The following is an 80,797-nucleotide window of genomic DNA, read 5'->3' as shown; positions in this document are numbered from 1 at the left end:
AAGCAGACAATCACCGCGACGCTGAAGGACTCGGCGCTGAATCCGTACACCGGCGGCATCGCGCGCCTGAGCGCGACCAGCTCCGACACCGGGGTCTACTTCGCCAACAACGGCACCTTCAGTTGCTCCGTCCCGCTCAACGCGGGCCAGTGCACCACCGGCGTGTACACCCTTGACGTGTACGCCTCCATCCAAGGCGCCAAGAACATCGTGGTTCACTACACCGCTGAAGACCAGGCGTTGAGCCACGACCTGCGGGACGCCACCGTTCCGCCCGTTCCGGAGAAGCGCTACGTCACGGCAAACTTCGTGACCCCGCCGGTCAGCGGAGGGGTCTTCGTGCTGGGCGACCCGGTCGAGTACCCGGGCGAGACCTCGCCGCAGGACAACTGGGACAACCCCGCCGACCAACCGGATGGCTCCCCGGTGGACCACAACCCCGGTGTCGCCTTCCATCCGGGAGTCCGGGTGTGGGACGCGGGGCGTCACAACCCCACCGAAAACACCCCGGTGCGTTTCACCTTGACAAACGCACCATCCGCGACCTGCACCGCCACGTTCACCGCGAATGGCCAGAAGACCATATCCAACCAATCTTCTGCCACAGGCAAGTACCGCACTGAAGTCAACGCCACGGTTCCCGGCTCCTGCGTGATCACTGCGGAGATCCAGCTGGAAAACGGCACCTGGCAAGCGGCCGAAGGCTCGCCCAAGACGCTGGTCTGGGCGAACGTGCCGTACACAGGCGCCGACTTCAACGTGTCGACCGCTGTGTTGGTCGCCAACGGCGTTGACGCGGGCACCATCACGGTCCACGTGTGGGACCAGAACAACTACCCGGTGATCAACGCTGCGAACGACATTGTCGGCGCCGGCGTGGACCCCAACAGCGGCATCAGCGTGGGCGCGTTCACCCACAACAGCGCCGTGCCCGGCGAGTACACGGCGCCCTTCACCGGCACGAAAGACAACCTCGACCCCGGCTGGGAAATCAAGGTCACGCTGGGAAGCTCGTTGTCCGCAACCCTTGTGACCGGCGGCAACAAGTACGCGAAGCTGAAGCCCGGACCGGCTGCCGAGGGCAACTCATGGCTGATCCAGCCGTCGTCTGCCACCACGCCCCTGGCCAACGGCACGGACACCTGGCCCGTTTCCGCCCACCTTCGCGATGGTTCGGGCAACAACGTGGCCAACGGCACCAAGGTCACTTTCCACATTCCGGCCGGGACCTCCGCCGGCGGGCAGAACGGCCCCGCGAACGTTGACGCTCTCACCAACGGCGGCCTGGCGACCATTCAGGTCACTTCGACCAACGCCACTTGGGACAACAGTCCGGCGTACTACGTTGTGACCGCCAACATCACTGACACGAGCGTGCCAAACGCGCCGCAGATCAAAGCGGTTAAGACCGTTGACACTCCGGCGGCCAACCCGACGCGCACCGACGGCGAAGTCCGTTTGGAGTACGAGAACGGCCCGGTGAGCGAGGCCACCTCGTGGCTGATCCAGCCCGACCCGAAGAAGGTCCTGGCCGACGGCCAAACGACGCTCACCGTGCGGGTCCACGCGCGGGACAAGGACGGCAACGACGTCAAGACGGGCGCCATCGCCTTCGCCGTCCCTGCCAACGTGACCGCGGTTGCGGGGGCCGCCCAAGTCGTGGGCGGCGCTGGCGGCACCAGCACAATCGACGTCGCGATCGTCAATGGCTACGCGACCGTTGCCTACAAGACCACAACGGCGGCGGACTACGTGATCACAGCCAAGACCGGCAATGCTTCGATCTTGGCCGTCAAGAACCAGGCTGAGACAGCGACTGACGGCCAGCAAGACGGCAGGGTCGAGTTGACCTTCGAGGCGAAGCCGCCGGTTGCCCAATACTCGTGGCTGATCCAGCCGGACAACGACACGAACAAGCAGGCCAACAAGTCCGACTTCTACACCGTTCAGGTGCACGCCCAGGACGAATTCGGGAACGATGCCGTTGACGGCGCCGAGGTCGTCTTCTCCATTCCCGCAGGTATTTGGGTTGACGGAGTGGAAGGTCCGCGCGACGTCACAAGGACAACCGTCAACGGTTACGCCTCGATCGCCGCGTCGTCCAGCAACGCCACGGACGACGGCGATCCGGCACACCATGTCATCAGGGCGAAGATCGGCGGAGCGGGAGTCAACGCCGTGCGCAATGCGGCCGAGGCCGCCACGCCGATCCGCACCAACGGCGAAGTCTGGCTGGAGTACCAGCCGGTTGGCTGGGCTCAGAGCGAGTCGTGGTTGGTCCAACCGTCCGGTTCTGTGATGGCTGACGGGGTTGAGACTCTGACCGTTAAGGCACACTTGCGCGGCGAGTTCCAAAACAACGTCATTGACGGCACCGCCGTGCAGTTCTACATCCCGGCGGGTACGAAGGTTGGCGCCACATCCGGGCCGGCTTACGTGACAGCAACCACGCAGGGCGGGTACGCCACCATTCAGGTCAGTTCCACGGTCATCACTTGGGACAAGACACCCCCCTACCATGTGGTGACCGCCCAGGTCGGCAGCACGGGCATCGTCGCGGTGCGCGACGCGGCCGAATCCGCGCCGCCGCTGCGTAGCGACGGCCAGGTCCGCCTGGAGTACACGTCCGTTCCGACTCCCTGCGCGGCTGAGAGCTGGCTGGTCGAGCCGACCGGCTCGGTCGAGGTTGGCGGGCCCATTCAAGATGTCAAGGCCCATGTGCGGGATTGCAACGGGAACAGCGTGGCGAACGGCACGGTTGTGACGTTCACCATCCCGACCGGGACTTCGGTCGGGGCGCAGCAGGGTCCTTCGACCACGGTCACGGCGACCACAACCAACGGTGTCGCCACGATCGCGGTCGCCGCGACGGACGCCACCTGGGACAACACACCGCCGTACCACGTGGTGACGGCGAAGGCCGGAAACGTTTCGATCACGGCGGTCAAGAATGTCGACACGGCGGCGGCCCAACCGGTGCGGACCAACGGCGAAGCCCACCTGGTCTTCGACAACAAGCCCGTGTCTTCCGCTTGGCTCGTTCAACCGAGTCCGAACAACAAGTTCGCGAACGGCTCGGATACGCTGACGGTCAAGGTGCACGCCAAGGACGACCTGGGCAATGACGTGAAGACCGGAAGCGTCATCTTCGCGGTCCCGGCGAACTTGACCGCTGTTGTGAACGGCTCTGACGTTCCCGGCGGCACGGCTGGAACCACCACGAGCGTGCCGGTTGTGGACGGATACGCCACCGTGCTCTACAAGACCACGAGAGCGGCGGACTATGTGATCACAGCGAAGATCACCAGCAGCGTCGACATCTTGGCGGTCAAGAACGCGGCCGAGACGGCGAACGACGGCCAGCAGGACGGCCGTGTGGAGTTGGTCTTTGATCCGATGCCGGTCTCCAACATGTGGTTGATTCAGCCGGACAACGATCCAAACGTGAACGCCAACAAGGTCGACTCGTATGAGGTTCGGGTTCGGGCGGAGGACGACCAGGGCAACGCCGTGGCTAACGGCACGCCGGTCGTCTTCCACATCCCGGCCGGCACGTGGGTGGACGGAGTCGAGGGCCCACGCGATGTGAACACGACCACAACCGGCGGCCTCGCCTCGATCACTGTGACCGCGAGCGACGCTACGGACGACAACACCCCGGCGCATCACGTCATCACCGCAAAGGTCGAGGGGCAGGCGGTGGCGAACGTCCGCAACGCGGCCGAAGCGTCAACGCCAATCCGCTTGAACGGCGAAGTGTGGCTGGAGTTCCAGCCCGAACCGGCGACGCAGGATGAGTCCTGGCTGGTCGAGCCGTCTGGCAACGCCGTGGCTAACGGCACGCAAACGTTGATCGTGAAGGCGCATTTGCGTGACGGGCAGAAGAACAACGTCGCTGACGGAACAGAGGTCGAGTTCTACATCCCGACCGGCACCAAGGTCGGCGCGACATCCGGGCCGGCGTGGGTCAGGGTCTCGACAGTCGGCGGGTACGCGACCATCGAGGTGACCTCGACGGTCGCCACCTGGGACAAGACCCCGCCGTACCATGTGGTCACCGCGAGAGTGGTGAACAGCTTCACAATCCAGACGGTCCGCGACCAGGCCGAGGCCGCCGCGCCGCTGCGGACCGATGGGCAAGTTCACCTGGAGTACAGGTCGGACCCCACCCCTTGCGCGGCGGAGAGCTGGCTGGTCGAGCCGGGCGGTTCGGTGAAGGTCGGGACGATCACGCAGGACGTGAAAGCCCACGTGCGGGACTGCAACGGCAACAACATGGAGAACGGCACCGTTGTGACCTTCTCCATCCCGGCCGGCACCTCGGCTGGCGCACAGGCAGGGCCTTCCACCACGGTCACGGCGACAACCACCAACGGCGTCGCCACGATCGCGGTCGCGGCGACTGACGCGACCAACAACAACACCCCGCCGTACCATGTGGTCACGGCCAAGGCCGGCAGTGTTTCGATCACCGCAGTCAAGACCGTTGACACGGCGGCGGCCCAACCGGTGCGCAACGACGGCGAAGCCCACCTGGTGTTCGACCCGGATGATGGGGTTGCCGGTTCGTCCTGGCTGATTGAGCCGGCCGGCTCGGTCGAGGCCAACGGCACGGAGATTCTGACCGTCAAAGCGAGGATCAAGGACGGCCTGGGCAACGACGTTGCGGATGGCCAACAGGTCATCTTCACCATCCCGGAACTGACCAAGGTCATCGTGGGCGGCCAAACCTACACCGGGCCAATGCCGGTTCCCGTGACAACGGTGAATGGCTATGCCAGCATCAACGTCACCTCCACCACGGCCAACGATTCCGATCCGGCCACCACGGTTGGCCCCTACTACGAGGTCACGGCCACTGTGGGCGGCGGCTCAATCAACGCGGTCCGCAACGAGCAAGACTCGCCTGTCAGAAATGACGGGAAAGCGCATGTGGTCTTCGGCTCCGGCCCGGTTGTGGCGGACACCTCGTGGCTGGTTCAGCCCAACGGCACCGCCACCGCCAACGGCACTTCGCCGCAGATAGTCAAAGTCGAGGCGAGAGACGCCAACGGCAACGCGGCCGGGACGGGCACCATTGTGTTCACCATCCCCGCCGATGTGTCGGTGGGGGCCACGTCTGGGCCGAACACCATCGAGGTCCCGGTCTCGGCTGGTTCGGCCCAGATCTCCGTGACTTCAAGCCTTGCTGCGGGCAGCCCGTACAAGGTGTCCGCGGCCGTTAAGAACGCCGGCGCGATCACCACGGTCAAGACCGACGCCAACCCGGCGGTTGTTCTGACCGACCGCGACCACGTAAAGCTGACGTTCGTCCCCGGCCCGGTTCACCCGGGCAACACGGTCGCATCCTTGTGGGTCGACCCGCAGAATCACCGGGCAGACGGCGCCTCGGCGGTGGATGCCTACATGATTGTGCAAGATGCCGACCATAACCCGATCGCGGGCGACACAAGCGGTTGCACCTTCGAGTTGGTCTATTCAGGTGATCAGGGCCCGCGGTTCGGCAATGGCTCGACTGGCGCCAAGATCACCACGGTCAACGGCCAAGGCGACCCGACTGGTGCGGACGGCAAGTGCAGCGTTCAGATCTTCAGCTACTACGAGGGCGGCTTCCCGGTCAAGGGCACCTTCGGGGGGGTGTCATCGCCAGGCCCGGACAGCGCGCGCCCGAAGGCAAACTTCTCGAACCAACCGGTGAGCGCTTCCGAGTCTTGGTTCACGGTGACCCGCGCAACCACGAACCGGTCGCCAGACAAGGCCATTGCCGACAACGTGGACTACTACCGGGTGCAAGTGAACACCCGTGACGCGGCTGGGCATGTGCTCACCAACGAACCGGTTGACATTTACGCCCAGCTCTTGCCAGGCGGCCCAGAAGTCCTTGTGGGCGCGGGGATCCGCTCGGGTACAACCGTTGAACCAGGCGTTGCTACCTACGACTTCCGGACCACGGTGGCAGGTGTCTACCGGATCACCGTGAAGGCTGCTGGCAACCTGATAGCCACAGAGCCCCACGGCACTGTGACCTCAGTCGATGTGGAATTCGTCGCTGATGGCGTCGACTGGACAAAGAGTTCGGTGGACTATTCCTCGGGAGACGCGCTGCCAGATGACATTGGCTTGCACTTCGCCGACGTTACGTTGCGGGATTCGCATAACAACCTGGTTCCGTCGACCAGCGTCTTCTTCACTCTTGAAACCTCGCTCGGACACTTTGTCGAAGACAACGGCACCAATCTTGGCCAGGGTCCGCTCGAACAGACGAGTTCGCTGCTCGGCAAGGCCAAGGCGTTGATCAAGAAGTCTGGCCCCAATGCCGAAGACGTCACGCTGAAGATCTGGCTTAACGGCACAACTGGCACCCCGGTGGCTAGCCACGTGTTCAGCTTCGTGCCAGGAGGCCCGTCGCCTGATCGCTCAACGCTGCAGATCACCCCAGATCCGACCGTGAACTCGCTGGTGGCCAACGGTCAAGCTGCCTACGATGCCGTGGTGACGGTGCGGGACGTCAACGACATTCACCTCTCCGGCAAGCCGGTCACCTTCGACTTCGACCAGGCTGGTGTGACGGTCTCGCCAGCCGGGCCCTACACCACCGATGCCAATGGGCAGGTCAAAGTCAAGTTCACTTCAACGCAGGCCAAGACCTACACCGTCAACGCGGGTGTAGGGGGTGGCAACGCCAGAGCGGAGGATCAACAGATCAGGTTCGTGGCCGGTCCGGCAACCGCCCTCAAGTCCTCGCTGGTCACTACGGGCAGCAGCGCATATGCCGACGGCTCTGACATTCACACTGCCACGGTGACGGTCAGGGACGCGTTCGACAATCTGGTGGCCGACCAGAATGTGTTCTTTGCTGTTGATCCGGGTGCCACTGACATCATTGGCCCAACTCTGGTGGGAGCCAACCCGGTGAAGTCAGACGCTAACGGCGAAGCCAAAGTGAACATCAATTCCAAAGAGCCCGGCTCTTTTGCCGTGAACGCCTACCTTGGCGGCTCGGTTGATCCGGCTCAACTAGTCTCCAATTCGCCACAATACGTTCAGTTCTCAGCGGGCGAACCTGACCCCAGCAGGTCGTCGCGGACGGTGAGCCCGAACACAGACGACTCGCCAAGCACATCGGTGGTCGTTGGTGGCTCTTACCGGATCAAGGTCGAGGTCGTCTCGGTCCTGGACATCCTGGTCGACAAGGCCAATGTGCGCCTGAGCACCCCCGTAGGCGGTCCGCTTGTCGTGACTCCTCAGACCAACGAGGACCCGCAGCTCACCGGCGACTCCCGGTCGGGTTACTACGGCACCTACTACTGGGACGTGACCTCGGACGTGTCCGGGAACTACTCGGCTGATGTCGAAGTCTGGGCCAAGGGCGCGGACGGGAACTACGGCTGGCAGAAGATTGGCAAGTCTGTCGCTCTGCGCTTCATCGGCGGGCCGCCAGTCCCGAACAACTCGTGGTTGGTGGAGCCGGCTGGCACCGCGACCGCGAACGGGACCGATGCGCTGCCGGTGGTCGCGAAGCTGTTCGACGCGTCGAACAACCCAGCGGCTTCGGGCCAAGTCACGTTCCATGTGCCAGCGGACGTGTTGGTCGCTGGCGACCCGACCCCGGGGCCGCGCAATGTGGTGGTTTCTGTCGTCAACGGCGAGGCCGCCATCTCGGTCGTGTCCAAGAAGGCGAATGACACTGCGAATCCGTTCTACGGGGTGAGCGCCGACATCAGCGCGCCCACCGCCTCGGTCGGAGCCCTTTCGACCGTGAAGAACCCGGCTGGCGCGGTGCTGGCCGGTCGCTCGGGCAACGCACGGGTGGTGTTCACGCCGGACGCCGCCGATCCGTCGAACTCAACGCTGTCAATCCCAACGACCGCGACGGGCGGAAGTCCGGTTGGCACGCGGATTGCGGACGGGACGCAGACGCACACGGCCCAGGTTGAGGTGAGGGACTCTCAGAACAACCTGGTGGGCGCGAACGCGGCGAGCGTGGTGTTCTCCTACAAGTACAGGGATCTGGACGGCCATGAGGTTTCAGGCGCGTGGCCAGCGGTTCCGACCAACGCTTCGGGCATCGCGGCGCGCGACTTCACCTCGCTGGTGGCGACTGATTGGGAAATCAGCGCGACCATCGCCAGCGTTGAGGTCGCCCAGTCGCCCAAGTCGGCCACCTTTGTGCACGGGCCCGTCAGTTGGCAAAAGACCTTGGACTCCTTCGAGGTCGACTCGGACACCAAGCCGGCCAACGGTTTGGCGCCCGCATACGCCAGGGTCAAGGTGCAAGACGCCCAGGGCAACCCGGTTCCGGGCGAATCTGTGGTGTTGCGCCTGTTGTACCCAGATTCGGAGAGTGGACCGAAGTTCAACAGCGCCACGTCTGGTCCAATGTTCACGTCTGCGCAGTCGCTGGCGAACGGCATGGCCTCGGCTAACATCTTCTCGGTGTGGGAGAAGATGGGTGTCGACGTGCGCGCCGAGTATGACAACCATCTGAGCGCCGTAAAGAAGGTCAACTTCAAGAGCGACCCGGCCTCGACCCTGACTTCAAGGTTCCGGGTCGATCCGTTGGGCACCAACACGAGCACCACCAAGGTGGTGGCGGACGGTCACGACGGCTACCAGGTCAAGGTGACGTTGCGAAACGATGCCAACGAATTGCTGAACGGCTCATCGGCCACCGTGGTGGTGACCCCGGTTGACACCCGCGCGGGCGCTTCGGCGACCAGCCAGGCGGTCACAACCGAGCTCAACGGCGTAGCCACGCTCGATTTCAAGACCGAATATGCGGGCACTTGGAAGGTGACGGTCCTGATTGGCGCCGGCGAGGTTCCACGGGAAGATAACCCGAACCTGACGCCGCCGGAGTGGACCATCGTGTTCGTCGCAGGCGACCCGTCCGCTGACAGCAGCCGTTTGGTTTCCCCGACTGCGGCGGCAACCGCCAACGGCGCGGACGAACAAGTCGTTCTGGCCGAGGTCAAGGACTCGAAGGACAACCCGGTGCCTGGGGCCTCCGTTGTGTTCACCTTCCCGACCGATGTCAAAGCGAAGGTCAACGGCTCGTTGGTGTCTGGCCCGGTCACGGTGGCCACATCGGATGGGACCGACGGCGGCGTGAAGGGCACCGCCCGGTTGGTTTTGGTGTCAACCAAGACCGGTGTGTTCGACGTGACCGCGAGGATCGGCGCCAACAGCATCACGAATGGCTCGCCCGCAAAGGTGGAGTTCAGGAACACTCCGCTGTCGCTGGCCGGTTCTGAGTTCGTTATCACCACGATGCCTTCCACAACCACTGTGGCTGGCGTCGATTCGCACACGGCGAGAGTCACCCTGAGGGACACTTCCGGAAACGTTTTCGTCGCGAGCCGCAACGTGTCGTTCTCCTACCGTTTGGAGAACACGGCGACTTGGACCGCCGGCGGGACGGTTTCGACCGACGCCGACGGCAAGGCCGAACTGTCGTTCACGCAGCCAGTGGCAGGCACATACCAAGTTCGTGCCGAGGTCGTCTCGGGCGCTGTCCAGGGGCAGGTGCCCGACGCTCAGACCACCAGGCCTGCGGTGTTCGTGCATGGTCCGGCAGATGCATCCCATTCCGCGTTCACCACGTCAACGGGTGTGGTGTTGTCGGATAACGCCAAGACGCACTCGGCGACTGCGACGGTGCGGGACGCCAACGACAACTTGGTGGAGGGCGCAGTCGTGACCTTCACCTTGCCGACGGGCGGCCCGGCGCACTTCGTGACCGTTGGCTGCTCGGCGTACGAGTGCCCGCAGACCACCAGCTTGGTGGGTTCGGCTCAGGCGCTGATCGCCTCGCCGTCGCCGGTAGAGGCCACCGTGACCGCTGCGGTCGCGTCGGTCAGCATCGGCAGCCCCCGTGTGGTGGTGTTCGACACGAATGGTCCTTCGGCTCCCGACTCGGATTGGAACATCACTCCGACCACGCCGGTGACGGCGAATGGCTTGGCTGAGTTCACCGCGGTGGTGACGGTGCGCGACTCGTCGCCGACCCATCTGCTGGTGAAGGACGCCGAGGTGTCGTTCTCATTCAGCCCCGTGGGCGCGGTCACCGCTCCGGGAGTGGTCACGATCGTTGAGGCCGCCCCGTATCTGACTGGCGCAGACGGCAAGGTCACGGTTCACTTCACTTCGACCAACGCCGGCAAGTACAAGGCCAACGCGTTGATCGGCACAGAGGCAATCCCTGTGGCCGACCAGTTGATCGAGTTTGTGGCGGGTCCCATCAGCTTTGATCCGTCCAAGACCTTCTTGACACCGCCAGCTGGCACATCGCGGGCCGACGGAGTCGAGGAGCAGGTTGTGACCGCGACCGTCCGTGACGCGAACAACAATCCCGTGACTGACGCGTTTGTGCGGTTCGCGGTGCCGGCTGGCACCAGCCTGGTCAGCGGGACGAACGCCGAAGTGGCGGTCGACTCAAACGGCGAGGCGCGGCTGCGCTTGGTCTCGCAGGTGGCCGGCCCCTATCAGGTGACCGCCGAGGCGAAGAAGGGATCCGCCGGCACGTATCAGGGGATCGTGGGCGGTTCGCCTGCGGCGGTGAACTTCGTGGCCGGTCCGGTCGATCTGAGCCATTCGGTGATCTCCAAGACGCCGGCTGGGCCCAGGGACGCGACCGGGTTGGCGACGGATTCCTACACCGTCACGGTGGAGTTGAAGGACTCCTTCGACAACCCGGTGAGGATTGCCAACACGCCGGTGGCAATCACGTTGACGCCCTACACCCCGGACGGACTGAGCGTGGTGCCGGGCATTGTCCCGCCTGTCCGCAGCGTTTCGACGGACGCGGACGGCGTGGCCTCCACGGTGTTCGCCACCACCACGGCTGGCGTTTGGAAGGCGACGGGCGGCCCGGCTTCGGGTGACGTGGTCATCGGCTCGCCGGTGTCGTTGGTGTTCGAGCCGACAGGCGCGAACGCCTCGACGTCCTTGTTCGAGGTCTCGAACAACACGGTCCTGGCGAACGGGACATCGCCGCACTCGGCTTGGGTGCTGGTGCGGGACGTCAACGGCAACGCGAAGGCGGGCGTGGACGTTCAGTTCACTATCTCCGACGTAGCCACGGACGTGGAGGGCCCCACTCTGGCGCCCACTACCGGGTCGGTCACGTCCTGCGACTTCTACGACTCGAACAAGCCAGCCTGGTGCGACCAGCACGGCAAGGCGCTGGTGTACATCACGTCGAAGGAGCCGGGCACATTCGACGCGTCCGCCACCATTGGCGGAACGCTGGTGAACGGTGCGCCCAAGCAGGTGTCGTTCGACTCCGGGCCGCCGGACGCGTCTAATTCCTCCTACACGGTGAGCCCGGACGCGTCCAACCCGGCCAACTGGCCGGAGGCCGTGAACAACCCGGCTGATAGGTACACGGTGACGGTGACTGTGAACTCCGCTTCGCAGATCCTGGTCCCGAACGCACCAGTTCGGTTGTACGGTTTGGATCCCGATCTGAAGATCGTTCAGTCCGGCGGTGCGGAAGGCTTCACGGGCGTCCCCGGTTCCGGTTCGTACGGCACCTACACCTGGGACCTGTACACGGCCGTGGCCGGCACCTACACCGGCGTGGTGCAGGTGGCGACTGGGACGAACCAGTGGACCGCCATCGCTCCGGTTCAATTCACCATTGGGTATAAGGCTGGCCCGCCAAAGGCGGACAAGTCGTGGCTGGTCGAACCGGCCGGCACGGCGACGGCCAACGGCTCCAGCCAATTGCCTGTGGTCGCCAAGGTGTTCGACGCGGAAGACAACCCCGCCAACTCGGGCGTGGTCACCTTCCACGTGCCGGCTGACGTGTCGGTTATCGGCGGTCCGAACCCAGGCGCGGGTCCGCGCGATGTGGCGGTTCCGGTCGCGAACGGCGAGGCTGGCATCTCGGTTGTGTCCAACAAGGCCAACACCGCGGCGCAGCCGTTCTACGGGGTGAGCGCGAACATCACCGCGCCCGCCGCGTCGGTCGGCGCCATTCAGACGGTGAAGGACTCGTCCGGAACTGTTCTGGCCAACCGCAACGGGCAAGCGCGGGTCGTGTTCCAATCCGGTCCGGTCTCCGGCCCGAACTCGGTGCTGACCATCCCGACCGCCGGAACTGAGAAGCACGTCGGCGGGACGGAGAAGCACACGGCCCAGGTCGTTGTGAAGGACGCGGACGACAACGCGAAGGCGGGCGAAGCGGTGCGGTTCGAATGGATCATCGGCACGGCCCAAGGGCCGGGCACCGGTTCCTACACCCCGGTCAACGCCGGCGTGTCGGACGCCAACGGCATTGCGACCTTCGATTTCGCGGCGCCGAACAACCAGGCCGTCTGGGTTTGGGTGAAGGCGTTCGTGGGCTCGCCCGCCGTGGCGGTCGGACCTGCGCAGGCCCCGACCATCGTGGGCGCGGAGTTCCTGCCCGGTCCGTTCGATCCGAGCACGCAGGCCTCCTTCGAGACCTACGGCCCAACGGTGTTGAACGACCTGGTGGCCCAGTCTTGGGCGCGTGTGGTGGTGCAGGATCAGTACGGGAACGGCATCGGCGGCCTGCCTGTGACGTTCACGCTGCCGGCCACCCAGGCGGGCGCGCTGGGGACCCCGGTCTTCGTGGACGGCAACACGCCGCCCACCTCGAAGACCATCACGGTCACAACCTGCGCGCGGAACCTGACAACAGTCCCGGATGAATGCAAGCTGGGCGCGGACTACGGTCAAGGCGTTTACACGCCGGGTCTGGCCTACGTCCGGGTGGTCTCCGACTACGAGGGCGACTTCACGGTCACGGGGAGCGTGGTCCAGGCTGGCTCGACCTATGACGCGGGCTCAGGCACCGTCAAGTTCGGGTCGCCCACGGGCACCGAGGGATCTTTCACCGTGGCGCAGACCGATCCGGCCGCGCCGGCGGTGTTCGCCAACGGCGTCTCCTCCTACACGGTCACGGCCACGGTGCTGGGGCAAACGGCGAGCGGCCTGAAGCCGGCAAGCGGCGCTTGCGTGGCTCCGAACCTGCCCGCCCATGTCACGGTCAAAGCTCCGCTGCCGAACAGCGCCGGTTGCGGCGCCGGTTCGTTCACCACTGATCTGAACGGCCAGGCGAAGTTCCAGATCGTCACAACCCAAGCGGGCGCGGCGCTGATCGGCGCCAAGCTCAACGGCGTGGCGCTCCCGACCGAGCCGAACGGCAACGTGTACCAGCGCGAGGTGGTCTTCACCGGTTGGCGTCCGTCAGCCCTGCACAGCGAGCTGATCAGCCCGGACGCGTCCGCCAGGGAAGACGACCCGGCAGGGCAGACCGTGTTGGCGGTCGTGCGGGACGACTACGGCAACCTGGCGGCTTGCTGGAACGGCAACGTTCAAGTGACCTGCGATGTCGAGTTCGAGGTGCCGGTTCAGACGTGGACGGGCGACAACATCACGCGTGTGGTTGGCCCCGCACGGGTGATCGCCCACACCAGCCTGATCGACTTCTCCGTTCCGAACCCGCTGATCGGCAGCATTGCCGCTCACGTCACCTACTTCGGCGCCGTGGGCACGCATGACATCACGGCGACGATCGACGGCCAGCCGATTATGATCGCCGATGGCGTCCTCGCACCGAGCGGGGCCGCCAAGGCCCACGTCACGTTCACCGACGGGACGCCGCCCGGAGAGCCGATCGTCAACCCGTCTAACGGCGGCCACGTTGACGGCACGGTCGCGGATGATGACCTGGATGACGCCGCCAAGAACGAGCTGACCGTGGTGGTCAAGGACGAGGACGGCAACGTCATCGCCACTTGCCCGGTCAAGCCCGATGGCACGTTCGACTGCCCGATCGTTCCGAAGGTTCCGGACGGCACCGAACTGCAGGTGGTCATTGAGGACAAGGCGCACAACCAGACCGATCCGCCGGTGGAGATCATCACCGACGGGATCGCGCCCGGCCAGCCGATTGTGGATCCGTCTGACGGCGGCCACATTGGCGGCTCGGTCGCGGACGAGGATCTGGAAGACGCCGAAGACGGCCTGTTGGTCGTGGTGGTCACTGACGAGGACGGCAACGTCGTCGCCACCTGCCCGGTCAACGGCGACGGCACGTTCGACTGCCCAATCGTTCCGAGAGTCCCAGATGGCACCGATCTGATCGTGGTCATCGAGGATCCGGCGGGCAACCAGACCCATCCGCCGGTGGAGATCATCACCGACGGCGTGGCGCCCGGCAAGCCGAGCGTCGACGAGTCGGACGGCAAGCACGTCACCGGCGAGGTCACGGAAGCCGACAAGGGCGACGCGGCGGATGGCGACTTGGCGGTTGTCATCACCGATGACAGCGGCAACGTCGTGGCCACCTGCCCGGTTCTTCCGAACGGCACGTTCGATTGCCCAATTGTCCCGGCGGTGCCAGACGGCGAGACAATCCACGTTGTCATCACCGATCCGGCCGGCAACGGCTCGCATCCAGTTGACAAGGTGGTCGATGCCGTCCCGCCGGGCGACCCGGTCATCAACGAGTCCAACGGCACGAACGTCACCGGTCATGTGGCTGACGAGGATCTGGGGGACGCGGCGCACGGCGACTTGGTTGTGGTCATCACGGATGAGGACGGCAACGTCGTCACCACATGCCCGGTCAGGCCGGACGGCACGTTCAACTGCCCAATCAACCCGAGGCTGCCAGACGGCGAAGAGGTTACGGTCGCGGTTGTCGACAAGGCCGGCAACGCCAACGATTCGAACATCGTTGTCGATGGCGTAGCGCCGGGCACGCCGGTCCTTGAGCCGTCACGTGGCGACGAGGTCACCGGTTTCGTTCCCGCAGACGACTTGCGCGATGCCGCTCAGGGCGACTTGGTCGTCGTGGTCACCGACCCCTCGACCGGCCAGGAGCTCTGCCGGTCGCAGGTCAGGCCTGACGGCACATGGTCCTGCAGCTTCGACCCCGCGCTGCCTGACGGCACCGTGGTTGAGGTCACGGTGGTGGACGCGGCGAACAACGTCTCCGAGGAGCGCCGTGTGACCATCGACTCGACCGCTCCGATCACGCCGGTTCCGGATCCGACGGCTGGGGAGACCCTCAGCGGCCTGGGCGAGGAACAGGGCAACCGGATCACCGTCACGGACGACCAGGGGAACGTGCTCTGCCAGGCGACTGTTGGCGCCAACCGCGTTTGGACCTGCCAACTGGAGCCGGCGGCCGAGGTCGGCGACATCTTGACCATCATCGAAGAGGACGCCGCGCACAATACTGTCAACCGTCCATGGCGTGTGGGTATTCCCGAAATCGCCGTTGCGAAGCCGACATTGTGCCGTGGTGACAGGCAGGCCGCCACCGGCCTGAACTTCCAACCGGGCGAGACGGTCACCGCCGTCACCTCCGGCGAGGTTCCGGTCGGGTCGATCAGGGCCAACTCTGACGGCATGGCGATCTTCCAGTGGGTCATTCCAGAGGGCACGCCGCGCAATGTGCACACGTTGACGCTGCGCGGTCCGCTCTCCGGCGTGCACACGGCTAACTTCACAGTGACCTGCGGCGGGCCGCCGGCGGATATCCAACCGCCGCCCGTGAAGCCGGTGGTGCTGCCGTTCACCGGTGCGGATGGGATTGTCGGCTTGCTCGGAGCTAGCTTCGGCTTGCTGCTGGCCGGTCTGTTCCTGATGCTGGCCGCCAAGCGGCGCCGGCGGGGCGAAGAGAGCTAGCCGCTAGGACGGAGGCCGTCCTTCCCGAAATGGGGACGGTCCCATCTTCCAAGAATGGAAAATGGGACCGTCCCCATTTCACGTTCCGCCCGGAAAACCGCGCCATTGCGGATACGATTGGAGCGTGGACCAGGTCGAACGGCGGGCTCCGGGCTCCGAACACCGCGGGCGAATCCTAATTGTCGAAGATGAGGCCGAGTTGGCGAACGTGGTGGCTCGCCACCTGGAGGAGGAGGGCTACCAGGTTTCGGTGGCCGGGTCGATCGCGCAAGCGCGGGCGATTCTCCGCGTGCATTCGCAGAACCTTGTGATTCTGGACGTGCTCTTGCCGGACGGCTCGGGTTTCGACCTGGCGCCGGAGATCCGCCGGATGACATCTGTGCCGATCATCTTCGCGACCGCGCTGGGGGAAGACGCCTCGGTTGTGCGCGGGCTGGAGGCGGGCGGGGATGACTACATCACCAAGCCTTTCAACCTGGGCGTGCTGAGCGCGAGGATCAAGTCCCTGCTCAGGCGTTCCGGGGTGGGCGCCCCGGCGCCCATCGAGTTGCCGCCGTTGCGGATCGACCTTTTGGCGGGACAAGCCACCATTGGCGGACGCGATCTGAGGCTCACCGCCACAGAACTCAAGCTGCTGGCCTTATTCGCGACGAATCCGGGGCGAGGGTTCTCCCAATCCGAATTGTTGGAGCTGGTGTGGAACGACACCTCGGGCCTGCCGACCAACACCGTGCGGGTCCACATCTCAAAGCTGCGGCGCAAGATGAACCAAGGCCCCAACCCGCCGTTCGAATTGGTGTTGACGGACGACCACCGCTATGCCTTTCAGCGCCTGACCTTCATGGTCTGACCGGCATCCAGATGGGCCGAGGCGGCGCTCACGGCGAGTCTCAACCCTCAGGGGGCCAGCGGCAACGTGAAGCTGGCGCGCGTCCCGCGCCCAAGTTCGCTCTCAAGCATGAACGCCCCGCCGTGGGCCTCCACAATGTGGCGCACAATGCGCAGGCCCAGGCCCAGCCCGCCGTGCATGGAGCCGGCCGCCACCGGAATCGGGAGGGAAACGGCGGCGCCCTGGTCGCCGCCGGCTGCGTCGTTGCCAATCGCGAGGTCCGCCGCCTCCAAACTGGCCGGGGGTGCGGTCGACGGGAGAACGGCGGCGTTGGCGACGTGAGCGGGGCTGGGAGGCGACGGGAAAGCGGGGCTGGGCTGGTCGGCATCGTCGGCTTGGAGGCGTTCTAGGGCGGCGTTGGGGGCCGGGGGCGAGGGGAGCCGCTTGTATGAGGCGGCGGCCGGTCCCTCGCCTTTGATGGCGGCCTCCACGGCCTCAGGGGACATGCCCTCGCCGGTGTCCTCGACGCTGACGCAGGCAAAGCGCTCGTCTTTGGTGACGGACAGCGTGATGGTGCCGCCCTGAGTGTGGCGGGTGGCGTTGGCGATCAGGTTGACCAGCACTCGGCCCAGCCGGGCGGCGTCGCCGATCACGCGGGGTTGGGCGCCCCCCCTCGCCAACAGCAGCTGGTTTCCGTTCTGAGCGCAGATCGGGGCGCATTCGGCCATAGTGGCCTGGATGACTTGGGCCAGTGAGAGCGGCCGGAGCGACAGCACCAGGCGGCCGTCATTGATGCGGCTGATGTCGAGCAGCTGGGAGACCATCGCGGACAGGGACTCGGCTTGGCTGACTATGATCTCCACGTCTCGCCGCGCCAGTTGCAATGCGGGCGGGGGCTCCGGTATCGCGGCCAGGATGTGCACAACCTCCTGGGCGTGGGTGGACATGATCGCCATGGGGGTCTTGAGCTCGTGCGCAGCCATAGCCAAGAAGGCGTCCTTGTTCTTCCCCGCGTCGACCAGCCGCTCGTTGGAGCCCTCCAATTGCAGAGCCGTGCGCAAGTAGAAGCGGTAGACCGAATGCACCGCCAACGCGATCGCCACGGCGACCGTCGCCAGGCAGATCGGGAGGGTGTCCGCGAGGCGGCTCTCCGGCAACCGGATGACGGACCACGGGTGCGTCATCGAAAACTGCATGCAACCCACGAACACTGAAATCTCAAGGCCCAGCGCCAGGTAAACACGCAGCCCCTGCAGCATGAGCGCGGTCACCGCCACCCCAATGAAGAAGTAGTAGGGGACCGGGCCGTCCACCCCGCCACTAACGAAGAACGCGATCGGGAAGATGATCAAGAAAATCAACACAATCATGGCGATAAACGCGCCCGTGAACCGCCCTGTGTTGCGTATGTGCACCACCGCCACCAGGATCACGACCGGTATAACCAGGTTGATCACCACGGCGGCTGGCCCCAGCGACAGCAGCCCGTTGGCCGTCGCCATGGTCACCGCGCCAACGCTGACCACCGCCGCCAGATTGCGCACCATTGTTGCCAGAGTGGGCTCCCAGGCCGGGTAGACGGTCAGCAGGTTCCGGAGCCCTTGGGCGGCTCGTCGCCGCAGCGGAATCGGTTCGGCTTGTGTTTGGACGGGTAAGGCCATGCCTCTAGCTTGGCGTCCGGCGGCCGGTCCGTCCAGAACACCCGCTCATCACGTCGGCCCGTGACATCTGCCGAAACGACCCTGTGCCATGATTTGCACGCATGCGCCCCCGTGAGACCCGCCCTGAGCGTGTATAGTGACTAAAGCCCCATTGATCGAGCCTGAAATGGACGAATACCATGCGAGCCACAAGACTTTTTCTAAGTGGAATTACCGTAATCGCTGTCGCCGGACTCGTTGGCGCAGCAGCCATCCAAAGCGCAGGGACTGCGCGAGCTGACGGGGGGATTCTGACCGCTGCGGGCGCTCCGTCTGCGGCCACCTCAACAATCGACGTGTTCCCGCGTGGCCCTATCCTCGAAGGCGAGAGCTACGCTCTGGTCGTCACCATCAGGGATCAGTCCGGCCAGCCTGTGGAAGAGGCGGAGGCCGTCCTCGAAATCGGCGGCGAAGACTGCGAAGGCCTGCTTGATGGAGAAGACACGACGTTCACCGCTGAGACCGACGAACTGGGTCAAGGGTGGGTGTGGGTCGAAGCGGAGCAGGTTGGCGTATGCGAGGTGTCAGCGTACATCGGCAATCACCAGTACCTGTCAAATTCGCCCCTGGAAATCGCCTGGGTGGAAGAAGGGGAACTGGTGGCTGATCCGTCAAAGACGACTGTGGTCATCACGCCGTCGAATCCCCCAGGCGACCCGGCCGGTAAGCCGTCGTGGGTTCCCATCAACGGCAGCTACCAGATCGAGGTGAGCGCTTTCGCAGACGACGGAGTCACCCCCGTGCCCGGCGCGCACGTGTTGTTCAATTTCCTTCACGACACCTGGGCCACCCCGTGCCTGGTCGCGGTCAGGCCCGAGGGCAGTGCGACTGCGACCCCGGACTATGAGGTCTTTTGGGGCCGAACGGGCGCCGACGGGAAACTGCGGTTCAGCGTTGAGGGCGATCCGAACTATCCGCCGTCCATGACCCCGACCAAGGTTTGCGTTTTCTGGGTCGACGTGGACGGCGAACCAGTCGAACGGTACGGCGAGGAGGAGGAATCCTATCTGTCGGAGAGCATCTTGGCGTTCCTGTCCGCGCCGGATGTCGAGGCGGAGCGGACCTTCTACAGCGTTTCCGCTGAGGAAGTCGCCGCTGGCGGAACGAACTCCGGCCTGGTGGAAGTGCGGTTCTCGTCTTCGACCGGAGCTCCGGCCCTACCCGACTTGTCCAAGCTGACGGTGTCCGGCCCGGCCGGTTCGGGGCTTGTCTTCGGCGAATTCGCCGAAGTGCCGGAAGAAGAGGAATACGACGAGGGGCGGCCAACCGGCATTTACCAGGCGTCTTTCACCGGCACCAAGGCCGGGAATTGGCCGGTCCAGGTGCTCTACGACAATCAGCCGATCGCCTTGGAGGAAGACGCTAACGCCATAGCGCGGATCACAGGCGGGTCGTCGGAGCCGTCGTTGGATTTGCGTGTGTCGGTGGCTCATCGGTGTATGGGGGGTAAGGCGTTTTTGACGGTGACGGCTTTCAACGACACGGTGGGCGTTCCGGCGAGGTTGACGATTTCGTCGGTTTACGGGGTGAGCGTGTTTGACTCGATCGCGCCGGGGAAGTCGGGTTCTCAGTCGTTCACGACTCGTGTGAAGGAGTACGGGCCGGGTTCGGTGACGGTTTCGGGTGTCGGCTTGGGTTCTAGCGCGTTGACGGGCGAGGTTTCAGCCTCTTATTCGGGGTCTGCGTGCGCGTGAGCGCGCGTGGGTTTGTTTTGGTCCGGGGTTCGTCGGGCCGGGCGTGTGGCGCCGCTGGCGTCCTAGCAGCATACGAAGGGATGTGTTTGGCGTGAGGAAGGTTTTCAGGTTGGCTGCCGCTGGTTTGGGCGGGTTGTTGTTGACGGGTGTGGGTTCGCTGGCGTTCGCGGACACCGAGCAGGACGCGGACGACGTGGCGGTGAAGGCGGAGATCTCGGCGTTGGCGGCGCCGGGGGTGTTGGCGATGAGCGTGGCCGGCACGGAGGTGGCTCTGACGGAGACGGGCTCGCATCCGACTGTGGTGCGGGAGTTCACGGGGAGTTTGCCGGTGGTGACTGTGACCGACAGCCGCGACCCGGCCGCGATCGACCCTGGCGCGTATTGGTATGTGCTGGGTGTGGCGAGCGACTTCGCCGAGACCACTCCCGGCTCCGGGATAGCCCCGATTCCGGCGGCTCAGTTCGGCTGGGAGCCGGTTATCACGGCCGGCGACTCGACGGAGGTGTCCCGCGGCGTGCTGGTGGCCACGTCGCTTGACACCCCGGCGGGGCCGGGTCTGACGGACGGGTCGGATCTTTTGGCGGACGTGGTCGGCTCCTCGGCGGCGCAGGCGCCCGGACAGTGGAAGGCCTCCGCCGGGTTGGTGCTCAAGACCGCCCCGACGGTGCCGGCCGGCTCCTACCAGTCGACACTGACGCTAACCCTGTTCGAATAGGCCGGGGGCAGGTCGGTGCTGACCGGCCCGGCCCGGACGCGCGTCCCCGCTCGGTGGGTCGGCCTGATCGCGCTCGGCGTGGCGTCGCCCTTGTGGGCTTGCCCGGCGCTTGCCGAAGAGGCAGATCCGTCTGCTGGCGAGGACGCGACTGTGAGTTGGTCGGTGGCCCCCTCTGGGGAGTCCGGCCCGGACGGGCGGCGTTGGTTTGAGTTGGATCTGGATCCGGGCGGGAGCGCGACTGAGCGGATAGCGGTGTCGAACTTGTCGGCCGATCGGGACGCCCAGTTCTTGCTGCAGGCGGCGGACGGCTATTTCACGCAGGCGGGTCGGTTCAACATGTTGGCCGACCCGTCGGCGTCGGTGGACGCCGGGACGTGGATTGACGCGCCGGCCACGGTGGAGGTTCCCGCGGGGGAGACGGTGGTCGTGCCGTTCACCATCCGGGTGCCGGCGGACGCCGAGCCCGGAGACCACGCTGCGGGGATCGCCGCGGCATTGGTGTCTTCTAACGCCGGTGCGGACGCGCAGCCGGGGGTTGGCGTGGTGTCGCGGTTCGGGATCAGGGTCATGACGCGAGTGACCGGTGAGCTGGTGCCGGGTCTCAAGGTCGACGCGGTGAACGGGTCGTACGACTTGTCGTGGAATCCGTTCCGGGCCGGCGAGTTGGCGTTGGCGTTTGATTTGACGAACACGGGCAACGCCCGGCTGTACGTGACCGGGCGCGTCGAGGCGGGCGGCGGTAGCGCGTATTGGCCGGCCCCGGACGCGCCGCGGGTCGAGTTGTTGCCGGGCGAGTCGCGCCGCGTCGAGGTGGCGGTGGACGGTGTGTGGCCTTGGTTTTCGGTCGGCGCGGCGGTTCAGGCGGTCCCGGAGGTGCTCTCTTTGGAGGGCGTGGAGCCGCCGGAGCTGGGACCGGTGGGCGCAAAGGCACGCTTTTGGGCGATGCCGTGGCCGCAGTTGGCGGTGTTGGCCGGGGCCGGGTTGATCGTCTGGTCGGCGCTGGCCGGCCGTGCGCGCTCGAGGCGGCGTCTGGCCGCGCTCTTGGAACGCGCCCGCGCCGACGAGCGGGCGAAGGCCGCCCAGGCACAGGCAGGGGCGGAGCCGGGCCCGGAGAACGCGTCAAAGGCGGAGCCGGACCCGGAAAGCGCGTCAAGGGCGGAGCCGGGCCCGGAAAGCGCGTCGAGGACGGGGAAACCCGTCGGGGAGACCGCTGCGGCGGGGAACGGCGGCGCGTCCGCCGCCTCCGGCGCCGAGAAGGCCGTTGAGCGCCCGCCCGTGCAGGGAGGGCCAAAGGCCGGCGGCCCCGGCCGGGTCGGCTGGGCACCGGCGCCCCGAGGAGACGACCGGCGGTGAGAGGGCCAAGGCGTCCGGCGCCGGCCTGTGCGGCCGCCTTGATTGGCCTCGGGTTAGTGTTTGCTGCTGCGGCGTGGGCCGACGCGGCGTTGGCGGAGGACGACCCGGGCGCGGTGGTGGTCGGTGTGGTGATCACCCCCGCCGCCAGCCCGCGCGACTTGTCTCCCACGCCCGCCTCGACCCCTCCGCCCTCCGAACACCCCACCGGCGGCCAGTCGCCGGTGGTGCCGGGCCCGTCGCGGACCGACGCGGGCCGCGACGCGGGCGGGGAACTACCCAACACGGGCTTCGACGCCGCCTTGTGGGCCAGCCTGGCGTTGACCGCTGTCGCCCTCGGCTCCGCCCTGAGCGCATTCGCAAGACGGCGCGCCGGAACGCCACACCACCCCCGCGGCCGTCTTCAGACCTGAACACCTCCACGCACGGCAACTCCCGGTCCCCTAAGTTCGGGTCCAACGTGGGGGCCGCGCTCAAGCCCAAACACCCGGAGGCCAGTTGCTGCCGGGGTCTTGGCCCAACAAACCGGAACCCCTCAGATTTCAGCCGCATTAGGGGTCTTTTATGTGATTAAAGAAATCCGCCACCAGGCCATTGGTCCCAGCCAACCGTCGAAAACCGCCAGCCTACGCGGCTAACGCGAGCATTCTCCCTGGTAAATCCTGTTGAGCCGGCTGGAGGCGCCGCAGCCCCCATGAAATGCCATGGCTTGTCTATTCCCGCCCGGTGCTCCTAGTATCAGGACCAGCAGCGCTGGCGCGGAGTTGACCAAACACGTTCCGGCCCAGTCTTCTCGAAGCAAGTCATCTTGTCCCGTCCCGCCGAATTGCATCGGGTTGGCTCGTGTCGGCGGTGGAAGATGCAGGCGAACTGGCGGAGGGTTCCAACTCCGCCGAACAGGACAAGAACGGACGGGAGGCGGGACAATGGCAAACGAGATTTGGCGGGCCAGGACCAGCCGGGACCGAGGCTTCTCATTGGTCGAACTGTTGATTGTGGTCATCATCATGGGAATCCTGGCGGCGATCGCCATACCGCTGTTCTTGTCACAGCGGGCGAAGGCGGAGGACGCCTCGACCCGCAATGACGTGGTGGTGGTGGGACGGGAACTGGCCACGTATTGGACGGAATACTCCAACCCCCCTACGGTCCTCTTGGTCAGCACGTGGACTGCGGGCGAACGCACTTGGCATCTGCTACCCAACGGAGTGTCGACCATCACCACCTCGAACTTCTACTCGACGTTGATTGCCCCGGTCAGCGACCATGTTGCGATCGATCTAAACGGCAACACGGACAACACCATGTGGAAGGTGAAGGGAACCAGTCGACAGGACTGGTGTTTCTGGGCGTACAACCCGCGTGGCAAGGAAGGCGGATTCTGGGTCACCGCCACGAGCAGCGTTCAGGGCACAGACGGAAGCGCTGCGAACAAGTGCGCATAGTGTGAGCCCGGTCACAAATCTGCGTAGATCTACTTAGCCCTTTGCGTCGTGTGGCACCAGAATTCCTCTCCGAATGAACGCTTCATGCAACATGAATTGTTAACGTCTGGTTACCCCACAGTCCTTTGATTGGCCGAAGGCGGCAGCTTTTCGTAGTTGTACTGCGCGAAACTAGGCCCAAAGTGAACGGCGCTATGGCTCAACGCTTCCGTCGCGGCGACCTTTGGCGGCCCCGCTGGCGCCCCTCGCCCAGTGGTGGGTGCCGAAACAACGCGGCCCGACCTGGCCAAACACCAATTGCCTGAGATCAATCGGTTAGGCCAGAGGCTGGATCCACCTGATCGGTTAGCAGCGTTTTAATGGGATAAACAAAAGCTACTCTAGGACGTTTGTCCCGGATTAGGCTGTTGGGGGGCCAGGGGAACGGCCCCACTTCGATGCGTCTTCGCAGGTCAACAGCCGTTTCGTTGGTTGTCTACGGAACTGGCGGGGCACGGATTGGCAAACTTGCTGAGTTGGCTCAGTGGTGCCTAACATCGAACCAGCACCGCAACCGGGGAAGTGGTCGAAAACGAAATGCACTGTCGGGCTGGGAAAGCCGGGTGGCAGTCGCAAGCTTCGGAGTCGGTCGCAATCCGCGTGGCGGGAGGACCCAGCTCCTCAAAGTCTCCCCAATGGCGGGCCCCGCCATCTGGGTCAGGCCGCAGAAACAAACAAACGGAAGGCAAGACAATGGCCAAGTGGATTTGGCAGAGCAAGAAGGAAAACGACGAAGGCTTCTCGCTGGTCGAGTTGCTGATCGTTGTCATCATCATGGGCATTCTGGCGGCGATCGCCATCCCGCTGTTCCTCTCGCAGAGGGCAAAGGCGGAGGACGCCAAGACTGAAGCCATCGTGGAGACGATGGGCAAGGAACTGGCCGCCTGGTGGACTGGCAACTACTCGGCACCCCACATCCAAATCGAGCCGGCATCAGCCGCTTATCCAGGAATCCACCTCGTTGCGAAGTCCGGCGACCCAGTGGACAAGGACACGCTGGTGACCCCGCTGCCTCCGGGCCTGGCGGATACCATCACAGGCGCGACCGGCTCGGAAGTGAACTGGAGGACTTCTGGTGCCGACAAGACGGATTGGTGCTTCGCCGCGTTCAACAAGAACGGCAAGGTCAAGAGCTATAAGGTGACGGCGACGAAGGGCCTGTTCGGCGAGCAAGAGGCCAGCACCGCTACTGCGATTACTGCCGCGACTTGCCCGTGAGATCACCCTTAGAGCCCGTTGGGGATGCTGCGGGGGAACCCCCGCTCACCACCCACTGTGGCTCCTAGCCGAGTGGTGGGCCGTCCGCGAGACAAACGCGGACGGCCCACTAGCGGTTGTTTCGGCCTTGCAAACGCCTGTACCATTGATCGTGTGTCCGGCCCACATCTATAGTTGATTGAGTTCGCCCGCACGTAGACTTAGAAAACGGTGCCAATCAGAAAGGGGCTGAAGGTGCCACAAGCCGCCCCCCGCCGACCGGTAAGGACGCCCGTCGGCTCTCCGCGCAAGGATGACGGTGCCACCTTGGTGGAAGTGATGGTGTCGGTCATTCTTATCGCGGTTTTCTCCATTGCCGTGATGACGGCCATTACCAGCGGCACCGCCGCCAGCGCCGACAACAGGGCCCGCATCACCGCCGCTGGGCTGGCCCAAAGAGAGCTGGACTATGCGGCGGAACGGATCACCGGCTCACCCAACGGTGCCAATCAGCTCCTGGATCCGGCCGTTAACCCGGCGGTGAACCCGAATTTGCCGGCGTCGATGGACACAGGCCACGCGGTGTACGCCTTTGGTGTGGACGGTCAGCGCTACAAAGTAGTGCGCACGGCGTCCACATATATCACCGAGGTGAATTCGCCTTGTGACCCGAGTGGTTCGGCCACGCAGACCGCCAAGGGCACGCTGGTGACCGTCACCGTTAGCTGGGAGGGTGCCAGCGCGGGCACGCGACCGCATGTCGCGTCGAAGGTCTTCCCGCCCCACAGGAACGCCCCGTCGGCGTTGAGCCCCGGGCAAAGCCAAATCAGCGTCTTCGTAAAGGGCGAAGACCACAGTGGCGCCGGTCCCATCCAGGGCGTACAGGTGGAGGTCACGGGACCGCAGGTGTTGACCGGACCGCAGATAACGAATGCCGCCGGCTGCGCGGTGTTCACGGTGGTGCCCGCGTCGCCGACCGGCTCGGACTACACGGTCACCCTGTTGGGATACCAAGGGGGAAGCTCGTTCGTCTACCCAAATGGCCAGGTTAACCCGAGTCAGCCGGCACCCGTGCAGCCCGGTGCCAACACGTCGGTCAAGTTTGAGGACTACAACGAGGCGGCGAGCCTGACAGTGGTTGTCCCCAACGCGCCAGAATCGGTCCAATTCGTGCAAGCCCGTCCACTGTTCGCGCTCGGTGGCACCGCGCGGCAAGCGAGCCTGGTGGGTGGCGTGGCCACCTTCACCGGCTTGGCGCCGGGCGACTATTCGATTGACATCGGCGGAGTATCCAAGGCGACCGTCACCCTGGTGCCCGGCCCCAACCCGAGCAAGGAGGTGAGCTTGTGAAGCGCTTGGCCTTGCGGCTGGCGGCCAGGCTTCGGCGGCCGGGTGACGACAGGGGCATGTCCTTGACCGAACTGCTCACGGTGCTCCTGATCGGAACAATGGTGCTGGGTCTGGTTGGCATGGTCATGATCTCAATGATGAAACACGACGCGAAGAACCTGATTCGCCAGTCGCGCGTGGACGGCATCAGGCAGACCAGCATCTGGCTGAGCGACGCGCTGAGCTACGCGGCGTTGCCCCGGTCGGCCGGGGCGGGTGACACGGTCTTCGCCGTAGCCGAGCCGCAGGAAATGAAGTTCACAGCGGCTCTGCCGGTCACTGGAGACACCGAGGGCAAGCGTGTCAGCTCCGTGCGGGTGGTGTTGGGCCAGACTTGTTGGGGCTCGCCCGGCGATGATCCAGGGGTGCTTCATCGCTGCGTTCAGTCTCCGAAGATCCTGGCTGACAACTCCTCGGTCTTGTGCACCAAGGGTGCCCCCGATTGCCCCAACAACTTGTTCGAAGACTTGGTGGTGGCGAGCGGGGTCAAGGACACGGACCCCATCTTTACCTACTTCGTGAAAGACGGCGGGGTGCTCAAGCCAGGCGCGCCCAGCGTCTCGGCTTCGGAAATCGGCAATATTGAGGCAGTCGAAATGATGATCACGGTGATCGGGCCGGACAGCGGGAAAGGCAGCGACAAGAGCATTCAGGCGACAGTTTTCAAACGATTCACGGTCGAAGAATGGAAGAAACTCTGATGAGAAGCTATTTGACCCGCCGCGCGCGGCACCGCCGCGGCAGGGACGCAGGCATCACCATGGTGGCCGTGCTGGCCTCCTTCACCATCCTGACCGTGATCGTGTTGGGCTCGTTGGCTTATCTGGCGGCCTCGACGAAGGCGTCGCGCTTCGAGCAGGACAACGATCTGGCGCTGGCTGCGGCACAGTCCGGAGTGAACGACTTGCTCGCCCGTTTGCGTGAGAACCCTGATTACCTGAACGAAGTGGCGGCGACGAAAACCCTGGATACCGGCTACTGCAGGAACCCGGCCGTGGGTGGAAAGAACACGGGAGCATCCGCCGAGCAGGACCACTTCGCGACTGATTGCGGCTGGACGGAGGAATACGCGAGATTCTACAAGTACGACGACTCCAGCGCACAGGCGTCGCAAGAATTCCACTACACTGTGCTTGACTATAGCGCCATTCCGATGAGCGCTGAGGTGCTGTCGACGGGGAGGTCCCAGGGCGTGGTGCGTTCGGTCAAGGCGCGTATCGAGCGTGCCAGTTCCAAACAGTACCTCTATCTGTCGGACTACGAACTCGTTGACCCGTCAGATTACACGGCCTATCCCACCCGTGGCGCCAACATGAATGTGTGCGGTGCCGGGTACCCGTCGGCCACCACTCTTGCCGAGCTGGGCTACAAGTACCAGGTTGACGCGGGCACCAGACCGGCCAGGCAGGATCGAACCGACGAGGGCTACCCGCGGGATTGCCTGGAGCCGAGTTTTAGAGAGTGGGACTACCTGGACGGCCCGGTTCACTCGAATGACACGATCAAGTCGAACGGGGCGCATTTCCTGAGCGACTTCACCACATCCGACACGCGTTGCGTAGCCGATGCGAGCGTGCCATCCACTTGGAATACTTGCGTCAATGGCAGCGCTGATTTTCACGTGCCTCCCAGTATCGCGGAGAGAGAGTTCTTGCCCGAACTTCCGCCCAAGTCTGATCCGGCTGTGCTCGACGAGATCGCCAACCGCGGTTGCGCTTACGACGGTCCCACTAGGATCATCTTCAAGAACGACGGCACAATGACGGTGTGGTCCAGGTACACGGACAACCCCGATGCGGCAACGACGGGTCGGTGTGGCACCGCCGCGGAGCTTGACGCGGGGGTCACGTTGCCAATCCCCGACGGCAGTTTGATTTACGTGCGTGATCTAGACGCGGCGGCCCACCCTGACCTGTCAAAGAAAATCGAACACGGCGCGATCGGCGGTCCAAGCGGACAGGAGCTGCCGCTGGGCAGCTACGTCGAGGCCTACGACGACTTGTGGGCACCTGCGGCGAACTCAACCTATGAGATCGAGTTGGCAATGAAGATGGAGGACATGTACGCGAACCAAGGCAATCTCTGGGTGGAAGGGGAAGTGAAGGGCACCATCACAATGTGGGCGGATTCGTCAGTCGTCATCACGGGGGACCTCACCACTGTCAATGACGCCGAGGACTTGATCGGTGTGATGGCATCCGAATCGGTGCAAATCTACAATCCCGTGCTGGAGAAGTACGCCGCCTCCCCATACCCTGGCGATCCCAACAAGTTCATTTGGCAGGTGCCTTCGGCACCAGAGCGCGCCTCGGGCTGGCCGACAGGCGATTTGCGGATCGAAGCCGCCATCATCGCCGGGACTGGCAGCTTCCGTCTGCAGAACTGGAAATACGGCGGATATCTCGGCACGCTCACCGTGGTTGGATCGATTGCGCAAAACTTCCGCGGGGTGATGGCGGAAGAGACTGCGGGGGCCTCGACCACCCCGCTCAACGGCTACGCCAAGCAGTACAAGTACAACGAGAAGCTGAATGAGAAACGACCGCTTCTGTTTGAGCCCTTGCAGAGCGGCACATGGGTGATCGCCTACCAGGAGAAGGCGATTCCCAGCGCGTTCGTTGAGAAGGCCCCGTAAGTGACCCTTGAAACGCTCGACGCAATCGCCAAAGGGGTCGCGGGTGGTCTGCTGGGACTGGTCATCGGCTCCTTCTTGACGGTCGTCATCACTCGTGTGCCAGAGGGGGCCAGCCTGTGGCCGCGTTCGGCCTGCCCAAAATGCGGTCAACAGGTGACGGCCAGAGACAACATTCCGCTGTTGTCCTGGCTGATCCTGCGGGGACGCTGCCGTTCGTGCGGCGAGCCGATCTCGAAGCTATACCCATTGGTGGAGGCCTCGACGGCGGCGCTGTTTGCGTTGGTGGCGTTGCTTGTTCAGCCATTCGCCGCCGTTCCGGCCTACCTGTATGCCGCCGCGATCGCGGTTGCGCTGACAGCGATCGACGCTAGAACTGGGCGGCTCCCTGATGCCATAGTGAAGCCGTCTTATCCGGTGCTGGCGGTTCTGCTCGCCTTCGGCAGTTGGCTGTCAGGCGATTGGCCGGCCTTGCTCCGGGCTGGGATCGGCGGCCTCGGTCTAATGGCGGTTTACGGTGTTGTGCACTTCGTAAAGCCCCAAGGCATGGGATGGGGCGATGTCAAGCTGGCGGGACTGATCGGCCTGGTTTTGGCCTACCAAGGCTGGGGCCCGCTGGCGGTTGGGGCGTTCGGCGCGTTCTTGCTTGGCGCGGTGTGGGGAATTGGCGTGATGATCAAGACTCACGGAGGGCGGCGCACCGCTATTCCGTTCGGCCCTTGGATGTGCGCTGGAGCGGCATTGGGCTGCGCGGTCGGTGGACCCGTGTGGGACCTGTATCGTCAATTGATGCAGGTTTGAAGATTTAGACAGGTCGGATTACTAGAAAGGCGATGCGATGGCGAGAACCCAAGTCGTTGGGCTGGACATTGGCGACACCCAGTTGCGGGCCGTCGAGTTAGCTTTCGATACCGGCAATCCGCTCGGCTCTGCGGCGATCCAACGCTACGCCGAGGTCGATTTGGTGCCCGATGCCGTCCGGGACGGTGAGGTTGTTCGGGTCGCTGACGTGTCCGCCGCCCTCAAGAACCTTTGGAACGCGCAGCGTTTCGCGAGCAAAGATGTGGTCATCGGGCTGGGCGGGCAAAGAGTTGTGGTGCGCGATGCGACGCTGCCCTCGGCTCCGCTTGCATCACTCCGTCTTGCCCTGCCGTTCACGGTTCAAGACCTGATCATGGTGCCGGTCGATGAATGCCAACTCGACTTTTATCCACTCGTAGAGGCGGAGGGCCAGGTCAGCGGCCTGCTGGTGGCGGCCCCTAACGAGACGATCGAGCACAACGTGGACGCCGTCTTGGCGGCGGGGCTGCGGCCCGTTCGGGTCGATCTGGCGGCCTTCGCTTTGGTGCGTGCTTTGGCGCGGGGACAGTTCCAACACTCCATTGTCGGCCTGGTGGACGTCGGCGCGGATATGACAACAGTGGTTGTGGCCCAAAATGGCGAGCCCGCGATAATGCGGATTTTGCCGACAGGTGGCAGACTGATTACTGACCAGATCGCGCGGACCATAGCGATCCCAGAACCGCACGCGGAACGATTGAAGATTGAAGTGGCTTTGATGAACCCAGGCGAAGGCAACGAGCAGGCCCACGGGGCCTTTGCCGTGATCGCCGAGAAGTGCCAGGCGTTGGTGGAACAGGTTGCCAGGACGTTCTCCTTCTACAGCCAGTCTTCTGGACACGCGGTCGAGCACGTGGTCATCTCGGGTCGGGGAGGCATGTTGAACGGACTGGGCCAGTACATTTCAACGGCGCTCAGGCTGCCGGCTTCCTTCTCGGCTCTGGACTCGAACTTCACGGTCGAACGTTCTGCCAAGGCGATGACGCCTGAACAGCGGATGTCGCTACCCGTGGCGGTGGGCCTGGCGATGGGAGGGGCGGCATGAGCAAGAACCCACCCACCGCGCCCGGCGTCGGCTTGGGCAGCGCCATGGCGACACGGCCACGGGTCCCGGCGGTCAATCTTCTGCCGGCCTATGTGGCCAACCGCCAAGCCGGGCGGGCCCTTCAGGTCAAGGCGCTAGTCGCTCTGGCGCTGGTCGTCTTGGTCTTGGTCGCTGGATATGTTGGCGTCAGCATCTGGAAAGGCGCCGCTGACTCGCGGCTCGCCAAAGCCGAATCGGAGGCCCAGCGCTTGGCCGAGGAGAAGGAGCAGTACGCGGAGGTCATCAAGATCAACGAAGAGTTGAAAGCGACCGGGGACGCCCTTATGGTGGCTGTGTCATACGAGATCCGTTGGCCCGAATTGATTTACGCCATGTTCGACAACGTGCCGGATGGCTCCGTCGTTTCCAGCATTACGCTCCAGGGCATGTCGGCTGGCAAGACAATGAGCAGTTCAGGAAATGTCTTGGCGCCCGCCGCCATCGGCTCGGCCACCATCATGTTGGATGTGCCGGACATGCCTGGCGTGTCAGCCTGGGTGCGCGGTTTCAACTCTATTCCCGGCCTGGAATTCGGCACCTACAGCGCCGCCACCAAGCGAGAGACTCCGAGAGGCGAGGTCTGGACGGCGACGTGCTCGGCCCAAATCAACCTGGTGGGTTTGGTCGGCAACGAACTGTTCCCGAAGGATTTCCAAGAGTGGCTACTGACCGCCCAAGCTCAGGGAGCCGGGACCACAACGGAGGAAGGGAAGACGGACTGATGAGAGGCAACCAGCGATCTACGGCAATACTGGCGCTAGTCGCGCTGCTGGCCCTGGCATTGGCCGTGGGCACGTACTTCCTGCTCTACGCTCCCGCGTTGGAAGCGCGGAGCGAGGCCATCACCAAGGCCGAAGACGCCGAGTCTGAAAACGAGCAGGCACAGGCCGAACTCAACAAGCTGGCCGAAGACGCTAAACACCTTGACGAGAAGAAGGCAGAGCTTGAGGCGAAAAGGAGCCAGTTCCCAACCGATCTTGAGCTCGCCGAGTTCACTGACGACCTGTGGAACCTCGCACAGGAATCGGGGGCCACGGTCAAGTCTGTGGCGAGCGACATGCCGGTTGCGGTAACCGTGGCCGCTCCGTTGCCCAAGGGACCAGACAGCCAAGAAGCGCCGGTAGTGCCCCAACCCCCGGCAAACCTCTACCAATACAAGTTCACAATTGAGATTGAGGGTGTGCTGGAACAGACGCAGAAGTTCCTCGCGATGCTGCAGGCAGACGAGGGCCGTCTATTTTCGGTCACAGATGTGCAGATGACAGGCGATTCGGAGACGGCGGACGCCAACGGGCTGACCAACGTCGCCGAGTATACGATCATTGGGTACACCTACGCCCTTGTACCGGCAGACAAAATACCCGACTCTTCGACTGAGGGAGGGAGCAATGGCTAACAACAAGGTCCGCACCGGCCGAGCCCTGCGGGCGCAAAGAATCTGGACCGTGATTGCCACCACGACGGCGGTGGGTGCCTTGGTGGTGACGACTATCGGCGGCGCCGAAACCGGTGCCCAAGCCGCACGGGCACCGGAGGCGTTGACGCCGGTTATCCAGCCGGCCGTGCTGCCGAAGACAACTGCTGTCACCGGTGAGTCGCGGAAGGACCGCCGCACGCTGCAGGCGGGCGTCACCATCCTGGACGGCGAGTTGTACCTGTGGGGTTGGGGCGTGTGCGGAGCGCTGGGCGTCAAAGGCTCGCGCGACGACGCGTCCTGCCTGTCCACAGATTGGGGCGAGCCGGACAACCGAGCTCCCACGACGGTCGAGGGTTTGCCCTCCAAGGCCATCAAGGAAGTGACCGGAGGCATCTACAACTTCAACGCCGTCGACACGGCCGGCTACGTTTGGGGCTGGGGTTCATACGCGAATCGCGACGGCACCGGTGGTTCGAACGCCGTCAGGAACTCGGACACGGGTAACGCGAAGTACGGCAAGGCCACCGGCGCCTCCTGGCCTCCGCAGAGACTGCGGATCGGCGCGGCTTGGGATGACAGCTGCTGGGGCAAGGACGCGAAGGGCAAGGCCGTCATCAAGGAGAACTGCGGCAAGCCGTTGCTGGGTCAGAATGATCCTGTGGAGCTCCTGTCGAGTACGGAAATGAGCGGCGCTGCTGTCACCAAGAGTGGCCTGATTTACTCCTGGGGCGGCTACAACTACGGAGGCGTCGGCACGGGAGACCTCACCGACCTGACCGACGGCAAGAACAGGTGGGGAGCGGTGCAGGTGCGGTTCCCGGCGGACTTCGATGTGACGGTAGAGGGCAACCAGCCGGACCAACTTGAAGGCGGCTACCAGACGTATTGGGTGATGCTGAAAAACGGTCAGGTTTGGTACTTCGGCGGCAACGCGAGCGGAACCCTGGGATCACCATGGGAGCGCGCGGAAGGCGACCACCCAGCCGAGTATTCGGGCAGGCCCGGCGTCAACTACAACGACTACCCCGAGGGCGAAGGCCAGATCGCGGTGAAATCGGTGGCGTTGGAGCCATGGTTCCGGGAGAACAGCCCCAGCGAATACATCGTCCAAGTCCACTCGGGAATCGGTTTTGGGGCGGCGCTCTTGTCCACCGGCCGGATGCTGACATGGGGCCGGAACGACGGAAAAATCGAAGACGGCACAGTCAATGACTGGGGAGCCGTCGGGCGGCGCTGCGCCGAGACGACCACAGCTGCCAGAGATCACTGCTACCGCTCGCCAGGGTTTGTCCAATGGGATGGCACCCCGCCCAACATTGTGCAGTTCTCCTGTTCGTTCACCGCCGTGACCGCTTTGGCTGACGACGGCACGCTGTACGGCTGGGGCGCTCCGGTGCGAAGCTATGAAGGCTATCCAAGCAAGATCGAGGGTTCCACAGGCAGAGGCTCAGAGGTGTTTGAGATCGTCTCCTCCTACAAGAGTCCCGATCCGGGCGCCATCATCGTTGTGGCCCGGAACGTCAAGGATTTCCAGACCGGTCAAGGCTTCGTGATTTGGTGGGACACCTACGGCAAGCAATGGGGCCGCGGCTGGCACGAGCACGGATCGCTGGGACATCACGGCGGGAACTGGGGACGTCCAGGCTTCTTCAATGAGACCCGCACACGCTGGGTCTGGTTCAGCGAGCCGCAGTACGAGGACTGCCAGTACAGTGACCAGAAGTCCCCTGGCTACACGAAATGGACCAGTGACGACCAGGTCATGTTTAAGGACACCGGCACGTTGCCCAAGAACAAGTACAACGGCGTCGACTACTACTGCATGGACCTGAACCAGAAGAGTGCCTCGGGCAAATGGCTGAAGCGCTTCAGCCTTGAGGAGTGCTTGGAAGGTCTATGCGAAGGGCCTTAGGACGGGAACGACCTGATCCGACTACAGATTCGTCCACAACGCCTGTGAACGACGTATGGAAGGGAAAATGAGCACCTGATGCGAACATCCAATCCTCTGGCTGCGGTTGGGCTGGAACAGCTCACCGACTTTGCCAGCTTCCCAAATTTGGAGCAGATCGGCGTACTTCTAGCTGTCCTTGTTTTGATCGGGGTCATTGTGCTGGTGGCGATCCGGTCGGGCGTGAAGTCGCTGCGATCGGCGGTGGCGGAGTTGGCCGCGCAGCTCCAGCAGGTGCGGGCGGCGGCTCCGCCGCCCGCACCCGCTCCGCAGGCGGTGCCAGGTTTGCCGCCAGGAGTGCCCGCCGGCTACGGGCCGCCGCCGCAGGCGCTTCCCGACCAGGCCCCATTCGCGGCCGTTCCGGCCGAACTGCCGCCCGCCCAACCCGTTCCGGCGTATCCGCCGCAGGCTCAGGTACCGCAGTCGCAGGTGCAGCCGCCGCCTGAGCAGCCGGTAGCGCCGGAGCCGGTGGTCGTTCCGGCGGAGGCGGAGGCCGTGGTGGTCTCCGCTCCCGAGTTGCCCGTGCCGACGGCTCCGCCGCCACGGGCACCCGCTCCCACCAGTGGCGAGGCCCTGCCGAAGGCGCTCAACACCGCCGCCCGGCGTGAGATTTCGCTGGTCGGGAGGGCGCTGAAGATCCTGGACGAACTGGAGCAGTCGGAGACCGACCCGGACAAGTTGTTCTCGCTATTCGCCCTGGACAACCTGATGGCCCGGATGCGGCGTGGCTCCGAGGCGCAGATGATTCTGGCAGGACGGGACCCGGAGCGGTCGGTGCGAGAGGCCCTGTCCGTGTCGGACGTCATCCGCACGGCGTCCTCGCAGATCGAGCATTACGAGCGGATCCGGATCTCCCTCGAATGGGATCCCATGATCCGGGCGTATGCGGTGGTGCCAGCCGCACACTTGATCGCGGAGTTGTTGGAGAATGCGACGTCCTTCAGCCCGGAGGGCACGGCAGTGGAGGTCGGGAGCTCCAACCATTCAGGCGACGTGCTGTTGACAATTTCGGATTCAGGCGTCGGCATGAGCCCGCAGGAACTGGCCGCCGCCAACAAGATGATGCAGGCCGGCGGCAACCCGGACGACTTGACGCACGGCCGCCTGGGCGTGGCCGTGGTCGCGCGACTGGCGTCGCGGCTGGGCGCGGCCGTTAGCTTCGCCCCCGGTCAGGGAGAGGACGGCACCGGCACCACTGCCATTGTGCGCATTCCCGGTCAACTTGTGGACGATCGCCCAGCACCGGTGGAGTCGTCCGAAGTGCCGCCTGCGCAGCCGACCTTGCCGCCGCAGCCAAAGCTGGAGCCTTCGGCCGCCACGGAGCCTTCGGCGCCGGAGGAATCCTTCCAGCCTGTGCGAATGGACGCTCCGACAGGCGCGGGCTTGCCGCGTCGTGGCGCGCGCGCCCAGGGTGCGGGAGGGCGGCCCGAACGAACCGCGACAGCTCCCCCAGCGGCCACGCCGGCCGCCTCCGCGTCGTCGGGTCCGTCCGGGTCCGCAGCGAAACCGACGGGCCCTGCGGGGGCCGGGCCAAGCGCCTCGGCGGCGGAGACGGGCGCTGGCCGGGCGGACTCGATCGTGCCTTTGGGCGCCCGATTCTCCCCGTTGGGAGCCTCGGCCAACCCCTCGGCGTCGTTGCCGCGCCACTCGGCGACCACTGCGACGACGGCATCGGAGGCCCCTCATACGACCGCCACCGGACCAACCCAACCGCCGGGTGGTGCCGAGCCGCCAGCGCCGTTCCCTTTCGGAGGCGCCCCGGCGGGAGCAGCCCGGCCGGCGGGGCGTGAGGCCAACACCACGGCGGGAGCGCCCACAGCTCCTGGAACCCCGGCCGCGCCACCCGTAAGGCGGCGACCGGTCGCGGGCAAGGCTCCGGCGGGCGAATCGTTCCCGCCCGTCCCGGCTTCTCCAGGCGTCAGCCCCCCGCACACCACGGCTCCACCGGGACGAATGCGACCGGTCGCGCCTGCGGGGGCCGTCGCGCCGCCGGCATACGCGCCAGGCGGCCCGGCTGCCACGCCGTCGGGGTTGCCCAAACGGTCCCCGGCGGGGGCCGCAGGCACCGCACCGGTGGCGGCTCGGCCCGTGTCGGCTCCGGCCGGGCCTCGGCCTGGGGCCGCTCCAGGCGTGCCGGCCCCAGTCGGCGTCCAAACCGGGTTCCAACCTGGAGTGATGGCGCCTGCGGCGCAGCCCGGCGTGCCGGGCAGCTTGCGGCCCGGCGCCCCCACGTCCCCCGTGGTGCCCGCGCCGACCGGCGCGTCGCCCGGATTCCGCCCCGGCGGCACCATGGTGCCGGGTGGCGGCCCCGCTGGGATTCCCGACGCGAGCGGGTCGATTGTCGGGTCGGCCATCGCCCTGAAGGCGTCCATCCAAGAGGAGGCCCTGGCCGAGCTCGCGGGGATCAACGCCTACAAGCCCGAACGCACCGAATCTAAGCCGGCCTCCAGCCTGGCGCGTCGGCAGACCGGCCAAACGGTCCTGCCGGCCCCGGCCTCGGCTCCTCTGGCGCCCCCGAAGGCCCGCGACGCGGAGAAGATCCGCAACGCCCTCTCATCCTTCCAAATTGGCACCCGCCGCGGGCGGAGCGACGCCCGCGCCCCGGCGGGCAAGGGGTGAGGTCCGCCATGATCCATCATCACGAATCAAAGACTGAACTTATTCCCATGTCCATCCAAGGAGAACTCAGATGACGACCAACTACCAGACCGGGGAGAATAGGCAGGATCTGACCTGGCTCCTTGACTCGTTTGTGCGCTCGACCCCGGGAGCCCGGCTCGGCGTTGTGGTCAGCGCCGACGGCTTGCTGATGACCATGTCCGGCGGCGCCGACAGGACCGTCGGCGACATTATGGCGGCGATCTGCTCCGGCATGTCGTCGTTGGCCCGCGGCGCGGGACGCGAACTTGGCATAGGTCGGGACCGCCAATCGGTCATCGAATACGAGGAAGGCTTCGTCATGCTGATGTCGATCTCCTATGGATCGGTGTTGGCGGTGCTGTGCGAACCGGATTCCGACGTGGGCCTGGTTGGCTACGAGATGGCGACTCTGGTGGGCCGCGCCGAGTCCTTCTTGACGCCGCAGCTAATCGCCGAAATGCGGGACGCCCTGCCGACAACCGGCACCGTGCGGGGTGGCCGATGATGCCATCTCCCGCGCAGCGGCGCCCCGTCCCCAGACGGACGGACGCCGACTCGAGCGGCTTGGCTGAGCGAACGTTCGAATCGCTCGCTTCCCCAGCCAAGACCGACATCCCACCGGCCGGCGCCCCCGTGGCCCGGACGGCCCCCGTCCACCCGCGATCCGCGCCGGCGGCCAGCCACCCGGCCGAGGCGCGTGCCCCGCGCCCGTCGGTCCCCGCCTCGCCGCGCAAGCGGCCCCGGCGCCGGATCGAAGACGAGGCGAAGGTGTCGCTGTCCGTCGAAGACGTCGCCTCGGTCAGGCCCTTCGTGGTGACCGGCGGGCGGACCAAGGGCAGCACCAGCACCCGCCTTGAGTCAATTCTCGAAGTCGCCAACGAACAGTGGCTGGCGGACACGGGCAAAACCCTGTCGCCCGAGGAAGCCGCCATCGTGCGGCAGATCGCCACCACGTACTTGACCGTGGCCGAAGTTTCCGCGCACCTGAAACTGCCGGTGGGTGTTGTCAAGGTGCTTGTTTCCGATCTAGCTGAGGCTGGCGTCCTGGTGGTGCATGACACCATGGCGGGCGGCGGCGGCGGCGTGGGTTCGGGCGGGCCCGTCTCACGCGAACAAACCCTGGAGCTACTGGAGAGTGTTCTAAATGCAATATCCAAACTATGAGCCGAGCCAAGGCGCTACCGTGACGCGGCCCAAGCCTCCGACAGTCGTCAAAATCGTGGTGGCCGGCGGCTTCGCCGTTGGCAAGACCACGTTCATTGGCGCGGTTTCGGATATTGAGCCGTTGAACACCGAAGCCGACATGACGGAACACTCCCTGGGAGTGGATGACGCGGGACGGCGGGCGGCCCAGAAGGAAACCACCACGGTGGCCATGGACTTTGGCCGCATCGCGCTGGGCGATTCCCTTTGGCTGTATCTGTTCGGCACGCCGGGCCAGGAGCGCTTCCTCTTCATGTGGGATGACTTGGTCCGCGGCGCCATCGGCGCGGTCGTGCTGGTGGACACCGACCGGTTGGACCAGGGCTTCACGGCCGTGGACTACTTCGAATCCCGCGGGATCCCATTCGTCGTGGTGGTCAACTGCTTCGACGGGATTGCCCGTCACACGCTCGAGGATGTGCGCGACGCGTTGGCCGTGGGCCCCGATATCCCGGTCATGTATTCGGATGCGCGTTCCCGCGAAGCCGCGAAGCAGGCGCTGGTCGCAGTGGTGCGCGTGGCAATGGATAGGTTGCGCAATGCTTGATCGCAAAGCCCGGATCGGGCAAGAACGGCGTGTTGGAGTTGACGAGTTGTTCTTCTCCTGCACCGACCGAAAGGGCGTCATCACGGCGGCCAACTCGGTGTTCGCCCGGCTCTCGGCCTTCCCGCGAAACGAACTGATGGGAGCACCGCACAACTTAATCCGCAACCCGTTGATGCCGGGTGGCGCCTTCAAGCTGATGTGGGACACGTTGCTGGGCGGCAAACCGTTCGCCGCATACGTCAAGAACCTGGCCAAGGACGGTTTCGACTACCAGGTGTTTGCGACGGTCACGCCTATGGGCAGCGGGTTCTTGTCTGTTCGGTCCTCCCCCCGCTTCGAGCCGCTTTGGAACGCGGCGCTCTCGCTGTACGGCCAGGCTCTGCCGATCGAGGAGGAGGCCAAGCGGAACGGCGCCAACCGGTCGCAGACGGCCACGGCGGGTCTGGTCGCTTTGGCGGGAATGCTGGCGGACGCGGGCTTCCCGTCCTATGACGAGTTCATGTACACCGCTTTGCCGGCCGAAACCCAGACGCGGGTGTCGTTGTCCGCCCGGCGGACCTACCGTCCCGAGGCGCACGGCGACATCGCCGACATTCTCAACAACGCGGTCGCGATGGACGAGTTGATCGGCGAACTGCTTGGCCGCTTGGATTCGCTGCAACGCCTGGCTGAGGCGCTGCAGGGCGGATCGCAACAGCTTGGCGGGACGGTGGCGACTTTGGCGCAAGTCACCCAAGTCGCTTTGGACGCCTCCCAGCGGGTGGCAGGGCACGCGCCGATCCTGGTCTCGACCGCCAACGCCATGACCCAGGTCGGGGCTGGCGCCGAGCATGTGGTGACCCCGCTTCCGGAGCGGCTCTCACAGGTGCGGCTGGGCGTGATGGAGTTGCGCTTCCGGATCGCCCTGGCCCAGTTGCACAACGACATGGTCATCAACTTCGCCCTGGAGAACCTGGACGGTTTCGCGCCGCCCGAAGGTTTCCTGTACGTGCCGCTGCTGTGCTACGCGTTGGCCGATGACGTGGAGGCGGTTTCGTCGGGCCTGGAAGGCGCCCAGCAGGTCTTGACCGACGTGGGCCGCCACGTCGAATCCGCCGGCGCCAGCCTGGGCCAGTTCCAAAAGTTCCTGTCCGCTTGGCGCATCCAAGTGCCCAAGTACGGCGTGTCGGCCCAGCTTGGGCCGTTGGTCGGGCCGATTGACGAGCGCCTCCACAAGTCCCACGAGGAGCTCAGTTCGTTGCGCTCCCTCGCCAAGGCCTGCGTGGATGAGGCCCGGCCGTTTGACCGGGCCCCCCTGGAGGAGATCCTGGGCCGCATCAACGCGACCGCCCGGCACTTGATCAGCGACAACTACGACCACACTCAGGCCGTCTTCAATTCGATGGGCCTGGTCATGCCAAGGGGTGTCAGATGAGCGCACTAGAGCAAACCCTGCTGTCCCGGGGCTTGGTCTCCAAGGACCAGCTTGACCAGGCAGTTCGTCAACAGAGCTTGGAGGGTGTGACCCTGGGGCAGGCGCTGGTCTCATCCGGCGTGCTGACGGAAGAGGACCTCATCCCGGTGCTCGCCGAGGCGGCGGGGCTGCGCTTTATCGACATTGACGTTTATCCGGTTGACGCCCGTGTGGCCGTCTCGGTCCCCGCGGCGATTTGCCGCCGCCACTTGCTCTTGCCAGTGGCCCGCGAGGGCGACACGGTGCTGCTGGCCATGGCTGAGCCGGGCAATATTGTCGCGCTTGACGACGTGCGGTCTTATCTTGGCTCCGCTGTCGCACCGGTGGTCGCGCAGCGCAGCGCCCTGGAGCGGGCCATCAAGCGGTGGGTCCGTTCAGATTCGGAGATCGACTCGATCGGGCAGACCATCGACTCGGTCGCGCGCGAGGAGCAAAGAGACCTCGTCTCGGTGACCGAAGTCGTCGCGGAGGATTCCCCTGTCGTCCGGTGGGTGCATCTGCTGATTTCCCAAGCGATTCACGACGGCTGCTCGGACATCCACCTGGAACCGGAGGAGCACGACCTGAGAGTTCGCTACCGGATCGACGGCGTTCTTCATGAAATGCAGAACGCCCCCAAGTCGATCCAATCGCAAGTCATTTCCCGCATCAAGATCATGTCGAACATCGACATCGCCGAGCGGCGCAAGCCCCAAGACGGCCGTATTTCGATCGAGGTCGACGGCGGCAACGTGGACCTTCGCGTCGCAACGTTGCCGACTGTCTGGGGCGAGAAAGTCGTCATGCGTATTCTGAACACTTCGGCCGTTGAAGTCGATTTGCGCAAGCTGTCGTTTTCAGATGATTCGTTCAACAAGTTCAAGGCCTCGTATACCAAGCCCTACGGCATGATTCTCGCCACCGGCCCGACGGGTTCCGGCAAGTCAACCACCCTGTACGCCGCCATTCGAGAGATCTCCCGTCCGGAGGTCAACATCATCACGATTGAGGACCCAGTCGAATACAGGATGTCCGGCATCAACCAGATCCAAGTCAACCCGAAGGCCGGTCTGACTTTTGCCTCGGCGTTGCGCTCGATCTTGCGGGCCGATCCGGATGTGGTGCTCGTGGGGGAAATCCGTGACGGTGAGACCGCGAAGATCGCCGTCGAGGCCGCACTGACCGGCCACTTGGTGCTGTCCACTCTCCACACCAATGACGCCCCTTCGGCGGTCACACGGTTGACTGAGATGGGCATTGAGCCGTTCTTGGTGGCTTCGGCTCTGGACTGCGTGGTGGCCCAGCGCCTGGCTCGTCGGCTGTGCGAACGGTGCCGTCAGCCCTTCGCCGTGACGGAGGCGGAACGGAAGGTGCTCACGGAGGACTGGGTTTTCAAGGAGCCGCCGCCAACCCAGCTTTACCGGCCAGCTGGTTGCTCGGCGTGCGCCAACACGGGCTACAAGGGCCGCATGGCGGTCCACGAGATCATGAACATGTCCAAAGAATTGGAACACATGACCGCGCTGCGCAAGTCCACCCGAGAACTCAACGAATTGGCGGCCCAACAAGGCATGATTTCGCTGCGACAAGACGGTTGGGCCAAAGTGGCCAAAGGCATGACTTCTGTGGAGGAACTACTGAGGGTGGTGGCATGAGCGATGACTGAAGCGTATCCCGCCGTAACGGGACTGGACCTGGTTCAAGCGCTTGAAGAGGCAGCCGCCTTGGGTGCCTCCGACTTGCACCTGACGGCGCTGTTGCCGCCCGTCATCCGCCAGTCTGGCAACCTCACACCGCTGCCGGGCTACACGGCCCCGGGTGAGGACGCACTTTACGAGCAGTTGATGGGGATGATCAACCGGAACCAGCAAGAGCGGTTCGAACACGATCTTGAGCTGGACTACTCCTACCAGGTGCCCTCAGGGCGCATGTTCCGTTGCAACCTGTTCTGGGACCGCGGTTCCATCTCGGCCGCTTTCCGGGTCATCCCGGACAAAATCCTTCCCCTGGAAGAACTGCGCATCCCTGGTGTGGTCAAGACCTTCTCCGGCCTGCCGCGCGGCTTGGTACTGGTTTGCGGGCCGACCGGCTCTGGCAAGTCCACCACCCTGGCAGCCATCATCGACCTGGCCAACCGCACCCGTTCGGGTCACATTTTGACGATCGAGGACCCGATCGAGTTCCAACACACCTCCAACCGCTGCCTGGTGGCGCAGCGCGAAGTGGGGGTGGACACGCTCTCCTTCTCCGAGGCCTTGAAGCACGCTCTGAGGCAAGACCCCGACATCATCCTGGTGGGCGAGATGCGGGACAAGGAGACCATGGAGATCGCGCTGCGTGCTGCTGAGACCGGCCACCTGGTGTTCGCCACGCTGCACACCCAGGGTGTGGCCCAATCGATCAACCGGATGGTCGACCAGTTCGACTCGTTCCAGCAGGATCAGATTCGCGCCCAGTTGGCCATCACCATCCAAGGTGTGCTGTCGCAGACGCTGTGCCGCCGCGCCGACGGCCGCGGGCGGGTGGTGGCCACCGAACTCTTGCGCGCGACTCCGGCGATCCGGGCCATGATCCGCGAGAACAAACTGCACCAGATCTACTCTGCCCTGCACTCGGGCAAAGACGAGGGCATGCACACCCTCGACCAGTCGCTGGCGGACCTGGTCCGCCAAGGCGACATCACCTTCGAGGAGGGACTGGAAACGGCCCGCTCGCCCGAAGAGTTCGCCCGCCTCCTCGGCCGCACCACTCGCGTTCCGCAGGGTGCTGCCGGACTGAATAGTCCATTTGGAAGGATGTGACCTCCCATGGCCGGAGTCAAGACCTTTGAGTACACCGTCATAGCCGACGGCTCGACCCGTTCCGGCAAGATCGACGGACCCGACCAGCAGACGGTTGCGCGCCACCTGCGGGAGAACGGCCTGACGCCGATCGCCATCGATGAGGTTTCCAAGAGCGGCCTCAACATGGAGATCAAACTGGGCGGCGACCGGGCGAAGCCCAAAGACGTGGCCGTCGCCATGCGGCAGCTGGCCACCATGGTCAACGCTGGCCTGTCGCTGTTCAACTCCCTAAACGCCATCATTGAGCAGGCGGGGTCTCCGGCGTTGACCGCGGTGCTGCGCGAAGTCGCCGGCGACGTGGAGACCGGCTCGTCGCTCGGCGAGGCCATGGCCAAGCACCCGCGGGTGTTCTCGCCTGTGACAATTGCCATGATCAAGGCCGGCGAGGCCGGCGGCTTCCTCGACACCGTGTTGCTGTCGGTGGCGGAGCAGATGGAGTCCGAATTGCGGCTGCGCAGGGCGGTCACTTCGGCAATGGTCTATCCGGCAGTGGTGCTGGTCTTCGCCGCGATCATCGTGGTGATCATGTTGTTGTTCATCGTGCCCGTCTTCCAGGGGATTTTTGAGGGCGTGGGCAAGGAGTTGCCGCTGCCGACCCTGATCCTGGTCAAGCTCTCGGAGTTCTTGAAGATCGCGGGCATCCCGCTGCTGGCTGGAATCATCTTCTTTGTCTGGTGGTGGAACCGACACAAGAACGACCTGTCGGTTCGGATGAAGCTCGACCCGATCAAACTGAAGACTCCGATCGTTGGCGGCTTGCTGCTGAAAGTTGCCCTTGCCCGGCTGTCGCGGTCCATCGCCACCATGAGCGCTGTCGGCGTGCCGATCGTCCAGACGTTGGAAATCGTCGGGGAGACCGCCGGCAACGTCGTGGTGACCGAAGCGGTGGAGCGGGTCAAGGTTCAGGTCATGAACGGGATCGGGCTCGGGAAGGCGATCGCCACCGAACCGGTCTTCGGGGCCATGATCGCCCACATGGTCGCGGTTGGCGAGGAGGCTGGCGCTCTGGACCAGATGCTCGACAAGGTGGCCGAGTTCTACGACGAAGAGGTCACGGCCGCCACGGCCTCGATCACCTCAATCATTGAGCCGGTCCTGATCGCGGTTGTGGGTGCGATCGTCGGCAGCATCTTGATCGCGCTGTATTTGCCGATCTTCCAGCTCACAACGGGTGCCGCGCTGTAGCTGGTCCAAGCATGGCCAAGGTGACCGGGCGGCATCGGGCAACCGGTCAGCCACGCCCGCGGAAGTGATCGCTGTCGGCACAATGCTCAAGGCTTGCTGCGGGAAACGGCGCTGGACAAGCCTTGGGTTGCGGTGTAAGCTAGCTCCTTGCGCCGTTCTGTGCCTCATGCCCATTTAACGTTTGAGACCCAGCGCTGCGCCGCGTGCTTTTTTGACTCCGGGAGGGACCTTGGCTGCCTCGCGCATCCCACGTTCAACAGTAGACGCTAACGCACCCCTAGGTGGATCGGGAAGGATTTCATTCGCCAAGATCCACGAACCATTAGAAGTACCAGATCTCTTGGGTCTCCAGCGGGACTCCTTCGACTGGCTGATCGGCAACGAGCACTGGCGTGCCCGGCTGGCGGCGGCTCAAGCCGAAGGCGTCGGCGGAGTGCCCGAGGTGGCTGGTTTGGAAGAGATCTTCACGGAGATCAGCCCCATCGAGGACTTCAACGAGACCATGGCGCTGAACTTCAAGGAGAGCCGCTTCGAGCCGCCCAAGTGGACGGCCGAGCAATGCAAGGAGAAGGACTTCACCTACGCCGCGCCGTTGTTCGTGACGGCGGAGTTCCAGAACTACAACACCGGCGAGATCAAGTCGCAGACGGTCTTCATGGGCGATTTCCCGCTCATGACGGACCGCGGCACCTTCATCATCAACGGCACGGAGCGGGTGGTTGTCTCGCAACTGGTCCGCTCGCCTGGGGTGTACTTCGAGAGGGGCCAGGACAAGTCCTCCGACAAGGACATCTACTCCGCCAAGATCATCCCCTCGCGGGGCGCTTGGCTGGAGTTTGAGATCGACAAGCGGGACACCGTGGGCGTTCGGATCGACCGCAAGCGCAAGCAGTCGGTGACGGTCTTCCTGAAGGCCCTCGGCGTGACCGAAGAGGAGATCAGGGCTCAGTTCCGCGACTTCCCCACGGTCTTGGAGACGCTTGAGCGCGATCATGTGGAAACGCAAGAGGACGCGCTGGTCGACATCTACCGCAAGATCCGCCCGGGCGAGCCGCCCACGGCGGAGGCGGGCCGCAACCTGCTGGACACGTTCTACCTCAACTCCAAGCGTTACGACTTGGCGAAGGTCGGGCGTTACAAGGTCAACCGCAAGCTGGGGTTGCCGACCGACACCCGGTCTTCGACCTTGCGGGTGGAAGACATCATCGCCACGATCAAGTATCTGGCGGCGTTGCACGCCGGGGCCAAGGAATTGGACACCGGCGCGACCACGATCCGGATTGAGACGGACGACATTGACCACTTCGGCAACCGCCGCATCCGCGCGGTGGGGGAGTTGATCCAGAACCAGGTCCGGACGGGCCTGTCCAGGATGGAACGGGTGGTGCGCGAGCGCATGACCACCCAGGATGTGGAGGCGATCACACCGCAGACGCTGATCAACATCCGGCCGGTCGTCGCTTCGATCAAGGAGTTCTTCGGCACGTCGCAGCTGTCGCAGTTCATGGATCAGAACAACCCGCTGGCCGGGCTGACCCACAAGCGGCGGCTGTCCGCGCTTGGCCCCGGCGGCCTCAGCCGCGACCGGGCGGGCATGGAGGTCCGGGACGTTCACCCGTCCCACTACGGCCGCATGTGCCCAATCGAGACGCCTGAAGGCCCGAACATCGGTCTGATCGGCTCGTTGGCCACCTATGGGCGGATCAACCCGTACGGTTTCATTGAGACGCCGTATCGGGTTGTGACGGATGGGCGCGTCACCGACGAGGTCCGCTATTTGACGGCCGATGACGAGGACCGTTACGTGATCGCGCAGGCCAACGCGCCTCTGGGCCCGGACGGATCGTTCGCCGAGGACCGGGTTCTGGCGCGAACCAGGGGCGGCGAGGTCGAGTTCATCCACCCGGACGAGATCGCCTACATGGACGTCTCGCCCAGGCAGATGGTGTCCGTGGCCACCGCCATGATCCCGTTCTTGGAACACGATGACGCGAACCGCGCGTTGATGGGCGCCAACATGCAGCGCCAGGCGGTGCCGCTGTTGCGGTCGGAGGCGCCGCTGGTGGGCACCGGCATGGAGCTGCGGGCCGCGATCGACGCGGGGGACGTGATCATCGCCGAAAAGGATGGCGTGGTCCAGGAGGTCTCTGCGGACTCGGTTGTGGTGTCCAACAACGACGGCACCGACCGGGTCTACCGGGTGGCCAAGTTCCAGCGGTCCAACCAGGGCACCAGCTACAACCAGCGCGTCGTGGTGGAGGAAGGCGATCAGATCAAGGCCGGCCAGGTGCTGGCGGACGGCCCCGCCACCGACTTGGGCGAGTTGGCGTTGGGACGCAACCTCAAGGTGGCCTTCATGAGCTGGGAGGGCCACAACTACGAGGACGCGATCATCCTGTCGAAGCGCCTGGTCCAAGATGACGTGCTCTCCTCGATCCACATCGAGGAGCATGAGGTGGACGCACGGGACACCAAGCTGGGGCCGGAGGAGATCACCCGCGACATCCCCAACGCCTCCGAGGAGTCGTTGGCGGACTTGGACGAACGCGGGATCATCCGGATCGGCGCGGAAGTCCAGGCCGGCGACGTGCTGGTGGGCAAGGTGACGCCGAAGGGCGAAACCGAGTTGACCCCGGAGGAGCGCCTGCTGCGGGCGATCTTCGGCGAGAAGGCCCGCGAGGTGCGGGACACGTCGCTGAAGGTGCCGCACGGCGAATCCGGCACGGTGATCGGCGTCAGGGAGTTTTCAAGGGACGATGGCGACGAGTTGGCCCCCGGGGTCAACCAGGTTGTCCGGGTCCACATTGCCCAACGCCGCAAGATCACCGACGGCGACAAGCTGGCGGGCCGCCACGGCAACAAGGGCGTCATCTCGAAGATCCTCCCGGTGGAGGACATGCCGTTCCTCGCGGACGGCACCCCGGTTGACGTCATCTTGAACCCTCTGGGCGTGCCCGGCCGCATGAATGTGGGCCAGGTCCTGGAACTGCACATGGGTTGGATCGCGTCGCAGGGTTGGAAGATCGACGACGCGAGCGCCGAATGGGCCAAGCGGTTCACCGAGAAGATGATGGAGGGCCACCCCGGCCAGCCGATCGCCACGCCGGTGTTCGATGGCGTGCAGGAGGATGAGTTGACGGGGTTGCTTGGCTGCACCACGCCCAACCGCGACGGCCAGCGTCTGGTGGACCAGAATGGCAAGGCGACTTTGTTCGACGGCCGCTCCGGCGAGCCGTTCCCAGAGCCGGTGGCGGTCGGCGAGATGTACATCTTGAAGCTGCACCACTTGGTGGACGACAAGATCCACGCCCGGTCGACCGGCCCTTACTCAATGATCACCCAGCAGCCGTTGGGCGGCAAAGCCCAGTTCGGCGGGCAGCGGTTCGGCGAGATGGAGGTGTGGGCGTTGGAGGCGTACGGCGCCGCCTACGCCTTGCAGGAGTTGCTGACCATCAAGTCTGACGACGTGGTGGGTCGCGTCAAGGTCTACGAGGCGATCGTCAAGGGCGAGAATGTCCACGAACCGGGCATTCCGGAGTCCTTCCGGGTGTTGATGCAAGAGATGAAGTCGCTCTGCCTGAACGTGGACGTCATGTCCGCGGACGGCACCACCATCGAGATGCGGGACTCGGATGACGAGGTCTACCGGGCGGCGGAGGAGCTGGGCATTGACCTGGCCCGCCGGCCGGACGCCTCCTCGATCGACGAGATCTGACCAGAACTTTTTCAGCCAGTACAGCTAGTACATAAGGAAGCAGGGACTGACTTGCTCGACGTGAACATCTTCGATGCAATCAAGATTGGCTTGGCCACGGCCGACGACATCCGCAGTTGGTCGCATGGCGAGGTCAAGAAGCCTGAGACGATCAACTACCGCACCCTCAAGCCGGAGAAGGAAGGCCTCTTCTGCGAGAAGATTTTCGGGCCGACCCGGGACTGGGAGTGCTCTTGCGGCAAGTACAAGCGCGTCCGTTTCAAAGGGATCATTTGCGAGCGCTGCGGCGTGGAGGTGACCCGGTCGAAGGTGCGCCGCGAGAGGATGGGCCACATCGAGTTGGCGGCCCCGGTGACCCACATCTGGTACTTCAAGGGCGTGCCCTCGCGCCTTGGCTACCTCCTCGACTTGGCGCCGAAGGACCTGGAAAAGGTCATCTACTTCGCCGCCTACATGATCACGGATGTGGACGATGAAGGCCGGCGCGCCGACCTGGATTCGCTGCGCAACGAGATCGAACTGGACAAGAAGAGGATCGCCACCGACCGTGACGTGGAGATCGAGGCGCGGGCGCAGCGGCTCGAAGCCGACCTGGCCGCCTTGGAGGCGGCGGGCGCCAAGAATGACGCCAAGCGCCGTCTGCGGGACTCCGCCGAACGGGAGATGGCCGCCATCCGCCGCCGGGCCGAAAAGGACCTGGAGCGGATCGAGCGGGTCTGGGACCGGTTCCAAGGCCTCAAGGTGGCGGATCTGGAAGGCGACGAGTTGCTGTATCGCTCCATGCAGGACCGGTTCGGCTCGTATTTCAAGGGCTCCATGGGCGCGGAGGCGATTCAGCGCCGGCTGCAGACCTTTGACTTGGAGGCCGAGTCGGAGTCGCTGCGGGAGGTCATCAAGAACGGCAAGGGGCAGCGCAAGACGCGCGCCCTGAAGCGGCTGCGGGTGGTCAACGCCTTCCTGCAGACCGACAACCAGCCTGACGCGATGGTTCTGGACTGCATTCCGGTCATCCCGCCGGACCTGCGGCCCATGGTGCAGTTGGACGGCGGCCGTTTCGCCACCTCCGACCTGAACGACTTGTACCGCCGCGTCATCAACCGGAACAACCGCCTGAAGCGGCTGTTGGACCTGGGCGCGCCGGAGATCATTGTCAACAACGAGAAGCGGATGCTTCAAGAGGCCGTCGACTCGCTGTTCGACAACGGCCGCCGCGGCCGCCCGGTGACGGGCCCCGGCAACCGGGCGTTGAAGTCCATCAGCGACATGCTGAAGGGCAAGCAGGGCCGTTTCCGCCAGAACCTGCTGGGCAAGCGGGTCGACTACTCCGGCCGTTCGGTCATCGTGGTCGGCCCGACTCTGAAGCTGCATCAGTGCGGGTTGCCCAAGACCATGGCGTTGGAGCTGTTCAAGCCGTTCGTCATGAAGCGGCTGGTGGAGCTCAACCACTCGCAGAACATCAAGAACGCCAAGCGCATGGTGGAACGCCAGGACGCGGTGGTCTGGGACGTGTTGGAAGAGGTCATCACCGAACACCCGGTGCTGCTGAACCGCGCCCCGACCCTGCACCGCCTGGGCATCCAGGCTTTCGAGCCGCAGTTGATGGAGGGCAAGGCCATCCACCTGCACCCGCTGGTCTGCGGCGCGTTCAACGCGGACTTCGACGGCGACCAGATGGCCGTGCACCTGCCGCTCTCGGCGGAGGCGCAGGCGGAGGCCCGGATCTTGATGCTGTCCTCGAACAACATCCTGAAGCCTTCGGACGGGCGTCCGGTGACCATTCCGACCCAGGACATGATCATCGGCATCAACCACCTGACGACGGAGCTGCCCGGCGCCAATGGGGAGGGCCGTCGGTTCTCCTCGCCGGCCGAGGCGATCATGGCGTACGATGCCGGCGAGTTGGCTTTGGGCGCGAAGGTCACCATCCGGATGGACGACTTGGTGCTCCCGGAGGGGATCGCCGTGCCGGACGGCTACCTTGAGGGCCAGCCGGTTGACGTGGAGACAACCCTGGGGCGGACGTTGTTCAACGACGCCCTGCCGATCGACTACCCGTACGTGAACGAGATGGTGGACAAGAAACACCTGTCCGCGATCGTCAACGACTTGGCCGAGAAGTACCCCAAAGTCGAGGTGGCGGCATCCTTGGACGCGCTGAAGGAGGCCGGCTTCCGCTGGGCCACCCGGTCTGGCATCACCATCTCCTTCTCCGACGTGGTGGCGCCCTCCTCGAAGCCGGAGATCCTCAACCGCTACGAGCTGAAAGCCGAGGCGGTGCAGGACCAGTACGACGAGGGCCTAATCACGGACGAGGAACGCCGCCACGAGTTGATCGAGATCTGGACCAAGGCGACTGACGAGGTCGACAAGGCGATGCGGGAGAACTTCCCGGAGCGCAACACGGTCTACCGCATGGTCTCCTCGGGCGCGCGCGGCAACTGGATGCAGGTGCGGCAGATCGCCGGCATGCGCGGCTTGGTGGCGGACCCGAAGGGCGAGATCATCCCCCGGCCGATCAAGTCGAACTACCGCGAGGGTTTGTCGGTGGTCGAATACTTCATCGCCACCCACGGCGCCCGCAAGGGCTTGGCGGACACGGCGCTTAGGACGGCCGACTCGGGCTACCTGACCAGGCGGCTGGTGGACGTTTCCCAGGACGTGATTGTGCGCGAGGAGGACTGCGGCACCGAACGCGGCCTGAACCTGCCGATCGCCGAGGAGGCGCCGGACGGCTCGCTGCGCCGCCATGTCAAGGTGGAGACCTCGGTCTTCGCCCGGACGTTGGCCACCAACGTGGAAGACGCGGACGGCAATGTGCTCGGCCTGGCCGGGACGGACGCCGGGGACGTGTTGATCGACCGGCTGATCGAGGCTGGCGTGCGGGAGGTGAAGGTCCGCTCGGTCCTGACTTGCGAGTCGCGGGTCGGCACCTGCGCCATGTGCTACGGGCGGTCCCTCGCGACCGGCAAGCTGGTGGACATCGGCGAGGCGGTCGGGATCATCGCGGCGCAGTCGATTGGCGAGCCGGGCACCCAGTTGACCATGCGGACGTTCCACACCGGCGGTGTGGCGGCGGCCGATGACATCACCCAGGGTCTGCCCCGCGACCTGGAGTTGTTCGAGGCGCGCACGCCGAAGGGCGAGGCGCCCATCGCCGAACTGTCGGGCCGGGTCAAGATCGACGATTCGGACCGGTTGCGCCGGATCGTCATCATTCCGGACGACGGCTCCGAGGAGCGGGAATACCTGGTCTCGAAGCGGCAGCGGTTGAAAGTCGAGGACGGCGGCCAGGTTGAGGTCGGCGCTCCGCTGACCGTTGGCGCCGTCGACCCGAAGAAGGTGCTGCGCGTCCAGGGCGCCCGGCGGGCGCAGGAGCACCTGGTCCAAGAGGTCCAGAGCGTTTACCGCTCGCAGGGCGTGGACATCCACGACAAGCACATAGAGGTGATCGTGCGCCAGATGCTGCGGCGCGTCACCGTGTTGGAGCCGAACGACACCACGCTGCTGCCGGGCGAACTGGTCACCCGTGACCGGTTCGAGGACGAGAACCGCCGCATCCTGGCCGAAGGCGGGCGCGGCGCCCAAGGGCGCCCCGAGCTGATGGGGATCACCAAGGCCTCGCTGGCGACGGACTCGTGGCTGTCTGCCGCCTCCTTCCAGGAGACCACCCGCGTGCTGACCGAGGCGGCCATCTCCGGCAAGGTCGACCCGCTGTTGGGCCTGAAGGAGAACGTCATCATCGGCAAGCTGATCCCGGCCGGAACGGGCCTGCCCCGGTACCGCCGGGTGGTGGTCGAGCCGACCGAGGAGGCCAAGGCCGAACTCTATCCGGCCTACGGCTACGAGGAGATCGACTACCCGCCGCTCGGCGCCGAATCGGTCATCATCGACGACTTGGACGCCTTCGGCTTCGACGCCTACCAGGAGTAACCCGACAGAAAACGGGGACGGCGCCTATTTCCCGCCACGGGAAAATAGGCGCCGTCTCCGTTTTCTGTGGCACCGTCCCCGGCTTTGGCGGGTAGAATTACTGACGTCGGGGGACCGTGTCGGTGGCCGCAGCGGCTGTGCGCATCGTGTCGAAAGGCGCGCGCCCAGCCCCTGCGAAGACAGCTCGCACCCTGACCAGGGCTTCGCCTGAGCAAAGCGAATGCGATTTCAAAGGGGGCGACATGGACCGGCGGGAGCGACCCAACGGACGTTTCAGGGTGGTCGGGATTGACGACCTGTTCTTCTCAACGACGGACCGCAAGGGCGTCATCACAGGCGCCAACAGCGTCTTCCAGCGCCTGTCGGCTTTCGACCAAGGCGAATTGATGGGAGCGCCCCACAACCTGATCCGCCACCCGGGCATGCCGGGCGGCGCCTTCCGGCTGATGTGGGACACAATCCTGGCGCGTCGGCCGTTCGCGGCCTATGTGCGCAACTTGGCGAAAGACGGGTACACGTACTGGGTGTTTGCCACCATCACGCCCCTGGGCGACGGCTTCCTGTCCGTGCGCGCCACCCCATGCGCGGACAAACTGTGGCAGACGGCATCGGACCTGTATGAGGCCTCCGCGGCGCTGGAGGACGCGGCCCGGCGGGCGGGCCAAAGCCGGGCTGAAAGCGCGGCGGTGGGCCTCGGCCACCTTTCAAGGCTCCTGGCCAAAGCCGGCTTCGCCTCCTACGACGACTTCATGTTCGCGGCGCTGCCGGCCGAGTCGACGGCCCGGGTGGCGGCGTCGCATGAGCGCCTGGCCAGGCCGGACGCCACGGGCGAGGTGGCGGACATCTTGCGGGCGGCCTTGTTCCTGCGCGACCGCCTGGGAGAGATCCTGGGGCGCCTTGACTCGCTCCAGAGCCTGGCCGAGGCGCTCGGCTCCGTGGCCGGGGAGCTCTCCGGCACGCTGGCGGACTTGGCCGGGGTGACGACGGTGGCTTCGAACGCCTCCGCGCAAGTCGAAGCCCATGCGCCAATTCTGGCCTCGACCGCGCGCGCCATGGACTGCCTGGGCGGCGGTGTGGACCGCGCGATCAGGCCGCTGACCGCCCGGCTCGGCGAAGTGCGGGGCAAAGTGATGGAACTGCGGTTCCTGATCGCCTTGGCCCATCTGCATGACGACATGGTGATCAACTTCGCCATCGAGGTGCTGGACGGCTTGGCCCCGCCGGACGGCCTCAGCTACGTGCCGCTGCTCTGCCAGGCCCTGTCGGACGGCGTGGACGCCCTGGCCGGCCGCCTGGGAATGGCCGCGTCGGCGCTGCGGCAGGTTGCGGGGGAGGTGGACGCCTGCTCGGTCGAGTTCGGGCAGTTCCAAAAGCTGCTGGCGGCGTGGCGCATCCAAGTGCCCCGTTACGGCATGTCGCGCACGCTTGGCCCGTTTGTCGGGCCGATCGACCTCAGGCTGTCGCGTGGTCACGAGGAGTTGGCGTCCTTCCGGGCGCTGGCCGCCCAGTGCGCGGCCGAGGCCCGTCCCTTCGACCGGTCGGCCGTTCAATCGCCGATCGACCAGATCTCCCAGGCCGCCCGGCACCTGCTGGCCATCCCGACGGATCCGACCGGCCCGGCCCTGTATGGATCGCGCCGATCCGGCCCGCTCGCCGAGGCGTTTGCGCGCCGCTGACCAAAGCCGAGGGTTTGCCCGGCGGGCGGGCCGGCGACAAGTCATTTTGACGCTGGCACGCCCCGCGATGTACCCTAATCCTCCGTGTGTCCGCCTCGCGGGCTCATAGTGTCATGCTGACGCGCCCTCCAACCACTTCCGAGTAAAACCTAGATGGAGTCCTAGTGCCCACTATCCAGCAGTTGGTCCGTAAAGGCCGGACCGCCAAGGCGGGGAAGACCAAGACCCCGGCCCTGAAGGGGTCCCCCCAAAGGCGTGGCGTTTGCACGCGCGTGTACACCACGACCCCGAAGAAGCCGAACTCGGCGCTGCGCAAGGTGGCGCGCGTGCGGCTGTCGAACGGCGTCGAGGTGACCGCTTACATTCCGGGAGTGGGCCACAACCTGCAGGAGCACTCGATCGTGTTGGTCCGCGGCGGCCGCGTCCGGGATCTGCCCGGCGTGCGGTACAAGATTGTGCGCGGGGCGTTGGACACCCAGGGGGTGCGCGGACGCCAGCAGGCGCGCTCGCGCTACGGGGCGAAGAAGGAGAAGAGCTAATGCCGCGCAAGGGACCGGCGCCCAGGCGCCCGTTGGTCCAAGACCCCGTCTACGACAGCCCGCTGGTGACCCAACTGGTCAACAAGGTGTTGCTGGACGGCAAGAAGACCATCGCGCAGTCCATTGTCTACGGCGCGCTGAGCGGCGCCGCCGAGAAGACCGACGCGGACGCGGTCACGCTGCTGAAGCGGGCATTGGACAACATCCGTCCGTCGTTGGAAGTCAAGTCGCGCCGGGTTGGCGGCGCGACCTACCAGGTGCCGGTCGAGGTCAAGCCCGCCCGCGCCACCACGTTGGCGCTGCGCTGGCTGGTCGGCTACTCGCGGGCGCGGCGGGAGAAGACCATGACGCTCAGGCTGATGAACGAGATCCTCGACGCCTCCAATGGTTTGGGCGCGGCCGTCAAGCGTCGCGAGGACACCCACAAGATGGCCGAGGCCAACCGGGCGTTCGCGCACTACCGCTGGTAGCGGCGGCGCCTGGGGCGCCAAACGTTGCCCGATGCCGTGTGGCTGCTCCCGGCGTCGGCTCGCGTCAGGGGGGTTCGGGCAGGGGAGCCCCCAAAGACCGGCTGCGGGGCTGGGAGTTGGCCAGACGGCATCGGCGGCTTGCGCTTGCCGGGAAGAGGGAGTAGACGAAGTGAATAGCAAGAGAGATAAGGAAAACCCGTGGCACTCGACGTGCTGACCGACCTCAAGCAGGTCCGCAACATCGGCATCATGGCACACATCGATGCTGGCAAGACCACCGTGACTGAGCGGATCTTGTTCTACACCGGCATCAACTACAAGATCGGCGAAACCCACGACGGCGCGTCCACCATGGACTGGATGGAGCAGGAGCAGGAACGCGGCATCACGATCACCTCGGCCGCGACCACGTGTTTCTGGAAGGACCACCAGATCAACATCATCGACACGCCCGGGCACGTCGACTTCACCGTGGAGGTGGAGCGCTCGCTGCGCGTCCTGGACGGGGCCGTGGCGGTGTTCGACGGCAAGGAGGGCGTGGAGCCCCAGTCGGAGACCGTCTGGCGGCAGGCCGACAAATACAACGTGCCGCGCATCTGCTTCGTCAACAAGATGGACAAGATCGGCGCGGACTTCTTCTACACCGTGAACACCATTGTGGACCGGTTGGGCGCCAAGCCGCTCGTCATGCAACTGCCGATTGGCGCCGAGTCGACGTTCCGGGGCGTTGTCGACCTGCTCGAACTGCGGGCGCTGACCTGGGAGGGCGAAGTCCAAAAGGGCGAGGACTACAAAGTCGAGGCGATTCCCGCCGACCTGGTGGACCAGGCCAACGAGTACCGGGCGAAGCTGGTCGAGGTTGTGGCGGAAGCTTCCGACGAACTGTTGGAGAAGTACTTGGAGACCGGCGAGCTCTCGGTCGCGGAATTGCGTCAGGGCATTCGCAAGATGACCGTGGCGGGCGACATTTTCCCGGTCTTCTGCGGCTCGGCGTTCAAGAACAAGGGCGTCCAGCCCATGCTGGACGCGGTCATTGAGTTCTTGCCCTCTCCGCTGGAAGTGCCGCCCATGATCGGCTTCGACCCGAAGGACCAGGCGGTCCAGATGGTGCGCGAGCCGTCGGCCAAGGAGCCGTTCGCCGCGTTGGCGTTCAAGGTGGTGGCCCATCCGTTCTACGGCAAGCTCACCTATGTCCGGGTCTATTCCGGGCACGTGGTCACCGGCGCCCAGGTGCTGAACTCCACGAAGGGCCGCCGGGAACGTGTCGGCAAGTTGTTCCAGATGCACTCCAACAAGGAAAACCCGGTGCCGGACATCACCGCCGGACACATCTACGCGGTGATCGGCCTGAAGGACACCACGACCGGCGACACCCTGTGCGACCAGACCCACCCGATCATCCTGGAGTCCATGACCTTCCCGGAGCCGGTGATCCAGGTCGCGATCGAGCCGAATTCGAAGAGCGACCAGGAGAAGCTGTCCACCGCGATCCAGAAGCTGGCCGAAGAGGACCCGACTTTCCGGGTGTCTTTGAACCCGGACACCGGCCAGACGATCATCGCGGGCATGGGCGAACTGCACCTCGACGTGCTGGTGGACCGGATGCGGCGCGAATTCAAGGTCGAAGCCAACATTGGCAAGCCGGAGGTCGCCTACCGCGAGACCATTCGGCGCAGGGTCGACAAGGTCGACTACACCCACAAGAAGCAGACCGGCGGCTCCGGGCAGTACGCCAAGGTTCAGGTGGCCTTCGAGCCGCTGCCGTTGGACGGCGAGGCGACCTTCGAGTTTGAGAACAAGGTTGTGGGCGGCCGCGTGCCGCGGGAGTACATCCCCTCGGTGGAGGCGGGCATCCTCGACGCGATGAGTTCCGGCCCGTTGGCCGGCTATCCCGTGGTGGGCGTCAAAGCGACACTGCTCGACGGCCAGTATCATGAAGTGGACTCATCGGAGATGGCCTTCAAGATTGCCGGCTCAATGGTGTTCCGCGAGGGCGCCAGGAAAGCCGACCCGGCCCTGCTGGAACCGATCATGGACGTCGAAGTGCGGACCCCAGAGAAATACATGGGCGAAGTCATTGGCGACCTGAACTCCCGGCGCGGCCAGATCCAATTGATGGAGGACGCCTCCGGCGTTAAGGTGGTGCGTGCCCACGTGCCGCTGTCCACAATGTTCGGCTATGTCGGCGACTTGCGCTCCAAGACCCAGGGGCGCGCGGTCTACACGATGCAGTTCGATAGCTATGCTGAAGTTCCCCGAAGCGTTGCTGAGGAGATCATCAAGAAGACCCGGGGCGAGTGAAGTCCTAAGGGGTTATGAGAGTAGTACACAATAGATAGGAAACGACCCGTAGAAGACCCACACGTCGCCCTCTCGGATCGGCCGGGCCACAAGCCCGGCCCAGAGAGGCCCCGTCAGGTACAACTACCCAAGTCCTTAGGAGGGACCTAGTGGCTAAGGCTAAGTTCGAGCGGACTAAGCCGCACGTGAACATTGGCACCATCGGACACGTCGACCACGGCAAGACCACCTTGACCGCGGCGATCACCCGGGTGCTTCACGACGAATTCCCGGATCTGAATCCGTTCACCCCGTTCGATGAGATCGACAAGGCGCCGGAAGAGAAGCAGCGCGGCATCACGATCAACATCGCGCACGTCGAATACGAGACCGCGAAGCGTCACTATGCTCACGTTGACGCGCCGGGTCACGCCGACTACATCAAGAACATGATCACCGGCGCCGCCCAGATGGATGGCGCCATCCTGGTTGTGGGCGCGGACGACGGCCCCATGGCCCAGACGCGCGAGCACGTGCTGCTGGCCCGCCAGGTTGGCGTGCCGTCGCTGCTGGTGGCCCTGAACAAGTCCGACATGGTCGAGGATGAGGAAATCCTCGAGCTGGTCGAACTGGAGGTCCGCGAACTGCTCAGCTCGCAGGGCTTCGACGGCGACGACGCGCCTGTGGTGCGCGTCTCGGCGCTGAAGGCCCTGGAAGGCGACCCTGAGTGGTCCGCCAAGGTCAAGGAGCTGATGGACGCGGTCGACGACTACATCCCGGACCCGATCCGCGACATGGACAAGCCGTTCTTGATGCCGATCGAGGACGTCTTCACCATTACCGGCCGCGGCACCGTGGTGACCGGCAAGGTCGACCGCGGCAAGCTGCCGATCAACTCCGAGGTGGAGATCTTGGGCTTGCGTCCCACGCAGAAGACCATCGTCACCGGCATCGAGATGTTCCACAAGTCGATGGACGAGGCCTGGGCGGGCGAGAACTGCGGCCTGCTGCTCCGCGGCATCAAGCGTGAAGAGGTCGAGCGCGGCCAGGTTGTGGCCAAGCCCGGCACCATCACGCCGCACACCCAGTTCGAGGCCCAGGTTTACGTCCTCAACAAGGACGAGGGCGGGCGCCACAACCCGTTCTACTCGAACTACCGGCCCCAGTTCTACTTCCGCACCACGGACGTCACCGGCGTCATCACGCTGCCGGAGGGCACCGAGATGGTCATGCCCGGCGACAACACCGAGATGACGGTCGAACTGATCCAGCCCATCGCCATGGAAGAGGGCCTGGGCTTCGCCATCCGCGAGGGCGGCCGCACGGTCGGCTCCGGCCGGGTGACCAAGATCATCAAGTAGTCAGGCTCCGAACGCGCGGCGACGCGCGCTCCGGCCGAAAAGGGCCGGGCAGGTGAAAACCCGCCCGGCCCTTCTTCTTGTGTCCCCTCCATCAAATCGGGGACGGTGATTTCTTCGAAAGATGGGGACACACATCGCGCGGCGACGCCCGGCGACCCGGTTCCCCTCGGGCGGCTTGGAACACGTGCCCGTGAACCGCCGCAACTGGCGGTTCTCAACTGGCGAGATGTGATCTACACCATAGGTCGCCGTGCTCCGAAGGCGCGGAAACTGGTGCCATGGCTGGGGCTTCGGGTGATCGGATGGCGTCTGATTATCCGTGGGGCTGCGTGTACCGGACGGGCGGCGCCCCCGGGCGCCGCCGGGACTGCCAGGGCAGACGCGCCGGTGGCGGTGGCCGGGCCGGCCGTGCCGGACAGGGCGATCAATCGTCTCATCAGAGCTTCGGGCCTGCCCAGGCCGGAGCGGGTGCCGTGGGCTCGAGCGGTTCCACGGGGGCAACGGGTTCGTGGCGGCGCCACCGGCCCCCGCACCCGCCCAACCGCTACCCGCATCCATCAGCGGGGCCGTATCCGGGACGTCCGGGCCGGCGGCGCGTTCACAGGGCCGAGCGGTCGGCGGCGGTGTTGGTCTCGGTTGGGGCGCTGGCCGGAGTGGGCCTTGGGTTCTTGACGACTTGGGCCTACGCGCTGATCGGTGCCTGGGGAACGGTGTCGGTGGCCTATTTGGCCGGCGTCTGGGGAAGCATCATGCGGCTTGACGGACGTCAAACCGCCGCGCACGCCACCGAAGACGACCCGGGCCGCCGGACCATGGACTTGATGCTGGTGGTCGCGGCGCTGGTGTCGCTCGCGGACGTGGTCTACGTGCTGGCGGGCTCGCGTGCCTCGGCCGGCGCGCAAGTGGCGCACGCCATTGGCGGCCTTGTGTCGGTGGCGCTGAGCTGGGCGGTCATCCACACCCTCTACACCCTGCGTTATGCCCGCCTGTATCACCGCCATGGGTGCGGGATTGACTTCAACTCCAACCAACTGCCGTCCTACCTCGACTTCGCCTATGTGGCCTTCACCGTGGGCATGGCCTACCAAGTCTCCGACACGGGCATCACGAGCCAGCCCATCCGCCGCGACATTCTGCGCCACGCGCTGCTGTCCTATCTGTTCGGCACGGTCATCCTCGCCGCCGCGGTCAACCTGGTCATGGGCCTGGCCTGAACGCCGCGCGGACAGGCCGGGCCGGGTCCAGTCGATTCCCAGGCACGGGTACTACCGTCGTTCCTGACGGAACACAACCTTCGGTCCATCGGGGGCCGGGAGAGCCAGCTAGGATTGAGACATATCCTGTCAGGCTCAGAGAGGAGCGAATAGTGGAAGAGACACAGCCCTCAGAATTCCAGTTCGAGATCGAACAGGTCTTCTTGTTTGAGGACAAGGGGACGGCGATCTCGGGATTGGTCGAGTTAGGAAGAATCGGCGCCGGCCAGGCGATTGACATACATGGCCTGCACGCCAGGCGGCACGGGAAGATCGAAGCCATCGTCATCAACGGCGAACGCGTGGAAGAAGTCGAGGAAGGCTTCGTCTGCACGCTGCTGGTGACGGAGCTGACGCCGGGCCACATTGGGCCGGGCATGCTGGCGACGCACCAAGGCGGCGAGAGGCACAAGGAACTGCGCGAGCGGGTGCCCAGAGAGTATTCGCCGCTGGCGGCCTAGCCGCGCCGGGCTGGCGCCAAGACCTGAGGCGGGTCAACCGAAACGGTTGGCCCGCCTTTTGGCGCAAGGACCGGTTGGCTGGCGCCCCCGTCAAGAGCCAGGGCAACAAAAGCCAAGGCAACAAAAGCCAGGGCAAGGCGATTCGCGGGCCGGCCGAACGGCATCGGGCAGAGCGGCGGCGGCCCCACACCGGCGATGCGGGCGGCGGCGGGACGAACCGCCGAGCCGATTTCACAACCGGGCTGGAATCTGGCAAGATAGTCCGGTTGCCTGGCACCGGCCAGGCGGCCGTCGGCCTGCGCGAACCCGCCCTGCGGGGGCGCTGGGGCCGAGACCAAACCCTCGATCCAGGCGAATGCGCGGCGGAGCCATGGGCCCAACGCGCGACACGCCCGAGCGCGGGGGGCGGTCAAACCATAATCGGGAACGAAACGTAGGAGATGGGTCACGCCATGGCTGGACAGAAGATCCGGATACGGCTGAAGTCGTATGACCACCAGGTCATCGACTCGTCGGCGCGGAAAATTGTGGAGACCGTGACGCGCGCGGGCGCAACCGTGGTTGGCCCGGTGCCGCTGCCGACCGAGAAGAACGTCTACTGCGTGATCCGGTCCCCCCACAAGTACAAAGACAGCCGCGAGCACTTCGAAATGAGGACGCACAAGCGGCTGATTGACATCATTGACCCCACCCCCAAGGCGGTTGACAGCCTGATGCGGCTGGACCTGCCGGCGGATGTGAACATCGAGATCAAGCTGTAGCGACGGGCGAGGACTGACGACAAGATGACTACCGTTTCCCAGAAAGTACGCCCCACGGCGGCGCTGCTGGGCACCAAGCTCGGCATGACCCAGGCGTGGGACGCCGAAGGCCGAGTGGTGCCCCTGACCGTGATCGAGGTGGGCACGAACGTGGTGACGCAGGTGCGCACCGAGGAAGTGGACGGCTACAGCGCCGTCCAACTGGGCTATGGCGAGGCCAAGGCCAGGCGCGTCACCCAGCCCATGCAGGGCCATTTCGACAAGGCGAAGGTTGACCCGCGCCGCTACCTGGCGGAGGTCAGGCTGGCTGATTCCGACTCTTACAAGCCGGGCCAGGAATTGACCGCCGAGGTGTTCGAGGCGGGGCAGCGCGTAGACGTGGCCGGCACCACGAAGGGCAAAGGCACCGCCGGCGTCATGAAGCGGCACGGGTTCGCGGGCGTGGGCGCCTCGCACGGCTCCCACCGGAACCACCGCAAGCCCGGCTCGATCGGCGCTTGCGCCACGCCAGCCCGTGTTCTGAAAGGCATGCGCATGGCCGGCCGAATGGGCAACGCCCGTCAAACCACGTTGGGCCTGCTGGTCCACGCGGTCGACACGGACAAAGGCCTGATCCTGGTCAAAGGCGCCGTGCCCGGCCCCAGGGGCGGCGTTGTGCTGGTGCGCTCGGCCGTGAAGGGAGCCTGAGTCAGATGCCGACCGTCAAAGTGTTGAACCCCGCCGGCGAGAAGGCCGGCAAAGCAGATTTGCCCGATGCCGTCTTCGACGTTCAGACGAACGTCCCGTTGATCCACCAGGTCGTGGTGGCCCAGTGGGCGGCGGCCCGCCAAGGCACCCACGCCACCAAGACCCGTGGCATGGTCTCCGGCGGCGGCCGCAAGCCGTACCGGCAGAAGGGAACCGGCCGGGCCCGTCAGGGTTCGACCAGGGCTCCGCAGTTCGTTGGCGGCGGCGTGGTCCATGGACCGCAGCCCCGCGACTATTCGCAGCGGACCCCGAAGAAGATGAAGGCGGCGGCGCTGCTCGGGGCGTTGTCGGACCGCGCCCGCCATGACCGCGTGCACGTGGTGACGGGTTTTGTGGACGGCGATGAGCCGTCCACCAAGGCGGCGGCGGCGGTCCTCGCCAAGCTGACCGACCGCAGGCGGGTGCTGGTGGTGATCACCAGCGAAGACACGCTCTCACGGCTGTCGGTGCGCAACCTGCCGGACGTGCACTGGCTGACCGCCGGCCAGCTCAACACCTATGACGTCATGGTGTCTGACGATGTGGTTTTCACAGCCGACGCCTTGGCGGAGTTCTTGGCCGGCCCGAAGTCCGGCCTGGAGCCGGCGGACCAGCCAGACGAGCCAGCGAAGGAGGAAGCGGAATGAGCAAGATCGCCCTGCAGAAGAACCCCAGGGACATCATCATCAAGCCGGTCGTCTCGGAGAAGAGCTACGGTCTGATCGACGAGGGCAAGTACACGTTCATCGTGGCGCCCACGGCCAACAAGACCGAGATCAAGATCGCGATCGAGAAGATCTTCGACGTGAAGGTCGCCTCGGTCAACACTCTGAACCGCCAGGGCAAGACCCGCCGGACCCGTTACGGGGAAGGCCGGCGCAAGTCGACCAAGCGGGCGGTTGTGACCTTGCGCGAGGGCACCATCGACATCTTCGGCGCGCCGATCTCCTGAAAGCGAAGGTAGACCGACATGGCTATTAGGAAATACAAACCGACCACACCGGGCCGACGCGGCGCGTCGGTCTCCGACTTCGCTGAGATCACCCGTTCGCGGCCGGAGAAGTCGCTGGTCAGGCCGCTGACTAAGACGGGCGGGCGGGATTCGTCCGGCCACATCAGCTCGCGCCACCGGGGCGGCGGACACAAGCGGGCGTATCGCCTGATCGACTTCCGCCGCCACGACAAGGACGGCGTGCCGGCCAAAGTGGCGCACATCGAATACGATCCGAACCGGACGGCCAGAATCGCGCTGCTGCATTACGCCGACGGCGCCAAGCGCTACATTCTGGCCCCGAACCGTCTGCGCCAAGGCGACCGGGTCGAAGCCGGGCCGGACGCGGACATCAAACCGGGCAACAACCTGCCGATGCGCTACATCCCGCTGGGCACCGTCATCCACGCGGTGGAGTTGCGGCCGGGCGGCGGAGCGAAGCTGGCCCGCAGCGCGGGCGCCTCGATCCAGTTGGTCGCCAAGGAGGGCAAGTTCGCCCAGTTGCGGCTGCCGTCCGGCGAGATCCGGAACGTCGACCTGCGGTGCCGGGCGACTGTGGGAGAGGTCGGCAACGCCGAACAATCCAACATCAACTGGGGCAAGGCCGGCCGGATGCGCTGGAAGGGCCGTCGGCCCCACGTGCGCGGCGTGGCCATGAACCCGATTGACCACCCGCACGGCGGCGGCGAGGGCAAGACGTCAGGCGGCCGCCACCCGGTCAGCCCCTGGGGCAAGCCGGAGGGCCGCACCCGCAAGCCCGGCAAACCGTCCGACAAGCTGATTGTGCGGCGGCGCCGCACCGGCAAGAAGCGTTGATCTGAAGCGTCGATAGGGAGATAAGAAACAGATGCCTCGCAGCCTCAAGAAGGGTCCCTTCGTTGACGATCACCTTCAAAAGAAGGTCGACGAACACAACGCCAAGGGCCTGAAGACCGTGATCAAGACTTGGTCGCGCCGCTCAATGATCACGCCCGATTTCTTGGGCCACACCTTCGCCGTCCACGACGGCCGCAAGCATGTGCCGGTCTTCGTGACCGAATCGATGGTGGGCCACAAGCTGGGCGAGTTCGCGCCCACGCGCACTTTCCGCGGCCACGAGAAAGACGACAAGAAGGGACGGCGCCGCTGATGAGCCCCGACTCCGACAAGTCCGGCCGCAAGCGGTCCGAGGGCGACGTGGTGGAACTCACCCAATCCTCAAGGCTGGACCGCAAGCGGGCGCGCAAGGCCGCCCACAAACAGGTGGTCGACCTGACCGCAGGCAAAGCCAGCGCCCGCTACGTCAGGGTGACGCCCATGAAGGCGCGCCGGGTTGTGGACCTGGTGCGCGGGATGGACGCCAATGACGCCATCACCACGCTCAAGTTCGCGCCGCAGGCGGCCAGCCTGCCGGTGCGCAAGGTGCTTCAGTCGGCCATCTACTCGTTGACCGACAAACGCGACCAGGCCGGTTTGGACACCAACCGGGAGAGGCTCTACGTGGCCGAGGCGTACGTTGACGAGGGCCCCACCATGAAGCGTTTCCGGCCCAGGGCCAAAGGTCGCGCGGACCGCGTGCTGAAGCGGACCAGCCACATCACCATGGTGATCCGGCAGGCCGATGAGACCGGATTCAAGCCGCGCTACCTGCCCGGCCATAAGCCGTCCAGCCAACCAAACAAGCAGAGGGCATTGAAGAAGGGGAGGACCCGCTAGTGGGACAGAAGGTCAACCCGCTGGGTTTCCGCCTGGGGATCACCACCGACCACCGCTCGCGGTGGTTCGCCGATTCGACGAAGGCCGGTCAGCGCTACCGCGACTATGTGCGTGAAGACATCCAGATCCGGCGGCTGATGGCCACCGGGCTGGAGCGCGCCGGCGTGGCCAAAGTGGAGATCGAGCGCAGCCGCGACCGCGTCCGGATCGACATCCACACCGCCCGGCCCGGCATTGTGATTGGCCGGCGGGGTGCCGAGGCGGACCGGATCCGGGGCGAGTTGGAGAAGCTGACGGGCAAGCAGGTTCAGCTGAACATTCTCGAGGTCAAGAACCCCGAGCTGAACGCGCAACTGGTGGCACAGGGCATTGCCGAACAGCTGGCCAGCCGCGTGTCGTTCCGCCGGGCCATGCGCAAGGGCTTGCAGTCCGCGCAGCGCGCTGGCGCCAAAGGCGTGAGGGTGCAGTGCTCGGGCCGTTTGGGCGGCGCGGAAATGTCCCGGTCGGAGTTCTACCGGGAAGGCCGCGTGCCGCTGCACACTCTGCGCGCCAACATTGACTACGGCTTCTTCGAGGCCCGCACCACCTTTGGGCGGATCGGCGTGAAGGTGTGGATCTACAAGGGCGACATGACCGAACGCGAATTCGCCCGCCAGCAGGCGGCGGCGCCCAGGCCGGCTCGCGGCCGGGGTGAGCGCGGTGACCGGGGCGACAGAGGCGACCGGGGCGACCGTCCCCGTGGCCGTCGCTCCGATGGCGCCCCCCGTCAGTCAGCCGATCAGGCGCCAGTGGGCGCCGCGAGTGGAACGGAGGCCTGAGTCATGCTCATCCCTCGTCGCATCAAGCACCGCAAGCAGCACCACCCGAAGCGGTCGGGCCGCGCCAAGGGCGGCACCACCATCGCGTTTGGCGACTTCGGGATCCAGGCGCTGGAAGCGGCGTACCTGACGAACCGTCAGATCGAGGCCGCTCGTATCGCCATGACCCGCCACGTCAAGCGCGGCGGCAAGGTCTGGATCAACGTTTTCCCGGACCGGCCGCTGACCAAGAAACCAGCCGAGACCCGGATGGGTTCCGGCAAGGGCTCACCCGAATGGTGGGTGGCCAACATCAAGCCCGGCCGGGTGGTTTTCGAACTGGCGGGCGTGCCGGAGGCGTTGGCCCGGGAGGCTATGAGCCGGGCCATGCACAAACTCCCCATGAAGTGTCGTTTTATCCGCCGAGAGGGTGGTGAATGATCATGGCAGTCGGCTCTAAAGACCTGATGCCGGACAAGCTGGACCTGCTCGACAACGAACGCCTCGTGGCGGAACTGGGCCGGGCCAAGGAGGAACTGTTCAACTTGCGTTTCGCGTCCGCCACCGGCCAACTCGAATCCCATGGCCGCCTCAAGGCCGTCAAGAGGGACCTCGCCCGCATCTACACCGTTCTGCGCGAACGCGAGCTGGGCATCCGCACCGCGCCGACCTCGAATGTGGAGGCTGAGAAGAAGTGACTAGTGAGACCGAAGCTCCGGCCAGGACCTCGCACCGCAAGACGCGGCGCGGGGTGGTGGTCAGCGACAAGATGACCAAGACGGTCGTGGTCCGCCTTGAGGACCGGGTCAAGCACCCGCTTTACGGCAAGGTCATGACCCGCGTCTCCAAGGTCAAAGCCCATGACGAGGCCGAGACGGCCGGCGTGGGGGACTTGGTGTTGATCATGGAGACCCGCCCGCTCAGCGCCACAAAGCGCTGGCGCGTGGTGGAGATTCTCGAGAAGGCCAAGTAGCCAGGAGGGTTTGGAACCATGATTCAACAAGAAACGCGCCTGAAAGTGGCGGACAACACCGGAGCCAAGGAAATCCTCTGCATTCGGGTGTTGGGCGGCTCCGGCCGGCGTTACGCGTCGATCGGGGACACCATCGTGGCGACGGTCAAGGATGCCATCCCGGGCGGCAACGTCCGCAAAGGCGATGTCGTCAAGGCGGTCGTGGTGCGGGTGACGAAGGAACGCCGCCGCCCGGACGGCAGCTACATTCGTTTTGACGAGAACGCCGCGGTCATCCTGAAGCCGGATGGCGAACCGCGCGGCACCCGCATCTTCGGCCCGGTGGGCCGGGAACTGCGGGAGAAGCGGTTTATGAAGATCATTTCGCTGGCCCCGGAGGTGTTGTGACCATGGCCAAAATCAAGAAGCACGACTTGGTCCAGGTGATCTCTGGACGGGACGCCGGCAAACAGGGCCGCGTCTTGGAGGTCTTGAAGGACTCCGACCGCCTGATCGTCGAGGGGGTCAACCGGGTGATCAAGCACACCAAGGTGGGCCAGTCGGCGCGTGGCGCCAAGACCGGCGGCCGGGAGACCATTGAGGCACCGATCCACGTCTCCAACGTGATGGTGGTGGACCCGGAGACCCGCGAGCCCACCCGCGTTGGGCACCGCATTGAGACAGTCGAGCGCGACGGCCGCCTACGCCAGGTTCGCGTCCGTTACGCCAAGAAGTCGGGTAAGGAGCTTTAGCCGATGGCCAGCAAGACGAAAGAGGCCGCCAAGGTGTCCGATGCCGCCGAGTCGGTTCGCACGCCGCCTCGCCTGAAGGTTCGCTACCGCGAGCAGATCGTTCCCGCCTTGCGGGAGCAGTTCGGCCTGGCGAACATCAACCAGGTGCCCAAACTGACCAAGATCGTGGTCAACATGGGCGTGGGGGAGGCCGCGCGGGACTCGAAGCTGATTGACGGGGCGGTTGCCGATCTGGCGCTGATCACCGGTCAGAAGCCGACCGTGACCAAGGCGCGGAAGTCGATCGCGCAGTTCAAACTGCGCGAGGGCATGCCGATCGGGGCTCACGTCACATTGCGGGGCGACCGCATGTGGGAGTTCTGCGACCGTTTGTTGACGATCGCGCTGCCCCGCATCCGCGACTTCCGCGGGCTCAGCGATCGGCAGTTCGACGGCCAGGGCAACTACACCTTCGGATTGACAGAGCAATCGGTCTTCCATGAGATCGACCAAGACCACATTGACCGGGTTCGGGGCATGGACATCACACTGGTGACCACCGCGACCACTGACGACCAGGGCCGGGCGCTGCTGAAGCAGCTCGGCTTCCCATTCAAGGAGAACTGATTTGGCTAAGAAGGCTCTCATCGTCAAAGCCGCCCGCACCCCGAAGTTCAAGGTGCGGGGGTACACGCGCTGCAACCGCTGCGGCCGGCCGCGCAGCGTCTACCGCAAGTTTGGGCTGTGCCGGGTGTGTCTGCGCGAGTTGACGCACCGCGGCGAACTGCCCGGAGTAACGAAGTCCAGCTGGTAATCAACTACGCCACAGGTCCTGGCGGCCCCCGCGCAGCGGGCGCCGCGCGGGAAACCGGGGCGAGGAAGGTGGGGACACCCACATGACAATGACCGATCCGATTGCGGACATGCTGACCCGCATCCGCAACGCCAACGCGGCGCACCACGAAAGCGTGGAGATGCCGTACTCGAAGATGAAGGCTGGGATTGCCCAGATCCTCCAGCAGGAGGGGTACATTGCGGCCTGGTCCAAGGAGGAGGCGCCGGTGGGCGCGACTCTGCGGGTCGAGTTGAAGTACGGCGCCAACCGCCAGCGGGCGCTGGCCGGGGTGCGCCGGATCTCCAAGCCCGGCCTGCGCGTCTACGCCAAGTCGACCAACTTGCCGCGAGTGCTGGGCGGACTGGGAATCGCGATTCTGTCGACGTCATCGGGCCTGTTGACTGACCGGCAAGCGGCCAAGAAAGGCGTGGGCGGGGAAGTCCTCGCCTACGTCTGGTAGGAGGAAGGCAAAATGACATCGCGTATTGGCAAGCTGCCGGTTCCGGTTCCGGCCGGGGTGGACGTGACGATCGACGGCCGCAGAGTGACGGTCAAGGGTCCCAAGGGCACCCTCAGCCGCGAGTTGCCGGAGCCGGTCTCCGTGACGCGGGACGAGGCCGGGGCCGTGGTGGTGACCGTGCCGGACGAGGAGCGCCGCTCCCGTTCAATGCACGGGCTTTCGCGCACCTTGGTGGCCAACATGGTGACAGGGGTGACCGACGGCTACACCAAGGTGTTGGAGATCGTGGGCACCGGCTACCGTGTGGTGGCCAGGGATGCCGACCTGGAGTTTTCGCTCGGTTTCTCGCACCCAGTGTTCGTGAAGGCCCCCGAGGGGATCACGTTCACCGTCGACATCCCGACCCGCTTCTCGGTCTCGGGGATCGACAAGGAGCAAGTCGGCGAGGTCGCCGCGAATATCCGCAAACTGCGCAAACCCGAGCCGTACAAGGGCAAAGGCGTGCGTTACCAAGGCGAAGTTGTCCGCCGCAAGGTTGGAAAGGCTGGTAAGTGAGCATGGCGACGGTATCTCGTTCCGTCCAGCGGGCCAAGCGGCACCGCCGGGTGCGCAAGCTGGTCAAGGGCACCCCCGGGCGTCCCCGCTTGGTTGTCACCCGCTCAGCCCGCCACATGTTGGCGCAGGTCATTGACGATTCGGTGGGACACACCCTGGTTTCGGCCTCGACCATGGAAGCCGACCTGAGGGAGTCGAAAGCGGACAAGACCGCAAAGGCCAAGCGCGTCGGCGAGCTGATCGCCGAGCGGGCCAAGGAAGCCGGGATCGAGGCGGTGGTGTTCGACCGCGCCGGTCACAAGTACCACGGCCGGGTGGCCGCCGTCGCGGACGGCGCCCGCGAGGGCGGTTTGAAGCTGTGAGCACCGGCGGCGTGGCAACCCCGCGTTCGGACCGGCTGGCCGGTCCCACCCAGGGCACCGAAAAGAAAGCGCAGATGAAGCAGAACGACGGAAGGCAGAGCATCTGATGGCTGGCGAGCAGCGAGTGGGCGGGGAGTCGAATGACCGCCGCGACGGCCAGGACCGCCAGGGCGGCGGTCGGCGCGATTCCGGTCGGCGCGACCAGCGGCGGGGCGGGCGCGGCGAAGACGACCGCAACCAGTTCCTGGAGCGGGTTGTCTCGATCAACCGGGTCGCCAAGGTCGTCAAGGGCGGCCGCCGGTTCTCCTTCACCGCCCTAGTGGTGGTGGGAGACGGCGACGGAACGGTCGGCGTGGGCTACGGCAAAGCCAAGGAAGTTCCGGCCGCGATCGCCAAGGGCGTGGAGGAGGCCAAGAAGTCGTTCTTCAAGGTGCCGCGCATCCAAAAGACCATCCCGCATCCCATCCAGGGTCAGGCGGCAGCCGGGTCGGTCTACTTGCGTCCCGCCGCGCCGGGCACCGGCGTGATCGCGGGCGGCCCGGTCCGGGCGGTGCTCGAGTGCGCGGGCGTGCATGACGTGCTGTCGAAGTCGCTCGGGTCATCCAACGCGATCAACATTGCCCACGCGACCGTGGCGGCGTTGAAAGCGCTCGAAGAGCCTCAATCGGTGGCGGTCCGGCGCGGCCTGCCGCTGGAAGATGTGGCGCCGGCCCCGCTTCTGCGGGCGCAGGCCGCTGGCGTTGCGAGCGCGAAGGAGAAATCATGACGACTTTGAGGATCACACAGATCAAGTCCGGCATTGGGGGACGGCAAAACCAGCGTGAGACGCTGCGCACCCTGGGTCTGAGGAAGATTGGCCAAACCGTCGAGCGGACTGAGACCCCCTCAGTGCGCGGAATGGTTCGGACCGTGGCGCACCTGGTGAAAGTTGAGGAGATTGACTGACCATGGCTGAAGACAAGGACCTGGCGAAGGCGGCCGAGGAAGCCGAAGCCGCCAAGCCGGCGAAAGCCCCGAAGGCCGCCAAGCCGGCCAAGGCTGAAAAGGCCGACAAGCCGGAGAAGGCCGAGGAAGCCAAAGCCGCCAAGGCTGAAAAGGCTGGAGAGGCTGGGGAACCAGTCGGCGGCGAAAAGCCCGCCAAAGCGGACAAGGCCAAGGCCGCCAAGCCGGCCAAAGCAGAAAAGGCAGAGGCGACCGAGGCCGACGCGACGGCATCGGCGGCTGCGAAGACTGAAAAGGCTGAAAAGACCGAAAAGGCAGCCGAATCGGTCGAGGATGAGGCCGAGGAAGTTGCGGCGACCCCCAGAGGGCCCAAGAGCCACGTGCTCAAAGTGCACCATCTGCGTCCGGCGCCGGGCTCCAAGAAGGCCAAGACCCGGGTGGGGCGCGGTGAGGGATCCAAGGGCAAGACCGCTGGGCGCGGCACCAAAGGAACCAAGGCGCGCAAGAACGTCCCGGCGCGGCTCGAAGGCGGGCAGATGCCGCTGCACATGCGGCTGCCCAAGCTGCGCGGTTTCAAGAACCCGTTCCGCACCGAATACCAGGTGGTCAATCTGGGCCGCCTCGCCGAACTGTACCCGGACGGCGGGCAGGTCACCTCGGAAGACCTGGTGGCGCGGGGAGTCGTCAGGGACGGCTACCCGGTAAAGGTGCTGGGCGACGGCGAGATCGGCGTCAAACTGGAAGTCAGTGTCGAAGCGCTGTCGGGCTCGGCCAAGGAGAAGATCCTGGCCGCAGGCGGCAGCGTCAACAGCTAGAGTGGGACGAGCCATGATCACCGACCGAACGGGCGCGTAGATCATGGCTGGCCCCATCCTTGAGGGAGGACCCCCGTGCTAGGAACATTCGCCAAGGCGTTCAGGACGCCCGACCTGCGCCGCAAGCTGCTGTTCACCATCGGCATCATGGTTCTGTTTCGGCTGGGCTCGTTTATCCCCACGCCGGGCGTGGATTACGCGGCGATCAACTCGATCCAGAAGCAGGCTTCGGGAAACGACCTGCTGGGCCTGATCAACCTGTTCTCCGGCGGCGGCCTGCTGCAACTGTCGGTGTTCGCGTTGGGGATCATGCCGTACATCACGGCCAGCATCATTGTGCAATTGCTGCGGGTGGTCATCCCGAGGTTTGAGGCGCTGCACAAAGAGGGCCAATCCGGGCAGACCAAGCTGACTCAGTACACCCGCTACCTGACCATCGCTTTGGCCATTCTGCAGTCCACCGCCGTCATCACGACCGCCCGCAGTGGCGCGCTGTTTGGCCAGACGGGCACGGACACCAAGATCATCGATCCGGACACGCCCTGGACCGTGGCCTTGATGATCATCACCATGACCGCCGGCACCGGCCTGATCATGTGGCTGGGCGAACTGATCACCGAGAAAGGGGTCGGCAACGGCATGTCGTTGCTGATCTTCACCTCGATCGTGGCAGGCTTCCCCGGCTCCATGGGCCAGATTCTGGGATCCTCCAGCGGCGGCGTCACCAACTTCATCGTGGTGCTGGTGGTGTTCGTGGGCGTGATCGGCGCGATCGTGTTCGTGGAGCAATCCCAACGGCGCATCCGGGTCCAATACGCCAAGCGGATGGTTGGGCGCCGGACCTACGGCGGCTCCACCACGTACATCCCGATCAAGATCAACACGGCCGGCGTCATCCCGATCATCTTCTCCTCCTCGCTGTTGACCATGCCGTCCATGATCACCCAGTTCGTCTCCGATCAGTCGAACCCGGTTGTGCAATGGATCCAGATGAACCTGGGGCAGACCGACGCGCTCTACATGATCCTGTACGCGGCGTTGACCATCTTCTTCTGCTTCTTCTACACCGCCATCACCTTCAACCCCGAAGAGGTGGCGGACAACATGAAGAAGTACGGCGGTTTCATTCCGGGCATCCGCGCGGGTCGGCCGACCGCCGAATACTTGGCCTATGTGATCAACCGCATCACCACCCCCGGCTCGATCTACCTGGCCATGGTCGCTTTGATCCCACAGGTTTTGTTCGGCTTCATGGGGATCAACCAGAACTTGCCCTTCGGCGGCACCACATTGCTGATCATTGTGGGCGTCGGCCTGGACACGGTCAAACAGATCGAGTCGCAACTCCAGCAGCGTCACTATGAGGGCTTCTTGAGGTGACCGGTCGCCGGCTGGTGCTGCTGGGCCCTCCGGGCTCCGGCAAAGGCACGCAAGGCGACTTGCTGGCCGCCCGGCTGGGGATTCCGACCGTTTCGACCGGCGCGCTGTTCCGCGACCAGATGGCCCGCGGCACCGCTTTGGGCGTTGAGGCCCAGACCTACATAGCCCAAGGCCACCTGGTCCCGGACCGGGTCACCAACGCGATGGTGAAGTCCCGGCTGGCCGCCGCCGATGCCGTCCCAGGCTTCATCTTGGACGGCTACCCCCGCAACGTCCCCCAGGTGGCGGTGCTGGAGGAGATCCTGTCCGCCCAAGGCTGGTCGCTTTCCGGGGCGTTGTCGCTGGAGTTGCCCGAAGAGTTGATCGTGGACCGCCTTCTGAAGCGGGCTTTGATCGAGGGCCGGCCCGATGACACGGAGCCGGTCATCCGCCAACGGTTGGCCGTCTACCACCGCGAGACGGAGCCGATCATCGAGGTCTACCGCGAAGCCGGGCTGCTCTTGCCGGTGGACGCGGTTGGAACAGTCGCGGAGGTGACGGCGCGGATAACCCACGTGCTGGAGCTCAGGGAGCCGGGGGCCCCGGCTTGACCTTGTTGCGGCGCGAACGCATCGAGTTGAAGACGCCGAACCAGATTCGCAAGATGCGCGCCTCCGGGCTGATCACGGCTGCGGCCTTGGCGGCCGTGCGGGAAGCGCTGGTCCCCGGCGCGGTGGCCCGCGAGGTGGACGCGGTGGCGGAGGCCGTTATCCGGGCGGCCGGGGCCATCCCGAACTTCCTGGGCTATGAGGGCTATCCGGGCTCGATCTGCTTCTCCGTCAACGACGTTGTGGTGCACGGCATCCCGGAGGATCAAGTGCTGCGACCGGGCGACGTGGTGTCGATCGACTGCGGGGCGGAACTGAACGGGTGGCATTCCGACGCGGCCATCACGGTGGGAGTGGGCCAGGTCGACCCCCGTTCGGAGGTCCTGATCGAGGCGACACGGGCGGCCCTGTGGGACGGGATCGCAGCCTTCGCGCGCGCGGAGCATGTGGGCCAGATCGGCCGCGCCATCGAGGCCTCCGTCCGGGAATCCGAGCCGTCCTTTGGGATTCTGCGCGAATACGTGGGCCACGGGATAGGCACCGCCATGCACATGGCCCCGGACGTGATTAACTTCGCCGGGCGGGAACGCGGCCCTAGGATCCGCCCCGGCTTGGTCTTGGCTATTGAGCCGATGGTGGTCGAAGGCTCGATCGCCACCTCGGTCGACGCGGACGGCTGGACCGTCCGCACGGTCGACGCCTCAAGGGCGGCCCACTGGGAGCACACGGTGGCCCGCACCCCAGACGGCATTTGGGTGCTGACGGCGCCAGACGGCGGCAAAGCGGAACTAGCCGCCCGCGGCGTCGAAATAGCCCCCCTCTAGCCAGACCTCTTCTAGCCAGAATGGCGAAGTCGCCGTCTTCGGCTTCCGCCCAGAGGCGCACGGGGAGGCGGGCGGGTCGCCGGACCGGCGCCAGGCCTCCCAGCGAGGGAGAAGCGGCGACGGATGGGCAAGAGCAGTTGCGGGGATGGCGTAGACTATCCCGTTGGACCTGTGCGCCTTGGCCCTGACGGGCCATCTTGCCACGCGCGCAATCACCACCAACCAGGCACTAGCGGAGGAAAACAGCGGAGGAATATGGCCAAGAAGGAAGGTGTTATCGAGATCGAGGGCACCGTGGTCGAGGCTCTACCGAACGCGATGTTTCGCGTCGAGTTGACGAACGGACACCGTGTTCTGGCCCATATCTCGGGCAAGATGCGCCAGCACTACATCAGGATCCTGCCTGAGGACCGCGTGGTGGTGGAGCTCAGCCCCTACGACTTGGACCGTGGCCGCATTGTCTACCGCTACAAGTAGGAGTTGAAGAACGTGAAGGTCAAACCATCCGTCAAAAGGATCTGCGAGAAGTGCAAGGTCATCCGGCGCCACGGCACCGTGATGGTAATCTGCGAAAACCCGCGCCACAAGCAGCGTCAAGGCTGACCGGGCGCACATAACCAAAGACCCACCGCCACCGCGCGCCCACCTGGACCGCGCGGCCACCCCCGGTTGGAGGCCGGGGCTCGTCAGCTAAGACGAACCGCTGCGAGAGGCGATGGGTCCAGACCTCCACTGACTCTTTAGGGAGTGAAGCCTCATGGCTCGTCTAGTCGGTGTCGATTTGCCGCGTGAAAAGCGCGTCGAAATCGCTCTCACCTACATCTTCGGCGTGGGCCGGACCCGCGCCACCGAAACCCTCAAAGCCACCGGGGTGAACCCGGACACACGGGTCAAAGACCTGACCGATCAAGACCTGGTGGCGCTCAGGGATTACATCGAAGCCAACTACCGCGTCGAGGGCGACCTTCGGCGCGAAATCCAGGCTGACATCCGCCGCAAGGTGGAGATCGGCTCCTACCAGGGCATCCGGCACCGCCGGGGCCTGCCTGTCCACGGGCAGCGGACCAAGACCAACGCGCGCACCCGAAAGGGCCGCAAGCGCACAGTGGCCGGCAAGAAGAAGGCCGGCAAGAAGTAACTGGGCGCGGAACGTTATCCGCCGAGCACGCCCAACAAAGCAAGCAGCGATCAAGCAAGCAAGGAGACAGGCAGAACATGCCCCCCAAGACTCGTCAAGGAGCGCGGAAGGTCCGGCGCAAGGACAAGAAGAACGTCCCGCACGGACACGCGCACATCAAGTCAACCTTCAACAACACGATCGTGTCGATCACGGATCAGTCCGGGGCCGTGCTGGCCTGGGCCTCGTCCGGCCAGGTCGGTTTCAAGGGCTCGCGCAAGTCGACGCCCTTCGCCGCCCAACTGGCCGCGGACCAGGCCGCCAGGCGCGCCCAGGACCACGGGGTCAAGAAGGTCGACGTGTTCGTCAAGGGCCCCGGCTCCGGCCGTGAGACCGCCATCCGCTCGCTCCAAGCCGCGGGCCTGGAAGTCGGGTCGATCACGGACGTGACCCCGCAGGCCCACAACGGCGCCCGGCCCCCCAAGCGGCGCCGGGTTTAGGACCCAACCGGACGGCATCGGGCAAAGATTTTGGACGATGCCGTGCCAAGACCGCGCGGCGGACCGAGGCCGCGCGGCTCTCACCACGAAGCGGGACCTCAAATAGCGGGGGCCCCGAGACAAGGAAGAACAAGCAGTGCTAATCGCACAACGACCCACTCTGACCGAAGAGCCGGTTTCCCAGTTCCGGTCGCGTTTTGTCATTGAGCCCCTGGAGCCGGGTTTCGGCTACACCCTGGGAAACTCGCTGAGGCGGACTTTGCTGTCCTCGATCCCCGGTTCGGCGGTGACGTCGATCCGGATTGACGGCGTGCTCCACGAGTTTTCCACGGTGCCGGGCGTGAAAGAGGATGTCACCGAGATCATCCTGTCCCTGAAGAACCTGGTGGTCTCCTCGGAGCATGACAGCCCCGTGGTGATGTACCTGCGCAAACAGGGTCCGGGCGAGGTGACCGCCGCTGACATCACCCCGCCGGCCGGCGTGGAGGTCCACAACCTGGACCTGCACATCGCCACGCTGAACGCCAAGGGCAAGCTGGAGATCGAACTGACGGTTGAGCGCGGGCGGGGCTATGTCTCGGCCGTGCAGAACAAGTCGATCGACGCGGAGATCGGGCGCATCCCGATCGACTCGATCTATTCGCCCGTCCTAAAGGTGGGCTACAAGGTCGAGGCCACCCGCGTGGAGCAGCACACGGACTTCGACCGCTTGATCATTGACGTTGAGACCAAGAAGGCCATCACGCCGCGCAGCGCCATGGCCTCGGCCGGCAAGACCCTGACCGAATTGTTCGGGCTTGCCCGCGAGCTCAACCCGGAGGCCGAAGGCGTGGAGATCGGGCCCAGCCCGACCGACGCGGCCCTGGCCGCCGATCTAGCCCTCCCGGTCGAAGACCTCGACCTGACCATCCGGTCCTACAACTGCCTCAAGCGCGAGGGGATCCACACCGTCGGTGAACTGGTGGCGCGCTCGGAGGAAGACTTGTTGGACATCCGCAATTTCGGCGCCAAGTCGATCAACGAGGTCAAGGAGAAGCTGACCTCGCTGGGGTTGTCGCTGAAGGATTCGCCGCTCGAGTTCGACTCGATTGGACTGGGCACCACGCCCGAGTTCAGCGAGGACGACGCCAGTTTCTGACCATTCTTTAGGAGATTTGAGATGCCTACTCCGACCAAGGGAGCCCGGCTGGGCGGCGGTCCGGCGCACGAGCGGCTGATTCTGGCCAATCTGGCCACGCAGCTCTTTGAACACCATTCGATCACGACAACGCTGGCCAAGGCCAGGCGGCTGCGGCCGCAGGCCGAGCGGCTGATCACCTTCGCCAAGCGCGGGGATTTGGCCGCGCGGCGCCGCGTCATGCGGACCATCCGCGACAAGTCCGTGGTCCATTTCCTGTTCACGGAGATCGGCCCGGCGATGGCCGACCGCCCGGGCGGTTACACCCGCATTGTCAAGCTGAACCCCCGCAAGGGCGACAGCGCGCCGATGGCCGTGATCGAGTTGGTCATGGACCCGGTCCAGCCGAAGGCCAAGAAGAAGAAGGCCGCCGCGGCCCGCGAGGCGGCAGGCGACGACACGGCCGCCGATGCCGTCGACCAGGACGCGCCCGAGGGTTCCGACGCCGAGGTGGCCGAGGCAGCCGACGTGTCGAACGCTGACGCGGCCGATGCGGCCGACCCTCTGGAGGGCGTGGAGCCGGACCCCGAAGGGGCGGTCGAATCGGCCGAGCCTTTGGCCGAGGCGAACGAGTCGCCCGAGGTGGGAGACATGGCGGACTCGGCCGAACTCCTTCAGGAGCAGGCCGAAGAAGACGCCATCAAGGCCGAGTTGGCACGGGATCCGAAGGACGACGAGGCCTGATCCGGGCGTCGGGGCGCCAGCGCCCCGGAAAGTGCAAGGCAAACCCCGGTTTGCTTGCAATATGAGGCTGACGCTGCAAGTTCTCTTGCAGCGTGGGGCCGAAGATGCAAGCCAAACCGGGGTTTGCTTGCAATATGAGGTCGGTGCCGCAAGGCTTCTTGCAGCGTGGGGCCGAAGGCGCGCTCGATAGTCCGGTTCACTCGCGACACCGGGTCGTTGGAGCAGGCTGAGGCCGGGCTCCGAGGCCGGGCGCAGCCAAGTGTTCTCCTTGCGTTCACCCTGCGTTTACCTGAATCGCCCCGTCAGTTAGGGCTGGCCCCCTAGCGTCGTTTCTGAAATGACCAGAGCAGAAACGAAAGAGGGCCTAATGAAGCTAGGCAATGCGAAGAAGGTGGCCGCCACGGCCACCGCCGCAGGCGTGATCTTGGCCGCGTTGGCTGGATGCGCCGCGAATGAAGACCAGCCGGGCGGCGGGGCCGCCGGCAACTCGTCCGGTCCCGCCCAAGAACAACTCACGGGCGAGCTGAACGGCGCGGGGGCCTCCTCCCAGAGCGCCGCCCAAGAAGCGTGGCGGGCCGGCTTTGTCGGTCTCCAGAACGGCGTCACCGTGAATTACGAGCCAGCGGGCTCCGGCCCCGGCCGCGAGCAGTTCACGGCTGGCGGCCTGGGCTTTGTCGGCACGGACGCCCCGTTCAAAGCGGATGAGGCCCAGGGCGGACATGCCTCCTGCGCCGCCGATTCGGCCTTGGTCGAGGTGCCGGTCTACATCTCGCCGATTGTGGTGGCCTTCAACTTGGAGGGAGTCGACTCCCTCAACCTGGCGCCAAACGTGATAGCGGACATCTTCACCGGGAAGATCGCCAACTGGAACGACCCGGCCATCGCCAAGGACAACCCCGACGCCCAGTTGCCGGATCTCAAGATCAGCCCGGTCCACCGGTCCGACAAGTCGGGGACCACCGGGAACTTCACCGACTACCTGGCCGCGACCGCGCCGGAGGCGTGGACCGCCGGGGAGACCGAGGAGTGGCCTGAGGCCGGCGGCGAAGGCGCGGAGAAAACCCAGGGCATGGTCGGAGCGCTGACCGCCGGCAACGGCACCATCGGCTACGTGGACGCGGGCCAGGCCAAGGCGCTGAGCTGGGCGTCCATCAAGGTGGCGGACCAGTGGGTCAAAGCCTCGCCGGAGGGGGCCGCCAAAGCCGTCTCCGAGTCAAGCCTGGAGACCGGCCGGGGCGAAGGCGACGTGGTCTACGAATTGAACCGCACCACCGAGGCGGCGGGCGCCTACCCGCTGATCCTGGTCAGCTACCTGGTCGCGTGTGAAAAGTACCAAGACGCCAACACCGCCAAGCTGGTGTCCGCCTACTTCAAGTACGTCACCTCGGACGCGGGCCAGCAGGCCGCCGCCGCGAACGCCGGTTCGGCGCCGCTGACCTCCGAGGAGGGCCTCAGCGCGAAAGTGAGCGCGGCGGTTGAACGCATCGGCTCTTGAGCTAGCCCCAGCCGCCGGCCGGGTCCACGGGGGGATCCCGGCCGGCGTGGGCGCGTCCGGGGAACGCGGTTTCCGGGGCGCGATGAGGGGGGCGGCCATCGCTGTCGCGCTCGTGTTGGCCGGAGTCCTGACCTTCCTGGTGATCAAGGGCGGGCCGGCTTTCTTCGCGGGCGCGGGCGACCTGCCCGCCCATGCGACTGACTTCTTCTCCCTGGCCGCGCCCTTGGCGTTCGGATCGGCCTGGGTCGCGGTGATCGCCTTGGCCTTCGCCGCGCTGCCCGCGATCGGAGTGGCCCTGGCCTCGACGATCTACGCCCCGTCTCCCCGCTTTGGGCGGTTCTTGGGCGCGGTCCTGGACTTGCTCGCGGCCGTACCCTCGGTGGTTTTCGGCCTGTGGGGGTTGATGGTTCTAGCCCCGGCCATGGTCCCGCTCTATGAGTGGCTGCACGGCCATCTGGGCTGGTTGCCCTTCTTCTCCGGCGACCCGTCGGTGACCGGACGGACGGTCCTGACGGCCGGTCTGGTGGTAGCGGTGATGATTCTGCCGATCATGGCGGCGATGTGCCGCGAAAGCTTCGCCCTCACCCCGCCCCCCCTGATCGAGGCCGCCTACGCCCTGGGTGCGACCCGTTGGGAGATGGTCCGCACGGCCGTGCTGCCCGTCGCCCGCTCGGGGATCGTGGCCGGGGGCATGCTGGGATTGGGCCGGGCGCTCGGCGAGACGATGGCGGTCGCCATGGTCCTCAGCGCCACACCCGGTCTGATCTCGGTCAACCTGATCTCCTCGGAGAATCCGCCCACCATCGCCGCGTTCATCGCGTCGGCCTTCCCGGAGTCGACCGGCTCCAAGGTCAGCGCCCTGATTGGGCTTGGGCTAGTGCTGTTCGCCATCTCGTTGGTGGTCTCGATTGTCGGCCGCCGCTTCGCCAAGAAGGGGGTGGCCAAGTGACGTTGACGTTGACCCGGCGAGAAACGTCCGCCGATGCCGCCACGACACTTCGCGCCTCCCGCCCGACTTGGCGCCGCCGGAGCAAGAACGCGCTGGCCACCGGCGCGGTGGTGGGCGCGGCCGTGCTCACGGCCGTGCCCCTGACGCTGGTCATCTGGGCGGCGATCCAACGGGGCAGCGAGCGTCTCGACTTGGCTTTGTTCAGCAACTCGATGCGCGGCGTGGTGGGACAGGGCGGCGGTTTGCTGCACGCCCTCACCGGCACGCTCCTGATCACGGCCGCGACCGCCGCGATCGCGATCCCGTTGGGCGTGAGCGCGGCCATCTACCTCACCGAATACGGCGACCAAACCCGGTTGGCGTCGCTCACGCGCCGAGCCGTGGACATTATGGTGTCCATCCCGTCCATTGTGGCGGGTCTGGCCGCCTACGCCTTGTTTTCCCTGCTCCTCGGACCGGGCACGCGCTCCGGCCTGGCCGGCGCGGTCGCCTTGGCCATGATCATGATCCCGGTGGTGGTGCGCGCTTCGGAGGAGGTGCTCCGGTTGGTGCCCGGCGACTTGCGGGAGGCGGGGCTGGCGCTCGGGTCGCCGCGCTGGCGGGTGATCCGCAAGATCGTCCTGCCGACAGCCTTGCCCGGCCTGACGGCCGGGGCGGTGCTCGGGGTGGCCCGAATCATCGGCGAAACGGCGCCGCTGCTGCTGGTGGCGGGCTTCACGGACGCCATGAACTACAACCTGGCGGAGGGGCGCATGGCCACCCTGCCGGTCTTCATCTACACGCAATGGTCTTCCAAGGGCCTGGACACGGCCGCCTACGACCAGCGCGCCTGGGCGGGCGCCCTGGTGTTGATGGCCGTGGTGGTGGCGCTGCAACTCGCCGCCCGCGCCTTACCCCCGCAAATCGCCAAACTGAGGAGAAATCGATGACCGCCACGGTCCCCAATTCGATCAAAGCAGGCCAGAGCGCAGGCCAGATAACGGTCCGCCCCGCCGCCCCGGGGCCGGCCGTGGCAGGGGCGGGCACGGGACCGGCGGCCACAGCCGTGCCCGCGCCGCCCCTGCCGAAGGCGGTCGGCTCAATGTCGATCGACACTGTCTCTTGCTATTACGGGTCGCATTTGGCCGTGGCCGACGTGTCCTTGGAAATACCGGGACGCGCTGTGACCGCCTTCATTGGCCCGTCGGGCTGCGGCAAGTCGACCTTGCTGCGGGCGATCAACCGCATGCACGAGGTCATCCCCGGAGCGCGGGCGGTCGGCTCCGTCAAACTGGACGGAGTGGACCTCTACAGCAAGGGGATCGACCCGGTCTCGGTCCGCTCCAAGGTCGGCATGGTCTTCCAGAAGCCGAACCCGTTCCCAGCCATGTCGATCAAGGACAACGTTCTAGCCGGGCTGATCATCCGGGGCGCCCGCCCCAGGGGAGAGGCCGCCGACGAGCTGGTGGAGCGGTGCTTGACCAGGGCGCACCTGTGGGACGAGGTCAAGGACAGGCTGAAGAAGTCCGGCGACTCGCTGTCCGGCGGGCAGCAGCAGCGGCTTTGCATAGCCCGCGCGATCGCCGTCCAACCGGACGTGGTGCTGATGGACGAACCGTGCTCCGCCCTGGACCCGATCTCCACCCTGGCGATCGAGGAGTTGATGCGGGACTTGGCCCGCGACTACACGGTGGTGGTGGTGACGCACAACATGGCCCAAGCCAACCGGATCTCCGACGTGACGGCGTTCTTCTCGCTGGCCAGCGCCGGACAGCCGGGCCGCCTGGTCGAATCCGGTCCCACGGCCGAAATCTTCTCCGCCCCGAAGGTGACCGCCACCAGGGATTACATTGACGGCCGGTTTGGCTGAGCAACCTCCCCGCGCCTAAAGTGGGTACCGTGCCAGTGGCCATGGAGTGGGTGGCCGGGGGCGCCCTGGGGGCCACCCTGGCCCTGATCACCAACCCGATCTGGGCCTGGCTGTTCCACCGCACCGCCGA

65 protein-coding genes and 4 pseudogenes are annotated in these 80,797 nt (G+C 65.4%); 67 read left to right on the top strand and 2 right to left on the bottom strand.

Annotated features, from left to right (window positions below; genetic code table 11):
- Positions 1-162 precede the first annotated feature (162 nt).
- Positions 163-15,666: an Ig-like domain-containing protein gene (locus LBC97_15350; GenBank protein MDR2567403.1), complete on the top strand. Its 15,504-nt coding sequence runs from the start codon at positions 163-165 to the stop codon at positions 15,664-15,666.
- 124 nt (positions 15,667-15,790) lie between these two features.
- Positions 15,791-16,516 carry a response regulator transcription factor gene (locus tag LBC97_15345; protein MDR2567402.1) on the top strand — a complete coding sequence of 242 codons (726 nt, stop codon included), beginning with the start codon at positions 15,791-15,793 and terminating at the stop codon, positions 16,514-16,516.
- Positions 16,517-16,563: 47 nt separating this feature from the next.
- Here LBC97_15345 and LBC97_15340 read toward each other — a convergent pair.
- Both LBC97_15340 and LBC97_15335 read right to left on the bottom strand, forming a co-directional pair.
- A pseudogene (locus LBC97_15340) lies at positions 16,564-16,689 on the bottom strand (cell wall metabolism sensor histidine kinase WalK).
- Between the two features lie 291 nt (positions 16,690-16,980).
- Positions 16,981-17,679 (bottom strand): annotated as a pseudogene (locus tag LBC97_15335) (HAMP domain-containing histidine kinase).
- Between the two features lie 812 nt (positions 17,680-18,491).
- Here LBC97_15335 and LBC97_15330 point away from each other — a divergent pair.
- From LBC97_15330 to pstB, 65 genes and pseudogenes are all read left to right on the top strand, one after another.
- The gene (locus LBC97_15330) at positions 18,492-19,889 is read left to right on the top strand and encodes a hypothetical protein (protein ID MDR2567401.1); all 1,398 of its coding nucleotides are present in this window, start codon (positions 18,492-18,494) and stop codon (positions 19,887-19,889) included.
- 91 nt (positions 19,890-19,980) lie between these two features.
- Entirely contained in the window at positions 19,981-20,604 is a 624-nt protein-coding gene (locus LBC97_15325) for a hypothetical protein (GenBank protein MDR2567400.1), read from the top strand.
- A 15-nt stretch (positions 20,605-20,619) separates the two neighbouring features.
- Positions 20,620-21,957, top strand: a complete 1,338-nt coding sequence (locus LBC97_15320) for a hypothetical protein (protein MDR2567399.1) — start codon at positions 20,620-20,622, stop codon at positions 21,955-21,957.
- Between the two features lie 56 nt (positions 21,958-22,013).
- Positions 22,014-22,367: an LPXTG cell wall anchor domain-containing protein gene (locus tag LBC97_15315; GenBank protein MDR2567398.1), complete on the top strand. Its 354-nt coding sequence runs from the start codon at positions 22,014-22,016 to the stop codon at positions 22,365-22,367.
- 513 nt (positions 22,368-22,880) lie between these two features.
- The gene (locus LBC97_15310) at positions 22,881-23,399 is read left to right on the top strand and encodes a type II secretion system GspH family protein (GenBank protein MDR2567397.1); all 519 of its coding nucleotides are present in this window, start codon (positions 22,881-22,883) and stop codon (positions 23,397-23,399) included.
- A gap of 732 nt (positions 23,400-24,131) precedes the next feature.
- Positions 24,132-24,656, top strand: a complete 525-nt coding sequence (locus LBC97_15305) for a type II secretion system GspH family protein (GenBank protein MDR2567396.1) — start codon at positions 24,132-24,134, stop codon at positions 24,654-24,656.
- Between the two features lie 306 nt (positions 24,657-24,962).
- Positions 24,963-25,985: a hypothetical protein gene (locus LBC97_15300; protein MDR2567395.1), complete on the top strand. Its 1,023-nt coding sequence runs from the start codon at positions 24,963-24,965 to the stop codon at positions 25,983-25,985.
- Positions 25,982-26,725 carry a hypothetical protein gene (locus tag LBC97_15295; protein ID MDR2567394.1) on the top strand — a complete coding sequence of 248 codons (744 nt, stop codon included), beginning with the start codon at positions 25,982-25,984 and terminating at the stop codon, positions 26,723-26,725. The genes LBC97_15300 and LBC97_15295 overlap by 4 nt, the downstream gene beginning before the upstream one ends.
- Positions 26,710-28,659, top strand: a complete 1,950-nt coding sequence (locus tag LBC97_15290; protein MDR2567393.1) for a hypothetical protein — start codon at positions 26,710-26,712, stop codon at positions 28,657-28,659. Before LBC97_15295 ends, LBC97_15290 begins: the two co-directional genes overlap by 16 nt.
- Positions 28,660-29,457 (top strand): prepilin peptidase, encoded by a 798-nt coding sequence (locus LBC97_15285; protein ID MDR2567392.1) that lies wholly within the window; start codon positions 28,660-28,662, stop codon positions 29,455-29,457.
- A 37-nt stretch (positions 29,458-29,494) separates the two neighbouring features.
- On the top strand, positions 29,495-30,541 hold the full coding sequence (locus LBC97_15280) for a pilus assembly protein PilM (GenBank protein ID MDR2567391.1): 1,047 nt from the start codon (positions 29,495-29,497) through the stop codon (positions 30,539-30,541).
- Positions 30,538-31,302 carry a hypothetical protein gene (locus tag LBC97_15275; GenBank protein MDR2567390.1) on the top strand — a complete coding sequence of 255 codons (765 nt, stop codon included), beginning with the start codon at positions 30,538-30,540 and terminating at the stop codon, positions 31,300-31,302. Before LBC97_15280 ends, LBC97_15275 begins: the two co-directional genes overlap by 4 nt.
- Complete coding sequence (locus tag LBC97_15270) at positions 31,302-31,976, top strand: DUF2730 domain-containing protein (protein ID MDR2567389.1); 675 nt, start codon at positions 31,302-31,304, stop codon at positions 31,974-31,976. The genes LBC97_15275 and LBC97_15270 overlap by 1 nt, the downstream gene beginning before the upstream one ends.
- The gene (locus LBC97_15265) at positions 31,969-33,909 is read left to right on the top strand and encodes a hypothetical protein (GenBank protein MDR2567388.1); all 1,941 of its coding nucleotides are present in this window, start codon (positions 31,969-31,971) and stop codon (positions 33,907-33,909) included. The genes LBC97_15270 and LBC97_15265 overlap by 8 nt, the downstream gene beginning before the upstream one ends.
- A 78-nt stretch (positions 33,910-33,987) precedes the next feature.
- Complete coding sequence (locus LBC97_15260) at positions 33,988-36,567, top strand: hypothetical protein (GenBank protein ID MDR2567387.1); 2,580 nt, start codon at positions 33,988-33,990, stop codon at positions 36,565-36,567.
- Positions 36,568-36,637: 70 nt separating this feature from the next.
- Positions 36,638-37,093, top strand: a complete 456-nt coding sequence (locus tag LBC97_15255) for a roadblock/LC7 domain-containing protein (GenBank protein ID MDR2567386.1) — start codon at positions 36,638-36,640, stop codon at positions 37,091-37,093.
- A 59-nt stretch (positions 37,094-37,152) separates the two neighbouring features.
- Positions 37,153-37,752: a DUF742 domain-containing protein gene (locus tag LBC97_15250; GenBank protein ID MDR2567385.1), complete on the top strand. Its 600-nt coding sequence runs from the start codon at positions 37,153-37,155 to the stop codon at positions 37,750-37,752.
- A 19-nt stretch (positions 37,753-37,771) separates the two neighbouring features.
- Positions 37,772-38,338 carry an ATP/GTP-binding protein gene (locus tag LBC97_15245; protein ID MDR2567384.1) on the top strand — a complete coding sequence of 189 codons (567 nt, stop codon included), beginning with the start codon at positions 37,772-37,774 and terminating at the stop codon, positions 38,336-38,338.
- On the top strand, positions 38,331-39,752 hold the full coding sequence (locus LBC97_15240) for a hypothetical protein (protein ID MDR2567383.1): 1,422 nt from the start codon (positions 38,331-38,333) through the stop codon (positions 39,750-39,752). The genes LBC97_15245 and LBC97_15240 overlap by 8 nt, the downstream gene beginning before the upstream one ends.
- Positions 39,749-41,425 carry a Flp pilus assembly complex ATPase component TadA gene (gene tadA / locus LBC97_15235; protein MDR2567382.1) on the top strand — a complete coding sequence of 559 codons (1,677 nt, stop codon included), beginning with the start codon at positions 39,749-39,751 and terminating at the stop codon, positions 41,423-41,425. Before LBC97_15240 ends, tadA begins: the two co-directional genes overlap by 4 nt.
- Positions 41,426-41,428: 3 nt before the next feature.
- A complete protein-coding gene (locus LBC97_15230) occupies positions 41,429-42,571 on the top strand; it encodes a type IV pilus twitching motility protein PilT (protein MDR2567381.1) in 1,143 nt (380 codons plus the stop codon).
- A gap of 6 nt (positions 42,572-42,577) precedes the next feature.
- On the top strand, positions 42,578-43,798 hold the full coding sequence (locus tag LBC97_15225; GenBank protein ID MDR2567380.1) for a type II secretion system F family protein: 1,221 nt from the start codon (positions 42,578-42,580) through the stop codon (positions 43,796-43,798).
- A gap of 229 nt (positions 43,799-44,027) precedes the next feature.
- Positions 44,028-47,513, top strand: a complete 3,486-nt coding sequence (gene rpoB, locus LBC97_15220; GenBank protein MDR2567379.1) for a DNA-directed RNA polymerase subunit beta — start codon at positions 44,028-44,030, stop codon at positions 47,511-47,513.
- A gap of 51 nt (positions 47,514-47,564) precedes the next feature.
- A pseudogene (locus LBC97_15215) lies at positions 47,565-51,296 on the top strand (DNA-directed RNA polymerase subunit beta').
- Positions 51,297-51,565: 269 nt separating this feature from the next.
- Entirely contained in the window at positions 51,566-53,119 is a 1,554-nt protein-coding gene (locus LBC97_15210) for a hypothetical protein (GenBank protein ID MDR2567378.1), read from the top strand.
- A gap of 164 nt (positions 53,120-53,283) precedes the next feature.
- Positions 53,284-53,658 (top strand): 30S ribosomal protein S12, encoded by a 375-nt coding sequence (gene rpsL, locus LBC97_15205; GenBank protein MDR2567377.1) that lies wholly within the window; start codon positions 53,284-53,286, stop codon positions 53,656-53,658.
- A complete protein-coding gene (rpsG, locus tag LBC97_15200; protein ID MDR2567376.1) occupies positions 53,658-54,128 on the top strand; it encodes a 30S ribosomal protein S7 in 471 nt (156 codons plus the stop codon). The genes rpsL and rpsG overlap by 1 nt, the downstream gene beginning before the upstream one ends.
- A gap of 198 nt (positions 54,129-54,326) precedes the next feature.
- A complete protein-coding gene (gene fusA, locus LBC97_15195) occupies positions 54,327-56,429 on the top strand; it encodes an elongation factor G (protein ID MDR2567375.1) in 2,103 nt (700 codons plus the stop codon).
- A gap of 149 nt (positions 56,430-56,578) precedes the next feature.
- Entirely contained in the window at positions 56,579-57,769 is a 1,191-nt protein-coding gene (gene tuf / locus LBC97_15190; GenBank protein ID MDR2567374.1) for an elongation factor Tu, read from the top strand.
- A 623-nt stretch (positions 57,770-58,392) separates the two neighbouring features.
- Positions 58,393-58,983 carry a DUF1345 domain-containing protein gene (locus LBC97_15185; GenBank protein ID MDR2567373.1) on the top strand — a complete coding sequence of 197 codons (591 nt, stop codon included), beginning with the start codon at positions 58,393-58,395 and terminating at the stop codon, positions 58,981-58,983.
- A gap of 152 nt (positions 58,984-59,135) precedes the next feature.
- Positions 59,136-59,483 carry a hypothetical protein gene (locus LBC97_15180; protein ID MDR2567372.1) on the top strand — a complete coding sequence of 116 codons (348 nt, stop codon included), beginning with the start codon at positions 59,136-59,138 and terminating at the stop codon, positions 59,481-59,483.
- A gap of 452 nt (positions 59,484-59,935) precedes the next feature.
- Positions 59,936-60,244 (top strand): 30S ribosomal protein S10, encoded by a 309-nt coding sequence (rpsJ, locus tag LBC97_15175; GenBank protein ID MDR2567371.1) that lies wholly within the window; start codon positions 59,936-59,938, stop codon positions 60,242-60,244.
- Between the two features lie 24 nt (positions 60,245-60,268).
- The gene (rplC, locus tag LBC97_15170; protein ID MDR2567370.1) at positions 60,269-60,931 is read left to right on the top strand and encodes a 50S ribosomal protein L3; all 663 of its coding nucleotides are present in this window, start codon (positions 60,269-60,271) and stop codon (positions 60,929-60,931) included.
- A gap of 5 nt (positions 60,932-60,936) precedes the next feature.
- The gene (rplD, locus tag LBC97_15165; protein MDR2567369.1) at positions 60,937-61,617 is read left to right on the top strand and encodes a 50S ribosomal protein L4; all 681 of its coding nucleotides are present in this window, start codon (positions 60,937-60,939) and stop codon (positions 61,615-61,617) included.
- Complete coding sequence (gene rplW / locus LBC97_15160) at positions 61,614-61,922, top strand: 50S ribosomal protein L23 (GenBank protein ID MDR2567368.1); 309 nt, start codon at positions 61,614-61,616, stop codon at positions 61,920-61,922. Before rplD ends, rplW begins: the two co-directional genes overlap by 4 nt.
- A gap of 18 nt (positions 61,923-61,940) precedes the next feature.
- Entirely contained in the window at positions 61,941-62,777 is an 837-nt protein-coding gene (gene rplB / locus LBC97_15155; protein ID MDR2567367.1) for a 50S ribosomal protein L2, read from the top strand.
- Positions 62,778-62,808: 31 nt separating this feature from the next.
- On the top strand, positions 62,809-63,090 hold the full coding sequence (gene rpsS, locus LBC97_15150) for a 30S ribosomal protein S19 (protein MDR2567366.1): 282 nt from the start codon (positions 62,809-62,811) through the stop codon (positions 63,088-63,090).
- Between the two features lie 113 nt (positions 63,091-63,203).
- A pseudogene (gene rplV / locus LBC97_15145) lies at positions 63,204-63,578 on the top strand (50S ribosomal protein L22).
- A 77-nt stretch (positions 63,579-63,655) separates the two neighbouring features.
- Positions 63,656-64,474 (top strand): 30S ribosomal protein S3, encoded by an 819-nt coding sequence (gene rpsC / locus LBC97_15140; GenBank protein ID MDR2567365.1) that lies wholly within the window; start codon positions 63,656-63,658, stop codon positions 64,472-64,474.
- Positions 64,475-64,477: 3 nt separating this feature from the next.
- Complete coding sequence (rplP, locus tag LBC97_15135) at positions 64,478-64,894, top strand: 50S ribosomal protein L16 (GenBank protein ID MDR2567364.1); 417 nt, start codon at positions 64,478-64,480, stop codon at positions 64,892-64,894.
- A 2-nt stretch (positions 64,895-64,896) separates the two neighbouring features.
- Complete coding sequence (gene rpmC / locus LBC97_15130) at positions 64,897-65,151, top strand: 50S ribosomal protein L29 (GenBank protein ID MDR2567363.1); 255 nt, start codon at positions 64,897-64,899, stop codon at positions 65,149-65,151.
- A complete protein-coding gene (gene rpsQ, locus LBC97_15125; GenBank protein ID MDR2567362.1) occupies positions 65,148-65,426 on the top strand; it encodes a 30S ribosomal protein S17 in 279 nt (92 codons plus the stop codon). Before rpmC ends, rpsQ begins: the two co-directional genes overlap by 4 nt.
- An 18-nt stretch (positions 65,427-65,444) precedes the next feature.
- A complete protein-coding gene (gene rplN / locus LBC97_15120; protein ID MDR2567361.1) occupies positions 65,445-65,813 on the top strand; it encodes a 50S ribosomal protein L14 in 369 nt (122 codons plus the stop codon).
- Between the two features lie 2 nt (positions 65,814-65,815).
- Positions 65,816-66,157 (top strand): 50S ribosomal protein L24, encoded by a 342-nt coding sequence (rplX, locus tag LBC97_15115; protein MDR2567360.1) that lies wholly within the window; start codon positions 65,816-65,818, stop codon positions 66,155-66,157.
- A gap of 3 nt (positions 66,158-66,160) precedes the next feature.
- On the top strand, positions 66,161-66,763 hold the full coding sequence (rplE, locus tag LBC97_15110; protein MDR2567359.1) for a 50S ribosomal protein L5: 603 nt from the start codon (positions 66,161-66,163) through the stop codon (positions 66,761-66,763).
- 1 nt (position 66,764) lies between these two features.
- Positions 66,765-66,950, top strand: coding sequence for a type Z 30S ribosomal protein S14 (locus LBC97_15105; GenBank protein MDR2567358.1), 186 nt, complete (start codon positions 66,765-66,767; stop codon positions 66,948-66,950).
- 82 nt (positions 66,951-67,032) lie between these two features.
- Complete coding sequence (gene rpsH, locus LBC97_15100) at positions 67,033-67,431, top strand: 30S ribosomal protein S8 (protein MDR2567357.1); 399 nt, start codon at positions 67,033-67,035, stop codon at positions 67,429-67,431.
- Positions 67,432-67,443: 12 nt separating this feature from the next.
- On the top strand, positions 67,444-67,986 hold the full coding sequence (gene rplF / locus LBC97_15095; GenBank protein MDR2567356.1) for a 50S ribosomal protein L6: 543 nt from the start codon (positions 67,444-67,446) through the stop codon (positions 67,984-67,986).
- A 2-nt stretch (positions 67,987-67,988) separates the two neighbouring features.
- The gene (rplR, locus tag LBC97_15090; protein ID MDR2567355.1) at positions 67,989-68,348 is read left to right on the top strand and encodes a 50S ribosomal protein L18; all 360 of its coding nucleotides are present in this window, start codon (positions 67,989-67,991) and stop codon (positions 68,346-68,348) included.
- A gap of 106 nt (positions 68,349-68,454) precedes the next feature.
- Positions 68,455-69,114, top strand: coding sequence for a 30S ribosomal protein S5 (gene rpsE, locus LBC97_15085; GenBank protein ID MDR2567354.1), 660 nt, complete (start codon positions 68,455-68,457; stop codon positions 69,112-69,114).
- On the top strand, positions 69,111-69,293 hold the full coding sequence (gene rpmD / locus LBC97_15080) for a 50S ribosomal protein L30 (protein ID MDR2567353.1): 183 nt from the start codon (positions 69,111-69,113) through the stop codon (positions 69,291-69,293). Before rpsE ends, rpmD begins: the two co-directional genes overlap by 4 nt.
- A 377-nt stretch (positions 69,294-69,670) precedes the next feature.
- Positions 69,671-70,105 (top strand): 50S ribosomal protein L15, encoded by a 435-nt coding sequence (gene rplO, locus LBC97_15075; protein MDR2567352.1) that lies wholly within the window; start codon positions 69,671-69,673, stop codon positions 70,103-70,105.
- Between the two features lie 75 nt (positions 70,106-70,180).
- On the top strand, positions 70,181-71,485 hold the full coding sequence (gene secY / locus LBC97_15070) for a preprotein translocase subunit SecY (GenBank protein MDR2567351.1): 1,305 nt from the start codon (positions 70,181-70,183) through the stop codon (positions 71,483-71,485).
- Positions 71,482-72,075 (top strand): adenylate kinase, encoded by a 594-nt coding sequence (locus LBC97_15065; protein ID MDR2567350.1) that lies wholly within the window; start codon positions 71,482-71,484, stop codon positions 72,073-72,075. The genes secY and LBC97_15065 overlap by 4 nt, the downstream gene beginning before the upstream one ends.
- Positions 72,072-72,896, top strand: coding sequence for a type I methionyl aminopeptidase (gene map, locus LBC97_15060; protein MDR2567349.1), 825 nt, complete (start codon positions 72,072-72,074; stop codon positions 72,894-72,896). Before LBC97_15065 ends, map begins: the two co-directional genes overlap by 4 nt.
- Before the next feature lie 255 nt (positions 72,897-73,151).
- Complete coding sequence (infA, locus tag LBC97_15055) at positions 73,152-73,373, top strand: translation initiation factor IF-1 (protein MDR2567348.1); 222 nt, start codon at positions 73,152-73,154, stop codon at positions 73,371-73,373.
- 12 nt (positions 73,374-73,385) lie between these two features.
- The gene (gene rpmJ / locus LBC97_15050; GenBank protein ID MDR2567347.1) at positions 73,386-73,499 is read left to right on the top strand and encodes a 50S ribosomal protein L36; all 114 of its coding nucleotides are present in this window, start codon (positions 73,386-73,388) and stop codon (positions 73,497-73,499) included.
- Between the two features lie 154 nt (positions 73,500-73,653).
- On the top strand, positions 73,654-74,034 hold the full coding sequence (gene rpsM, locus LBC97_15045) for a 30S ribosomal protein S13 (protein ID MDR2567346.1): 381 nt from the start codon (positions 73,654-73,656) through the stop codon (positions 74,032-74,034).
- A gap of 77 nt (positions 74,035-74,111) precedes the next feature.
- The gene (gene rpsK, locus LBC97_15040) at positions 74,112-74,513 is read left to right on the top strand and encodes a 30S ribosomal protein S11 (protein MDR2567345.1); all 402 of its coding nucleotides are present in this window, start codon (positions 74,112-74,114) and stop codon (positions 74,511-74,513) included.
- Positions 74,514-74,649: 136 nt separating this feature from the next.
- Positions 74,650-75,651 (top strand): DNA-directed RNA polymerase subunit alpha, encoded by a 1,002-nt coding sequence (locus tag LBC97_15035; GenBank protein MDR2567344.1) that lies wholly within the window; start codon positions 74,650-74,652, stop codon positions 75,649-75,651.
- A 21-nt stretch (positions 75,652-75,672) separates the two neighbouring features.
- Entirely contained in the window at positions 75,673-76,374 is a 702-nt protein-coding gene (rplQ, locus tag LBC97_15030; GenBank protein ID MDR2567343.1) for a 50S ribosomal protein L17, read from the top strand.
- A gap of 367 nt (positions 76,375-76,741) precedes the next feature.
- Complete coding sequence (locus LBC97_15025; protein MDR2567342.1) at positions 76,742-77,869, top strand: phosphate ABC transporter substrate-binding protein PstS; 1,128 nt, start codon at positions 76,742-76,744, stop codon at positions 77,867-77,869.
- A complete protein-coding gene (pstC, locus tag LBC97_15020; protein ID MDR2567341.1) occupies positions 77,850-78,818 on the top strand; it encodes a phosphate ABC transporter permease subunit PstC in 969 nt (322 codons plus the stop codon). Before LBC97_15025 ends, pstC begins: the two co-directional genes overlap by 20 nt.
- The gene (gene pstA / locus LBC97_15015) at positions 78,815-79,747 is read left to right on the top strand and encodes a phosphate ABC transporter permease PstA (protein ID MDR2567340.1); all 933 of its coding nucleotides are present in this window, start codon (positions 78,815-78,817) and stop codon (positions 79,745-79,747) included. The genes pstC and pstA overlap by 4 nt, the downstream gene beginning before the upstream one ends.
- 152 nt (positions 79,748-79,899) lie before the next feature.
- Positions 79,900-80,667 (top strand): phosphate ABC transporter ATP-binding protein PstB, encoded by a 768-nt coding sequence (pstB, locus tag LBC97_15010; protein MDR2567339.1) that lies wholly within the window; start codon positions 79,900-79,902, stop codon positions 80,665-80,667.
- Positions 80,668-80,797: the final 130 nt, after the last annotated feature.

It is taken from the genome of Bifidobacteriaceae bacterium, from assembly GCA_031281585.1.
GTDB lineage: Bacteria > Actinomycetota > Actinomycetes > Actinomycetales > WQXJ01 > JAIRTF01.
This window is presented reverse-complemented; position numbering and strand designations above follow the sequence as displayed.

Bases quoted from the DNA above. Each gene is read 5' to 3' on its own strand.
- LBC97_15310 (MDR2567397.1), top strand. From the start codon at position 22,881: ATGGCAAACGAGATTTGGCGGGCCAGGACCAGCCGGGACCGAGGCTTC.
- LBC97_15305 (MDR2567396.1), top strand. From the start codon at position 24,132: ATGGCCAAGTGGATTTGGCAGAGCAAGAAGGAAAACGACGAAGGCTTC.
- LBC97_15290 (MDR2567393.1), top strand. From the start codon at position 26,710: ATGGAAGAAACTCTGATGAGAAGCTATTTGACCCGCCGCGCGCGGCAC.
- LBC97_15280 (MDR2567391.1), top strand. From the start codon at position 29,495: ATGGCGAGAACCCAAGTCGTTGGGCTGGACATTGGCGACACCCAGTTG.
- LBC97_15275 (MDR2567390.1), top strand. From the start codon at position 30,538: ATGAGCAAGAACCCACCCACCGCGCCCGGCGTCGGCTTGGGCAGCGCC.
- LBC97_15270 (MDR2567389.1), top strand. From the start codon at position 31,302: ATGAGAGGCAACCAGCGATCTACGGCAATACTGGCGCTAGTCGCGCTG.
- LBC97_15265 (MDR2567388.1), top strand. From the start codon at position 31,969: ATGGCTAACAACAAGGTCCGCACCGGCCGAGCCCTGCGGGCGCAAAGA.
- LBC97_15260 (MDR2567387.1), top strand. From the start codon at position 33,988: ATGCGAACATCCAATCCTCTGGCTGCGGTTGGGCTGGAACAGCTCACC.
- LBC97_15255 (MDR2567386.1), top strand. From the start codon at position 36,638: ATGACGACCAACTACCAGACCGGGGAGAATAGGCAGGATCTGACCTGG.
- LBC97_15240 (MDR2567383.1), top strand. From the start codon at position 38,331: ATGCTTGATCGCAAAGCCCGGATCGGGCAAGAACGGCGTGTTGGAGTT.
- tadA (MDR2567382.1), top strand. From the start codon at position 39,749: ATGAGCGCACTAGAGCAAACCCTGCTGTCCCGGGGCTTGGTCTCCAAG.
- LBC97_15230 (MDR2567381.1), top strand. From the start codon at position 41,429: ATGACTGAAGCGTATCCCGCCGTAACGGGACTGGACCTGGTTCAAGCG.
- LBC97_15225 (MDR2567380.1), top strand. From the start codon at position 42,578: ATGGCCGGAGTCAAGACCTTTGAGTACACCGTCATAGCCGACGGCTCG.
- rpsG (MDR2567376.1), top strand. From the start codon at position 53,658: ATGCCGCGCAAGGGACCGGCGCCCAGGCGCCCGTTGGTCCAAGACCCC.
- rpsJ (MDR2567371.1), top strand. From the start codon at position 59,936: ATGGCTGGACAGAAGATCCGGATACGGCTGAAGTCGTATGACCACCAG.
- rplC (MDR2567370.1), top strand. From the start codon at position 60,269: ATGACTACCGTTTCCCAGAAAGTACGCCCCACGGCGGCGCTGCTGGGC.
- rplD (MDR2567369.1), top strand. From the start codon at position 60,937: ATGCCGACCGTCAAAGTGTTGAACCCCGCCGGCGAGAAGGCCGGCAAA.
- rplW (MDR2567368.1), top strand. From the start codon at position 61,614: ATGAGCAAGATCGCCCTGCAGAAGAACCCCAGGGACATCATCATCAAG.
- rplB (MDR2567367.1), top strand. From the start codon at position 61,941: ATGGCTATTAGGAAATACAAACCGACCACACCGGGCCGACGCGGCGCG.
- rpsS (MDR2567366.1), top strand. From the start codon at position 62,809: ATGCCTCGCAGCCTCAAGAAGGGTCCCTTCGTTGACGATCACCTTCAA.
- rplP (MDR2567364.1), top strand. From the start codon at position 64,478: ATGCTCATCCCTCGTCGCATCAAGCACCGCAAGCAGCACCACCCGAAG.
- rpmC (MDR2567363.1), top strand. From the start codon at position 64,897: ATGGCAGTCGGCTCTAAAGACCTGATGCCGGACAAGCTGGACCTGCTC.
- rplN (MDR2567361.1), top strand. From the start codon at position 65,445: ATGATTCAACAAGAAACGCGCCTGAAAGTGGCGGACAACACCGGAGCC.
- rplX (MDR2567360.1), top strand. From the start codon at position 65,816: ATGGCCAAAATCAAGAAGCACGACTTGGTCCAGGTGATCTCTGGACGG.
- rplE (MDR2567359.1), top strand. From the start codon at position 66,161: ATGGCCAGCAAGACGAAAGAGGCCGCCAAGGTGTCCGATGCCGCCGAG.
- rpsH (MDR2567357.1), top strand. From the start codon at position 67,033: ATGACAATGACCGATCCGATTGCGGACATGCTGACCCGCATCCGCAAC.
- rplF (MDR2567356.1), top strand. From the start codon at position 67,444: ATGACATCGCGTATTGGCAAGCTGCCGGTTCCGGTTCCGGCCGGGGTG.
- rplR (MDR2567355.1), top strand. From the start codon at position 67,989: ATGGCGACGGTATCTCGTTCCGTCCAGCGGGCCAAGCGGCACCGCCGG.
- rpsE (MDR2567354.1), top strand. From the start codon at position 68,455: ATGGCTGGCGAGCAGCGAGTGGGCGGGGAGTCGAATGACCGCCGCGAC.
- rpmD (MDR2567353.1), top strand. From the start codon at position 69,111: ATGACGACTTTGAGGATCACACAGATCAAGTCCGGCATTGGGGGACGG.
- infA (MDR2567348.1), top strand. From the start codon at position 73,152: ATGGCCAAGAAGGAAGGTGTTATCGAGATCGAGGGCACCGTGGTCGAG.
- rpsM (MDR2567346.1), top strand. From the start codon at position 73,654: ATGGCTCGTCTAGTCGGTGTCGATTTGCCGCGTGAAAAGCGCGTCGAA.
- rpsK (MDR2567345.1), top strand. From the start codon at position 74,112: ATGCCCCCCAAGACTCGTCAAGGAGCGCGGAAGGTCCGGCGCAAGGAC.
- rplQ (MDR2567343.1), top strand. From the start codon at position 75,673: ATGCCTACTCCGACCAAGGGAGCCCGGCTGGGCGGCGGTCCGGCGCAC.
- LBC97_15025 (MDR2567342.1), top strand. From the start codon at position 76,742: ATGAAGCTAGGCAATGCGAAGAAGGTGGCCGCCACGGCCACCGCCGCA.
- pstB (MDR2567339.1), top strand. From the start codon at position 79,900: ATGTCGATCGACACTGTCTCTTGCTATTACGGGTCGCATTTGGCCGTG.